This is a genomic window from Pseudoxanthomonas sp. P4_B2 (genome assembly GCF_056402315.1).
Genome location: NZ_JBFUHQ010000002.1, coordinates 478969 through 594311 on the forward strand (window position 1 = coordinate 478969; position 115343 = coordinate 594311).

A 115343-nucleotide genomic window follows, 5' to 3' on the forward strand; every position below is an offset into this window, starting at 1 on the left:
GCAGCGGTTTCCCTGCGCCGCGACGTGCTCAAACTCGACCAAGTGTCCAATGCCTGGCGCGTGGTGCATGCCGAAGGCGACGGCCTGTCCGGTCTGGTCGTGGACCGCTACGACGATCTGCTGGTGGTCGAGTTCTTCAGCGCGGGCATGTTCCGTCACCGCGAGTGGATCTACGAAGCGCTAACCGAACAGTTCCCCGGAGCGCGCTTCTACAGCTTCGCCGAAGAGCATGTGCAGAAGCAGGAATCGTTCGATTTTCGTGGCACCGAACCACCAGCCCCGGCGATCATCACCGAATACGGCGTGCGTTTCCGCGCCGATCCGGCTGGCGCGCACAAGACCGGCTTCTTCGCCGACCAGCGCGAGAACCGCGAGTGGCTTTCGCACCAGGTCGCCGGCAAGCGGGTATTGGATCTTTGCTGCAACACCGGCGGCTTCGGCGTGTACGCGAAGGTGCGCGGCGCCGAGGAAGTCGTCGGCGTGGATATCGACGAGGACGTGATCTCGATTGCCAAAGGCAACGCCAAGCTCAACGACGTGCGCCTGAAATTCGTGCAGGCCGATATCTTTCCGTGGCTGCGCGATGCCGGCAATGCCAAGGATCTGTACGACGTGGTGATCCTGGATCCGGCCAAGATGACCCGCGACCGCGAGCAGGTGATCGCCGCGCTGAAGAAATACCTGGATATGAACAAGCTGGCGCTGGGCGTGGTGAAGCCGGGCGGATTGTTCGCCACGTTCTCCTGCACCGGCTTGGTCGGCGAACAGGAATTCCTGGACATGCTGCGCCGCGCGGCTTATTTCTCCGGCCGCACCATCCAGATCCTGAAAGTCTCAGGCGCGGGCGCCGATCACCCGTTCATGGCGCATGTGCAGGAATCGCGATATCTGAAAGCGGTGTTCTGCCGGGTGTTTTGACTGTAACCAGGGCCGCGACCCTGGTTTGGATCCCCGAAAAAACGACTCGTCATCCCAGTGAAAGCTGGGATGACGACGGTAGGGTTTCCGTTGTCGTTAAGCATCGCCGCCTTTCGCCAGCAGACTCGCGCGCCGCCCGTAAGCCAGATACGCCACGATGCCGATCGCGTTCCACACCAGGAACCACAGCTGGGTCTTCTGCGGCAGGCTCCAGAACAGGTACAAGCAGCCCAGGATCGCGATCGGTCCCACTACCCACGCCAGCGGAGTGCGGAACACGCGGCGGCGCGAGGGGTCGCGCTTGCGTAGCACCAGCAAGCAGACCGACACCGCGATGAAGGCGGCCAGCGTACCGGCATTGGCCAGCGCGGCGATTTCGTCCAGACGCGCCACACCGGCCAGTGCGGCCACCAGGATCGCGGTGAACAGCGTGGTCGCAATCGGCGTGCCGGTGCGCTTGCTCACCTTCGACAGCCCGCGCGGCAGCAGGCCGTCGCGCGACATCACGAAGAAGATGCGGCTCTGGCCGTACAGGAACGCCAGCAGCACCGTCGGCAGCGCGATGACGGCAGCGGCGGCGATGATCGTGGCCGCATTGCCCTGCTGCAGTTCGCGCAGGATCAGCGCCAACGGTTCGGGGCTGTTGCCGAACACGGTGTAGCTCAACGCACCGACCGCAGCCAGCGCCACGACCATGTAGATCAGCGTGCAGCCGACCATCGAGCCGACGATGCCGATGGAAAGATCGCGTTCCGGGTTCTTGGTTTCTTCGGCGGCGGTGGAGATCGCATCGAATCCGTAGAAGGCGAAGAAGATGATCGCCGCCGCCGCCATCACCCCGCGTTCCACGCCGTCGGCGCCCATCGACTTGGCGAAACCGAACGGCATGAACGGGTCCAGACGCGAGGCGTCGAAGTGCGGCAGCGCGATGGCCACGAAGATCGCCAGCGCGATTACCTTCACCACCACCAGCGCCGCGTTCAAGGTGGCGCTTTCGCGCGTGCCCGCCATCAACATGCCGGCGACCACGAACACGATTCCCACCGCCGGCAGGTTGATGAATCCGCCGGCGTGCGGCCCGGCGGTCGCCCACAACGGCAGATCCACGCCCAGTCCTTTCAGGAAGCCCACCGCGTAGCCGGACCACCCGACCGCCACCGTGCTCACCACCAGCGAGTACTCCAGGATCAGACTCCAGCCCACGATCCAGGCCAGGGTTTCGCCCAGCACGATGTAGCTGTAGGTGTAGGCGCTGCCGGCGGCCGGCATCATCGTGGCCATTTCGGCATACGCCAGCGCCGCGCAGGCGCAGACGATGCCGGCGATGGCGAACGAGAGCAGCACAGCGGGGCCGGCCAGGTTGGCGCCGACGCCGATCAGGGTGTAGATACCGGTGCCGACGATGGCGCCGATGCCCAGCGCTATCAGGTGCGGCCAGCTCAGGGTGGGGACCAGCCGCCGCCCTTCCTCGTGCACGGTCACCTGGTCGATCGATTTGCGCCTGAGCCAAGTCTGCATGCGTGCCCCTGAGTTTCGAAAGGAAAAGGTGGCACATAGTGGCGCATCGGCTGCAACGATGCGATGTGCGCTGCGGCGATCAGCCGCCGGGCGGCGTGTACGGCCCCTTGACCTCGCCCCAGCCCCAACGCGGCATCGGCGCGTTCTCTTCCGCCTCGGCGCCGCTCTGGGAGTTGATCACCGCCAGCCGCGATCCCCATTCCAGGTAGCCGACCAGGGCGGAGCGGAACTCCGGATCGTCCGGCAAGCCGAGTTCGTCGGCGGTATCCAGCAGCAGCGCCACCCAGGCGCGCCGCTGCGGCTGGGTGAGATGGCGGTTGAGGTGCTGGCGGATCATGTGCGGATGGCCGCCATGGCTGGCCGAATACTCCGCCGGCCCGCCCAGCACTTCGGCCAGAAACGCGGCCACATGCTGCGGGTGCTCGCTATCCATGTGGGCGAAGATCGGGGCCAGGATTTCGTTGTCGTGCACGCGTTGGTAGAAGCGCGCGGTCAGGCGGTTGAGGGCGTCGATGCCGCCAGCCCATTCGTAAAGGGTGGGAACGGGGTCGCTCATCGCTGGCGCTCAGGCGGCAGTGGCGCGATTGAACAGGCTTTGCACGCTCGGCTTGCCCAATACTATAAACGTCGCCACGCCGAGCGCGGTGCCGAAGGGAATCGACAAGCAGGTAATGCCGGCGATCACCTGGCAGAAGGTCCGCGACCGGCGTTGCCGTAGATATTTGCCGGTGAGGAATTTGGCGATCGCCATGCTCGCGCCGAACAGGAAAAACAAGCCGCCGAAGATGCCAAACATCCAGCCCATCATGTGCGGGGGCATGGCATCGGCATGCTGGCCGGTCTTGGCCGCGGACGAGAGGATCGACCCCATCGTCACGCCCATGAACATGTACATCAGGCCGAACAGGGAAAAGAACGCGCTGACGCCGGCCGAGATGAAGTAGCCGATGGAAAGCAAGCGCAGATGTTCGTCGTCGAGGATCGATTGCTTCAGGGCGAGGTCGGTCACGGGTGCCGCTCCTTGGGTAGTGGCCGGGATGGTATAGGGAATCCGCGGCGTAGCGGCAGGCCGGGCTTGATCCGCCTTGCGGAACAAGCCTGGAACCAGTCACTTGATCCGAGTGGTCTGAATATTCACTACCCGCCAGCCGCCGCTCTCTTTGACGTAGATGTCGGTGTAGCGGTAATGGCTGGTGAAAGGCTGGCCGCGGTAGGTGCCGTGCATCAATGTGCTTCCGTTGATGATGGCGGTGTTTCCGTAGATGCGGATCTTGAAGTCGTCCACGGTGTAGGGCTGGATGGTCAGGTCGTCCGCCGCGATTTCCTCGATGAACTTCGCTTTGTCGGCGGTATTTCCATCGCTGTCGATCTGCAGGAAAGAGTCGGCCATGTTCGCGGCGATGGCTTGCTTGTCCTTGCGAACGATCGCGACATCCCAGGCATCGGCCTGCGCCTTGAGTGCGGCAGCCAGTGCGGTGTCTTCGGATTGCTGTGCATCGGCGGCCGGTGCGGCAAGCAACAACCCCGCCATCAGGACAACGGTGTGCCAGTGCTTCATCGCTTTCATCCTCATCGCGTGGGCGTTTCGTTGGTCACGTTGTAGGCGCTGCCTTTCTGCGGGTCTATCGGGCGGATCTCGTAGAACAGGCCGTACTGCATGCACGGATTCTGCGCGGCGAGTTGTGCGGCTTCTTCCAGGCTGTGGGCCAGGATGAACCAGTAACCGCCCACGACTTCCTTGGATTCGCCGAAAGGTCCGTCGGTCACCACGCCCTTCTTCTTGGAAACCGTCGCGCCGGGCGTATCCAGGCGCTGACCGGTCTTCATTTTTCCTTCGGCGATGAGTCCTTCCAGCCATACATAGAACTGGTCAATCGCGACCTGGATGTCCGCAGGCGCGGCATCCGTGTCCCATTGGCCGCGGGAGAGGACCAGGTATTCTGAGGGTTGAGCTTGTTCGGTCATGGTTTTTCCAGTGAGGTGACACTGATTCGTAGGTTATGAACGTATTGGGTGAATCCGAATCTGTAGGGCGGGTTTTAACCCGCCTTACGGCGGCCCAAGTTATCGCTTTCTCGGCACGGAAGGCGGGTTGAAACCCGCCCTACGAGATCTAACCATTACAGAAGGTGATAGGTTTTTGAAGAATGGAGCTTGATTAGCCAAGGCAACACAAAATACTTCTTGCGATGAATGGAGGCATGCCTGCCTGTGGGGACGGAATACGACGTCTCGACAATAAAGGGAGCTGTGGCGCGTGCGGTAACATCCTTGCCAGTAATCAGAACCTCCCGTCCTGAGAAATCTTGTCCAACCACCCTTCGCTGCGCGAAATCTTGGTTCGTAAGCGCAACGCATTTGGAGACGGAAAGCCAAGCAGTGCAGTAGCCAATTGCCAATACAATCGCTGCGCCGGTCAGCACGACGAATGCAACCTTCCTTAAGGCCATTGTGCATCTCCTGACGTCTAACCCTGAGTTGCGCCCGTTTGTGAAACAGACGCCGCCCGATTTATTTTTTTGGTACTGCAGTGCGAAGCGCATGCACTGGATTATCACGGATGAAGGTTTCAACTTCCGACAGTCGAGTTGGAAGCGGAGGTTCTGAGGTGCCGCGATAATTGAAAAAACGGAAACCCGCGTTATATAGAACCTGCACTTTTGTCCATTGTTCGATGTCCCGCATAGGAGGAGCTTTGAACGAGCGGCCCATCTCGTGCAATTTACCTCCGCAGGATGGGCAGACCGCAGCATAGTCCTGGCGCGGCGCAACCTTGAAGCTCTTACGGCAATCGAAGCATACGTGGGCAATAAGATACTGAGGAGCCAGGCGGGGTGCCTCTGGTGCTGAAGTCTTGCGATTGCCGATACTTCGCCGGATTTCCATGCGCCGATTTTTTTCTGAATCAGACATCGGGGCCTCACAAAAAAACAGATTTCAGGCTCACGGAGTGGGTGAACGAAATGGGCATCAACATCGTGACCTTGAATTGATTCTCTCGCGAAGTAGCGTAGCCCAGGTGGAGAGTAGCGAAACTCGGGACATCCGGTATAGCGATGAAACGACTGGCAACGACGCGTGGGGCAAATCAACCATGAGCGGCAAAGGGGCCGGTCAGAGTCCCCGGGTTTCGCTACGCTCTACCCGGGCTGCGTCACTTTGAACGCGCCGCATCAGCATCTGGAGTGTTGCGACTCGAAACCTCGAACGGTAGATCGCGGAGGTCCACATTGGGCAGCCTTTCCAGGGCAAGCCTCTCAAGGCCGATCCACGAACCACTGAGTTGCTCATCTGAGAGTGGGGGCAACCGCCAAACCTCGTAATGATCCAAGTAGTCATCTAGGCCCTCATCAAAACGCGAATCGAAGAAAAACAAATCGGAATCGCGACGCGCGACAACCGCTCGCGGGACATCCCAGAATTCTCGATACGCAATTCCAAACCATTCGGACATAGGCGCCTAACAAGAAATAGACCTCAGAAATGAGGCGTAGCGCAGTATGCAGCGTTATGCGAGCCAGGCAACGCCCCAAGACTCAACCCCTGAGACCGACCCCGCTACACTGTCCCTATGGATACCAACACCCTCCTGCTGATCCTCCTCGTCCTGGCCGCCGCCGCCGTCCTCCTGCTAGTCGTGCTGCTGCTACGCCGCCCCGAACAGCGCATGGAGCTGGCCCTGCGCGAGGAACAGCGCAGCGGGCGTAGCGAATTACGCGAGCAGCTGGACAGCCTGTCCAAACAACAGGAAACCCGGATCGAAGGCTTCGGCCGCAACCTCACCGAACTGAGCACCCGCACCGACCAGCGCCTGGACCTGCTGCGCGAAGCCCTGGGCGAAGACGCGCGCAAGGGCCGCCTGGAAAGCAGCGAACAGCAACAGCGTTTCAGCGATACCCTCAGCCAGCGTCTCAACGAACTGACCCAGCGCAACGAACTGCGGATCGGCGAACTGCGCGCCACCCTGGAATCGCGGCTCAAGGAACTGCAGGCCGACAACACCGCCAAACTCGAACAGATGCGCCAGACCGTGGACGAAAAACTGCACGCCACCCTGGAAACGCGCCTGACCGAAAGCTTCGGCAACGTCACCGCCATGCTGGCCCAGGTGCACCAGGGCCTGGGCGACATGAACAAACTCGCCGCCGACGTCGGCGGACTGCAGCGCGTACTCAACAACGTCAAATCGCGCGGCGTCTTCGGCGAAGTGCAGCTGGCCGGCCTACTGGAACAGGTGTTCGCCCCCGACCAGTACGCGGCCAACGTCGCCACCGTGCCCGGCAGCAGCGAACGCGTCGAATTCGCCGTGCGCTTCCCCGGTTCTTCGGTCGATTCGGTGGTGTGGCTGCCGATCGACGCCAAATTCCCGCGCGAAGATTACGAACGCCTGCTGGACGCCCAGGAAAAAGCCGACGCCGAAGGCGCGCGCGCTGCCGGCGACGCGCTGGAACGCCGCGTGCGTCTGGAAGCGGCGCGTATCCGCGACAAATACGTCTCGCCGCCCAGCACCACCGAATTCGCCATCCTGTTCCTGCCCACCGAAGGCCTATACGCCGAAGTGCTACGCCGCCCCGGCCTGGTCGACGCCCTGCAGCGCGACCAGCGCATCGCCGTGGCCGGACCGACCACGCTGCTCGCTTTAATGACCAGCTTCCACATGGGCTTCCGCACCCTGGCCATCGAAAAGCGGTCCAGCGAAGTGTGGAAGACCCTGGGCGCGGTAAAGACCGAATTCTCCAAGTTCGGCGATGTGCTGGATTCGGTGAAGAGCAAACTGGACCAAGCCAGCACCCAGATCGAAAAGACCGGCGTACGTACGCGCGCGATCGAACGCAGGCTGCGCGAGGTGGAGTCGCTGCCTAGCGAAGGGGAGCCGGGGTTGTTGGGTAGCGAAGCCGAGGGTCCGCAGGAATAGCTTAGCAACCCGACGACGTCATCCCAGCGAAAGCTGGGATCCATCTTGATCTTGGTGGGCGACGCGGAAAAGCAAAGGCAACAGCAACGTCAAAATGGATCCCAGCTTTCGCTGGGATGACGTTGTTCCCTTCTCCCCTGCAGGCACCGCAAGGAAGAAGGGAATAAGCGGATCAACCCCCCGGCGTCGGCACGATCACCGGCATCGCGTCCATCGGCACGGTGGGATTGTCTTCTTCTTCCATCAGATAGTCGGGTAGATTCTCGTCGTCCGACTTCTTTCGATCGTCGCTGATCTGGTAATTGCGGCGCTGCAGCCAGGAATCGCGGAACAGCGCGTATTCGTCGACTGCGCCTTCGCGCAGCGCGTCGATCGACAGCAGTTGCGCGCGCACGTCGACCAGCTGCAAGCCCTGCAGGAAGAAACGCGTCTTGTCGTCTTCCACCTGGCGGATAGGCGACAGCGGCGCATCGCCGATCAGACCGAACACGTCGCGGATGGTGCGCGGTCCGAACAGCGGCAATTCCACGTAGCGCGAGCGCTTCCATCCCCACACGCCCAGGGTCTGGCCGAAATCCTCGTTCTTGCGCGGCAGCTTGGCGTCGCTGGCCGGATCGAAGATGCCGCCGATGCCCAGTGTCGAATTGAGCAGGAAACGTCCCAGCGATTGCCCGGCCTGTTTGGGTTTGCCCTGCAGCAGGCTGTTGAGCGCGGTGATCGGCTCGCCCAGGTTGCTGAAGAAATTGCCGACGCCCAAACGCACCGGTCGCGGCACCACTTTCACGTAACCCTTGGCCAGCGGCCGCGCGATGGTGCGGTCCACCGCGTTGTTGAAGGTGTGCACCTTGCGGTTGAGCTTTTCCCACGGGTCGTACGACTTCGGCATTTCCACGCCGGGCGGCAGGGTGGGGTCGGCGACTGCGTTGTATTCGTCCTGGCCGTAGATGGCGGTGAAGTCGTCTTCGGCGGCGGTTTCCCCGCCGGTGGAAGTCGCTGCCGGCGACGTCGCCGCGACTGCGTTGGCGTCGGTGCTGGTGTCGCTGCCGGTGTCGCTAGGCGCGGGCGCTTCGATAGGAGCCGCCGGCGGAGCTTGTCCGACGACGATGGTTTCGGCCGGCGGCGCGGTGGCGGCGGCGGGCTTGGTCGACGCGCAAGCCGATGCCAACGCAGCGAAGACGACCACAATAGCGATGCGTAACAGGTTCATCCCGTTTCCCTGGGTACTACGGCGTGGGGGTGGTGCCGGGGAAATCCAGCCCGGACGTCAAGCGATAAGCGGTGCGCAACTCGGACAAGCCGGCGGGCTCGCCCTCTATTTGGGGGACTGCACCTGCCGCGCGCAAGCGTGCGGCGAGTTCAGCCAACAATGCCAGCCCGGCACTGTCCACGGAAGTGACTTTGGTCAGGACAATGCGTTGCGCGCCAGCCAGCATTTGGCTGACCGATGGCCACAAACCGGCGGCAGCGGCCCGGTCGAGCGCGCCGGCGAACACCAACGCATCGCCGTCGCGATCGACGCTGGCCGTATTAATGGCGTTACTGGCCGCCATTGGCCTGCATCTTGCCGGCGCGCAGATCGGCGGCGACCTGGGCGATGGACTTCTGCCGCAGCGGCGCGTCGAACTGGTTCTTGAAGGTCTGCACGTAGGAAATGCCTTCGATCATCACATCGAACGCTTTCCATTGGCCGCCGACGTTGCGGATCAGATAGTCCACCGGGATCGGGTCGCCACCGTCGCGCAGCATCTCGCTGGAGACCTTGACCCCGCGGTTGCCGGGCAGCGGCGACTCGGATTTGATGCGTACGCGCAGCTTGGTGTTGAAGTCCAGCAGCGAGGTGCCGTAGCGGGACATCAGGTTGTCGGCCAGCGCATCGGCGAACAGCTTTACGTCGGCATCGGAGGCGCCGCGGCCATGCACACCCAGCACCAGGCGGGCGGCGTAATCGCGGTCGAACGTGCGGTTGAATTCGCTGGTGATAAATTGCTTGAGCGTGGCCGGATTTTTGCGGAACTCGGCGCGGCGCTGTTCCAGCGTGGTCAGGATGCGGGTGCTGCTGTCGAGCACCACTTTGCTGGCGCTGCCCTGGGCGGCGGGCGCGGCGGCGGCGGGCTTGGTCGCCTGTGCGGTGGCCAGCAGCGGAGCGCCGGCGAGCAGGGCGGAGGCGATGACGAGCGAAAGCAGTGACTTCTTCATTTGGCGGGTTCCTCGGAGGGCGGAGTAGCGGCAGACGGGGCGCTGGCGTCGGCTTCGGCGCCGCTTGCCGGCGGCTTGCCGCCGCCGCTGAACATGTATTTGCCGACCAGTTGCAGCAGGTCGACCGCGGGTTGGGTGTAGGCGATCTCTTCGCCGGGCTTGAGCACTTCCGGGTCGCCGCCGGGGGAAAGGCCGATGTAGTTCTCGCCCAGCAGGCCGCTGGTGAAAATGCCGGCGGAGGTGTCGGCGGGCAGATCCTTGTATTGCTTGTCGATATCCAGGGTCACGATGGAATCGAATTTGACCGGGTCCAGCTGAATACGGGCCACCTGCCCGACCACCACCCCGCCGATCTTCACCGGTGCCTGCGGCCGCAGCTGGCCCAGGTTGGTGAAGCGCGCGGTCAGCTCGTAACTGCTGCTGCCGAAACCGAACTTCTTGTTGGTGGAGGCGATGGCCAGCACCAGCAGCGAAGCCAGCGCCAGGAAAAGGAAGGCGCCGACGGCGAATTCGAGACGGGGTCCACGGACGGCCATGGCATCAACTCCTGAACAACAAGGCGGAAAGAACGAAATTGAACATCAGCACCAATAGCGAGGCGTTCACCACCGCGCGGGTGGTGGCGACCGAGGTGCCTTCGATAGTGGGCTCGGCATGGAAGCCTTCGTAAGCGGCGACCAAGGCACAGGTGCCGCCGAACACCGCAGACTTCAACAGGGCCACGCCGAAGTCGTCGTAGAAATCGACGCTATTGCTCAGCGCCGACCAGAACACGCCGTTGTCCAGGCCCAGCACGTGCACCGCTTCCAGATAACTGGCGCTGATGGCCAGGCTGCAGAAGAAGCCGGTCAACAGCGGCACGGTCAGCACCGCGGCCCAGAAACGCGGGGCTACGGCCTTGGCCACCGGGTCGATGGCCATCAGCTCCAGCGCCTTGATCTGGTCGGTAGCGCGCATCAGGCCCAGCTCGGCGGCGATCGAGGACCCGGCGCGGCCGATGAACAGCAGGGCGGTCAGCACCGGTCCCAGTTCGCGGTAAAGCGACAGGCCCAGCAGGGTGGAGAGCGCATCGGAAGCGCCGAAGGTGGTCAGCGTGCGCCAGCCCTGCAGGGTCAGCACCAAGCCCACGAAGGCGCCGCCTACGGCGATGATCGGCAGCGAACGTGCACCAACTTTGTAGATTTCGCGGGTAAGTTCGGCGAAAAAGTCCTTGGTCGGCTTCGAGGACCGGAATACCGACAGGGTGAACAGGCCGGCTCGGCCCACCGAACGGATGGAGGAGGCAAGGGGCATCAGGCGGCCTCCGTCCGTGGGGTGGCATCGAAGGCGATGGGCCCATCCGGCTGCCCGCGCAGGAACTGCAGCACCAGCGGGTCGCTAGTGGCTTCCAGTTCCGCCGGAGTGCCGGAGAAGACGATGCCGCCATTGGCGATGACCACCGCCTGATCGGCAATGGGCAGGGTCTCGTGCACGTGGTGGGTGACGATGACGCTGGTCAGTCCCAGCGTGTCGTTAAGGCGTTGGATTAGGCTCATGATCACGCCGCTGGCGATCGGGTCCAGGCCGGTCAGGGGTTCGTCGTAGATCATCAACGGCGGGTCCAGCGCCAGCGCGCGCGCCAGCGCCACCCGTCGGGCCATGCCGCCGGAGAGTTCGCGCGGATAGGCATCGGCCGCGGCCAGCAAGCCGACCGCATTGAGCTTGAAGTTAACGATACGCTCCACCAGCATCGCCGGCAGTTTCGTGTGCGTGCGCAGCGGCAGGGCGACGTTTTCGCCCACGCTGAGATCGGTCAGCAGGCCGTTACCCTGCAGCAGCACGCCGATGCCCTTGCGCATCTCCAGCAGATGGCGGGTGCCCCGGGGCACCGGCTTGCCGAACACCTCGACCGTGCCTGCGGTCGGGGGCAGTTCACCGGTCAACGCCGCCAACAACGTGGACTTGCCGCTGCCCGACGGGCCCAGCACCGCGGTGATGCTGCCGCGCGGCACCGACAGGTCGATATCGCGCAGGATCGTGCGTCCGCCCCGGTCGAGCCGGGTGTTGGACAGGCGCACTGCAGGCGAATCGGGGGAGGTCATCGGCACGGGCAACTCCAGAACAACCGTGGAGCATCAGGGTAGACGGCTGAACAATAGTGCACTACCCAGTTTCATTTTATGTCCTACGGCGCAAACAGGCGACCGGCTGGACCTATTAGTGAGGAGGATATGTAGCGTGGTCGCGATGGCTGCGACCAGTCTGCGGCAAGATGGGCCGATGCCCGGGCCTTCCTCCGATTTCCGTCTGTACCACTCCAACGCGCTGGACGTGCTCGCCGGTTTGCTGGCGGCCGAGTTGCGCCAGCCTGTTCCCGGTCAGCCGCTATTGGCGCCGGATATCGTGCTGATTCCGCAGGTGGCGATGCGGCGCTGGTTGCAGGCCACGCTCGCGGCCGAACACGGCATCGCCGCCAATCTGGAATTCCTGACGCCCGGCGAGTTCGTGCAGCGCGCGCTCGACGCCAATGTTGACGGTGCCGCAGACGACCTGGGCGCGGACGCCTTGCGCTGGCAGTTGTACGCGGCGCTCACCGATGCGGCGGTCCTGCGCGAACCGGCCCTGCAGCCGCTCAGGCGATACCTGGGTAGCGACGATGCGCTGAAACCGTGGTCGCTGGCGGGAGAGCTGGCATCGGTGTTCGAGAAATACCAGGCCTGGCGCCGCGACTGGCTGCTGGGCTGGGAGGCAGGGCAGGCGCCGCGCGATCCGCAGGCGGCGCTGTGGCGTCGTATCGCCGGCGGGCGCGCGCACCGGGCGCGCCGCATCGACGACTATCTCGCGCGCTTCGGACAAGCGGGCGGCGGCAACGTCACGCTTCCGGCCGGGTTGCCGCCACGGCTGTTCGCCTTCGCCACGCTCAATGTTTCGCCTGACGTCCTGCGGGTGATCGCCACTCAGGCCCGGGTCGGTGTGCTGCATTTCTATATGCCGACCCCGACCCGCTCGTACTGGGGCGATCTGCAGACGGTGGCTCAGCGCCTGCGCGCGGAGGAAAGCGATCCGTTCGGCGCGGTCGAATCCGACAACCCGCTGCTGCAGGCCTGGGGCGCGGCCGGCCGCGATTTCATCGGCGTGCTCGGCAGCTACGAAGTGGTGCACCCCTCCGGCGAGATCGCGGCCTACGCCGATCCCGAACAACGCCACGACGACCGCCCGGACCGCGACAGTCTGCTGCAGCGCCTGCAACGCGACCTGCTGCATCGACGTCCGCCACCTTCGATGCCCTGGCGCGAGGCAGTGGACATCCATGACCCCAGCTTGCAGATACATGCCTCGCCTACGCGCCTGCGCGAAGTACAGGTGCTGCACGACCAGTTGCGCGGCCTGCTCGAAGACACCCGCTACGATCCACCATTGCAGCCGCGCGAGATCGCCGTGCTGGCGCCCGATATCGATCCGTACGCGCCGCATATCGAGGCCGTGTTCGGCGGTCTGGCCGGCAGCACGGATTTCATTCCCTATGCTCTGGCCGATACCAGTCCGTTGGCGAGCGAACCGCTAGCGGAAGTTTTCCTGCATCTGCTCACACTGCCAATCTCGCGCTTCGGCCTCAACGAAATCCTCGACCTGCTGGCTTGCGCGCCCATTGCCAGCGCCGCCGGCCTGGATGCACCCGCGCTGGAGCGACTGCACGGCTGGCTGTCCGCGGCCGGCGCGCGCTGGGGCATCGATGCCGATCATCGCCAACGCCATCGGGCGCCGCGCGACGATGCCTACACCTGGACGTTCGCGCTCGACCGTCTGTTGCTAGGCCACGCCAGTGGTGCCGAAGACGAAATCGCCGGCGTAGCGCCGTGGCCAGAACTGGAAGGCAGCGCACTGGCCGCGCTCGATGCCTTGATCCGCCTGCTGCGTGTGCTTGCACGCAATGAACGCATGCTGGGCGAAGCGATGACGCCAGCGCAGTGGCGCGAAAGATTGCTGGGCCTGCTCGAAGCGATCCTGCCGCAGGCGCCGCAAGCGCTCGCCGACCAGCGCGCGCTGGAACGTTTGCGCAACGGCATCGATGACTTCGCCCGGGCCGCGCATCGCGCCGGCTTCGACAAGCCGGTTCCGCCGGAAGTGGTGCGCGCGCATTTCGCCACGCAGCTGGCTGAGGCGGACACCCGCGCGCCGCTGCTGACCGGTGGCGTCAGCTTCGGCCGTATGGTGCCGATGCGCTTGTTGCCGTTCCGCGCGATCTGCGTGCTGGGAATGAACGATGGCGATTACCCGCGCCGCGATCCGGCGGCCGGACTCAATCAGCTCACCGCCGAACTGGGAACCGACAAGCGCCGTTACGGCGACCGCTCCCTGCGCGAGGACGACCGCTATCTACTCCTGCAGCTGTTCACCGCTGCGTCCGAAGTGTTCTACCTGAGCTATCTGGGCGCGGATCCGCGCGACGGCAGCGCACGCGAACCGTCGGTATTGGTTTCCGAGTTGGCCGACATCGCCAGCCGCTATCACTCGCAACCGCAGATCGCTGCCGAAGTCCTTGTCGTGCGCCATCCCTTGCAGCCATTCGCGGCCGCCGCCTTCGGTGCGGGCGACGAAGGCAGCGACGAACACACCGAACCGCGCCGCTACAGTTATCGCAGCGAATGGCGGCCGGCCGCGGCCGCTGCGCCGGCGTCGCGCAGCGCACTCGCGCGCTGGTTAGTCGATCCGTTGCCGTCGGGCGAAGTGGTGGAATCGCTGTCGCTCTCCGACTTGAGCAGTTTTCTGCGCGATCCCGCCGATGCTTTCCTGCGACACCGCCTTGCGCTGCGCTTGCCAGAGATGGGCGAGGCGATGGAGGACTGCGAGCCATTGGCCGCGCCTGGCCGCGGTCTGCGGCGCTGGCAGTTGCAGCAGGCATTGTTCGAAGCTTGCGTGCGCGGATCGGTCGACGATGCGCAGCTCCACCGCGAACTGCGCGCACGCGCGCTGCTTCCGTCCGGACCGCTAGGCGAGCGCCAGTTGAAAGCGTTGCGTGCACAGGTGCAGCCTTACGCCGATGCGTTCGCCAGCTGGCGCAACGGGCAGGAAGCGCAGCCGGAAGTGTTCGAACTCGATTTGGATGGCGTGCGCCTGTACGGCCGCATCGAACAGTCGTACGCCAACGGATTGGCGCGATTCCGTTTCGACAAACTGCATGGGCCTTCGCAGATCGCGCACGGGCTGGACTGGCTGGTGATGTCCGCGCTTGGACGCGCAAGCACGTTGTTCCAGTTCTACGAAACCGGAAGCGGTCCCGGTCCCCTCTTGCGCGCTCCGGTACAGGTGGATGCCGCGCGCGACGCGCTGCGTGCGTTGCTGCGCCTGCGCACGCAGGGCTTGCGCGAACCCCTGCCGTTCGCTCCGCGCGCGGGCTGGATGTTGTACGACGGAGAGAGCCGGCTCGCCGCAGGCGAGAAGCCGCGCGCCAACAGCAAGACGCCGTGGGAGCGCGCCCACGATCAATGGCAGGCCGAGCGCGGCTTCAGCGAAGGCGACACCGGTAGCGCGCGGCTGGCGCTGCGCGGACGCGATCCGTTCCAGGACTCTGAGTTGGAAGAGGAATTCCGCGCCATCGCCCGAATCGTTTTCGACGCGGTGATCCTGGGACGCGATGGAGAGGCCGTATGAGCGCGCCACTCGATACCTTCGCCCTGCAAGGCGCTACCGACGCCTATCTCGATGTCCCTCTGCACGGCGTGCGACTGATCGAAGCCAGCGCCGGCACCGGCAAAACCTTCACCCTGGCCACGTTGGTCATGCGCCTGCTGATCGAGCGCGGCCTGCGCTTGGAGCAGGTGTTGGCGGTGACTTTCACCGACGCAGCGACGCAGGAGTTGCGCGCACGCCTGCGCAAGCGTCTGGCGCTGGCGGCCGATATCGCGCGCGAACTGCTGGCCGGTACCGATCCGACTCGCCCGGAAACTCCCGAAGTCGCGTTGACCCGGCAGATCCTCGAACGCCAGCTGGCTTTCGAGGACGCTGCGACACTGCATGCGCGTTTGCGGCGTGCCGAACACGAAATCGACCTGGCCTCGGTGTTCACCATTCACGGTTTCTGCGCGCGCCTGCTGGCCGAACACGCGCTGCAGACCGGCCAGGCTTTCGATCCGCCGGAAATGATCGGCAGCGAACGCGAACTGCACGACGAACTCGCCACCGACCTGTGGCGCGCGCACGGCGCCGATCCGCGCGATGCCGAACTGCTGCAGACGCTGTGGTCGTCCCCGGATCAGCTGGCCGGCGATCTCGGCGCGCTGCTGCGAATTCCCGTGCTGTCGCCGCATCGGCCCGACGATAGCCCCGATCCGCTTCCCGCATTGCAGGCCGCCTTCGATGGATTGGGCGTGGCGCTGGCAAGCCACGGCGCGGACGCGCGCGCCAAGATCGGCACCGCGTTCGCGGCCAAGCATTTCGATGGACGCAAGGCGCGTGCGGCCAGTTTCGAACAAGCCTGGGATTCGCTGGAACGCGGCGTGGCCGGCATCTGCCTGACCTGCGACGATCCGCACCTGGACAAGCTCACGCCCGAGCGTTTGCGGAGCTTCGCCAAGGCGGGCAGCGAAGATCGCGTGCCGACCTCGCCGTTGTTCGACGCGCTGGGCGAATGGTTCGCCGCCGACCGGCTGCGCGCGCAATGGCTGGCGGAGCAAGCGCTGATCCTGCTGTACCGTATCCGCGACGACGCGCATCAGCGCCTGGACCTGCTCAAGCGCACGCGCCGCCTGCAGACCTACGACGATCTGATCGACGACGTCGCCGAGGCGCTGGACGGACCTTATGGCGAAACGCTGGCCCGTAACCTGCGCAGCCAATACGCCATCGCGCTGGTGGACGAATTCCAGGACACCGACGCGCGGCAATGGTCGATCTTCCGGCGCGTGTTCGGGAGTGCCGATGAGCAAACCGCGGAATCCGCTGCACCGGCGCCGGTTCAGAGCGGGCTCGTCCAAACCGGACCGGTTCAAACCGGGCTGTTCCTGATCGGCGATCCCAAGCAGGCCATCTACGGTTTCCGCGGTGGCGACGTGCACACCTATCTCGCCGCAAAGCGAGAGGCGATTGCCGCGCCGCCGTTGACGCACAACTTCCGTTCGCGTCCCGGGGTGTTGCGTGCGATCGAGGCGCTGTACGCCCAGGCCGGCGAGCATGCGTTCGTCGACGAAGGCATCCGCTTCCATTCCGTATCGCCAGGCGCGAGCACCGCCGATGCCGATTACCAGCGCAACGGAAGCACCGCACCGGCATTGACGCTCCGCGTTCTGGAAGCCCCCGCAACCGATGCCGAAAGCAGATCGGCTCCCTTGAGCGCGCCGGAATCGCGCCGGATCGCCTGCGAAGCCTGCGTCGAGGCGATCCATTCGATCCTCAGCGATGCGCGTGCAGGACTTGCGAGTATCGACGGCAAGCGCGTGCAAGCCGGCGACATCGCCGTGCTGGTGCGCAGCCATGCCGAAGCCACGCGCATGCGGATGGCGCTTTCGACGGCCGGCATTCCGGCGGTAGCCGCTGGCAAGCAAAGCCTGTTCGAAACCGAACAGGCCGACGAGCTGCTCGCTGTGTTCGAAGCCCTGCTACAGCCCGCCGACGAAGGCCGCTTGCGCGCCGCACTGTCGACGGTGCTGCTCGGGGCCGACGCGTCTGCCATCGATCGCCTCGACCACGACGACGACTGGCGCAGCGGCAAACAACTGCAGGCATTGGCGTGGCGCGAACGCTGGCAGCGCCACGGCCCGCTGGCGCTGGTCTCCGATCTGTGCGCGGCCAACGCCGAACGCCTGCTGCGGCTGGGCGATGGCGAACGCCGGCTGACCAACCTGATGCAACTCGGCGAACTGCTGCAGGAAGCCGATGCGCGCTCGCTCGGCATGCATGGCCTGGTCGACTGGCTGCGCGCGCATATCGCCGATGCCGATGCCAACGACGAGCAGCAACTGCTACGGCTGGAATCGGATGCGCGGCGGGTGCAGATCCTGACTCTGCACAAAGCCAAGGGGCTTGAGTTCCCCTTGGTGTTTCTGCCTTTCGTTGGCGTGGGCAAGAAGGAAGACAAGCCCTCGCGCCATTGCCAGGTGCCCACCGCGAGCGGGCGCGTGCTGCACTGGAAGCTGGGCAAGAGCGACGATTCACAGCGCTGGCTCGAAGCCGTCGCCGCTTGGGAGCACGAACAGCGTGCCGAGGATGCGCGTCTGCTCTATGTTGGATTGACCCGCGCCGAACATGCACTGTGGCTGGCAGCTGGCGATTTCTACAAGAGCGACACCACCGCTCTGGCGCCGATGCTGGCGCGATGGGACGAGCTGCGCGGATACGCCGACATCGCCGTCGATGCGCGCGCGCCGCAAGGACTGCCGTCGCCGCTGCCGCACGAATCGGTGCCGGAAGTCCCGCCTGCGCGCCAGTCGCGCCGCATCGTCTCGCGCGACTGGTGGGTCTACAGCTTCACCCAGCTCAGCAAGGCCGACGCCGGCGAATATGGAGTCGCAGCGACCACAGGTGAGCGAGGCGCGGAGGACGAACCGGAATCGGTGGTAGGCGAAGAGTTGGACGCACCCGTCGCCATCGACTATCGCTTCAGCGGCAGCCGCTTCGGCAACGTGCTGCATGCAGCACTGGAACATGTCGACTTCGCCGCCTGGCGCGATTGGCGTGAGCAAGCCGCGCCAGCCGGACAGGACGAGCCGCTTCGCACTGCGCTGCGCGGCGGCGGTTATGTCGAGGCAGAACTGGAGGACGGCCTTGCCGAGCTCACCCGCCTGGTCGGGCGCACGCTCACCGTGCCCCTGCCCGAAGGCGGGCGCCTGTGCCAATTGCCAGCAGAGGCGCGTCGCGCCGAACTCGATTTCCATTTCGCGCTGAAGCCGACTTCGGTCGAGGCCTTGCTGGCGACGCTGCATGCGCATGGCGTGCTGCCAGGGCGACGCGCATTCGGCTTGCGCCGCCAGCTAGAAGGCCTGATGACCGGCAAGATCGATCTGACCTACCATCGCGACGGACGCTGGTATTTGCTCGACTACAAATCCAACCGTCTGCCTGCCTACGACGCGGCCAACCTCGATCTGGCCATGACGCATAGCGAGTACGATCTGCAGGCGCTGATCTATACCATCGCCCTGCATCGCTGGCTGCGCTTCCGCTTGAGCGATGCTTACGACTACACGCGAGATTTCGGCGGCGCACGCTATCTGTTCTGCCGCGGCCTGGACACGCAGGGCGATACGGTCGACGGCATCCATGCGTGGAAGCCGCCGCTGGAACTGGTCGCCGCGCTGGATGCGCTGTTCGCCGGAGACGGCGCATGAGCTTGCTCGACGACCTGTTCCGCAGCGGAACTCTGCGCGTGATCGACCATGCACTGGCACAGAGCCTGCGGCGTCTCGATCCCGCCACGCCCGACACCGTGCTCGCCGCCGCTGCGTTGGCCTCTTACGCGGTCGGGCAGGGCAATGCGGCATTCGATACGACGCGGCCGCAGCTACTTTTCGATGCCGACATCGACTGGCCGAACCCCGAGACCTGGAATCAGGCGCTGTCCGATTCGCGCTGGGTCAGCACGCCGAATACGGAAGACTCTGCCTCCAGTGCCGCACCCCTGGTATTGGAGAACGGACTGCTCTACCTGCGCCGTTACCGGCAGTACGAATACCGGCTGGCCCTGCGCCTGCGGCAGATCGCGGCGCAGACCCTACAAGCCGACGACCTCGCAGCGTTGGCGCCGTTGTTCGCAGTATTGTTCCCCGAGGCCCGCGACAGCGACGACCGCCAGGCGCGCGCGGCCGCGTCGGCCTTGCTGCGTCCGCTGTTGTTGGTCACGGGTGGTCCCGGGACCGGCAAGACCACCACCATCGCCCGCTTGCTGCTGTTGCGGCTGGCGCAAGCGCGGCACGCCGGCGAAACCCAGCCGCGCATCGCACTCGCAGCGCCGACCGGACGCGCCGCCGAACGCATGGCCGAAAGTCTGCGTACCGCAATTTCCGCTTTGCGCGGAACGCCGGGCGTCGATGCCGCGCTATGCGATGCGCTGCCGACGCAGGCCAGCACCCTGCATCGCTTGCTGGGGACGATCCCCGACAGTCCGCGCTTCCGTTTCGACGCGCAACATCCGTTGCCGTTCGACATCGTGGTGGTCGATGAGGCGTCGATGGTCGATCTGCCGCTGATGTGCAAACTGGTCGAAGCCGTACCCGACCGTGGACAGCTGGTCCTGCTCGGCGATCCCGACCAGCTGCCTTCGGTGGAAGCAGGCGATGTGCTTGCCGCCATCCTCGATGCGGCTGGCGATAGCGTCGATGCCGAGCGCTCGCTCGCGCCCCTGTTTGGGGAAGGCGATACCGATTCAGCTCGCGCCCCATCAACGCAACGTCCCGCTTCGCCCCTGGCTGGACACCACGTGCGACTGCAACGCGGCTATCGGCAGGATGAAGCGTTCGGGCTCGCGCCGCTCGCGCTCGCCGTACGTGAAGGCGATGCGGATGCAGCGATCGCATTGCTGCGTGACGGCCGGTTGGCTGGCGTGCATTTTCACGAGAACCTGCTCGATCCGCTGCTGGCGCATCGCGACGCATTGCTCGTGCACTGGCGTCGCCTGGCTGAGATCGACGATCCCGAATCCGCGCTAGCGCTGGCGGCGCGTTTGCGTCTGCTGACCGCCGTGCGCGAAGGCCCGCAAGGCGCGCGCGGCCTCAACGCGCGCATCGAGGAAGCGTTGGGAGCAAACCGCGGCCAGGGCACTGCATATTTCCATGGCCGCCTGCTGCTCGTCACCGAAAACAGTTACCGGCAGCGCCTGTTCAACGGCGACATCGGCATCTGCCTGCGCGGCGACAAGGGTGCGCCGGTGGTGTGGTTCGCAGGCGATGCGGAAGGCGGGCCGCGACCCTTCCATCCGGCTGCCTTGCCCGCGCACGAAAGCGCCTTCGCCATGACCGTGCACAAGGCGCAAGGTTCGGAATTCGACGAGGTCTGGTTGCAACTGCCACGTCAGCGAACCCGCGTGCTTTCGCGAGAGCTGATCTACACCGCACTGACTCGCGCGCGCCGTGAAGTGCATGTCTGCGCCAGCGCAGACTCCTTAAGGCAAGCACTGGCCCACCGCGTCGAACGCGTATCGGGCCTCGCTGCGCGCCTGGCATGAGCGCTTCGGACACTCAGGGCGGAAGCTCGGCCGCTGGGTTACGATGCGCGTCCCCACAGGGAAACCGATCCCATGAGCAAGTCCGCGAAAAAACCTAGTCCGCACAAGGTCACCCAGGACCAGGCCGAAGACGCCGTGCGCACGCTGCTGGCCTGGGCCGGCGAAGACCCGACCCGCGAGGGCCTGCTGGATACGCCCAGGCGAGTGGCCGAAGCCTACGGCGACTGGTTCAGCGGCTACCGCGAGGATCCGCAAGAGTACATGGCGCGCACCTTCAAGGAGGTGGCCGGCTACGACGAACTCATCGTGCTGCGCGATATCGAATACGAAAGCCATTGCGAGCACCACATGGCGCCGATCATCGGCAAGGTCCATGTCGGTTACCTGCCCAATGGCAAGGTGGTGGGCATCAGCAAACTGGCGCGTGTGGTCGAAGCTTATGCGCGCCGCTTCCAGGTGCAGGAAAAAATGACCGCGCAGATCGCCCAGTGCATCCAGGACGTGCTGCAGCCGCTGGGCGTTGGCGTGGTGGTGGAGGGCGCGCACGAATGCATGACTACGCGCGGCATCCACAAGCGCGGGGTCAGCATGGTCACTTCGAAGATGCTCGGCAGTTTCCGCGAGGATGCGCGCACTCGCGCCGAATTTCTGCGCTTCATCGAAGTCGGTAACGGCAAGCGTTGATCGATGGCTGCCGCGTCGCCGTGTCCTTGCGGCTCTGGCCGCGGCTATGCGCACTGTTGCCGTCCGTTGCATGAGGGTGCGCCAGCCGCCGATGCCGAAGCGCTCATGCGTTCGCGCTACAGCGCCTATGCGCTCGGGCTGGGCCAATATCTTCGCGTTAGCTGGCACACGAGCACGCGACCGGCGGATTTCGATCTCGACGCTTCGGGACAGCGGCCGACCTGGCTGGGTTTGAGCGTCAAGCGGCATCTGGATACCGGTGCCGACAACGCTGAAGTCGAATTCATCGCGCGGTACCGGGTGGGTGGCGGCAGCGCGGTGCGACTCCATGAGCGCAGCCGCTTTCTGCGCGAACATGGGCGCTGGTTCTATCTGGATGGCCAGCACCTATAGTTCGGCGAGGGTGGGCTGCGAATATTCCCGCTAAACTGCGGCCTTTCTGTCGACCGGCCTTCCTGTGAACGCAGCTCCCCAGACTCCAGGCAAGCGCAACGCCGCCTTGATCTTCATCTTCGTGACTGTGCTGATCGATGTGTTGTCCTTCGGCGTCATCATTCCGGTGCTGCCGGGGTTGGTCCGCCAGTTCACCGGCGGGGACTACGTGCAAGCGGCCGGATGGATCGGCATCTTCGGTTTTCTGTTCGCGGCGATCCAGTTCGTCAGCTCGCCGATCCAGGGCACGCTGTCCGATCGTTATGGCCGCCGCCCGGTGATCCTGCTGTCGTGCCTGGGCTTGGGCATCGACTTCATGCTGATGGCGCTGGCCCAGTCGCTGCCTTGGCTGCTGGTGGCGCGCATCTTCTCGGGTATCTTCTCCGCCAGCTTCACCACCGCCAACGCGTACATCGCCGATGTCACTCCGCCGGACAAGCGCGCCAAAGCATTCGGCATGATCGGCGCGGCGTTCGGCCTGGGGTTCATCCTGGGACCGGCATTGGGCGGTTACCTCAGTACCTTCAACCTGCGTGCGCCGTTCTGGTTCGCCGCGGGCTTGGCCACGTTGAACTTCCTTTATGGCTGGTTCGTGCTGCCGGAATCCCTGCCCAAGGAAAAACGCACCGCCCGCTTCGACTGGGCCCATGCCAACCCAATCGGCTCGCTGGTGCTGTTGAAGAAGTATCCGCAGGTGTTCGGTTTGGCCGCGGTGGTGTTCATGGCCAACTTCGCCCACTACGTGTATCCCAGCGTGTTCGTGCTGTTCGCGGAATACCAGTACCAATGGACCAACCAGCAGGTGGGCTGGGTGTTGGCCATCGTCGGCGTCTGCAGCGTGATCGTGCAGGCCGGCTTGATGGGGCCATTGGTGAAGAAGTTGGGCGAGCGCCGCACCTTGCTATTGGGGCTAGCCTGCGGAGTCGTCGGTTTCATGATCTATGGCGCAGCCGAAGCAGGCTGGATGTTCCTGATCGGCCTGCCGATCTCGGCGCTGTGGGGCGTTGCCGGTCCGGCAAGTCAATCTTTGATCACGCGCCAGGTCGATGCCAGCGCGCAGGGTCGCGTGCAGGGCGCCTTGATGAGTCTGATCAGCCTGGCCGGCGTGTTCGCACCGCTGGCCTTCGCCGGCACCTTCGCCTTGTTCATCAGCGACCGCGCCCCGACGCACCTGCCCGGCGCGCCGTGGCTGCTGGCGGCAGGCTTGCTGTTCGGCGCTCTGTTAGTGGGATGGCGCTATGCGCGCGAACGCCCCGCGCCTGCCGGTGCCTGGTCGCGCGCGGAGCAGGAGCCGTGACGATAGGAGCAGGCGAGTTTCAGGGCTTTCCCGTATTACGGATCGAGACGCCACTGGCCAGCGCTGCGATTTCGCTGCATGGCGGCCAGCTGCTGTCGTACTCACCGCGCGGATTCGACGATCTGTTGTGGCTCTCGCCGGTCAGCAAGCGCGCGCCCGATGCGATCCGCGGCGGCGTACCGGTGTGCTGGCCGTATTTCGGTCGCGAGGGACAATCGCCGGAAGTGCCGCAGCATGGATTCGCACGCAACACGCAGTGGACCCTGGTCGATTCGCGAATCGATGCCGAAGGCGAAGCCACGATCGAGTTGGCGCTGCCGCAGAAAGCGGGCGTTCCGCTGCGCCTGATCCAGACCCTACGCATTGGCAACGAGCTGCATCAGTCGCTGACCACGCACAACATCGGCGTCGCGGCCGTCTCGCTCACGCAGGCCTTGCACAGCTATTTCCGCGTCGGCGATGCGGAGCGCACGCACGTGACCGGACTGGAAGGTCTGACGTACGCCGACCGCTACGACGGCCAGCAACATGCGCAATCGGGTCAGTGGAACCTGCAGAATCCGCGCGATCCCGGGCGCAGCGACCGCACTTATCAGCGCGCCGGCAATCGTTTCGCACTCGTCGATCCGGCTCTGAATCGCCGCATCGAGTTGACCACCTCAGGCAGCCGTTCCCTGGTGGTGTGGAATCCAGGGCGGACCGGCATCGCCGCAATCGGCGATGCTCCAAGCGATGGCTGGCGTCATTTCGTGTGCCTGGAAGCGACCAATGCAGGCGAAGACGTGATCGAACTGGAGCCCAATGGGAGCCACACGCTGCAACAGATCGTCAGCGTGTCTTCTCTATGAAGGTTTACAGGCCTTGCTTCACGAATTCCGCGTTCAATGCGTAGACCAGCTTGCCGACTTGCGGCGTGAGACAGGTGTTGAACGTTGCTGGATTGGCACAACTCGCATCCACGTCCGCGGAAATTTTCTTCAGTCCGTAGTTGGCCAGGATCTGGCGCGCCTTGACGAAGCAGGCTTGCCCCGGCGACCCGGTCTGCAAGTTGGCGTACTTGGTACTGCAATAGGTCATAGCGCTGGCCAAGGCCGCCGAGTTGATTGCATAGAGCGACGGGCTAGGCTTGGCGGGCGCGGCGACTTGGGCGGCAGCGGGTCCGCACATTGCGAGCAACAGCACTGCGGCGTAGGCGTTTTTCAACATAGGCATTCCTCCGGGTGCGCGCATTGTCGACTGCAAACGCAGGCCGCGCCAGTACCATGACCGAATGCCTCAGGATATCGACAAAGAAGAGGGCCGCATCGCTGCGGCCCTCTTTCTTTGGTCGAACGGAGAACGACTCAATCGTTCTCGACATGCAAGATGTGACCGTCCTTCGGATCGAGGTGGATTTCCACATCGTTGCCGTCGGCGCGTTCGGCTTCGGCCTTCCATACGCCGTCGTCGAAATCGACATCGTGCACCTTGGAGTAGCCGGCTGCCGACAGCTTGGCCTTGACGTCGTCCTCGCTCAACGTGGACACCAGCGCTTCGGCATAGATGCGCTTGCTGGCCGGATCCACACGCACGTCGACGCGATTGCCGTCGGCGCTGGTGGCGTCGGTTTCCCAAGCGCCATCCTCGAAGTCGAGATCGTCGATGCGGGTGTAGCCTTTCTCCGTCAGCAACGCACGTACCTGCGGCTCGGTCAGCGCATCGGCCTGGGGCGCTTGCGCCAGGGCGGCGCCGGACGCGATCAGCGCCGCAGGTAACAACAACATTCGTAGTTGGAATTTGCGCATGGATATTCTCCCGCGTTGGATTGAGCAGGGAGTGTGCAAGCCCGCACCTCACTGTCGCGTGAACTCACGGCGCCTGGACAATGCTGACTCGCAGGCAACGCGTGCGCGCATTACGCTCCCATGCGGCGGCAAAGCCGTCAGTGCGCCTGCGGTGCGCCTCCTCCTCTGGGGCCCGCGGTCGTCGGTGGTTCTCCATGCATGCGGTTGGCGAGGCCTAGGCCCCATACCAGCAACGCGACGACGACGAGTTGATACACGATGTCCGCACCGGTACTCGGACCCTTCCCGGCGAAAATGGCGAATATGCCGATCAGAGTTCCCAGCAACGCAATTCCCTGCGTGGCCAGCGCATCGCTCCGCGTCCATGCAGGCTTTATCCAGCTCATCACCGCCGCCGCATACAGGACCAACGCAAGCACGGCTTCGACGATGCTGGCCTGACGGTGTTCATAGCCGGCCATCAGCAGCCCGGAATGCACTACGCAGCCGATCAGGAACGTGGTCGCCTGGGCCAGCAGCAGTGTGCGCATGGCCGCTCTTTCGTTCATATGGATCATGGTTTTGATATTCATTTGTGCAGCTCCCGGAGTCGCGTTGTCCACGCGCGCGCCTACAACGCGCTTGCGCGGTGCGCGCCGGGCACTTCGGGTTTCTGCGCTGGATTCGTGCCGGATTGCGGCAGTGGGCGGATGCCCGTTCGCCCCGGGAAGTGCCCGAAATACTCAGCAAAAAGCGCTGGAAGCGGGGCGGGGTGGCGGTCCAGCCGATAGGCGAATCCACGCATCGTCTGGAGTGAATTGGACTCCAGTAAAGATTAAGTTCGTGAGAAGAATCGGCCGGCGCGAAGCTCGGTTCAGTTCCGGCGACGCCACACAAGCAAGGTAACCGCGCCGGCGACCAGCCCCCAGAATGCCGAACCGATCCCACCCAGCGAAATGCCGGACGCCGTCACCAGAAAAGCGATCAATGCCGGCTCGCGGTCGCTTTCCTCGCGCATCGCCGCCGCCAGGCTATTACCGATGGTGCCGAACAGGGCGAGCCCCGCGATGGCCATCACCAGTTCTTTCGGGAACGCCGCGAACACCGCGGCGACCGTCGCGCCGAACAGGCCGACCAGCACATAGAACAAGCCGGCGAATACCGCGGCCATATAACGGCGCTCCGGATCGTGGTGCGCTTCGCGGCCCATGCAGATCGCCGCGGTGATCGCGGCCAGGTTCAAGGCGAATGCGCCGAATGGCGCCAGCAGCACGTTCGCCACGCCAGTCCAGCCGATGACGGGAGAGATAGGCACCGCATAACCCGAAGCGCGGATAACGGCCACGCCGGGCACGTTCTGCGAGGTCATGGTGACGATGAACAACGGCAGTGCGATGCCGAACACGGAAGCCAGCGACAGGGACGGCGTGGTGAAGACCGGGCGTGCGAATTCCAGCCGTACGCCGTCGGTATGCAACAGGCCCGTGGCACCGGCGATGGCGATGCCCAGCAACAGCGTCGCGATCACCGCATAGCGTGGGAACAAACGGCGCCCGCACAGATAGGCCACGAACATCGTCAACGCCATGCCCAGCTGCGTCTGCATGGAGACGAATACATCCAAGCCGAAGCGCAGCAGTACCCCGGCCAGCATGCCCGAAGCCAGCGAAACAGGAATACGATTCAACGACCGCTCGAACACGCCGCTGAAGCCTGCGATGGCCATCAGCAACGCCGACAGCACGAACGCGCCGATCGCTTCGGGGTAGGGCAGGCCGGCGGTGCTCGCAATCAGCATCGCCGCCCCGGGCGTGGACCATGCCGTCACCACCGGCATGCGGTAGCGCAGCGACAGCACGATGCAGGTGAGGCCCATGCCCAGCCCCAGCGCCCACATCCATGAAGCGATCTCCTGTTCCGAAGCGCCCAACGCCCGCGCGGCCTGGAACACGATCACGGCGGAACTGGCGAAACCGACCAACACCGTGACGAAACCGGCGGCCACTGCGGAAAGAGAAAAGTCGCGGGCGAAACGGTGTAAGAAATTCTGGCTCATCGCCTCATTGTCACCCAACTCATGACCGTAGGGAGGGTCTTGACCCGCCATTACCTTTCATCAATCTCGCGACGAGACCGCGTCCGCGCCTTTTCCTCAGCTGCCATCGCAACCGGAGAGATGGCAATGGCGGGTCAAGACCCGCCCTACGGGGATGGTAGGTGATTCGCCAATCCCGAGACCACGCCCAGCGACGGATCTCCATGAACCATGCGCGCATGCGGAAATGCCTCGCGCACCACGGCCTGCACATACGGCGCACGCGACATGCCGCCGGTCAAGAAGATACTGTCGGGCGGGCTTTCCAGTGTCTCGCTTACATCGGCCAACAAGCGGGCGAGCCGGCCCAGGAAATCCACGCTGGCCAGCTGCAGGTCATCGCGACTTGCCGCGACCGACAGTGCCGCATCGATGTAGTCCAGCTCGTGCCGGCTGGCGTCGTGTTCGCTGAGCCGCATCTTCATCGCTTCCACGGCGCGGTACAGGCGGGTGGTGCCGCCATCGAGCTGCAGCGCCTGCAGGCGCTCGTTGTAGGGCGTCGCTACTTCGCTGAAATCGCGCTTGTGGAAGGCGCGCTGACGCGGCATGTCCTGGACCATGGCCGCATCCACGAAATGGTGCGCGGGCACGCGGGTGTCGCCGCGTCCGAACAGCGGCATGAAGTGGGCCATGCTCAAGGCCAGATCCACATCGGTGCCGCCATTGGGTAGGCCCCAGGCGCGATGGATCACCGGCGCCTCGCTGCCGCCGACCCATGCGTGGGCGATATCGGTGGTGCCGCCGCCGATATCCACCACCAGCGTGGAATGCCGAGTGTCGCTACCCACGTGGTAATGCAGCGCGGCGGCGGCGGGTTCCTCCAGGAAATCGACCGCATCGAAGCCGGCGATCTGCGCCGCTTCCGCCAGAATATCCAGCGCCTGTTCGCCGCCGGCCGGGCCCAGCGAGCTGCGGAATTGCACCGGTCGCCCGATCGTGGCGATGCGCACCGACGCGCCCAGCTGCTGGCTGGCGGTCAGGCGGATGTGTTCCAGGATGTGCGCAGCGATGCCGGTGATGGTCTGTCGCGCGCGCGGCAGCAGGTCGTAGCCCAGCATCGATTTGGGCGACTGCACCAGGTGGCCGCTGCCCTCCAACAGATAGCGGTCGATCGCGTCTTCGCCGAACACGGCATCGTCCAGATCCGCTGCCGCGTCCTCGGCCTCTTTAACCTGCGCTTCCAGCCATTGCCGACGCACGACCTGCACGGCATCGCGGTGCAACTGCGCATCGCTGCGCGGCATCACGCCGCTGCGGGTCTGCTCGGCCTTGGCTGCGCGCACTAGCACCGCCACTTCGCCTTCCAACGCGGTGGTCAAGCGGAAGTCGGCAGGGTCGGGCAGGCTGGTGGGGAAGAACACCGCGGTACGGAACTGCGGCAGTCCGCCGAAACGGATGTGTTCCAGCCGGTCGCCGATGCGCGCGGCCGCAGCGGAGTAGCTGGTGCCGAAGTCGATGCCGATTCTCATGCGGGGAGCGATGCTTGCGCGCGGGGGCCGGCGATTCTACGTGTTATCGGCGCGTCCGGAAGCCATGGCCGCCCCGCATGGATGAATGGGAGACCGTAGGGCGGGTCTTGACCCGCCATCGCAATGCCCCGCCCTCACGACGCTCCGGGCCTGCGTGTCGTCGTCGAGTGCCGCCGCAATCTGAACGTTGGCAATGGCGGGTCGAGACCCGCCCTACAGAAAACGGAACATCACGTAGGCGTCTACCAGACCGAGCTCTTTATGCCGGAATGCCTTCGGCAGTGTCCCCGCGATGGCGAACCCAAGTTTCCTGTACAGCTCCACGGCTGGCGCGTTGGTGCTCACCACATAGTTGAACTGCATCGCCATGAAGCCTTCGGCCCGGGCCTGGGCGATGCTGTGCAGCACAAGCGTGCGTCCGATGCCCTTGCCTTGGGCGGCGTGGCTGACCAGATAGGTGGCGCTGGCGACATGCGATCCAAGGCCGGGATAGTTCGCGCCGAGCTTGTACATACCCAGCACCGCCGAGTCGTCGACAGCGACATAAGAGGTCTGCGGACCGAACCAATGAGAATGGAACGTCTCGCGATTGAAGTCCGAGGAAAACGGCAGCGCATCGCCCGTGGCAATAACGGACTGGAGAATGTCCCACATCGCGTCGAGATCGGCGGCCGTTGCTTGTCGAATTTGCATTGTAGTTGGAAGATCCTTAGCGCTCGAACAGGGATGGTGAGGCGAAGCGAGCTTTTAAGCTCTGTAGCCGTCGAGCAGAACGGGGGCGAGACCCGAAGCCTCTTGCATCCATTCTTTTACGGAATCCCTGCACAGGAGCAGCTCGTACCAGGCCTGCGTCAAAGGCCACGCGTCCGAATCCGGCCCATGCGACATGATGCGGATCAGAGTTGGGACGAACGCGAGATCGGCGAGCGATAGCGCACCCGCAAGAAAAGGCCCGTCGCTGCGTTGGAGTGTTTCCTCCAGAACATCGAACAACCGCTTCGTATCCGCCGCTTCCTCGGCGCTCAGGGGACGTTTGTCCGGATAGAACGAGCTTTCGAAAGAGAGCCGCGGGCACAGATTGGAAAGGCCGGAATGCTGCCAAGCGACCAAGGAGCGGATTTTGGCCCGAAGCTTGATATTCGCCGGTAGAAGGGAGCCATCGCCCAGATCGTTGGCGTACTCCATGATGGCGAGCGAGTCGTAGATGACTGCGTCGCCATCCACCAGCACGGGCACGGCGCCCGGCGGCGAGAACTCGGCGATACGCGCAAGATTGGCGAAGCGTTGCGGTTTGCGAATATCGACAACGCGTTCCTCGAACTCGATGCCCTGCTCTCTAAGCGCCAGCCAGGCCCGAAAGGCCCAACTGGACGCATTCTTGGTGCCGGAGTAGAGGATTCTGTTCATGCGACTGAGCCAATGGTTTGTTTCCTACCCGACCAACGTTCGAATTGAGCCGCGCTAGGCAGGTTCGGTTTTATTGGATTATTAAGCGCCACGGCCAGCCTAAATGCCCTTGGCGTCTGCGTAGGCAATCCAGAGGCCGCAGACCAAAACAAAATAAATCAAGCCGGCCAAGGAAATAATTTGCGACCGACGCAATTGCGGATGACGCTCGCCAACGCTGGCTAAGTACATCAGCAAGCCGATCTTTCCAATGCTATGGCCGTCGGCAGCGGCTTGCTCAGCAATCAACATGAAATGATGGATGGCGAAGATGAAAGGGAACAGAAGAATGGCTTGAGCTACCGCGACGACCCAGACGACCGGGAATCCGAACGGTGCGGCGCCAAAGGCTTTGGCAAGAACAGGCTGGACGTCCGGCGAAAATGCGGTGCCGATGAGCACGGCGTAGATCACCGCCGGAAGTGCATAGCTCATTTTGCTTTTATTGAACATCGCCGATGATCCCAAGGCCATCTATGCCTCAAAGTCGGCACTATGGATTGAGCGCCGTTCCACATGCCGCTTCAGGATTTCCAATGTTCCGCTCCAGTAGAACTGCAGATGCTTGAAGATGGTATCCGAAGGAAAACCGGTCGCCGCAAAGGCGATAGAGGCTGTATCGCCGATGGACTCAAGAGTAAATTCGAGAGTCGTGTAGTTCTCAGGCACGTCGGGAAGCCGGGATAACGAACTCAGATGCGTATAAGCGAGCCTCGCCATCGGTTCGAATTCCAAGACCGCGCCGGTATTTTCGAAAGGAACGTGGTGAAATCCCCGCACGACAATCGGGCCGCCAACTGTCCAGCCGGTTTCGACTTCAATCGCCATTTCAGGCTCGCCCATCCACTCCTTCATCAGGTGGCTGTGGGTCAAGCTTTCCCAAACGACGTTAACCGGTGCGTCGATGAATATGCTCTGTTCGAATGACTGCATGATATTCCTGTGGCCCGTTGGCCCGACAGTCTAGGCCGAGCCACGAAGCGTGTTCGGACCGAACCAACTAATTGCCGGTGCCGCTCACACTCCATTCCTGAATGGGCACGTCGGTGCGCTGTACGATAAGTTCTTCGATGATCTGCTGTTCCGTGGTCAGTTGCGTCTTTGCCTGGGTAATTGGCTCCAAGGCGCTGTCCGCGTCGCGCCAGGCGACAGTCACCCGCAGATCCCATTGATCATTGGTGGCGTTGAAGGGCGGTCTGGACAAGCGCACCCACAGCACGCGGCCTTCTTTGATCTTGGCGCGCAGGAGAGGAACTCGATTCTTCTCGAACAAACCTATGAATTGCAGCTCTTTGCCGGCTTTAATCCAATAAGTTTGCTCGACGACAAACGGAGGATGTGCCGCGGGAGGCTGCGCCACGACAGTCTGCTGTGCGACAGCATTCAAAGACATCGATGCGAGAATAAGCATCAGTGAGGTAATAAAGCGCACGCGATTTGTCTCCTTGGCGTCTAACGCTTGAATAAACCGATCCGAGAAGCGGATTCGGCTTGAATGGAGTATTGGCTCGGGTCTCAATATTCGTCGGGTTCACCCGGAAAAGAAGCGGACCCATCCGGCAGGATGATGCCTGGAAGCATGCGAGACGTCCAAATATGGACGGCCTGACCGAGATCAATAGGTTCATCCAGCGAGCCGCCCTTGATGCTCAATATGTCGGCAGAGCCGCGACGCCGGTGCCAAAGTCTCGAGCCGCACTCAGGGCAGAATGCACAGTCAAGCGTGTGTCCGGTCTCAGTGGGGCGAGACCAGAGTTTTGGCTCTCCTTGTGTAACGCGCAGTGCGGTCAGCGGCACGATAAAGGAAATGCCGAAAGCCGATGCGGACTGTTTGCGGCACTCCCTGCAATGGCACACATAAAGCTGCAACGGACCGCCGGATAGCGCATAGCGGATTGCGCCGCATTGACACCCGCCAAGAAGAATTTCGTTTTCGTTTGGCATGGGTCGCAAGCCTTGTTGATGGGTCAGCGCCCTAACGGCTGAAGTTGGTTCGGATTGAATTATTTGTCAGATGGCGAACTAATGCTTCGTATCGACAGGCCCTACGTCCATCCCATCATACGACTCAAGACCATGATCATCCGCAAACTTGTACAGCTCCATGTTCCTTTGGTTGAGTGAATCAGGTGTATGAATCTCGACTTTCTCGATATGCAGCCACCACAAATCAGGGTCCTTAGGGCTTTCCTTGTCGGCAAGATACATGTCCACAAACCTATATCCCTGAGACTCTAGGAGCGGCTTGACGGCTTGTAGCCGCTCCTTAGAACCGTCAGTAAAAAAGTACCCCCAAAGCATAGGCTTGGAGAAGTTCCAAGAACTGTCATGAGACATGCTGTCGAACATCTCAATAAGCTGACCCTTTGTGATCCTGTCTTCATTCTCTGTCGGGCCACAAGCTGATAGCAGCAACGCTAGCAGGGTGACCTTTAGCAATTTCCGCATGAGATGTATCCAACTAGCTCGAATGGACTTTCAGGCCGCGCACCGACGACTTGGGACGATCACCGAATTGCATCTTCGGTTATTCGAACGTGCGCATCGGTGATATGAACACCGTACGCCTCCAAATCGCGCAGGCAGTCATTAACGTCCACGCCAGGAGTGGGAATGTCATTCTGCAACTCGACCGTCTTGAAAGCGGTCCAAGGGGCGTACATGGGTGGGAGGTTGGCTCCCAACGGATCAGCTGTAAAAGCGAATACCCGATCCGGACCTTTAAAAATGTGTACTTGCATACCGCTCATCCTTTGAAAATGCCGGCCGCGAAACGGCTTCGGCTTGAATGATTGTCAGGTCGCAGTGAGCGCACTGATCATGACGTAATACCCGTCAGGGTCACGCAATGCGAACTCCATGGTACCTGTGTTCGGACTCACGTTAGGCTCCTCCTCCAGCGCTGGAACCAGAGCACGCGCCCGAGGCAACACTTCATCGAAATCATCGACGCGGAAGAACAAAAGCAGCCCGTTTCCAGGCTGTGAGTGGTCCGGACTGTTCAACGATGGATGCTCGTGAGCGCCCCACTGGTGCAGGCAAAGCAGGACCGTCCCATCCGTATCGACGATTTGCCCGAAGTAGTCGTGGGCGGGACGCGTGGCCGGCTGGCCAAACAGCGACTGATACCACGCGAAGCTGCGAGCGACGTCAGCTACACCTATGATTGCCCACGTCCGTTTCATCGCTTATTCCTGCAGCTTGACGCCTGAACTACAAACCGATCCACAGCGGGAACGGCGAATGAGAGCGACTGTAGCCGAAGGCGCGCGCTCAGGTGCCGCTCCGATGCGGATTCGGCTCGAATGGATTGTCAGGCTTGCCTTTCGAAGCGCTGCTCATTGACTTGCTTCCCCCACTGGTTGCCGGCTTGTTGGTGAACCAACCGAAAGCCATGCTTTTCATAAAGACACCTGGCGGCCTCCAGGCCCTCGAAGGTATGCAGGTAAACGCGACGAAATCCCTGCGCAACGCAATGCCCCATGGCGTGATCCATCAGTCTGCTTCCGATTCTTGTCCCACGCGTTTCTTCGGACGCGATAAACCAACGAAGGTGCGCGCCTTCTTCCTCGGCATGCGAGCCGTCTATAGCGATGGATCCCAGTATTCTGCTTCCCTCGAGAGCCAGCCAAATTCCGTCGCGCCCAACTTGGTATTGCTCAAAGAAAGCAACCAGCCCACGGGCAACCCTAACTTCGAATGGCAGACCGAAACCGACCAGGCGACTATAGAAGTCGGCGTGGAGCTCGGTAATGCGTCCAATGCAGCCAGGCGCGTATCCCTGTTGTATGGTGAGCTCCATCGATGCGTCCTTTGCAAACCCAAGGTAACGCAGCCCTCTTTCGGATCAATCCGTAACCTGGTGCGCCCTCTTCGAGAGCACCGGCATCTGCGGTTTCTCGTTGCCTTCCTTATCCGGCTGCACATTGAACGGATAGGTCAGGTTCCACCAGCCGCCGCCGGCCCAGTAGGTCCAGCCCAGCCATACATCGGCGTTGGCGTGGATGTGCTCCAGCATGGCGTCCAGCGCGGCCAGACAGACCGGGTCGCTACCGGCGGCGAATTCGCCCAGGAAACCCTGCTTGTGATGCCGGCGCAGCCAGTCGGTGAAAACCTGCAGCTTCTGCGCGCCGATCTGCTCGCCCTGGCAGTCGCCGGACGTGCCGGAATAATCCGCGTCCAGATACTGATGCGCCTCGAACGCGATATGGTCGGCCGGATCGGTGATCGCAAGCAACGCCTCGCCATTGGAGGTTCCCCCGTAACCGGTACTGCTCCAACTGTGCGCGCCGCTGTACGCCGTGCCCGGCACCAGTACCAGATTGCGCGCGCCAGTGGCGCGGATGGCGTTCAAACCGGCTTGCGCAGCAGCAGCCCATTCGTTGGCGTCGATGCCGTTGGGCTCGTTCATCAGACCGAAGATGACCGCGCCGTCGTCCTTGAATTCGGTAGCGAGCTTGCTCCAGAAATCGACGAAGACCGCGACCGGCGTTTCCGCTGTGCCGATCCGCTTGCCGTTGTACTTAGCGTAGTTGTGCACGTCCAACACCAGGCGCAGATTCTGCGCCTTGGCCCGGGTCACCGCCGTGTGCAGCAGGGACAACTGCTGAGGGTCGAGTGCCCCGTTAGCCTGCGGCTGCAGACGTTCCCACAGGAACGGCAAGCGGACCACGTTCATGCCCTTGGACGCGTAGTAGGTGTAGTCCGACTCGCTGGGGTAGGTGTAGTCCTTGTAGAGCGTGCCGGGCTTCTTCGAAGAATTGAATTCGGCGCCGGCCAGATTTACGCCGGCGTACTCTAGTACATGCGTGGTTTGCGCCGAGGCCGGACTCAGGCTGACCGACAACAGAACCAGACAGGCCACGAGGGCGGTCCGGCAAAAGGGAAGAGCATGCAAGCGCAAGCGCATGATCGATTTCTCCGTTCACGACGCAACGACCTTAGCATCGTGGACTACGACGGGCAGTGGAGCCCGTCGCAGAGTTTAGGAAAGCAGCATCTGCGCGATGCTTCCGGCCGCATCGCGGCCTTCGGCCACCGCAGTCACCACCAGGTCCGCACCGCGTACCGCATCGCCACCGGCGAACAACTTCGGATTCGTAGTCTGGAACGGAAGACGATCGTCGCCGCCGGCGACGATGCGACCGTTCGGACTGCCTTGCACGCCTTGGGCAGCCAGCCATTCCGGCACCGTGGCCGAAAAACCGAAAGCGATGATGACGATGTCCGCTTCCAGCAACGACTCGCTGCCTTCGATCGGTACCGCGCTGCGACGCCCGCGCGCGTCGGGCTCGCCCAGTTTCGTCTCCACCACCTGCACGCCGATCACGTGGTCGTCACCATCGCTTTCGATCAGCAAAGGCTGGCGGTTGAACAGGAAACGCACGCCTTCCTCGCGCGCATTTGCGACCTCGCGCGCGGAACCGGGCATGTTGGCCTCGTCGCGCCGGTAAGCGCAGGTGACCTTGCCCGCGCCCAGACGGATGGCGCTGCGCACGCAGTCCATGCCGGTATCGCCGCCGCCCAGCACCACCACGCGCTTGCCGCTCATGTCGGGCAGCTGCAGGGTGTCTTCCCAGCCGGCGATCGGCCGGCCCCAGGGATCGTTGCCGCCGACGATGCGTCCGTTCTGCACCAGGAAAGGCAGAGCGGGCAGCACGCCTTTCAGGTCCTGTCCGGGCAGGCCGCCATCGGTATAGCGGTAGGCGCCGGTGCCGAGGAATACGGCGTCGTAGTCGCCCAGCAATTCCTCGATCTGGATATCGCGGCCGATCTCCACGCCCAGGTGGAATTGCACGCCCATGCCTTCCAGCACCTCGCGGCGGCGCGCGATGATGCTCTTCTCCAGCTTGAAGCTGGGAATGCCGAACTGCATCAGCCCGCCGATCTGTTCGTAACGGTCGAACACCACCGCCTGGATGCCGTTGCGCGCCAGCACGTCGGCGCACGCGAGCCCCGCCGGGCCGGCGCCGATCACCGCGACGCGCTTACCGGTGGCGACCACTTCGCTCAGATCGGGACGCCAGCCTTTTTCCAGCGCCGCATCGACGATGTATTTCTCCACCGCGCCGATGGTAACCGCGCCGAAGCCGTCCTCCAGCGTGCAGCTGCCTTCGCATAAGCGGTCCTGCGGGCACACGCGGCCGCACATCTCGGGCAGCGGATTGGTGGTGTGGCAGAGCGCCGCCGCTTCTTCCAGACGGTTTTCCTGCACCAGCTGCAGCCACTGCGGAATGGCGTTGTGCACCGGGCACTTCCAGCTGCAATACGGATTGCCGCAGTCCAGGCAGCGCCCGGCCTGATGCTGCGCCTCGGGCAGGGCGAATTTACCGTACATCTCGCCCCAGTCGCCATTGGTACGCAGTTCCAGGGGAATGCGCTGCGGCATCTGGCGGGGGAGTTCTACGAATTGGAAGACTTGTTTGCGGCTCATGAAAATATTTCCGACGTCATCCCAGCGAAAGCTGGGATCCATTTTGCTTTTGCTTCTTTCGTTTGGGACGGCGCGAAGATCAAGTTGGATCCCAGCTTTCGCTGGGATGACGTCGTTAGAAATCTGCACTGGGACGGACAAATACTCATCACGCCGCCCGCCTCAACGACTCCGTCAACGACTCCAAACTCGCCGCCTTCGGCTTCACCAGCCAGAATTTACCCACGTAGTCGCGGAATTCGTCGAGGATCTGCTGCGCCCAGATGCTGCCGGTCAGTTCGCGGTGGCGAGTGACCAGGGTGTGCAGGTGCTGGCGGTGGCTTTCGAAGCCTTCCGGCGAAATACGATGGATGTCGATCAGTTCGTGGTTGTAGCGGTCGACGAAATCGCGATCCAGGTCCAGCACGTAGGCCAGGCCACCGGTAAAGCCGGCGCCGAAGTTCAGGCCTACCCGGCCCAGCACCATGACGATGCCGTCGGTCATGTACTCGCAGCAGTGGTCGCCGGCGCCTTCGATCACCGCCAACGCGCCGGAATTTCGCACCGCGAAGCGTTCGCCGGCGCGGCCGGCCGCGAACAGCTCGCCGCCGGTCGCGCCGTACAGGCAGGTATTGCCGAGGATCGCCGTGTTGCGCGCTTCGAAACGCGCGCCGCGCGGCGGACGCACGACCAAACGGCCGCCGGCCATACCCTTGCCCACGTAGTCGTTGGCCTCGCCTTCCAGCTCCATCAACAGGCCGCCGGCATTGAATGCGCCGAAGCTCTGTCCGGCGGTGCCGCGAAAACGCAACTGCAAGGGCGCGTCGTCCATGCCGTGGTTGCCGTGCGCGCGAGCGATGGCTCCCGACAGACGAGTGCCGATGGAACGGTCGGTGTTGTGGATGAGGAAGCGCTGCTCACCACCGCTCTTCTTCGCGATGGGGCCGGCCATCAGTCCATCGAGCTGCGTGGCCAGGCTGTCCGGCGATTCGTACAGGCGTTGCGCGGCGCAATGGCCGGTGTCCTGGTGTACGTGCTTGAGCAGACGCGACAGATCGACATGCACGCCAGGCCTCGGCGACACCTTGAGTTGCTGCAGCAGGTCGGTGCGGCCGACGATCTCGTCCAGCGAACGCGCGCCTAGGTACGACAGCCACTGGCGCACTTCCTCGCTGAGCAGGCGGAAGAAATTCTCCACGCGTTCCGGCAGGCCGGTGAAATGCTTGGCGCGCAGGTGTTCGTCCTGGGTGGCCACGCCGGTGGCGCAATTGTTCAGATGGCAGATGCGCAGATATTTGCAACCCAGCACGATCATCGGCGCGGTGCCGAAACCGAAACTGTCCGCGCCCAGCAGCGCCGCCTTGACCACGTCCAGACCGGTCTTGAAGCCACCGTCGGTCTGCAGCACGGTGCGGTCGCGCAACTGATTGGCGACCAGCGCCTGGTGCGATTCGGCCACGCCCAGTTCCCACGGCACGCCGGCGTAACGGATCGAACTCAACGGACTGGCACCGGTGCCGCCGTCATGACCGGAGATGGTGATCAGGTCCGCGCCCGCCTTCACCACGCCGGCGGCGATGGTGCCGACACCGGCGTGCGAGACCAGCTTCACCGAGATCAGTGCCGACGGATTGACCTGACGCAGGTCGAAGATCAGCTGCGCCAGATCCTCGATGGAATAGATGTCGTGGTGCGGCGGCGGCGAGATCAGGCCGATGCCCGGCTTGGCGTAACGCAGCCGCGCGATCATTTCGTTGACCTTGTGGCCGGGCAGTTGTCCGCCTTCGCCGGGTTTGGCGCCCTGAGCCACCTTGATCTGCAGCACTTCGGCGTTGACCAGGTATTCCGGGGTCACGCCGAAACGGCCCGATGCCACCTGCTTGATCTTGCTGCGCTTCTCGGTGCCATAGCGGGCGGGATCTTCGCCGCCTTCGCCGGAGTTGCTGCGCCCGCCCAGACGGTTCATGGCGATAGCCAGCGCTTCATGCGCTTCGGGCGACAACGCACCCAGGCTGATCGCGGCGGTGTCGAAGCGGCGCAGCAGGTCACCGGCTTCGGCGACTTCCTCGAGCGGCATGGGGGTGTCCGCTTTCTTCAATTGCAGCAGATCGCGCAACGCAGAAGGCGGACGCGCATGCACGAAGTCGGTGTACTTCTGCCAGTCCGCAGGTTCGCCGGTGCGGGTGGCGTGCTGCAGCGACATCACCACGTCCGGGTTGTACATGTGGTACTCGCCGCCGTGCACGTACTTGAGCAGGCCACCGATCTCCTGCTTGTGCAGCTCGTTCCACGCATTGCGGGTCAACTGGCGCGCTTCCACGTCCAGTCGGGCCAGGTCCACGCCGCCGACGCGCGAAGCGGTGTCCGGGAAACACAGGTCGATCACGTCCGGTTGCAGGCCCACGATCTCGAACAGCTGCGCGGCGCGGTAGCTGCTGATGCTGCAGATGCCCATCTTGGAAATGATCTTCGACAAACCCTTGTAGATGCCCTTGCGGTAGCTGCGCCCGATCTGCGCCTGCTCGCCGCCTTTCTTCAGATGCAGGATGCCGCGGCGGCCCAGATCGAACAGGGTCTGATAAGCCAGATACGGATACACCGCGGTGGCGCCGAAGCCGAGCAGGCAGGCGATGTGGTGCGGGTCGCGCGCGGTGCCGGTTTCGATGATCAGATTGACGTCGCAACGCAGGCCTACGCGCGCCAAGTGGTGATGCACCGCCCCGGTGGCGAGCAGGGCATGCGCCATCGGCCGCTCGGCGACCGGATAGCGGTCGGTCAGCAGCAGCATGACCATGCCGTCGCGCGCCGCCTGTTCGGCTTCTGCGCAGATGCGCTCGATGCCGGCCTTCAGGCCTTCCTCGTGCGAATACGACAGATCGATCAGCCGGTTCTTCTCGTCGTACGGCTGCATCTTCAATAGCTGGCGCAATTTGCGCTGCGAGAGCACCGGCGAGTTGAGGATCACGTGGTTCACCGTTTCCGGGCCCGCGTGGAAGATGTTGGTCTCCTTGCCCAGCTGGGTCGACAGCGACATCACGCAGTCTTCGCGCAAGGGATCGATCGGCGGGTTGGTGACTTGGGCGAAGGCCTGGCGGAAATAGTCGTACAGCGGACGCGTCTGCCGGCTCAGCACCGCCATCGGCGTATCGTCGCCCATCGAGCCGGTGGCTTCCTGCTCGGTCTCGGCCAACGGCCGCAACACGAACTCCACTTCCTCGTTGGTCAGCTGGAACAGCTTGTGATAACTGCGCAGGGTCTTCTCGTCGAACGGTTCCTCGACCAGCGACGGATCGATGAGTTCGGTCTGCAGGTAGGTCACGCCGTGCTGCAGCCACTGCTTGTAAGGCGCGCGACCGCGGTTGATGCGATCGATCGCCTCGCTGTCCAGCAGGTCGCCGCGCTTGAGGTCGATGGCCATCATCTCGCCCGGGCCCAGCTTGCCCTTGCGGGTGATGCGTTCGGCCGGCAGTTCCCACACGCCGGCTTCGGAGGCGACCAGGAAATGGCGGTCGGAAGTCAGCAGCCAGCGGGCCGGGCGCAAACCGTTGCGGTCCAGCATGCACGCCGCGTAGCGCGCATCGCACGCGACGATGCCGGCGGGGCCGTCCCAGGGTTCGCTGTTCAAACCGTAGAACTCGTAGAACGCGGCGAGGTCGGGGTCCTTGAATTCCAAAGACTGCGTGGCCGGCGGAACCAGAATGCGCAGCGCCTGCAGCAGATCCATGCCGCCGGCGATCATCAGTTCCAGCATGTTGTCCAGACTCTGCGAATCGGAGCCGTGCATGGAGATGACCGGATCGAACTCGGCGATATCGAAACGCGGTGTCTTCCACACCTTGCTGCGCGCCTGCGCCCAGCGGCGGTTGCCTTCGATGGTGTTGATTTCGCCGTTGTGCGCCAGCAGGCGGAACGGATGCGCCAACGGCCAGCGCGGCAGGGTGTTGGTGGAAAAGCGCTGGTGGAACACGACTGCACTGGCGGCCAGATCGTTGCGCTGCAGATCCGGGAAGAAGGTGGACAGCTTGTCTGGCAGCACCATGCCCTTGTAGCCGATGGCGTGCGGGCTCAGCGTGACTACGTAGAAATCGGCGGCGCTCTCGCCCTGTAGTGGCTCGCGCAGGCGTTGTTCGGCGCGGCGGCGCGCCAGGAACAGAGCCAAGGCGAAGGCATCGTCGTTCTGGCTTTCGCCAGCATCGACGAAGACTTGTTCGATACGCGGCAGCGTGTCTTTGGCCAGTTGTCCGCATACCGAATCGTCGGTAGGCAGTACGCGCCAGCCTTGCAACTTGACGCCGACGCGTTGGAATTCCTCCGCAAGAATGTTCCGGCAGAGCGTCGCCTGTTCGGTGTCGTGCGGCAGGAACACCAAGCCGGCGGCATAGCGTTCGCCCACGGAGATACCGGCTTCTTTCGCCAGTGCGCGCAGGAACGCATCGGGTTTGCGGATCAACAGGCCGCAGCCGTCGCCGGTGAGGCCGTCGGCGGCGACGCCGCCGCGATGGGTCATACGCGACAGCGCAGAAATAGCGGTATCCACCAGCGAACGCGATGGCTGGTCATCGAGCTGCGCGACCATGCCGAAACCGCAGGCATCGCGTTCGTCGTTCGGATCGTAGAGCCCTTGCTGAGTGCGGGCCTGGCGACTGCGGGGGACCATCTTTGCCTCAACCAATGCGGTGCTGGCCGGCTCACGCCGATCAGCTGAAGTGACGGCGACACCGCGCCCTGCGCAAAGCGGCGCTACTGAATGTCTCCGGAAACCCGACTAGAACATAGATGCTGCGGTGCCGCAACACGAACGTCATGCAGCCTGGTTAGTTACAACAGCAACCGTTTTTCTCGATGTTGCCGGACCCGAATCAACTGCAGTTGATGCTGGCGATCCTGCCTTCCGCGTCCAGCACCAAATTCAGCCGGCCCACTCTGAATTCCTTGGTAATGGGCTGGTTGTGCCGGAGCACGCGCACCACCTCGGCCCCCGCATTGGTTCGTGCCCGTTCCTGCGTTTCCGGCGTCGGCAGTTGGCCGACCGCCTCCGAAGCTTTGCCGGCATCGCAATGCGCCGGAACGGGGGCGTCGACGACCGGCGTTGGCGGTGGAGCTGCGTCGGCCGGCGCGGGAATCTGCGCGCAGGCGGAAAAGGACAGGATCAAACTCAGAGCGATGATGATCGACCTTGCCATGGGAATGCCTCCTCCGTGAAGAAGCGGGCTGCGGATATCAGCCGCAGCGGATCGCGGTCACCTTGCCGGTTTCGTCCAGGTCCAGGTTAAGGCGGTTGGCGTTGAATTCCATCGTCACCGGCTGGTTGGGTTTGAGCGTACGCGCGGTCTGGGCGCCACTGTCCTTGCGCGCCTGCTCCACATCCGCGTCGGTTACTTTCTTGCCGACCGCCCATTGCGCCTGTGAGTCATCGCAAGCCGTGGCAACTGCCGGCGGTGTTGGCGGCGCTGGTTGCGCGGCGGCTTCCGCACGTTCCTCGGACTGGGCCACGGCTTGTTCCTGTTCGTCCGGTTTGGAGGTGCAAGCGGCGACGCTCAGGGTCAGCAAGGCGATGGCGGGTAAGAGGAATCGGGACATGCGTGGCTCCGGCGACGGTGGTGGGCTGATTCAAGCATCCCGCATCTCACATTCGCAAGGCGTTAACCGGGCCGCGACATGATCCCATGATGGCCTCTCAGCGCAACGCCTCCTCCGCGGCCGGGTCCAGCGAAGCCGCCGCGCAGGCGATCGATGCGGGCCTGGTCTACGTCAGCGACAGCGAACCGGGCATCAGCCGCCGCCGCTCCGGCAAGGGCTTCAGCTATCGCGCGCCCGACGGCTCAGTGGTGCGCGACCAAACGACCTTGCAGCGCATCCGCGCGCTGGCAATTCCGCCGGCCTACACGGACGTATGGATCTGCCGCAATGCGCGCGGCCACTTGCAGGCGACTGGACGCGATGCGCGCAAACGCAAGCAGTACCGCTATCACGCGCAATGGAGCGCGGTACGCGGCGACGGAAAATTCGATCGCATCGTGGCCTTCGGTAGGGCCTTGCCGAAGTTGCGTCGCGCCCTTCGCCGGGATCTCGCGCTGGCCGGCTATCCGCGCGAAAAAGTGTTGGCGATCGTCGTCGCGGTGATGGCCGAAACCCTGATGCGGGTGGGCAACACCGGCTATGCGCGCGACAACAAATCCTTCGGTCTGACCACGCTGCGCAACCGACATGCCGAATTCGTGCGCGACGGCCGCGTACGCCTGCGCTTCAAGGGCAAAGGAGGGCAGGACAATGACGTGGTGCTCGACGACAGGCGCCTGGTCAAGCTGGTGCGTGGCGTGCAGCAGCTGCCGGGACAGGCGCTGTTCCAGTATCGCGACGACGAGGGCAGGGTGCAGCCGGTGGACTCGGGCGAGGTCAACGACTACCTACGTTTGGCGATGGGCGAAAGCTTCACCGCCAAGGATTTCCGGACCTGGGGCGGCACGCTGGCTGCGGTTCAGCGGCTGGCGGCGACGGTGCCGCCCGCCGAATCCGCCGAGCGCGAGCTTCAGCAACTGCAGAACGAGGTGATTGAGTCGGTCGCCGAGGCGCTGGGCAATACGCCGGCGGTATGTCGGAAGGCCTATATCGATCCGTGCGTTTTCGCGGGATGGCGCGACGGTGGCCTACAGCGTGCGACTGCTGAATCGCGGGGCGAACGGCAGTGGGAGCGGGCCGCTTTGAAGTTTCTGGCGCGAGCGCATCGCGCGCAGCAGCCACCGTCGACACGGAAGAAAGCTAAGAAAAGGTCCACATGACAGCGCCGCGATTTCACCCTGCGTGAAGCGCCGGCACCGGAAACTGCCGTTCCAAACGTTATCTGGAGAACGCCATGGCGGTCTGCGATGTTTGCGGCAACGATTACGACAAGGCTTTCACTCTCACCCAGGGCATCCGCAAAGGAACCTTCGATTCCTTCGAATGCGCCATCCATGCATTCGCACCCAAGTGCGAACACTGCGGTTGCATGATCATCGGCCATGGTGCGGAGAGCGACGGCAAGTTCTTCTGCTGTGCCCACTGCGCGAAGAAGTCCGGCGTGTCCGGAATCGACGACCGCAATTGATCGAGGAGAGGGAGATGGCAACCGCAAAGAAAACGGCGCCCGCGCAGGTGGCGAAGAAGCAACAGTCGATCCAGCGCAAGGTCGACGCCAAGGACGCCAGCGACGACAAGCCCAAGAAGTCGAAGGACGACAAGGCGCCGGTGCAGGCCGGCACCCGCAGGCAATCGCCTAACCCGATGCCCACCCAGCACCTGCGCAAGCCCGGCAACGAGCATGAGCTGGAACTGCCGCCGCGTTTCCTGGCGCCTGACTACAAGGGCAGCGGCAAGCTCAAGGGCATGGCCGCCATCGTGACCGGCGGCGATTCCGGCATCGGCCGTGCCGTCGCGGTGTTGTTCGCGCGCGAAGGCGCGGATGTGGCCGTGCTGCATCTGGACGAGGACAAGGACGCGCGCGAGACCAAGAAGTACGTGGAGGCAGAAGGCGGCAAGTGCATCGTCATCGCCGGGGACGTCAAGGACCCGAAGTTCTGCGAGGCCGCGGTTAACAAAGTGGTCAAGGCGTTCGGCCGCCTCGACATCTTGGTCAATAACGCGGCTTTCCAGCTGCACACCGAAAAGCTGGAGGAACTCACCGACGAACACCTGCAGCAGACCTTGCAGACCAACATCGGCGGCTACTTCCACATGGCGCGCGCCGCGCTGCCGCACCTGCCCAGCGGCGGCAGCATCATCAATTCCGGTTCGGAAACCGGCCTGTTCGGCAGCAAGCACCTGTTGGACTATTCGGCCACTAAGGGCGCGATACACGCTTTCACCTTGTCGCTGGCAAGCAATCTGCTGGAACGCGGCATTCGCGTGAACGCGGTCGCGCCCGGCCCGGTGTGGACGCCGTTGAATCCCGCGGACAAGCCTGCCGAAGACGTCGCCGATTTCGGCAAGGACAGCGACATGGGCAGACCCGCGCAACCGGAGGAAATCTCGCCGGCTTACGTGTTCCTCGCTTCGCCGGTGACCGCGTCCTACATCAGCGGCGTGGTGTTGCCGGTGATGGGTGGGCCGCGCGGGTGACATAACCACCTCTCCCCTTGTGGGAGAGGTCGACGCGCTTGCGCGGCGGGAGAGGGCAGAGCGGAGTCGGATACTTTCAGCTACAAGAGATATTGCAACGAACGCAGCTGCTTGTTGAAAATCCACTCAAACTTGGTTGCTTCAACTCCGCTCACCCCCTCTTCCGCCCCCGTATCAAGTACGGGGCAGGCTCTTCGGGCACCTTCTCCCACAAAGGGAGAAGGGAAGCTAAGGCGCTTCGACGAAGGGAGTCGTTTCCTCCCCAGCCGCCTCCACTTCCACCAGCCGCAGCATCAACAGCGCCAGCGTCACCACGTCCTGGTGGTTGTGCGCGGCCACGCGACGCAGATTGCGCGCCGACCCTCCGCGCAGATAGCCGAGCCAGGCCGCAGGCGCCTCTGATCCGGGCAGATCGTCCTCGCGCACGATACGCAGCAGCTCGCGCTCGATCGTCGCCAGCCGGCAGTTTTCCCAGGTGCCGCGGTATCGGCGCCGGGCGGGGAACAGCAGGTCCACATGATCCAGCGGCGTGATCGGATCGCCCTTGCGCGCCAGCCGGTAGCGCGTCTTCAACAGCGGCGAGTCGTAGCAGCGGCCGTTGTAGCTGGACAGCACGGTGTTCTTTTCCTGCAGCCAGCCGGTAAACACGTCGAGCATCGCGGATTCGGCTGCCATCGTGGTCATCAGCAGCTGGCGCACGCGCAATCCGTCGCCGTGCCGGCTGTCGATATGCCAATCCGCGGCGCCGATCATGAAGGCGCGCGTGCCGGTGCCGCCGGCCAGACCGGTGGTTTCGGTGTCGAAGAACAGCAGGTCGCGTGGATTCACCGACTCGCCTTCGCGTTTGGCGAAGGCCAGCGACAGCGCGTAGTCCGGCGCGGGCATCGGTAAGGTGGTTTCGATTAGGCGCAGGCCGGGGGAGATCTCCTCGCCGGGGACTTCGCGGTCGATGGATTTGCGCGGGCGTGGCGGCGCGAGGGTTTTTTCGCGCAGGCCAAGCAGCTTACGCAGCGCGCCAATGGATTGGGAGGTCGAGCGTGTCGCCGCGATACGCGAAGTGTCCGCAAGCGGCACACCAGCCTCCTCCCTTGCGCGCAGCGCAGGGGAGGATCGAGGAGGGGTGCTTTTGATCTTGCTTTTGTTCTTCCCATCATCCGCCGTAAAGTCTCCGGACGATTCTGCGCCAACAGCACCCCTCCCCAACCCTCCCCTTGCTTCGCAAAGGGAGGGGGCAAAAGCGACCGCACCCGACTCGCGCTTCAAAGTTCTGAGCTTTTCCAGCGAAACGCTCATGCAAAAGCCCGCCATGTCGTCCGTAGGAGCGACGTAAGTCGCGAAACGCCAATCCCTTTGTAGTTCGATCCGCACGCCCGCGAGTTTCTTTCGCGACTTATGTCGCTCCTCCCGGCATCACGCATGCTCGCGGTTTCCCAATAGTCCTAGCACCTCCAGCGCCAGCGATTTCGGCGTCGCCAAGTGCTTGCCTTCGCTAGTCGCCAATACCGGTCCCACGCAGGCCGGGCAACCGGCGACGCAATCGCAGCGCTGCACCAGCTCCCGCGCGCGCTGCACCAGTTCGGCCTGCCGCTGCCATAGCGGCTCGCTCAGGCCCACGCCGCCGGGGAAGTTGTCGTACAGGTACACGGTAGGTACGAACTGCTGCACCTCGATCGATGAACCTTCCAACATCGGCACTGTTTTCCCGTCATCGTCCTGCGCGCGCCCATTGCCCTTGCCGTCCTGGGTGGCGAACCACGCTCCGTCGCCATTGCCCACCGACTGCTGTAGGTCGCGCGCGTCGGCCATCACCGCCACCGTCGCCACCACGTGCAGGGCATAGGCGGCGCCGAGGAAACCATCCAACGCATCCTGCTTGGACGAAAATGCCTTGAACAAGACCGCCTGCGGCAGTTGCCACCACACCGCGGTGGTGTGCAGCTCCTGGTCCGGGAGATTCACCGGCCCGTAGCCGATGTTCTCGTGCGTGTAGTAACGGATCTTCTTGTAGCCGGCCACGCGCCGCACCACGTGTACCTCGCCGTGGATACTGTCGCCGTCACCGGCTTCGCATCCGTCGAACCGCTCCAGTGCCTTGAGCTTGGTGAAATCGATGCTGTCGGTGTAGTAATCCACATGCGTGCGGGTGACGTAGGCCTTGCGTCCTTCCCAGTCCAGCCGTTCCACCTGGTAGGGCGTGCTCTGCACCATGTGGATCGCGCCTTCGTACAGAGTCAGCGCAGCGGCGGAGTAGTCCACCTCGCACAAGATCGTCTGTCGTCCCTCGGTCTTGTCCACCACCACGAAGTTGCCGTCGGCCACCGAACGCAAACTCACCGCTTGCGCCGGATAGCTGTCGGCGATCCATTCCCAGCGCTCGCCTTCGCGATGCACCACTTCGGTTTCGGCCAGCGCTTCCAGGTACACAGAAGGATCGATCGGGCCGAACGCCTCACCGACCAGAAATGGCAGTTCGAAAGAGCCGCAACGGATATGGTCGAACAGGATCAGCGGCTGGTCCGGTGCGATGCGCGCGTGTTCCGGCGGCGCGTCGGCGAAGAAATCCGGATGCCGCACCACGTACTGGTCCAGCGGCTGCGAGCTGGCGACCAGCACGCCCAGCGAAGGCTGCTGGCGACGTCCGGCGCGGCCGAAGCGCTGCCAGGTGGCCGCCACCGTGCCGGGATAGCCGTTCAACACCACCACGTCCAGGCTGCCGATATCCACCCCCAGTTCCAGCGCGGAGGTGGCGATGATGCCGTCGATGCGGCCGTCGCGCATGGCGCGTTCGGCTTCGCGGCGTTCGGTGGGCAGGTAGCCTCCTCGATACGCACGGATGCGCGGGGGCTTGCGCGGGTCGTGGTCGAACACATCCTTCAGATACTTGGTCAGCACTTCCACCATCAGCCGCGTCTGCGCGAACACCAGCGTCTTCAGTCCAGATTTGATGGCGATGCGGGCGATGCGGTTGCTCTGCGAACGCGCCGACGCGCGCAGGCCCAGGTCGGCATTGACCACCGGCGGATTCCACAGCAGCACGTGCTTGTCGCCGGTGGGCGCGCCCGATTCGGTGATCGCATGCACGCGATCCTCGATCAACGCCTCGCAATGCGCCTGCGGGTTGCCGATCGTCGCCGAGCACAGGATGAATTGCGGTCGCACGCCATAGAACGCGCAGATGCGTTTGAGCCGGCGCAGCACGTTGGTGACGTGGCTGCCGAACACGCCGCGATAGGTATGCACTTCGTCGATCACCACGTAGCGCAGGTTCTCGAAGAACTGCGCCCACTTGGTGTGGTGCGGCAGGATGGCCTGGTGCAGCATGTCCGGGTTGCTGACCACGATGTCGCCGTGCAGGCGGATCGCCTGGCGCGCATCGCCGGGGGTGTCGCCGTCGAAGGTGAAGGCCTTCACTCCCAGCTCGCCGGCGCGATTCAATTCCAGCAGTTCCGCCACCTGGTCCTGGGCCAGCGCCTTGGTCGGGAACAGGTACAAGGCCTTGGCGTTGCCGGTCATCGCTGCAGCCACTACCGGCAGCGTGTAGCACAGCGACTTGCCGGAGGCGGTCGGGGTGACGATGGCCACATGTTCGCCCGCCTGCGCCGCAGTCCACGCTTCGGCTTGATGGCTGTACAGCTGCTCGATACCGCGGGCTCGCAACGCAGCCTTCAGCGCTTCCGGCACGTCATCGGGAAGGGGCGCATACCGTCCTTCGCGCCCCGGAATCATGAAGTTGCCAGTGATGCGGTCGGCGTAACGCTTTGAAAGTCGCTCCGTCAATAAGCTGCCGTCGCGGCTCAGTTGCCCATCGGAGAGAGTGGAAAGGCGGCGTTCGTCGTCTTCGGTACGTTTGGCGAGGGCCTGGGCCGGCGGCATGGCGATGACTGCTAGGAAAGGATCATCAGTTCACCGCGTCGCTTTCTCACTTAGTGAGACTGCGGCTTCTGTCGTGGGAGCGGCGTCCCGCCGCGAGCTCTTAGCCTTTCAAATCAAAGGGCTCGCGGCGGGACGCCGCTCCCACCCTGTGTTGTGGTTGGGTCCCGTTACCGAGGTGTTCTTGCTCAGACTGCGGCGCTGGTCCGACCCGCACGCGCCCGTTCCAGCCACCACAGCGCGCCAGCGCTGGCCAACCAAGCGAGAAACCAGGGCCAGGAGGGTCCGTGCCGTCCGGGTGCGGCGTGGCCGTCGGGCTTTCCGGCGGCGCTGATCGGTGCGGCTTGCAGGCGCAATGTCGCATCGCGCAGTTTGGCGGCGCGCAATCCGGGCGCGGCGTCGGTTGCGTAGACGTAGAACGGCCAACTGCGTTCGCCTACTTCGGCATCAGTCTGCACCAGCAGGTGCCAGCCGGAGTGTCGCGGCCAGTAGGCGGCGCAAGCAGCATCGCCGGGGGCCGGATCGGGCAACAGCGTGCTGGCTTGTCCATCGGGCGCCACCACGCGAGGTTTTCCACCGAGCCCGCACAGCGCGAGACGCTGCTGCTCGCGTGGTTGCGGATCGATGCGTGGGGCGGAATCGGTTTGTGCGCGGGCCAGGGTGGCAAAGGCGCTGCTCCACAGCTCGGCATGACGCGCACTTTGTCCGGATAGGACCAGCGCGAAGCTGTCGGTCACGCTCCAGACCGCGATGCGTCCGCGCTGTTCCGCGCGCCAGACCGCGAGCACATTGCCGTCGGCATCGCGCAGCAGAGGAGCGGCGTCGACACCGCCCAACTTCAGTGCGCGACGGGCCAGCGCGGGATTTTCATCCTGCGCGCCGTTCGGCGCTGCAGCCGTATCCGCCGTGCCCGGTCCGCGGCGTGCGCGCAACGCTTCCTCGTCGATCGATTCGGCGGGAAGGCGAACCGCCGCGGTGTCGGCGCCTGCGGAAAGCGCGAAACCCAACGCCTGCCACTGACGGCGTGTGGCATCGGGCAGAGGTCCGGTGACGCGTAGCAGGACACCCAGGCCTTTGCGCAAGGCTTCAATCAGCGCCGCGCGTTCGCCCGCGCCCAGCCCCGTCCAACTGCGTTCGTCCAGCACCACCAGATCGAAACGCTGCAAGGTGGTCGCATTCAACGGCAGCGGCGCATCGCCGAGTTGCAGGCCGCCACCCACGCTGAGTTGGACATGCAACGAAAGTCCAGCATCCGTGGCCCAGCGGCGCAGGTATTTCAACTCGGGCGAAGGTGCGCCAGCCAGCAGCAACACGCGCGGCGGCGGATAGGCCGCGATCCACACCGGCACCGGCACGTCTTCCAATGGTTTGCGTTGGGCATCGCGCACGCGTACGGTGAAAGTCGCCAACCCTGGCACCCGCGCGGTGCCGGTGAGAACGAAATCCCCGGTCTTGGGCAATGGTGATGCGTCCACGCGCCGACCCGCCGGATCGATCAGTTCCACCGAACCTTTGTCCACGCCGTTCACCTGCCCACCGACCTGGAATGCAGCGCCGGCCGCAACCCGTTGCGGTCCGTCGAGGCGCACCATGCCGCGCGGCAAAGCCGGTGCATCGAAGAGCAACGACAAGCCGTGCATGGCTTCGCGATCGCGCGGTTCCAGACCGGCTCCGACGAGGCGCAGCCGCTGCGTACCAGGATGCCGGCGTAACGCGGTAGCCAGGTCGGGCACGCGCTCGGCATCGGGCAAGGCCGGCGCTTCGGGCAGTGCGACCACATGATCGCCCGTCGCCTGCGTGCCGGTGCGCGCAGCGCTCGCGGTGGCGACCACCAGCGTTCCTGATTCCGTGGGCAGCGTGGGTGGCGACAGCGTGAAGTACAGCAGCGCCGCGCACACCGGTTGCAGCAACCACAACACCGCTAGTCGCCAGCCGCGCGATCGCGAGCCGGCCGGCGCATGGCGTTGCCACAGCCCCAGGCGACCCCAGGCGAGCACGACCGCCAATCCCAGCAATGCGGCCAGCCATAGCGACAGATTCATGGTGTGGCCTCCTGGCGCAACGCCTCCAGGTAGCGACGCCCGTCTGCGCCCGGTTCGCCGCGCCGCGACACATTGACCGGCGGTCGTGGCAGCACGGTCCACAACAACCCGCGCAAGCTGCGTCGGCATTCGACGCAGGACGGATCACGTCGCACCGCGTCGATCGCGCTGACGAAAGCGAGCGGGTCGGGAACGCGCGCTTCGTTCGCATGCAGCCAGCGTTCGAGCGCATCGAGCGGCAGTTCGGTGGCCTTCGCCGCGTCCGGCGATTCGGCAAGCAGGCGCCATGCATCGTCGGGTGCGGCATCGGCGTCGGTGTCCTTTTTCGTCAGCGCCAGCTCGCGACGTGCGAGCCCTGCACGGTCTCCGCTCAGCCGTCGGTTTTCATCGATGGGCGGAAGCTCGGGGCCGACTCGGGCCAGGAAAATACGCGTGGCCTGCTGCACTTCCTTGATGAAACCCAGCGCCTTGTACGCGTACGGCAGCGCTTGCTGCGGGTTGCCCTGGCGCAAGTGCAGCTCCGATTGCCACATCTGGTCCAGCGCTTTCTTCAGCGTGGCACGGGTTTCCGGATCGAGCAGGGTGGCGGCTTCGGCGTGGTCGTGCGTGTGGCCGAATTCTTCCAGCACATTGGCATCGGCGCCAAAGGCGGGTTGCGCCACCTCGCTGGTGGCTGCATGGTCATGCTCGTCGTGGCTGGCTGCCTCCGCCTGCGTCTCGGCATGCTCGTCGTCATGCGTCTCGGCGTCGTTGGTCGGTGGCGGTTTCGCTCCGCCTTCGGCTTCCTCGCCCAGGAACTGGCCGTAGCGCAGACGCAGAATGCGCTGATCCACACCGATGCTGTCGGAACGGGCGACGAAGCGCTCCGCATCGAGTTTGCGTTTCTCTTTCAGCAGCGCCTCGGCATCGATGATGATCTGGCGCTGGCTGCGGAAATACGCGGGCATCACCTTCTTCACCATGCCTTCCAGGCCGGTGCTTTCGGTGCCCAGGTCCGAAGGCCAGCGCAGGATCAGGCTGGGACTACGGACCTTCTGGGACTGCGGGGCGCGGTTGTCGCTGATGGTGAGCTGCGCGATCAGATCGTCGCCGGTCGCGAATCCCAATGAGGCCAGGTCCAATTGCGGCGAGAAGCGTTTGAGCTTGCCGCCGCCGATGCCGCGCACGTCGAGCGTACGTTCGCGGAAAGTGATGTTCTCGCCTTCGCCCTGGGCCAGGGTGATGCGCAGCTGCCCGTTCGCGGCCACACCGTAGTCGTCGCTCGCTTCGAAGACCAGCGGCCAGCTGCGTTGGGCCGGCGTGACCAGGCTCAGGCTGCGCTCGGGAGCCAGCACCTTGATTTGCGGCGGCGCGTCGGCGAGGGCATCGAGCCGGTGCAAGGGCGGCGCGGGCTGCGTCTCGGCCCCGCGCGGCACTACGCGATATAGGACCGATTTATCCAGGCTGCGGTCGACGCTCCAATCGTTGCCGTCGCGGACCAATGCGAGACGCGCGCCGTCATGGAAGACCAGGTCGGCAGCCGTGGCTTGCGGTTCGAAACGCAAGGTCCAGCGAAGCTGCGAACCTTGCGGCGCCTTCGTATCCAGACTGGCTTCGTCGCGCGCCGCCAGTCCGGTATACGCAGGCGGAACGATGCGCAGGCGTTGCGCTACCAGTCGCGGCACGCCGGCCACCACCGGCAGGTTTTCCGTGCTGGGCGCGAGCGCCGTGGTCGCTTGCCGGCTCGGCCAGAAGACGAGCAAGGCGACACCCAGTGCACCCACTATCCAGGTCGCGGCGATGCGCGACGACGACCAGGCCGGCCGCAAATCGGGCGCGGCAGTCGTGGCCAGGCGCTGTTGCAAGCGCGCACGCTGCAGTTGTTGCAAGGGACTCAATCGTGCGTCTTCGGCGAACAGCAGATCGGCGCTGTCTTCCATGTCAGGACGCTGTGCATCGAGTTGCCGGATAAGCCACTGTCGGTCGAAGCGACGTGCGCGTCGCCACGCGAATATCGTCAGTGAGAGAAAGCCGGCGATCGCGACCAGTGATGCGGCCAGCGTGCTGTGCCAACGCCAGACTGCGGCGGCAACCAGCAACGGCAATGGCGACCAGAGCAGCAGATCATCGACAAGACTGCGCACGCGTGCCGGTTGCGACAGCTGCAAGAACCCGTTCGCGATCATGGCCCGACCTGCGCGAACACTTCAGCGGCCAGCGGCAGCGCTTTTGCCTCCCCCTTTGAAAAAGGGGGATTGAGGGGGATTTGCTCTTGCCTTGAAGCAAGATCAAAAGCAAATCCCCCGTCGCCCCCTTTGCCAAAGGGGGCAAAGCAAAGGCGACTCGTGGCCGCACTCTGCTCGTGAACGTGCAGCAAGAACAACGAGTGCGCGTTCAAGGCGAAACTCCCCGGCTACGCTGCGTCGCCAGCCAGCGTTCGATCAATAGTAGAGCTGCGATCAGCAGCGCTAACCACGGTTGCAGATCGCGCGGAGGCTGTGCGTACGACGCTCCTCCGGTAATCGGCGCGTAGTCGCGCGCGGCTACGCGCGCCGGAGCGGGCGCGGGCGTTGCGAACAGGTTCCGCAGATTGCGCGGGAACTCGGGTTGCAGCAGCTGCGGCATCGCCGCCGGAGAAAATGCGCGCGTGAAGCGAAGCACTCGACCGCGCCCCAACGCCGCGCCTTCGACCAACGGCGCGCCGACTTCGTCGCGCCAGTAGACGCTGCTCGTGGCAGGAAATTCGTATTCGGTCTCCGTCGCCAGCAGCGCGGTTCCGCCTTGGCGGATCCAGTCGTCGACTGCTGCGGGCAAAGGACCGGACGCAAGCCAGACCAGGTTCCGCGTCTCGGCCGGAAGCGCTTGCGCGAGCGGCGCCGCTGCGAATGCCGTCGTTGCCGTATCGGGCCGCCAGGCGATAGTCGCCGCGCGCAGGTAACGCACTCCTTCCTGGTGATCGACGGAATAGCGCACGGTAAGCCCGGGCGCAGAAGTCGCCAGAGGCTTTGGCGCAGGCATCGCTCCGGGAAGTACCTTCCATTCGACCGCACGCGACAGCTGAGGTCGTTGCGCATCCGCACCCTGCAATTGTTCCGGAACAACGACGCTCAACTTCACCGCCGCAGGAAGTTCCGAATCGAGCTGGCGCAACAGACTGGCGAACGGCAGCGATCCGGCTGCGGGTGACGGTTGGTCCAGCGCAGGGAAGCCGGGTGCCAGCCAATGCAAGCGCGCCTTCTTGTCGTCGACGGCCGCGCGCGCCTGCGTGGCATCGATGCCGGGCATCACCGCCACCCACGGCTTTTCGCTGGCGCTGCCGAATAACACCGGCCTTGCCAGCCACACCGCCAGCAAGGCGAGCAGCATCAGCCGCAGAATCAGCAGCGGCCATTCGTCGAAGCGAATGCGATGGCGCGGTTTGGGTTTCTGTCGTAACCAGCGCAACGCGGCGAAATCGGTAGGGCGCTGTTCGCTGCGCCGGGCCAGATGGATCAGCAACGGCAACAGCAGCGCGGCGAGTGCCGCCAAGGCGGCCGGCAGCAACAAGGCCGCGTTCATGCGTACTCCGCGGCGTCGCGCGAACCGAACAGGCGACGCAACGGCACGTCCAACTCCTGGTCCAGCACGTAGCTCGCGTGGCGGATGCCGCTGGCATCGAGTTGCGCGTGCAATAGATCGCGCGCTTCGCCGAAACGACGCAGGAAATCGGCGCGTAGCGCAGCGCCATCGCCCAACAGTTCCTCGCCGGTTTCCGGATCGCGGAAGCGATGACCGCCGCGGAACGGAAAGTCGCGTTCCTCTACGGTCAGCAACTGGATCGCCAGCACTTCGCGCCGCGCCGCCGCCAACTTCTGCATCAACTCCAGGCAGGCCGGATCGAAGCAGTCGCTGAGCACGATCACCAGATCGTGCGCGCCAACCCGGTCCCACAACGGCGTCAACTGCTGCACGCCGGGAAAACCGCCGCGCGCCGACAACCCTTGCATTTCCAGCAACAGGCGGTCGCGCTGCCGTGCGCCGGCCGCGGGAGAAACCAGCTGCAAGCCCTCATCGCGCAACGCCACCCAGCCGAAGCGATCGCCCTGGCGCATGGCTAACTCGCCGACGCACGCGGCCAGCGCCTTGGCCGCGCCCAACCGCGACCAGCCGGGGCGCGCCGCATCTTCCTGCGCCATCGAAGCGCTGGCGTCGATCAGTATCCACACCGCCAGCGGACTTTCGCGCTCGGCTTCACGCACGAAGAAGCGGTCCGAGCGCGCATAAAGTTTCCAGTCGATCTGGCGCAGTTCGTCGCCGGGTTCGTAGGCGCGGTACTGGGCGAACTCCAGTCCGGCGCCACGACTGCGGCTGTGGTGCAGGCCGATGCCGTGCAAACCGATCGCGCGCCGCGACGTCAGCCGCAGGTCTTTCAACCGGCTGCGAACCTGGGGCGGGATCAGCTCGTACGACACCGCGCGCGGCCGTTCAGGCGGCAGGCAACGGCACGCTGCGCAGCAGCGCGGCGATCACGTCGTCAGCGCTCTTCTGTTCGGCTTCGGCGGCGAACGACAGCAGCAGACGGTGACGCATGACTGGCGCGGCCAAGGCGACGATGTCTTCGCGCGTCGCGGCCAGTCGGCCATGCAGCAATGCGCGCGCCTTTGCTGCCAGCACCAGCGATTGCCCCGCGCGCGGGCCTGCGCCCCATTTGACGTACTTGCGTACCTCTTCAGGCGACCCGCTTTCACTAGGCGCGCCGCCGGGCCTGCTCGCGCGCACCAGTCGGGTGATCCACACCAGCAGATCTTCTCCGAGATGCACTTCGCGCACCCGCGCCTGCAGCGCCAGCACTTCGTCGCCATGCATCACCTGCGGCACTTCGTTGCTACGGCTGCCGGTGGTCTGGGCCAGGATATCGTGCTCTTCGCGTTCGCTGGGGTAATCCACGCGGATATGCAGCAGGAAGCGATCCAGCTGCGCCTCGGGCAGGGGATAGGTGCCGGCCTGTTCCAGCGGATTCTGCGTGGCCAGTACGAAGAACGGCGCCGGCAGCGCGTGGGTTACACCGGCATAGCTGACCGTGCGTTCCTGCATTGCTTCCAACAAAGCGGCCTGGGTCTTGGGCGGTGTGCGGTTGAGTTCGTCGGCCAGCAGCAGATTGGTGAATACCGGGCCGGGCTGAAAACGGAAATGGCGATGGCCGGTGCCGTGGTCTTCCTCCAGCAACTCGGTTCCCAGAATGTCGCTGGGCATCAGATCGGGGGTGAATTGCACACGCCGGAACTGCAGTTCCAGCGCCTGCCCCAGCGATCGCACCAGCAGGGTCTTGCCAAGACCGGGCACGCCTTCGAGCAGACAGTGACCACCGGCCAGCAGGCCGATCAGCAACTGTTCGACGACTTCATCCTGGCCGACGATGGCCTGGGCGATGGCTTGGCGCAATTGGCCTAGCTTGGCGAGTTGGGATTGGATGTCGGATTCAGTGAGGGGGTTGCTCATTGGGGATTTCCACAGTGCTGATGCGAATGATTTCTCTTTGTCGTCATTCCCGCGAAGGCGGGAACCTAGCGACTTGACGCTTTCGTACTTGTGCCGCGCATTCTGAAGTCACTGGGTTCCCGCCTTCGCGGGAATGACGGCCGAAACAAATACGTCGTCCCATTGTTCGTATTCGCCATGGAACTACGCCGTCAACGCATACATGACAATATTCACCGCGAATTTGGTGTTGTCCTCGGCCAGAAAGCGCTTGTTGCGCCAGTCGTAATCCCATTCGCAGCCGTAGTCCTTGTTGCTGTAGAGCAGGCCCAGGCGGCCGTCTATCTCGATGCCCTGCAGATACTCGTGCACCAGGTCGTCGCCCCAGCCGTTGAGTTCGAAACCGGTGGCCGGCGGGCCGTCGAACTTGAAGAAGCTGCGGTAGATCGGGTGGTTGTTCGGCAATTTCTTAAGCGTCTTGGCGCCGAAGATCGCCGCCATCTGCGCTTGGAAAGACTTGGCGAATAGGCCGTCGATGTCGTGATTGCAGTCGTCCACCAGCACGAAGCCGCCATTGCGCACGTAGCGCTCGAAATTGCGGCGCTCGGCCGGATTGAACTCCACCAGCTTGTGCCCCGCCAGATAACAGAACGGCGCGGTCAGCATCTTCGGATCGGCCAGGGCCAGCACGTGTTCCTTCGGGTCCACGCGCAGGTTGGTGTAGTCGATCAGCGAGGTGATCAAGTTCGCCGGCATGCGCTGGTCCACGTCCCAATCGCCGGAGTCGTACTTCAGGCGGGTGAACCAGAAGTCGTAGCTCGAGACCGCTGCGCTTGCATTGCGCAGCGGCCCGGCGACTAAAGCACCAGCCAGGCCGCCGGCCATCAACCGCAGGAACTGCGCGCGATTCATGGTCTGCCGATAGCGTTTATTGCATCGGTAGGAGCGCCCCATGGGCGCGAGCTCTTCGCGAAGGGTCCGCCAAAAAAAGCTCGCGCCCATGGGGCGCTCCTACCGTGAATCATCGGCTATACCGCATCCGACAGCGAGGTGAAGGTGAAGTCGCGCAGCTTCATCGGCGGGATCATCATCACGAACGAGGACTCGTCGCCGGCCACGCGCACCGGCTTGCCCAATTCCTCGATGTTGTTGAGCATGATCACCGGCGATTCGTTGAAGCGGAAATTCTTCACCGGATACTTGATCTCGCCGTTCTCGATGTAGAAAGTGCCGTCGCGGGTCAGCCCGGTCAGCAGCACGGTCTGCGGATCGACCATGCGGATGTACCAGGTACGCGTGACCAGAATGCCCTTCTGCGTGCTCTTGACCAGCTCTGCGGTGGACTTGGTGCCGCCGGACATCAGCAGATTGCCGGCCGCACCGGTCGCGCGCTTGCCCTGTTTCTGCGCCCAATAGCGCGAATACTCCAGATTGACGACCTTGCCGTTCTCCACCACCGAGGTCTTCTCGCGCGGCAGGCCCTCCTCGTCCCACGGCATCACCGGCGCTTCCGGGTGCCAGGGATCGGCGGAAATATTCACGCGCGAGTCGTAGACCTGTTCGCCGATCTTATTGCCGCCGCCTTTCTTGGACAGGAAACTGCGGCCCTCGTCGGCCTGGCGCGCGTCGAAGAAATTCATCATGAACGAGATCAGGCCCGCGGCGGCGGCCGGTTCCAGGATCACCGTGTACTTGCCGGGTTCCAGCGCCTTGGCCTCGGCCGACTCGCTGGCCTTGCGCATGGCGGTGCGGACATCCTGGCCGGCCTTGAACGGGGTGGCGTCCTGCAGATTGCGGCCGACCCAGCCAGAGCCGCGCGCGTCCTCGGTGCGCACCGTGCAGGTGTAGTCCAGGTTGGTGGCCTTCTGGTAGCCGAAGTTGCCCTTGCTGTTGGCGAAGGCGACGAAGCTCTGGCCGTCTTCCAGGAAACCGGCCGCGATCAGTTTCTCCGCGCGGCACGGGCCGATGGAATCGGCCGCTACCTGGGCGCGGTATTCCGGAGTGATCGCCGCGGTGGCTTCGCTGAAGGTCTCGCTGGCTTTGTAGGTTTGCTTTTCCACCGCCGGCACGAACTCCGGGTTTTCCGGCGCCAGTCTGGCCAGGTCTTCGGCACGGCGGACCACGCGCTCCAGCGCGTCGTCGTCGTACTCATTGATGGTCGCCACGCCCACGCGCTTGCCGAAGGCCACCTGCACGGCTAGATCGGTGTTGTCGACGATGCCGGCGGTGGAGACGTTGTTCAGGGCGAAGCGGATGTTGCCGGAAATGGAACCGGACAGTTGCGCGGTGCATTCGTCGGCCTTGGACAGGGCGATGACCTTGTCGAGGATGGCCTTGGCTTGCTCTTCGGTGAAGATGCTCATGTTCTTGTGGTCTCCTGGATGCGATCAGCCGAGCGAGCGGGCGGTGTTGATGACGTTGATGCCGTTGAAGCGCGCGGTGCTGGACCCGTGCGAGACCGCCGACACCTGGCCGGGCTGGCCCTTGCCGTCGAAGAACGAGCCGCCCATGCGGTAGTCGCTCTGGTCGCAGATTCCCGCGCAGGCGTTCCAGAATTCGGGCGTACGGATTTGGTAGGCCACGTCCTCGATCATCGCGCCGATCTTGCCGTTCTTGATTTCGTAGAACAGCTGGCCGCCGAACTGGGCGTTGTAGCGCTGCTGGTCGATCGAGAACGAGCCGTCGCCGATGATGTAGATGCCGTTCTCCACATCCTTGACCATGTCGGCCACGCTCAACTTTTCCTTGCCTGCCTTGAGCGAGATGTTGGCCATGCGCTGGAACTGCACGCTGGACCAAGAATCGGCATAACAGCAGCCATCCGATTCCTTCTTGCCCAGGATGTGGGCCTGATCGCGGATAGCCTGGTAATCGACCAGTTTGCCGTTGCTGATCAGGTCCCATTGCTTGGTCTTGACGCCTTCGTCGTCGTAACCCACCGCGCCCAGGCTGCCGACCTGGGTCTTGTCGGCGACGATGTTCACAATGTCGCTGCCGTACTGGAACTTGGCTTCGCGCTTGTCCAAGGTGGCGAAGCTGGTGCCCGCGTAATTGGCCTCGTAGCCCAGCACGCGATCCAGTTCCAGCGGATGGCCGACCGATTCGTGGATGGTCAGCCAGGTATGCGAAGGATCCAGCACCAGGTCGTACTTGCCGGGCTTGACCGAAGGCGCCTTCAATTTCTCGCGCGCCTGCTTGGCTCCGGCGATGGCGTCTTCCTTCATGTCGTAGGACAGGCCGTAATTGACCACGCCATTGGGCGAGACGAACTTGCCTGAGGCGGCGCCGTCCAAGTATTCGAAGCCCATTCCCATCGGCGAGGACAGGCCGTCGCGGGTGCGGAACTTGCCGCTGGCCTTGTCGATGGCGGTGACCGTGGTCGGCGCCCAGATGCGATGCACGTCCTGGTCGATGTAGGAGCCGTCGGTGCTGGCGAAATATTTCTGTTCGTTGACCAGGAACAACATGGAATTGACGAAATCCGCGCCGGCATTGATGGCTGCGGCATTGACGCCCAGCAACAGATCCACCTTGTCCTTGATCGGCACTTCCATCGCGTTCTTCACGATCGGCGTCTTCCACGCCACCTCGCCCGCGCCCTTGACCGGCGCCAGTTGCACCTTGGCGGTCTGGATCTTCGCATTGGCTTTGGCGATGGCCGCGGCCTGGCGCGCGGCCCGGGCCACGCCGTTGGTGGACAGGTCGTTGGTGGCCGCGAAACCCCAGGCGCCATCGGCGATGACGCGGACGCCGGCGCCGGTGGATTCGGTGTTGACCACGTTCTGCACCTTGTCTTCGCGGGTGATCACGAACTGGCGCAGATAGCGGCCGACGCGTACATCGCAGTAGCTGGCGCCGGCATCGGTGGCCGCGGCCAACGCGGCATCGGCCAGACCTTTCTTGAAACCGACGTCCAGCGTGGTCTGCAATTGCTCGGCGGCGATCGCCTTGCCGAGGAAGGACGGCACCATCAGGCCGCCAAGGCTGAGGCCGCTGATGGCCAGGAAGTCACGTCTGTGCAAGGCTGCTCTCCATCGGTAGAGCCCGCGCGGATCGCACGGGACGGGGAAACTGGGTCGGACTACATGGATCGGACGACCGGGACGCGCATGCGGCGCAACGCCATGGCCGCCAGCGATCATTGCCGCCGACGGAAACGACGTCAAATGACTTTTGGCATAGATGAAGCGAAGTGTTTCAACATTTTTTCTGTGCGAGTGAGCTGCAGCCGTTCTGCTAAGCGAACAAACCAATCAGTTGGAAGTGCATGACCTGCCCCCTCCCTTGCGAAGCAGGGGAGGGTTGGGGAGGGGTGCTTTTGGCGCGTAGCCACGACGTCCAAGCGCTACGTCGAAGAGCACCCCTCCCTAGCCCTCCCCTGCTTCGCAAGGGAGGGGACTAAAAGCCTGCCTCGGCAGCGCTCATTCCACCGGCCTGACCACACTCAACCCGGAAACTCCCACCTCGTTGAACGCTTCGACCGCCATCGCGTAGGACTGGTCGACGTTCAACGCGCGCAGTTCCAGGGTCGTGCCCCTGTCGGCGAACACCTGATAGCTCAGGTTCAACCGATCCGCACGCAAACCCCAGCGCACGTTGTATCCCACTGCGCCAGGAGCGGGTTTCCAGGTCACCACCGCATTGCGGCGATCCTGGTCGCGCTTCACGGTCACGTCGCGCGGCGCAATCGGCGGCTTTCCCTCCGCATTGCCGAACACGCGCAGGTCGCTGATGGCCAGATTGGCCGCGCCCACATGTCCGTGCACATAGCGGAGATAACGTAGGCGGACCGGTTCCGGCAGCTGCAGGTAAGCGTTGGGGCGGTCGCGGCGGTCGGGTCCTTCGCCGACTTCAGCCAACGGCTTCCACTTCTTTCCATCCGTCGATTGCTGCAACTGGAACGTGGTGTAGATATCCGGCGCATCGGCGAAACGTCCGGACTGGTAGTCGGCGTAATTGACCTGCACGGCGCGCACGGTTTTTTCCGCGCCGAGATCGATGGTCAGGGTCTCGCCTGTTTTGTTGCTGCCAGCGACCCAGAACGTACGCGGATTTTCATCGGTGACCCGGCCCGCACCGAACTCGCCCTGCGTGGACGAGGCCACCGCGGGTTTGCGATAGGACAGCAACATCCAACCAGTGAAAAGCGATTCGGGATCGTCGATCCTGCCCTCCGGCATCCAGTGCGGGAAATCGCCGAAACGCGCGGACACGCTCATCTGTCCGTCTTCGGCGAACGCCGCCGGGAACATCGCGATGCGGCGTTCGAAGGTCCAGTTGTAGCCGATCCAGGGCGTACCGGTGTTCCACCAGTTGCCGTATTCGTCCTGGAAAGTGGAGCCGTGACCGGCGCCCTGCACGAAACCGCCGGGCTTGTACGCCACCGGATTGTAGGGCGCGTATTCGAACGGGCCCAACGGATTGTCGCCAACATAGGTGCCGTTGGCGTAGGCATTGTATTCCGTGCCGGGAGCGCCGTATTGCAGGTAGTAGCGGCCGCGTACCTTGGTCATCCACGCGCCTTCCAGATAATTGCCGATCGGTTTGCCGTCGGGGAACTTCGCCCCGCGGTGGTCCTGACCGAAGCGCTCCCAGCCATGATGCTCGGGATCCAGGGCGATAAACGCCTTGGGTTCGCCGCGGAAAGCGAAGCCGTTCGGGACGCGGTCCATGGCGATGCCATAGAGCGGATAGGTATCCGATGAATTCCAGTACAGGTACCACTGGCCATCGTCATCGATGAACAGATCCGGATCCCACGGTCCCGGCGGAGTCTTGCCCGCCGGCAAGGGCAATAAGTCCTGACCCGGCGGCACCGCAGTGGGAATGCGCGGCAGCAGGCGGGTAAGGAAGTCGATCTTGCCGTTGGCCGGATCGGTGGATTGCAGCAGCGGACGCGGGCCGAAGGCCGACTGCATGATGATCAGGCGATCGCCATCGGAGGTCACGGCCGGCGCAACGATGCTCTCCACCGGCCAGCGACTGGGCGTGACGAAGCGCCAGTCAAGCAGGTTGGTGGAACGCCAGTAGCCATCGGCCAGGGTCTGGAACAGATAGTAGGCGTCCTTGTGCCGCACGATCACCGGGTCGGCGCCGGTACGGTAGGAAATGCCTTCGTTGAGCTGCTCGAAGTTGTAGCGATAGTCCAGATCCATGGGATTGGCGTAAGTGCGGCGCCCCGGCGGTTCCGCTGCCGTCGCCAGGCCTGCTGCGCTGAGCGCCACGAGCAGCAGCACGCTGCGCGGTATCGATGGGAAATATTGCATGCGCCTTCTCCTGCCGGTCTGGCGATGCCGGCTACCTTACCGCGCCTGACCACGTCTGTTTTTCTCGCCGCAGTTAAACTGGCGCCTCTCCGCGGATCCGGCCATGCTCCGACTCACCGACCTGAAACTTCCTCTGGACCACGACGAAGCGGCGTTGCCTGCCGCGATCGTCGCCCGCCTCGGCATCGCCGCCGACGAGCTGGTCGGCTTCACCGTGGCCAAGCGCAGCTACGACGCGCGCAAACGCGGCGCGATCGTGCTGATCTATGCGGTGGACGTGGAGACCCCCCGCGAAACGGACATCCTGCAGCGGTTGCAGGTGGACGAAGAGGCGGTGGACGGAAAGGAGGACTTGAATAAGGTCGGGCCGACGCCGGATACCACCTACAAACCCGTGGCCCGTGCAAAAGAAACGACGGCTTCGTCGGAGGTGCCGCTATCGGTGTGCTCGGAAGACGCGCGCGTGGTGGCCACCACGGTCGAGGAATCCGTGCAGGCCGCCCCGCATCCGGCGGCGCTACGGCCGCTGGTCATCGGCATGGGCCCCTGCGGTCTGTTCGCTGGACTTATCCTGGCGCAGATGGGCCTGCGGCCGATCATCCTGGAGCGCGGCAAGAACGTGCGCGAGCGCACCGTGGACACGTTCGGCTTGTGGCGGAAGAAGATCCTCAATCCCGAATCCAACGTGCAGTTCGGCGAAGGCGGCGCGGGCACGTTCTCCGACGGCAAGCTGTACAGCCAGATCAGCGACAAGCGCCACTACGGGCGCAAGGTGTTGACCGAGTTCGTCAAGGCCGGCGCGCCGGAGGAAATCCTCTACGTCAGCAAGCCGCACATCGGCACTTTCCGTCTGGTATCCATGGTGGAAAACATGCGCGCAGACATCGAAGCGCTGGGCGGGGAGATCCGTTTCTCGCACCGTGTCGACGACGTGCTGATCGAAACCGATGCGTCTGGCGCACGCGCGGTGCGTGGCGTGGTGCTGGCGGATGGAGAGGAAATCCGCGCCGACCACGTGGTGATGGCGCTTGGGCACAGCGCGCGCGACACCTTCTTCATGCTGCACGAGCGCGGCGTGTTCCTGGAAGCCAAACCCTTCTCCATCGGTTTCCGCATCGAACACCCGCAATCCCTTATAGACCGCGCCCGCTTCGGCCCGCAGGCCGGGCACCCGATTCTCGGCGCCGCCGATTACAAGCTCGTCCACCACTGCCGCAACGGGCGTTCGGTCTACAGCTTTTGCATGTGCCCAGGCGGCACCGTGGTCGCCGCCGCCAGCGAACCGGGACGGGTGGTCACCAACGGCATGAGCCAGTACTCGCGCAACGAACGCAACGCCAACGCGGCCATCGTGGTCGGCATCACGCCGGAGGACTACGCCGAGTTCGACCCCAGCGGCAGTCCGCTGGCCGGCATCGGCTTGCAGCGGCACTGGGAGGAGCAGGCCTTCCGCCTCGGCGGCGAAAGCTACGACGCGCCGGGACAGTTGGTCGGCGATTTCCTGCGCAAGCGCGCGTCCACCGAATTCGGATCGGTCCAGCCCTCGTATACGCCGGGGGTGAAGCTCGGCGATCTCTCCGCCGCATTGCCGCGCTACGCCATCGAAGCGATCCGCGAAGCGCTGCCGGCCTTCGACCGGCAGATCAAGGGCTTCGCGATGGACGATGCGGTCCTCACCGGCGTGGAGACGCGCACGTCTTCGCCGGTGCGGATGACCCGTGGCGTGGATGGGCAGAGTTTGAACACGCGTGGGCTGTTTCCTGCCGGCGAAGGGGCTGGCTATGCGGGTGGGATCTTGTCCGCGGGCGTGGATGGCATTCGTGCGGCAGAGGCGGTGGCGATGCAGATGATCGCAGTCGGCACCGCGACCGTGGCTTAGCTTTTAGTCCCCTCCCTTGCGAAGCAGGGGAGGGCTAGGGAGGGGTGCTCTTGGCGCAGTGCTTGGACGCGGCAGTTGCGCGCGAAAAGCACCCCTCCCCAACCCTCCCCTGCTTCGCAAGGGAGGGGGCAGGTCATGCGCTCTGCAAGATCGAAGGAGTATGTTGGGATCAGTTCTTTGGCACGCCAGGAGCCAAACCCCCATGAAATCCAGAAACAACGGCAAGTCCGACAACGATGACGACCAGCCGCGGCTGGCGGTGCTGATCGATGCGGATAATGCCCAGCCGTCGGTGATCGAGGGCCTGCTTGGCGAAGTGGCCAAGTACGGCGTGGCCAGCGTAAAGCGCATCTATGGCGATTTCACCAGCCCGCGCATGACTCAATGGAAGGCGGCGCTGCTCAGGCATTCGATCAGCCCCGCCCAGCAGTTCGCCTACACCAGCGGCAAGAACGCCACCGACAGCTCGATGATCATCGATGCCATGGATCTGCTGTACACGCAGCGCTTCGACGGCTTCTGCCTGGTCTCCAGCGATAGCGACTTCACCCGTCTGGCCCAGCGCCTGCGCGAAGAGGGTCTGACCGTCTATGGCTTTGGCGAAAAGAAGACGCCGGATGCGTTCGTGCGAGCCTGCGACAAATTCATCTATACCGAAGTGCTGCGCATGGAAGCGGTCAGCGCGCCCGCGAAGCCGGCGACGAGCAAGCCCGCAAAGAAAGCCGCCACCAAGTCCGCGCCGGCGAAACCGGCTTCGGTCGCGATGCCGGTGCCGGCAGCGGATGCCAAGGATAAATCCACCGAGCCCTTGTCGCTGGCGCTGATCCGCCAGGCCATCGAGGAGGCCTCGGACGAAAACGGCTGGGCGTTCCTGGGCGCGGTCGGCAGTTACCTCAACAAGATCCAACCGGACTTCGACCCGCGTCTGTACGGGCACCGCAAGCTGAGCGATCTGCTGAAGCACCATCCTCGCTATTTCGCCATCGAGGAGCGCGGCGCGAGTGGTTCCAACAAAATGATCTACGTCCGCTCGCTGAGCTGAAAACCACCGTGGCTTCGGAAAAAAAGCCGTTCTCTCCCGCCAGCGAACGCAACCGCGATCCGATCCTGGACGTGTTGCGCGTGCATTTGGCGCAAGCGCACGAGGTGCTGGAGATCGGTAGCGGCACCGGCCAGCACGCAGTGCATTTCGCCGCGGCGATGCCCTGGCTGAGCTGGCAGTGCTCGGATCGCGCGGATTATCTGCCCGGTATCCGCACCTGGCTGGGCGAGGCGGCGCTACCGAACACGCCGGCGCCGATGGAGCTGGATGTCGCAGAGGGGCCTTGGCCGCTGCAATCTTTCGATGCCGCGTTCAGCGCAAATACGCTCCATATCATGGGATGGCCGGAAGTCGAAGCTTGCTTCGCGGGCCTGGACGGAACCCTCGCCGCCGACGCGACGCTGGTCGTGTACGGGCCCTTCAATTACGACGGCGAATTCACCAGCGACAGCAATCGCGCCTTCGATGCCTCGCTGAAGGCACGCGACCCGCAGATGGGAATCCGTGATGCCGAAGCGGTGGACGCCCTGGCGCAGGCGATCGGATTGCGTTTGCTGGATGACGTGGCGATGCCGGCCAATAACCGCTGCCGGGTGTGGCGGCGCGGCCTTGGCGCAGCGTTGACATCGCCGCGCTAAATTGCATCTACGGGCAAGAGCCCGCGCAACCGGGAGCATCGCAATGGCGCACAAGGTCACTTTCAGCGTTCCCGAGCGCACGCTCGGGCGCGAGGATGTCGAATTCGTGGTGGAGAAGGACGGCGTGCGTTTCGGCACGCTGCTGGTATCGAAAGGCGCCGTGGAGTGGCGGCCGACCAATAAGGTGTATCGGCGGCGCATGCGCTGGGACCGCTTCGATGCCCAGATGCGCGAAAGCGGGCGGCGGGTCTAGCGCGATGGTTCAGCGCGCGGCCGCTTGCTGCTGCCCGGCTTCTTCGCCCGCGAACTCGCTTTCGACAAGCGGCGCCAGCGCGGTGGTAAAGCGCTTGGCGTCGGCGGCGGTCAGGTGCGACCATTCCGGTAGTTCGTAGCCTTGCAGTTGCGGGTGGTCTTCGAAGTGAATGCCAGGCGTGCCGGTGCGCTGCAATAGCACGTCCCAGGTCCGCGCACGCGGCGTCGTTTTCTGCTCGAACGCGTAGTACTCGCCATCGCTGGGCGGGCGCACGAACACCACGCGCACGCCGCGCGCGCGCAAGGTGGCGATGGCCTTGGCCGCGCGCTCGATCTGCGTCTCCATCAGCTTCCGCGCCTTCTCCGGCGTATCCATCATCGGCGGCGGCGGACCGATAAACTTCTCGGCCCAGATGCTGCGCGCCAGCGCGCGATATTGCGGATCGACCTCGACCTTGCGCCAGATATGCGTGTTGCGGTCGCCCTCCTGCACCATCAGCTTGCGCACGCTCGTGTCCTTGAGCAGGCCTGGGCGCGGCGGCCAATCCTGGCGCCGGACCACCGTGGCCAGCGCGAAATCCGGGTCGTAGAAGGCGAAATACGGTTCAAGCAGGCGCTTGGACAGCCAGTGGCCGCTGCGCTGCGATGGCCCCTGCTTGTGATAGCGCGAAATCGCCTCGCCCCGGTAGGCGAAGCCGCTGAAGAACAGGCCCGGGGTGACGTCCACCACCAGACGGCCGGTGAAGTCCGGATCCGCGGCCAGGTCCTCCAGCGCCGGCACCGCCGAAGTGCCTTCCAGCGCGAGCTGAATCGGGCGCTCGCCGGTCGCGCGTTCCCACTCCGGCAGCTGCAGGTCGAACAGCATGCGCGAGCTGCCGATCAGGACGGTCTTGCCGCCTTCACCTTCATTGATGCGGCGGCGTTGCTCGGCCCATGCGCCATCGCTGTTGCGGTAACCCGGCGTGGCGCCGAACGCACGCCAATACCATTCCCATCCGGTCATCAGCAGCAGGAACAGCACCAGCGCGCCGAGCAGGATTCTTCCCCACGGCTGCGGTGGAATGTCGCGTTCCGGTACCGGCTGGGCGACACCGGGCCGGTCTGAGGCGGTCAGGCGAACGAAACCGGGACGCTCGAAGCGTTCGGTCGTCCCAATGGCGCCATCGCTAGTCATGGTCATTTCCCCGGCATCAGAACTGGAAGTAGATGAAGGCATTGCCCGCGCCCTGTGCCGCAACCACCGCGAACGCCATCGCCCCCAACGCCGCCGACAACGGCACCGGGTGCTGCCGCGTGAGCATCGCTTCCAGCGTCCGGCTGCGCATCAACCAGTGGGCGATCACTATCCCGCCCACGATCAGCGCCACCATCGCCAGATGCGCGGTGGTCAGGATTGGATTCGCCTCCGGATTGCCGCCGAACATGCCGCGAAGAACTATCCACGCCTGCTCGAAACCCTTGGCGCGGAAGAACACCCAAGTGATGTTGATCAATCCATAGGTCAGCAAACCCAGGCCGACCAGCGCCAGCGGCCCAGGCCGATAGCCCTGGAAGCGCGCGCGCAACACGCGTTCGGTCGCCAGATACAATCCGTGCAAGCCACCCCAGACCACGAAGGTCCAGCTGGCGCCGTGCCACAGGCCGCCGAGCAGCATCGTGGCCATCAATGCGAAGTAAGTGCGCGCCTCGCCATGACGGTTGCCGCCGAGCGGGATATAGAGATAGTCGCGCAACCACGCCGACAAGGTGATGTGCCATCGTCGCCAGAAATCGGAAAAACCTATCGCAGCGTACGGAAAGCGGAAATTGTCCGGCATCGCGAAGCCCAGGCACATGGCTGCGCCGATGGCGGTGGTGGAATAGCCCGCGAAGTCGCAGAAGATCTGCCCGCTGAAGGCCAGCGTGCCCATCCATGCATCCAGCGCCCCGGGTATCCGGCCCGGCGCGTCGTAGACCGCTTCGGCCGCAGGCCCCAGAAAACCATCGGCCAGCACGATCTTCTGGAACAACCCCAAAACCATCAGCGCCAGGCCGAAACGCAATTGGTCGGCGCTGGCGCGGCGTTCGCGCGCGAACTGCGGCACCAGTTCGGTCGGGCGCATGATCGGACCGGCGACCAGATGCGGGAAGAAGGTGACGAACAACGCGTAGTCGAGGAAGTTGTCGGCCGGCTTGGCGCGGCGCAGATACACATCGAGCGTGTAGGACAGGGTGGCGAAGGTATAGAACGAGATGCCGACCGGCAGCACGATGTCGAGCGCGGGCGGTTGGTAGGCCACATCCAGCGCGGCCATCAGCGTCTGGAAGTTCTCCATCAGGAAGCCGCCGTATTTGAAGTAACCGAGCAGGCCGAGGTTCACCACCACCGACAGCAACATCCATGCGCGCCGCGCCGCCGGCTTCTCCGCATCGACCAGTTTCTTCGCCGCCCACCAGTCGACCACCGTCGACACCCACAGCAGGATCACGAACGGCGGGTTCCAGGCCGCATAGAACAGGTAGCTGGCGACCAGCAGGTTGGTCTTCTTCGTGGTCCAGCGGAACGGCATTGCGTGCAGCGCAAGCACCAGCGCGAAGAACACAATGAAAGTAAGGGAGTTGAAGACCACGCGGGCGGACCTCGCCGGCGGGGGCCGGATATGACCTGCAACGCGGTTAGCGGACAGCGACGGCCAGTACGGCGACGAATGGCGGTGAGTTCGTCGCCCTGTCGCGGGCTGGGTGGGAGCCCATGGCCCTATCCGACTCCGCTCCGCTAGTCGTTCTCGCGCACCCTACCCGGAGCTGTACCCATGAAGATGGGTTGCATGCCTCCGTATAAGGAGAACCCGCACCGCAAGCCCGCGAGCGTCTACGCAATCAGCTGCCACTTATCCCGCTCCGAGCATTCGTGGCGAGATTCAAGATCTTAAGATCGTTCAAGGGTTCGGCAACGCGGGCTCCATCGGCGCGCCGCTGGCGATCGTCGCGTGCTTTTGCCGGAGCCACATGCCGAATGCGGACAGACTGATGATGGCGGTCGTCACCAGCTCGCCGCCATCTTCGATCAAGGTCAGCAAGGTTTGCGACACATTCTTTCCCAGCATCCCATGCACGGCATCCACGCCGACACCGAAGAAAATCAAGGTCGCGAAGTATGCGGTGAAGATGAGATAGGGAAGCCAGTCGTCCTCTTCTTGAATCAGGCGCGTGCCGGCGAGCCAGAACACGATCGACAACAATCCCGTCGTGGAAAATCCGATCAGATCGCCGACGACCGGCGATAGGCCCAATCCGACATTGAACATGTGCCCAATCGCTTCATGCAGTTCGAACGCATCGTCCAGAAACGTTACGAACAGGATCGCCGCGAACGCATACCACTGTTTCTTGCCATACACACGGGCGGACATCGCAAACAACGCGCAGGCAGCCAGTTCCAGGCCGTAGCCGAAAATTTCGGGATAGCCTCTGTCGACAAAGGAAAACTGAAGGCGATCATAGAAGAAGCTGTCCGTTAGACGATACCTCTCCACATACGCATACCTTACGAAGCAGGCAATCAGAACCGCAATCGTGCCGGTAACGGCCGCGACAGACCATCGATGCGCGCGATCCGGAAGGATCAAAAAATCCCGCGCGAGCCGCAGGCCGCGAGGGACAAGATAGGGGAGGGAATGGGTTTGATGGCCGACAGCGACGTGCATATGACCTCCGAACGGATGACTTGCTGCCGTCCGCGAAGCCGGGCGGTGGGCCTGTCATAAAGGCGTCATATATTGCTTGTGTAATTGAGGGCTTTGCAATTTTTTTGCGGCGTATTCAGCAAGAAAAAAACAATGGATTCATTTCCCCTCTAACCGGCGTTAACGTAGGTGATAGCGGCGTGACGCTGATGCCACGAGAGATCGGGACGGTAATTTTTCTTGAAGGGATAGAGGCAGAAGCAAAGATCGAGGAAAGCCAATCTCTCTCGCGTCGGAAAAGCCAAGATCGCCAGCGCATCCGATCGGTGTTTGATGTTCATACCCACCGTTCCTACTACCGTAGGCAGCAGCGACGCTCGCGCTCGTTTCGCGTGCCTAAGAGACCAGTCGGCGATTCCTCGGTAGGGCCGAGACCGGCCGCAAGCTTGTCGTTTCCCGCGGGGCATGCCCAGAATGCCGGCTTCCCACGTAACTGGAACTCGCATGGCGCGGCTCGTGATCCTGTTGTGCTGTTTGCTGGGGCTGCCGTTTTCCGTGCGGGCACAGGCACTTACCGTCGCGCCCGTGGATGCCGACCATGATTACCCGGGAGTGATATCGCTGGCGGTCGATGCCACCGACCTGTCGCGCCGCATCTACCAGGTGCGCGAGCACATCCCGGTCCAGCCGGGTCCCTTGAAGCTCTGGTATCCGCAATGGATACCCGGCAACCACGCGGCCACCGGTCCGATCAACCAGTTCGCGGGTCTGGTGATCGTCGGCAACGGCCAGCGTATCGAATGGCGGCGCGATCCCTTGGACGTCTACGCCTTCCATCTGGAAGTGCCCGCGGGCGTGTCGGCGCTCGAGATCGAATTCCAATCGCTTTCGCCCACCGCCGACGATCAGGGCCGGGTGGCGATGACCACCGAGCTGATGTCGGTGCAATGGTCGCGATTGTTACTGTATCCGGCCGATTACGATGCGCGTCGTATTCGCTTCGAACCCAGTCTGCGGTTACCTGCGGGTTGGCAGTTCGGTAGCGCATTGGAAACGGCCGGCACGGATGGCGACGTGATTCGCTTTCAGGCGCTGGCCCTTGTCGATCTGGTCGATTCTCCCGTTTACGCCGGCCGCTATTTCAAGCGATTCGATCTGGATCCAGGCGCGAAAATACCGGTGCGCCTCAACGTGATCGCCGATGCGCCGGAACTGCTCGATGCCAAGCCGGAAATCCTCGCCGCGCACCGTGCGTTGGTGAAGCAGGCCGATCGCGTGTTCGGCACGCGCCCGTTCGCCCACTACGATTTCCTGCTGGCGCTGTCGGACCAGTTCAGCGGCATTGGCCTGGAACACCACCAGTCGAGCGAGAACGGCACCTTTCCCGGCTATCTGACCGGCGATGCGCCCTTCACCGACAACTACCTGCTGCCGCACGAGTACGCCCACAGTTGGAACGGCAAGTTCATGCGTCCGGCGATGCTGTGGACGCCGCACTACAACACCCCGATGCAGAGCGACCTGCTGTGGGTGTACGAAGGGCAGACCGAGTTCTGGGCCTGGGTGCTGGCCGCGCGCGCCGGGCTTTATAAGCCGGAACAAGCGCGGGAAGTGCTGGCCGCCAACGCTGCGATGTTCGAGCATCGCCCCGGCCGCGGGTGGCGCAGTCTGCAGGACACCGTCTACCAGGGCATCGTCGACTTCAACGATGCGCCGCAGGCGTGGGAGAGCTGGCAGCGTGGCTACGATTTCTACGACGAAGGCACGCTGGTATGGCTGGATGTCGACAGCAAACTACGCGAGCTGTCGAAGGGAAAGCGTTCGCTCGATGATTTCGCGCGGAGCTTCTTCGGAGGCTATGCGGGCGAAGTGACGGCAAGACGATACGGTTTCGACGAGGTTGTCCGGGCGCTGGACCGCGTGCAAGCGCACGACTGGGCGAAGTACCTGCGTGAGCGTGTGGACAGCCATGGCCCGGCAGCGCCTCTGCAAGGACTGGCGCGCGCTGGCTGGCAACTGGTCTACGACGAAACGCCCAACCTAGCCATCGCCGATGCGGAAGGCGACGGCGAGTACGACGATTTCCGCTACTCGCTGGGCCTGCAGGTCGCCCACGACGAAGGCACGGTCAACGACGTGCTTTGGGACAGCCCGGCTTATCGCGCGGGCATGGCCAAGGATATGCGGCTGATCGCGGTGTCGGGCATGGCCTACAACGCCGATCGCCTGAAGCGCGCGATCACCGCGGCGCACACGGATCCGCAACCGCTCGAACTGTTGGTGAAGCAGGGCGATACCTATCGCACGCTGCAGCTCGACTATCGCGATGGCCTGCGCCATCCGCATCTGCAGCGTATTGCGGGAACACCCGATCGTCTGACGCAATTGCTTGCGCCGAGGAAGTAATCGTCACGACTTCGACCGGGGTATGCGGGAGGGCATAAAACCTCGCGACGACGGTGCTTCACCGCAATGTCACGCGCCGTTGCGGAAGGATGCGCAATACTCCGATGGAGAGGGATCGGGTCCGTCGGAAGGAGAAGAGGATGTCCATGAAAACACTCCTGTGCGCATCGCTGGCGCTCGCGTTCTGGTCGAACGCGGCCCGCGCCGACGACATGGTCTTCAACGATTGCCTCGCGGGCTTACGTGGAAAGGCCGAAGCGGCGGGCATACAAGGAGCGAACTTCGACGCCGACACGCGCGATCTTGTTCCGGACATGGGCGTGCTAGACCTGCTGGACGCGCAGCCCGAGTTCACTACTCCGATCTGGGACTATCTGGCCGCGTTGGTCGACGACCAGCGCATCAGCGATGGCCAGGCCATGTTGCAAACCAACGCCGCGACCCTCGCCCAGGTCTCGCAGGAGTACGGCGTGGACCCGCAGACCGTGGTGGCGGTGTGGGGCGTGGAAAGCGACTACGGCAAGACCTTCGGCAAGCGGCCCCTGCTGGTTTCGCTGGCGACGCTCTCGTGCTTCGGGCGTCGCCAGGAATTCTTCCGCGGCGAATTCTTCGCCACACTCGATCTGCTGCAAAGCGGTGACTTGAAACCCGAAGGGTTGACCGGTTCCTGGGCCGGCGCATTCGGCCATACCCAGTTCATGCCCACCACTTACCAGCGCATCGCGGTCGATGGCGACGACGATGGACGCCGCGATCTGGTCGCCAGCATTCCCGATGCGCTGGCCTCGACCGCCAACTACCTCAAGCAAGCCGGCTGGCGCACGGGCGAACCCTGGGGATACGAAGTGAAATTGCCCGCAGGTTTCGATGCCGCCTTAGCCGGCAGGAAGAACAAGCGTCCGGTGTCCGACTGGATAGCACGCGGCGTGACCCGCATCGACGGCACGCCGCTGCTGGCATCCGATGCGCAGGCAGGCGTGTTGCTGCCCGCGGGCGCGGCGGGCCCCGCGTTCCTCGTGTTCCGCAACTTCGACGCGATCTATGCGTACAACGCCGCCGAGAGTTATGCGCTGGCCATCGCCACCTTATCCGACCGCCTTCGCGGCGGCGGTCCGTTGATCACGCCGTGGCCGACCGACGATCCGGGACTGGGTCGTGGCCAGCGAAAACAATTGCAACAATTGCTGCTGGCGCGCGGGCATGCGATCGGCGAAGCGGACGGCATGATCGGCACGCTTACCCGTCGGGCGATCGTGACCGAGCAGCAACGGCTGGGGTTGCAGCCGCAGGATGGGCGTGCGGGGAAGAAGATTCTCGATGCGTTGCGGCAGGAGGCGTCGCTACAACCGCCATTGCAGTAGCCGTCATCGCAGCAGGCAACTTCGCCGCCGATGCAGCCGCCACCAGATCCTAAAACGCCTTAGACACGTAGGGCGGGTTTTAACCCGCCATTGCCATGCACGATCTTGCGATAACGTTGGAAGTTGCGGCTTTCGTCAATTGCCATCGCAACGGAATGATGGCAATGGCGGGTTAAAACCCGCCCTACGCGGCCTGCACCAGCGGGATCTCGCGCGGATTGTTCCACTTGTCCAACAACGCCGCTTCGCGCGTCTTGGCCTTGTGCAGGTGGGCTTCCTTGACGTGTCCGTAGCCGCGGATGTGCTCGGGGATGCTGGCGATTTCGGCGGCCAGGGGCAGGTTCGACGAGTTGAGCGAACTCAGCAGCCCGCCGATCGTGCTCTCGTAGTCGCCGATCAGGCGGCGTTCGCCCTTGCGCTCTTCGGTGTAGCCGAAGATGTCCAGCAGGCCGCCGCGCAAGAACCGGAACTTCGCCATCAGCTTGAACGCGCCGAACACCCACGGACCGAATTCCTGCTTGATCAGCCGACCCTGCGCGTCCTTCTTCGCCAACAGCGGCGGCGCCAGGTGGAAGTGCAGTTTGTAGTCGCCTTCGAACTGCTGCTCCAACTTGCGCTTGAAATCGCCGCTGGTGTACAGGCGCGCGACTTCGTATTCGTCCTTGTACGCCATTAGTTTGAAGAAATATCGGGCCACCGCTTCGCTCAACGCGGTCGAACCCGGGGCGCGCACATGCTCGGCATCGCGCACCTTGTCGACCAGGGCGCTGTAGCGCTGCGCATAGGCCGCATTCTGGTACTCGGTGAGGAAGGCGACGCGGCGCTGTATAAGTTCGTCCAGCGAGCGCGACAGACGCAGATCGTCCAGCGGCAGGAAGGCGAGGTTGCTGTCGCCGCTGTTGGCGTCCTGCAGGCCGCGCACTTCATGCTCGTTGTCGGGAGTGCGCGGGGCGCTGGGGCTGGCCCACTCGCTGGTTTCCCATTCGCCCGGCGGCAGGATCTGCAGGTTGTGCGGGGTGCGCTCGGATTCGGTCTGCGCGTTGTGGATCACGCCGGCCGCTTCGGCGACGGCCACTGGATTGACCACGGCCAGGCGGCCCCAGGCGAAAGCCTGGCGATTCATTTCTATCGCCGCGCCGTTCAATTCGACCGCGCGCATGATCGCCTCGAATGAGATCGGCACTAATCCCTGTTGCCAGGCATAGCCCAGCATGAACAGGTTCGCCGCGATCGCATCGCCCATCAGTGCCGTCGCCAGCACCGTGGCGTCGACCTGCAGCGGCGCCCGCCCGCCGAGCGCCTGCGTCACCGCCGATACGATGCCGGCGGCGGGGAATTCCATATCCGGGCGCGTGGTGAAGGTGCCGGGCATCGCTTGATAGGTATTCAACACGACTTGCGAACGCTCGCCGCGTACTTTCGACAACACCCAGTAATCGTTCACCACCACCATGTCGCAGCCCAGCACTACGTCGGCTTCGCCGGCGGCGATGCGCACGGCGTGGATGTCCTCGGGCGTGCGCGCGATGCGGATGTGGGTAGTGACCGCGCCGCCTTTCTGCGCCAGGCCGGTCTGGTCCAGCACGCTGGCGCCCTTGCCTTCCAGGTGGCCGGCCATGCCCAGCAGCGCGCCGATGGTGACTACACCGGTGCCGCCGACGCCGGTGATCAGGATGTTCCAGGGTTGCTGGAAATCCGCCTTGAAAACGGGTGCGGGCAGAGTGGCCAGCAGCTCGGCCGGATCTTTCTTCTTGCCCTTGCGTGGACCGCCGCCGTGCACGGTGACGAAGCTGGGGCAGAAACCGTTGACGCAGGAATAGTCCTTGTTGCAATTGGACTGGTCGATCTCGCGCTTGCGCCCGAATTCGGTTTCCTTCGGCAGCACCGACACGCAGAAGCTCTTCACCCCGCAGTCGCCGCAGCCTTCGCAGACCAGCGTGTTGACCATGACCCGCTTCTGCGGATCGGCCAGCTTGCCGCGCTTGCGACGGCGGCGCTTCTCGGTGGCGCAGGTCTGGTCGTAGATCAGGATGCTGGCGCCCTTCACTTCGCGCAATTGCTTCTGCACTTCGTCCAGGCGTTTGCGGTCGTAGAATTCGACGCCAGACGGGAAGATCTCCGGCTTGGACCACTTCTCGATTTCGTCGCTGACTACCACTATCGTCTGCACGCCCTCGGCGCGCATCATGTGCGCGATCTGCGGCACGCTGAGCGTGCCGTCCACCGGCTGTCCGCCGGTCATGGCGACCGCGTCGTTGTAGAGGATCTTGTAGGTGATGTTGACGCCGGTGGCGACCGACTGGCGGATGGCCAGCGAGCCGGAATGGAAGAAGGTGCCGTCGCCCAGGTTCTGGAACACGTGCTCGGTTTCGGTGAAGGGTGCCTGCCCCGACCAGGTCACGCCTTCGCCGCCCATGTGGGTGAAGGTGTCGGTGTCGCGGTCCATCCACGTCACCATGTAGTGGCAACCGATGCCGCCCAACGCGCGCGAACCTTCCGGCACCACGGTCGAGGTATTGTGCGGGCAGCCGCTGCAGTAATGCGGCACGCGCGGGAAGTTGGCCCGCGGCAGCGCCATTTCCGCTTCCTTATCTTCCATCCAGCGCAAACGTTGCTCGATGGATTCGGTGGTGAAGAAACGCTGTATGCGCTTTCCGATCACTCCGGCAATCGTTGCCGGAGTGAGTTCGCCAGTCGAAGGCAAAATCCATTCGCCGGCCTCGTCGTACTTGCCGACGATGGATGGACGCGGGCCCGCGCTGACGGGCCAGTTGTAGAACTGTTCCTTCATCTGCCGCTCGATGAAGGCGCGCTTCTCTTCGACCACCACGATGTCTTCCAGGCCGTGGGCGAAGTTGGCGATGCCCACCGGCTCCAGCGGCCAGGTCATACCGACCTTGTACACGCGGATGCCGATATCGGCGCAGGCGGCCTCGTCCAGGCCCAGGTATTCGAGCGCCTGCAACACGTCGAGATAGCTCTTGCCGGTGGTGACGATCCCCAGCCGCGCGCGCGGCGAGTCCAGCACGATGCGGTCCACGCCGTTGGCGCGGGCGAAGGCCTGCGCGGCCTTCACCGCATAACGGTGCAAACGCATTTCCTGATCCAGCGGCGGATCGGGCCAGCGGATGTTCAAGCCGCCGACCGGCATCTCGAAATCCTCCGGCAGCACGATGCGGCGCGCGAACGGATTCACTTCCACCGAGGCGGAGGATTCCACCGTTTCGGCGATGGTTTTGAAACCGACCCAGCGCCCGGTGTAGCGGCTCATCGCCCACCCCACCAGACCCAGATCCAAGATGTCCTGCACGCCGGCCGGGTTCAGCACCGGCATCATCGCGCTGACGAATTCGTCTTCCGAGCCGTGCGGCAGGGTGGAGCTGCGGCAGTTGTGATCGTCGGCAGCCATCGCCAGCACGCCGCCGTGCTTGGAAGTGCCGGCGGCGTTGCCGTGCTTGAACACGTCGCCGCAGCGATCCACACCGGGGCCTTTGCCGTACCACATCGAATACACGCCCTCGACCTTGGCGCCGGGGAACAAGTTGGTCTGCTGGGTGCCCCAGACCATGGTCGCGCCCAGATCCTCATTCAGGCCGGGAATGAATTTCACCTGCGCCTCGGCCAGGTGCTTCTTCGCCCGCCACAGCTCCAGATCGAACCCGCCCAGAGGCGAGCCGCGATAGCCGCTGATGAACCCGGCCGTATTCAGTCCCGCGGCCTGGTCGCGCAGGCGCTGCATCAGCGGCAGCCGGACCAGCGCCTGCACGCCGCTCAGGTAGATGCGGCCGTCGGTGCGGGTGTACTTGTGTTCCAGGGTGTAGTCGTTGTCCAGCACGTCGATCTGCGGGGTATTGGCGGACGACGGCGAGGTGAGTTCGGCGGTGCTGGTCATGGCTGGCCCGGGGGTGTCAGAGGCGGCTGGCGACGTCCGGCGAACGCCGGACGCGTGGTGGCGAATTGTATCAGCGCGGTATTCTGTGACCTTACTCACTCCCCGGATGTGCGCTGCAGCGGTTAGGATGGCGGCGGGGAGGTTGCTATTCGTGGTTGGGGACGTCACATGACTACTGTTCGAGTTTTTCTGGCCATCCTGTTGGCCATCCATAGCTTTGCCGCGCAGGCGCAAGTCCTGCCTAAACCAAAAGAGTTCTATTTCGACGCCGATGCCAGCACCACGCGCAAGATCGTAGCGGCGCAAGGCGAGGGCGATGCATTGGCTGCCGAGCTGGTCAAAATGCGCGAGCGCGGCCGCAAGTCGATGGAAGCGACGGCGCAGTTGGCGCACGTGGCGATGTCCGACAACCGCACCGATCTGGGCAAGACGCTGTACACCGAGGCGGTGGGAGCGACCCAGACAACCGGTACTCTCGGCCGCGCGATCCGCTGGAACTATGCCTGGGACTTGTACAAGCACGGCGAAGTGGCGCCCGCGCTGGCGTTCTGGGCCGAACTCGCCGGTGGCTTCGGTCAGCCGGCCTGGGTGCCGCCCACGCTCGCGTTGGCGCTGTGGAGCGCGGATCGCAAGACAGACGCGGTGAAATGGTATGCCGCCGCAGTGCGGACGGAGCCTAATCTCTGGAGCGACCCGGCCAACTACCCAACTTTGCTGCCGGACTGGCGCGAAGAGGATCGCAAGCGTCTGGCCGAGGTGTATGCGGCCTGGGCAGCCAATCCCCCCGCCTGGCCGTAACATGCAGCGGGTGGGTCGGCGCCGTCGCCGACTTTTGCGAGCCCTTCCAATGCGCTATCTATTGACGCTGCTGTTGCTGTGCGCGGTGCCGGCTTACGCCGCCGACCGCATTACCGGGCGCGATTTCGCCACTCGTTCGGAAGTCATCGCGCCGCATGCGATGGCAGCCACTTCGCATCCGCTGGCCACCCAGATCGCGCTGGACGTGATGAAGCAGGGCGGCAGCGCGGTCGACGCCGCGATCGCCGCCAATGCCGCACTGGGATTGATGGAACCCACCGGCAACGGGATGGGCGGCGATCTGTTCGCGATCGTGTGGGATCCGAAAACGAAGAAACTCTACGGTTACAACGGTTCCGGCCGCTCGCCGAAGTCGCTGACGCTCGATTACTTCCAGAAGCAGGGCCTTACCGACATTCCGCCATTGGGTCCGTTGCCGGTCAGCGTGCCGGGCGCGGTGGACGGCTGGTTCGCCCTGCACGACCGCTTCGGCAAGGCGCCGATGAAGAGCGTGCTGGCGCCGGCGATCCGTTATGCGCGCGAAGGCCATCCGGTCGCCGAAACCATCGCCTACTACTGGGGTCGTTCGGTGCCGCGCTTGTCCAAATACCCGGGCTTCAGCGAACAGTTCACTGTCGGCGGGCGTGCCCCGCGCACCGGCGAGTTGTGGAAGAACCCCAACCTGGCCGACACCCTGCAGAAAATCTCCGATGGCGGTCGCGATGCCTTCTACAAGGGCGATATCGCCCACACCATCGACGCCTATTTCAAGGCCAACGGCGGGTTCCTCAGCTATGAAGACCTAGCCGCGCATCACGGCGAATGGGTGGAGCCGGTCAGCACCAACTATCGCGGTTACGACGTATGGGAGCTGCCGCCCAACGGCCAGGGCATCGCCGCGCTGCAGATGCTCAATGTGCTGGAGGGTTACGATTTCTCGAAGATTCCGTTCGGCAGCGCCGAACACGTGCACTTGTTCGTGGAAGCCAAGAAGCTCGCCTTCGCCGACCGCGCGCGTTGGTACGCCGATCCGGCGTTCCAGCCCGCGCCGGTGGCCAAGCTGATCTCCAAGGCGTACGCGAAGCAGCGACGCAAGCTGATCTCGGAAAACAAGCCGCTGCAGGAAGTGCAACCCGGCACGCCGGCCGAACTCGATCAGGGCGACACCATCTACCTGACCACCGCCGACGCCGACGGCATGATGGTGTCGCTGATCCAGTCCAATTACCGCGGCATGGGCAGCGGCATGGCACCGCCGGGGCTGGGTTTCATCCTGCAGGATCGCGGCGAAATGTTCGTGCTCAAGCCCGGTCATCCGAACACCTTCGAACCCGGCAAACGTCCGTTCCAGACCATCATCCCAGCGTTCATCACCAAGGACGGCAAACCCTTCGTCAGCTTCGGCCTGATGGGTGGCGCGATGCAGCCGCAGGGGCACGTGCAGATGGTGATGAATCTGGTCGATTTCGGCATGAATCTGCAGGAAGCCGGCGACGCGCCGCGCATCCAGCACGAAAACGACACCGAGCCCACCGGCCAGAACACCGCGATGAGCGATGGCGGCGTGGTGCAGTTGGAGTCCGGTTTTCCCTACGAAACCGTGCGCGGCCTGATGGACAAAGGCCATCACATGGAATGGGCGCTGGGCCCGTACGGCGGTTATCAGGCGATTCGCCGCGACCCGCAGACCGGCGTGTACTTCGGCGCCTCGGAAAGCCGTAAGGACGGACAGGCCGCCGGTTATTGATCGGCGGAGAGCGCCTATGGGCGCTGCTTACCAAAGCGCATACGTATTCCCAGAATTTGCAACGCTGGGTTTGGCGAAACCGGATTGCCGATACCGTTGCTGCACTGCACAATATCCTTGTCCGATGCATCCGTGCCGATAGCGCATGGACCTCACAAGGAATCCCATGCGTCTGCCCCTTATCGCGCTGGCCGTCAGCGCCTTCGCTATCGGCACCACCGAATTTGTGGTGATGGGCCTGCTGCCGCAGATGGCGGCGGACCTGGCCGTCTCGATACCGTCGGCGGGCCTGCTGGTATCCGGTTATGCGCTGGGCGTGGTGATCGGTGGGCCGTTGCTGGCCATGGCCACGGCCCGATTGCCGCGTAAAACGGTGCTGCTGGTGCTGATGAGCGTATTCGTACTGGGCAACCTGCTGTGCGCGCTGGCCCCCAATTACGAAACGCTGATGGTGGCGCGGGTGATCGCGTCGTTGGCGCATGGTTCGTTCTTCGGCGCGGGCGCGGTGGTCGCACGCCATATCGCGCCGGAAGGAAAGGGCGCGCAGGCGATCGCGCTGATGTTCACCGGGTTGACCGTCGCCAATATCCTGGGCGTGCCGCTGGGCACCCTGCTGGGACAGGCGTTGGGTTGGCGCGCCACGTTCTGGGCGGTGGTGATCCTGGGCGTTGCCTCGTTGCTGATCATCGCCCGCAATATCCCCTCGCTGCATGAACTGACCCCGCCGCGCCTGCGCCAGGAACTGCGCGTGTTGCGCCAGCCGCAGGTGCTGTTGGCGATGGCGATGACGGTGTTCGGCTTCGGCGGCATCTTCACCGTGTTCACCTACATCGTGCCGATCCTCACCAGCGAAGCGCATCTGGGCGAATCGACGATCAGCTGGGTGCTGATCCTATTCGGCCTGGGCGCCACCGGCGGCACGCTGCTGGGCGGGCGCCTGGCCGACTGGAAGCTGATGCCCGCACTGGGAGTTGCCCTGGCGACCTTGTGCGCGTTCTTCCTGCTGTTCGCCGGCCTCATGCACCTTCCGGCATTCGCGGTGGCCAGCGTGTTCCTGATCGGATTCATCGGCTTCCTGGGCGGTCCGGCCCTTCAAGCGCGTTCTGTGCAGCAGGCCAGCGAAGCGCCGTTGCTGGCCTCCACCTTGAACCAGAGCGCATTCAACCTTGGCAACGCCGGCGGCGCATGGCTGGGTGCAACCCTGCTGACCGACGGCCACGGTTATCCCCATCTGGCGATTGCCGCCGCGGCAGTCACTGTGGTGGGTTTGGGTTTAACCGGTTTCAGTGCATGGCTGGAATCGCGTAACCGGCAAATATTCGTCTGCGACGAAGGTGCGGGTGCGTAACCGGCGCAACCCGGGATAATCGTTGGCGATGGCCTTCGACGCGTTCGCCCTGATCCTGACCATGCTCGCCCTGGGCATGGGGTTCGCACGTCTCAAGTTGCTGCCTGCCAATGCGGCGGAAACGCTCAACCTGGTGGTGCTGTACGTATGCCTGCCGGCGGCGGTGCTGATCTACGCGCCGCGCTTGCATGTGGACATCTCACTGGCGGGGCTGATCGCAACGCCTTGGCTGCTCGCGGCCGCGACCTTGCTGCTGGTCGCGCTGGCCACGCGCCTGTTCAAGTTCCGCCGCGACGAACACGCCGTGCTGCTGTTGTGCGTGGCGCTGGGCAACACCAGCTTCATCGGCTATCCGATGGTGCGCGCGCTGCTCGGCGAGCATGCGCTGCCCTATGCGGTGGTCTACGACCAGTTCGGCACGTTCGTGCTGTTGTCCACGTTCGGTTTGTACGTGCTGGCGAAGTACGCGGGCGACGAGGCGCCAACGGCGAAGCTGATACTGCTGCGAATCCTGAAATTCCCGCCGGTCTGGGCGTTGATACTTGGCCTGACGGTCATGCCCGAACAGCCGCCGCAATGGATCGCGTCCGCGTTGCAGAAGCTCGCCGACGCGTTGCTGCCGCTGGTGATGCTGGCGGTGGGTCTGTCCATCCAGTTGAAGCTGCCGCGCGATGAAGTGAAGCCACTTGCCACTGGCCTGCTGCTGAAGCTGCTGGTGATGCCTGCACTCGCGCTGGCGCTGGCCTTGCTGTTCGGCATGCGCGGCGGAATGCTGCAGGTCAATGCGTTGCAGTCGGCTATGCCGACCATGATTTCCGCCGGTGCGTTGGCCATCGCCCACAACTTGGCGCCGCGGCTGGCGGCGGCGTTGGTGGGCTATGGAATACTGTTGTCGCTGGTTACGTTGCCGGCGTGGGTGTGGGCGCTACGGACACTGATCGAATGACTACGCTACGCTGCATCGGTCTTCTTATTTCAGGAGCGTGGATGAAGTCCATATACCGACGTCACTCTGCGGTGTTATGCGCGCTGCTACTCATGTTGCTGACGCCAAGTGCATTGGCTTCGGACAAGGCTGACCGTGCCGAGGAACGCGCCATGCGCGCCTACTTGGAACGGGTCGCGACAGAACTGGTTTCACGCGGCGATGCCAGAAGCCTGGCCCTGGCAGCAGTGATCAAAGAGAACCAAGCGACAAGAAGCTGGTTCGATGGGAAGTCGTTCGTCTTCGAGGAGAGAACTGATGGCGCATCGACCGCATCAGCGCTGAGAAAGTCTGCGATGGCGTTGGCAAAGGATGATGTGTTGGTCTACATCCTCTTGATATCGGGCAACTCGGAAAGCGGGAAGGAATCGAGGTTGGAGGCTGCCGACCGCTGGGCAGCACTGGAACCGGACAACCTTGCGCCTTTCCTCAATTCGCGAGGCGACACGGCAGTGCTGCAAGCCCCGCATGCCGAGTTCGCTCGGATGGATGTGCACTATGTACAGCAGTTGCGCTGGATTGCCGGTGCGCTACTCGCGGACCCGCCGACGGCTGCAGAAGCGAAGGCCTTGTACCGAGGCGAAGTGGACACCGCCGAAAAGTTCGCCAGCGCGTTGGCGACGTCACTGTGGGCCGTGACCTTAACGCCCTTCGTCGATATCGTCCATGCGTGCAAGGGCACTGCCTTGGACGTCGAGCCAGGCAGGCGCACACGCTGTAGAGCGATTGCCGATGTCATGAGTGCAAAGTCCGACACCTTGATTGGGAGGTCGATTGGTCTGGCGATGCTGGCTAACGTAATGACGGAGGGCGAGAAGCCTTTTGTCGCTGAACGTCGCCGTGAACACGATTGGCAGCTGAAGCAGTGGTCTCTGGTGTCCGCGGAGAACGACAATAAGAACAGAAACGAATTTTTGCGACTGATCAACGACACGCGGAACTCAAGCGAGATCGAAGTCATGCACGCGATGTTGGCGGAGGCCGGCATACCTTCCGATCCACCAGCGGGCTGGAAATCGGAGCGCACGCTTCCGTAAAGATCAGTCGGCTGGCACGGTCCGCTCTCCGGCCCACGCCCGCAGTGCCGAGACCTGTTCGGCCATGATCACCGACAGCGGACGCGAGTTGCGGATTTCCTGCATCAACAGGTCGGTGTCCAGCGGCTTGCGCTCCGCGTGGGCGGTGTACAGCGCGGCGACGATGACCTGTTCGATCTCCGCACCGGAGAAGCCGTTGCTGGCCGCGGCCAAGGCGGGCAACGCAAAATCCTCCGGCTCCAGTTTGCGCCGCGCCAAATGCAGACGCAGCAGTTCCACTCGGGTGTCCGGATCGGGCAGGTCGACGAAGAAAATTTCGTCGAAGCGCCCCTTGCGCAGCAGTTCGGGTGGAAGCTCGTTTACCTGATTGGCGGTAGCGACCAGGAACACCTGGCTTTTCCGCTCCGCCATCCAAGTCAGCAGATAACCCAGCACACGACGCGATACGCCGCCGTCGCCTTCACCGCTGCCGCCGGCCAGACCTTTCTCGATCTCGTCTATCCACAGCACGCACGGCGCCAGTTGCTCGGCCGAGGCCAGCGCGCTGCGCAGGTTCTTCTCGGTCTCGCCGTGGTACTTGTCGTACAGGGTGCCGAAATCCAGGCGCAGCAGCGGTACGCCGAAACCTGCCGCGGTGGCCTTTGCCAGCATCGACTTGCCACAACCCTGCACGCCCAGCAGCAGCATGCCCTTGGGCGGGTCCAGCCCCGGCGGCGCGTTGCCTGCGACGAATACCTCGCGGCGTTGCTCGACCCAGCGCTTCAGGCGTCTGGCCCCGGCCACATCGGCGAAGCGCGCGGTGTCGTATTCGTAGTGCAGATGACCGCTGCGATTGAGGAGCTCGAACTTGAGCTTGGACAACTGCGGCAGATCGGCGGCGCTGAGCGCGCCGTCGTCGTAGATCAGCTGGCGAGCGATGCGGCGCGCATCGGGCAGGCTCAGGCCCTGCAGATTGCGCACGATCTGCTGCACCGCCTCGCCGTCGGCTTCGACCCGTCGGCCGCCGTTTTCGCGGGCGTATTCGCTGGCTTCCTCGCGCACCATCTTCAGCAGGGCGTTGGCGTCGGGCAGGCGCGGGTTGAAGCGCACTGCGATGGCTTCCAGTTCCGACGGCAGCTCCACCTTGGCGCCGACCAGCACCACCACGTGCGGCTGGCAATGGCGACGCTGCACGATATCGCGCAGCTGGCGCTGGCTGCTGGCGTAGCCCAGGTAGGGGTGGAAATCGAGCAACAGATAGATGCCGCGTTGCTCGGCCTGCTTCATCGCCTGCAAAGCGGCGCTGGCGTCGGGCGGGCCTTCGGCCTCGTCCTCGCGGTCCATGTCGATGCGGCGCAGGCCTTCGGTGATGGACCACCGATAGAGCGCGCGCCAGACCTGGGATAGGGCCTGGCGGAACAGTTCGACCGCGCGGCCCTCATCCTGGGTTTCGATGACGATCAACGGGGTATTGGCGCGGATCAGCGCGGTCAGGTCCTGCAGTTCGCTCACGATCGGTCCGGGTCCTTGGCAGCGCGCACGATAGCAAAGCGGGAAACAGGTAATGGATGGTTTGCGTTTTGCCCTTCGAAACTAGGTCTACCGAGGATTCGCTTTTGATCTGGAGCAAAGGAGCAAGAGCAAATCCCCCTCAACCCCCCTTTTCCAAAGGGGGAGGTTTGGAGGCCGTTCCCCGTTAACCGTCGCCGGTGTACCCTGCGGCTTCCCGGTAACGAGGCGTGCGCATGAAGACGATTCTGGTCGCCAGCTCCAAGGGTGGCGCGGGCAAGACCACACTGGCCACTAACCTGGCCGCGCATTTCGCGCTGGACGGTAAGCGCACCGTACTGGTGGACGCCGACCCCCAGCACTCCTCCACCCGTTGGGCCGAGCGCCGGGCCGAGCTGGAAACCGCCGTACTTCCCATCGATGCCAGCGGCAAGCGCGCCTGGCGCGCCTGGTTGCCGGATGACGCCGAACGGGTGGTCATCGATGCGCCGGCCGGAGCGATGGCCGACGACCTGCCGCATTTCATCGAGCATGCGGACGCCATCGTGGTCCCGGTGCTGCCCTCGGCGCTGGATATCGAGGCCACCGTGGGGTTTCTGAATTCCCTGTCCAAGGTGGCGCGCGTGCACAAGCGCAAGCTGCCGGTAGGCCTGGTAGTCAACCGCAGCAAGCCGTGGACCAACACCTCGCAGCAGGCTGTGGAAATGCTCAAGACCTGGCCTTATGACGTGGTCGCGCAGCTGCGCGACACCCAGGCCTACGTGGTTCTGGCTGGGCTGGGCCGCAGCCTGTTCGATTACCGGTCCGCGCAAGTGCGCGACCACCAGGCCGACTGGGATCCCTTGCTGAAGTGGATCAAGAAAGCTTGAGCCTGCTTCTGAGCTCGCTCCAACCCGAAGGGATGCCATGCGTGAACTGATACTCCTGCGCCATGCGCATGCCGAACCCGCCGCTGCCGGGCAGCCCGACCTCGATCGGCCTCTGTCCCCGGACGGACTGGCCGAGGCCGCCGCCGCCGGCCGCTGGCTCGCCGAACAAGGCTTGGTGCCGGACCGGGTGTTGTGCTCGCCGGCCCGCCGCGCGCGCGAAACCCTGGAAGCCGTCCTGGAAACCATCGGTTACGTCGAGCAGCGTCTGGAAGATCGCATTTACGAAGCCACCGCCGGCACCCTGGCGGAATTGGCCGACGCGCATCGCGAGACCGAGCGCTTGCTGCTGGTCGGCCACAATCCGGGTTTGGAACGGTTGGCGGCGCTGATGCACAGCGGCCAGTCCGGCGACTACCGCGGCATGCCGCCGGCATCCGTAGTGGTGCTGAAGCTGCCTGCGGACGCCAGCATCGAACCGGGAGTCGCGACCCTTTCCGCCTTCTGGTGGCCGTGACGGCTCCAATGTTCGGCTGGAAGCGTTGGGGATGGTGTGGCCTGGCCGTGCTGTGCCTCTGGCCTGCGTTCGCGGCGAGGGCCGAGACCTTCGATCCGACTGCGTCGCGTTTCGGCTTCGAGCTGCGCACGCGCTGGGGCATGAAACTGGAAGGCGAGTTCACACGCTACGAAGGCGAAGTGAAACATCTGCACGACGGTCGCCATCAGGTGGTTCTGCGCATGTTCACCGACTCGGTGGAGATCATCGGTCATCCGCGCTATTCGGAGTGGACCCGTGGTCCGCAGTTCTTCGAAGCCAAACGTTATCCGGTGGTGGTGTTCGTCTCCAGACCCTACGACGAGCAGCTGCTGAAATACGGCGGCGACCTCGCAGGAGACCTGAGCATTCGCGGCATCACCCGGCCCAAGACGCTGACCGTGGAGCCTTCCACCTGTGCGCGTCCGGCTCGGGATTGCGATGTGGTCGCCACTGGCGCGGTGCGGCGTAGCGATTACGACATGGACGACTGGATGATGGCGGTCAGCGATCGAGTGGTGTTCGTGCTGCGCGCACGCCTGAAGGCGGAGGTCGCACCATGAGCATGCTTTTTCGCGGCCCGCTGTTTCGCAGTTTGTTCTTCCGCGGTCTGGTGGTGTGGCTGGCGCTGTCGTGCGCGGCCTGCGTCAGTCTGTCCGAGACCCAGCGCAACCGCGCCGCTTCCATCGCCGTGGCGGCGCGTTCGCGGATCGTGGACTGCAGCGCCGCCAATGCTTGCGCGCAGCCGTCGCCATTGCATGCGCTGAGCGATCGCGCCTATACGGAATCGAGCCCGCAGACCCCGCGCCACTACGCGCTGATCCTGGACCACGGCCGCGACGCGTTGCTGGCGCGCATCAATCTGATCCGCAGCGCGCGCAGCCGTATCGACGTGCAGACCTACATCTTCGATAAGGACGACAGCGCACGGCTGGTGCTGGACGAGCTGTTAGCCGCCTCGCGCCGCGGGGTGAAAGTGCGGCTGCTGATCGACCAGCTTTCCGCGATCCCGGACTTGGGCATCTTGGCGGCTTTGTCGGGCTCGCACGTGAATTTCGAGATCCGCATCTACAACCCCAGCTTCCGCAAGGCCAAGCTCAACTACTTCGACTACGCCGGCAGCGTGCTGTGCTGCTTCCGCCGCTTCAACCAGCGCATGCACACCAAACTGATCCTGATCGACGGGGCCGTCGGCATCACCGGAGGGCGCAATTATCAGGACGACTATTACGATTGGGACGCCGAGTACAACTTCCGCGATCGCGACGTGCTGGTGGCAGGACCGGCCTCGCGCGAGATGGCGACCAATTTCGAAGCGTTCTGGAACGCGCGCCGCAGCATCCCGGTGGAGCGCCTGAACGATGTCGGCCGCAAGCTGTTGAAGGAAGGCGTGCCGGCGATGCCGCCGGACGCTTTCCTGCGTCCGGATCGGGTGGCGGCGCTGTCGGCCGAAGCCGACGACGAGGCGCTGGTGCACGACCGCCTGGCGCAGGCGGCGATGCCGGTGGGGGCGGTGAAATACGTGGCCGATCTTCCGCAGAAGCACCGCCGCGAACGCCCTGTGGATGCAGCGCCGGCGGTGCCGGAATTGAAAGCGCTCATCTCCGGCGCGCAATCGGAAGTGCTGATACAGACACCTTATTTGGTGATGTCCGACGCGGCTCAGAACCTGTTCCGCGAACTGCGCGAGCGCAAGTCGCCGCCGCAGGTGATCGTGTCCACCAACAGTCTGGCCGCTACCGACAACGCAGTCGTCTATTCGATGTCGTTCAAGTACAAGCGTCGCTATCTGCGCGAGTTCGGTTTCCGCATCTACGAGTACAAGCCTTTTCCCGAAGACGCCCCGGTGGACTACGCAGCGCTCATGCCAGAGGGACCACCATTGGACATGGAGAACGAGGAGAGTTTTCGAGGTCCGTCCGGTTCGGTCGGCCCGTCCTCCGGAACGGCCGGCGCAGGCGAAACCACACGCAGACTGCAGCGCACCGAATCGCGCCCCTCCTTCCTCAGCAGCGGCGCCGCTAGTTCGCCATTGCCGCTCAAGCGCGCCGGCGTACGCATCGGCTTGCATGCGAAATCGATGGTGATCGACAACCGCATCGGCGTGATCGGCACGCACAACTTCGATCCGCGTTCAGAGAACTACAACACCGAGAGCGCAGTAGTCATCGACGATGCCGCCTTCGCGCAAGCATTGGCCGCCAGCATCCGTCGCGATACGTCGCCGGAGAACGCATGGGTGATCGCGCCGCGCGCCAAGCCGCCGGTGCTGTCGGGGCTGGATTACAGCATGGCTAAGGTCTCCGAAGCCTTGCCCCTGTTCGACCTCTGGCCGTGGCGTTACGCCACCAGCTACGAGTTCAAGCCCGGCCCCGACTGCCCTGTGCCGGTGCCTGCGAACGACCCCGCATTCCATCGCTGCTATGAAGCCGTCGGCGATTTCCCCGAGGTCAACGTCGGTCCCAAGTGGTTGTATACGCGTCTGCTGACCGCCTTCGGCGCCGGTCTGGTCCCCATTCTCTGAGAGGAGCCGTTATGGCCTTCCGCAATTCCGTCGATATCGACGCCCTCAACGCGCGTGCGCGCGGATCCATGGTCGAAGCCCTGGGAATCCTCATCATCGAAGCCGGCGACGACTGGCTGCGCGGCACCATGCCGGTGGACGCGCGCACCAAGCAACCCTATGGACTGCTGCATGGCGGCGCCTCGGTGGCGCTGGCCGAAACTTTGGGCAGCATGGCCGGCGGCCTGTGCGTGGACAGCGCCACCGAAGCCGTGGTCGGATTGGAAATAAACGCCAACCACCTGCGCGCCGTACGCGAGGGCACGGTCACCGGTACCGCCCGCGCCCTCCACGTCGGACGCAGCACGCACGTCTGGGAAATCCGCATCGAGAACGAAGCCGGCAAGCCGGTTTGCATTTCGCGGATCACGCTGGCGGTGGTGGCGGCAAAGTAGGTCGGGGCTACGTCGGCGACGCGCCTGCGACATCGGACTCCCCGCGTCGGCCAAGTGAACCGAGCTACGGAAGGCTGCAGCCGTTAGTAGCCGTACTCCAGCGCCATCCGGTATTGTGAGGGGATGATTTCCCCCCTTCCTCACGCCACTTCAGGCGGCGGACTGGGGCGCGCGTTCCGTTACCTATACCGCGTTCCCCTGCTGCTGATCCACATCCTGGTGCTGTTGCCGCTGGTGCTGCTGAGCATGGTCCCGCTGTGGTCGGGAATCCGCGTAGCCGGTTTGCGTATCGAGCATCTGGCGATCCGCCTGTGGTCGGCCGGGTTGATGCGCATCTTCGGTTTCCGCCTGCGCCGGTTCGGCACGCCGTTGCCGGATCCGGCGATGTTCGTGGCCAACCATGTCAGCTGGGTAGATATCGAGATGCTGCACAGCCAGCGCATGATGGGCTTCGTGGCCAAGCAGGAAATCCGCGGCTGGCCGCTGGTGGGTTGGCTGACCGCCCGCGGCGAAACCATCTTCCACCAGCGCGGCAGCCAGGAATCGATGGGCGGGGTGATGCACGCCATGCTGGCGCGCCTGCAGGCCGGCCGGCCGGTCGGAGTGTTTCCCGAAGGACGTACTCGCGACGGTGCCGAGGTGGGTCCGTTTCATGCGCGCATTTTCCAGCCGGCCGTGGAAGCCGGCGTGCCGGTGCAGCCGGTCGCCCTGCGCTACGGCCCGCGCGGCAGCGCGCAGACGTTGGTGGCGTTCGGCGCCGGGGAAAGCTTCTTCGCCAATTTCATGCGCCTGCTGGGCGAACCGGCCCGCAGCGCCGATATCTGTTTCCTGGCCCCGATCGCGGCGGGCGAACTGGAAGGTCGCAGCAAGATCGCCGAATTGGCGCGCGAGCGCATCGTCGCGGCAATGGAATCGGATCGGTGAACGTATTTGGAAGCAAAGCTCCAAACAACGCGAGCATGCTCGCCCCCATGCTGACCGCAGACGACTACCATCCGCCCAAATGGCTGCATAACCCGCACTTGCAATCGGTGCTGAGTTCCAGTGGCCTGCGTCGCCGACGCGGCCTGCGCGCGCTGAACGCCACCGGCGCGGTGACCACCGAACACATCTTCGACGGTGGCGATGGCGTACGCTTGCAGGGCTGGCATAGCGCGGTGCCGGGCAAGACTTCCAGCGGCTTGGCGCTGTTGTTGCACGGCTGGGAAGGCAGCACCGAATCCAGCTACATGCGTATGACCGCCGCGCGCTTGCTCGAAGCCGGCTTCGAGGTGGTACGGCTCAATTTCCGCGACCACGGCGGTACCCATCATCTCAACGAAGAAATCTTCCACTCCAACCGGCTGGATGAAGTGGTCAACGCGGCCGGCGACGTGGCCAGGCGCTTCCCGCACCGCAGGTTCGTGGCGGCCGGTTATTCGCTGGGTGGCAATTTCGTCTTGCGCTTGGCCTTGCGCGCGCCCCAGGCGGGGTTGCCGCTGGCGCGAGTGGCCTCGGTCTGCCCGGTACTGGATCCTTCCGCATCGCTGATGGGGATGGAAGAAGGGCTGCCGCTGTACCACTGGTATTTCCAGCGTAAGTGGCGGCACTCGCTGGAGCGCAAGCGCGAGCTGTTTCCCGAACGCCACAACTACGACGACGAAACCCTGGCCAAGAGCGTGCGCGAACTGACCCGGTGGATGGTCGAGCGACATACCGATTTCGGCACCATCGACGACTATTTCGAAGGTTATTCGATTGCCGGCGATCGCCTCAGCGGCCTGACCATACCGGCCGATATCCTCATGGCCGAGGACGATCCGGTCATCCCCTTCGCCCATTTCCAGGCCTGGCAACTGCCCGCGCTGGCTCACTTGGAAACCGCGCGCTGGGGCGGACATTGCGGATTCATCGAGAACGCGGCCTGCGACGGATTCGGCGAACGCTGGGTGACCGAGCACCTGCTGGCGGCGGATTCGCTCTAAGCCCCGAAAGCGCGAGGCTACAATAAGGGTTTGATCCGGCAAACCTCACTCATGTACGACGATATCATCGATGCACTGCGCCGCAAGGCGACTTCCGAAGCGCTGGCCGCCGCACACGAACTGGTGGCCGCCCAGCCTGAGGACGCGCAGGCCCACCGCTGGTTAGCGGCGGCGCTGCAAGAGAGCGGCGAAGCGGAAGCGGCGCTGATCAGCATCGACCATGCGATCTCGCTGTCGCCCGAAGACGCCAGGCTGCATCTGGCCCGTGCCGGCGTGCTGCTGAGTTCGCGGCAAATGGAAGCGGCGCAATCGGCACTGGAGCAAGCGACCGGACTCGACCCTAATCAGCTGGTGTCGTACCTCATGCAGGCCCAGCTGGCTTTGGGCCGTGGGGATCTGGCAGAGGTCGAGCGCCTGCATCGCCTGGCCGTGCGCGTAGCCCCCGAGCATCCGCAGCTGGCTGCCATCGAAGGCATGTTGGAGCTGCAGCGTGGTAACGCGGATGCCGCGCTGCGCATCGTCACCCGTGGCCTGCAGCAGGCCCCTGCCGATGAGCAACTGCGCTATGCGCTCGGATTCATCCACATGCAGAAAGGACATCTGGCTTTCGCCGAACAGGCGTTCCGCAGTCTCTTGGAGAGCAACCCTGCCGCCGCCGGCCTGCGCAGCCTGATTGCCGAGTTGGTGAACCGCCAGGGCCGCCCGGACGAAGCGGCCGAACTCGTCGCCCCCTTGCTGACCGATCCGGCGACCACAACGCCCGGCTTGCAGCGTTTCGCCGGTCAGATGCATCTCGCTTCGGGACAGCCCGAACAGGCGATGCCCTTGCTGTACGCCGCCCTGGCGGCCTTGCCGAACGATCGCGCCACGCTGGAGACGCTGGTCGGCGTCTGGCATCAGCGAGGGGAGCTGGAAATCGGGCGCAATGCGCTGGATGCGGCATTGGCTACCACTACCGACGCGCCCAATCTTTGGATCGCGCGACTTGCGCTAGAAGTTTCCGGTAGTCCGCTCGAACTTCCCCTGGCGAACCGCTGGGCGTCGTCGATGCCCGGTTCGCTGCAAGCGCTAGAGGCTCAGATGGAAGCCTATGCCGCACTGGGTCAAGCCGAAAAGGCCGAGGAGATCGCCCAACAGATCGTCGCTCTTTCGCCTGGCCACAGTGCTGCCGAAGCGTACCTGTTCAATTTATTGCTGGCGCGAGACCCGGCTGCGGCCGTAGCGCACGCCCAGTCGCTGCTGGCGCAGGCTCGCAGCGAACAGTCGCGTCAGTTGCTGTTGGGTTGGTTGGGTCTGGCCCAGGACAAGGCCGGCCGACACGCCGAAGCGGTCGCCAGCTGGAGTGAGCGGTCGGCTTCGCTGGCGCCGAACCTGCTGCCCCCGCATCGCATAACCTCCCCGTACCAGGAATGGCCGCAGGTCGGCACGATCCCGCCGGAAACCACGGCCAGGCCACTGTTCCTATGGGGTGCGCCCGGTTCGGGCGTGGAGCGCGCGGCCCTAGTGCTCGGCGCAGCCGGCGCTCCTTTGCTTGCGGACCGCTTCCGCGCGGATTGGCCGGGCGACCTCCTCCAGCATTACGACAGCATCGAGGCGTTGGGATCGGGCGCGATGGATGCCGCCGCTATGGTCGCCAGTTGGCGCGCCAACCTTCCCGCACGCGGCATAACCGACGGCAAGGTGGTCGACTGGCTGGTCTGGTGGGACAACTCTTTCCTGAAGGCGTTCCGTCCGCATCTGGCCGATGGCGTGCTGCTGGTCGTCTTGCGCGATCCCCGTGACATGCTGTTGCGGTGGTTGGCGTTCGGCGCTCCTTCGCAGATGGCGTTGCCCTCGCCCAATGAAGGCGCGCAGTGGCTCTCGGAAATGTTGGGGCAAGTCGTCGTACTGAGCGAAGACGAACTTTATCCGCATTTCCTGCTTCGTCTTGACGGTTTGGAAAACGATGCGGCAGGACTTGCCGATGCGCTGGGCAAGGCCTTGCGCGCGCCTGCCCTGCCTGCCCCCGCAAGCCTCGGACCGGCCTACCTGCCTTCCGGTCGCTGGCGCGACTATGCCGAGGCGTTGGCGGAGCCTTTCGCAAGATTGGCCCCGGTCGCCGTACGCCTGGGTTATCCGCAAGACTGATTGCCCCAACCGAAGAAGGATTCCGCATATGCGCATCCGCAGCGACAGTTTCGAAAACGGCAAGCCGATCTCGAGTGAATTCGCGATGGGGCGGCTCGACGGTTTTGGCGGGAATCGCAACCCGCATTTGGCTTGGGAGGACGTTCCTGAAGGCGTTCGTTCGTTCGCTTTGCTGTGCGTCGATCCAGATGCGCCCACGGTGCCGGAAACGGTGGGTCGCGACGACCTGCAGATTCCGGTGGAACAGCCGCGGGGCGATTTCGTGCACTGGGCGATGATCGATATCGCCGCCGATGTGCGCCTGATCGAAGCGGGCAGTTGCAGCGATGGCGTCACACCAAAGGGCAAACGGAATCCGCCGGGTCCGTCAGGCGCGCGACAGGGATTGAACGATTACACCGGCTGGTTCGCCGGCGATGCGGACATGGGCGGCGACTACATCAGCTACGACGGTCCGTACCCGCCGTTCAACGACCTGCGTACGCATCGGTACTTCTTCAGATTGTTCGCGCTGGATGTGGAAAAGCTCGATGTGCCGGAGCGTTTCACCGCGGCGCAGATGCTACACGCGGCACAGAGACACGTGCTGGGCGAGGCGCTGGTGCACGGCACCTATTCGCTGAACGCAAAAGCCGGCGGCTGATATTCCGTGTAGGAGCTGCGTTAGCTGCGACCGTAGCGAATACAGCTCAAAGAGTCCCTGCAGCGGATGCTTTCCGGTCGCCGCTGACGCAGCTCCTACAACAGCGTATGCGTTACGGCTTTACGGTTTCCGACTCCACCACCATGTCCAGTACATAAGCCAGCGAACTGCCGTCGGCCGGCGGGTTCTTGATCGCGTAACGCTTGGCCCGCACTACGTTGCGTATGCCCGGTTCGTGGCTATATCCCTCGATGTTGCCGTAGAAGTTCTGGAACTCGCCGTCGGTGCCGGTCTTGATGCCCTTGTCGTCGTACTTGAGCTCGCGCACCTGCAGGCATTGCATGTTCGGGATCAACGGATGATTGCAGGGCTTGGTTTGGGCGGCGACTTCGAGGAAGGCGGTTTCGCCCGGACCGCCGTAGCGGGTTTCGGCGGTGGGATCGCCTTTGAACGTCAATACGTCGCCGTTTCCGCCGGTCAGCGTCAGGCTCGGTGCATCGCCTGATTGCAGCGCAAACGTCGACATGGTTTCCAAGCGCTTTCCGATCTCTTGGTCCAGCGCCATCAGTTTGGGATCGGTGCAAGCCATCAGGGTCGACGCCAGGCGGTCGAACTTCAACTTATCGCCTGCGACCGAATAGGCACCGCCCATATGGTTGCAGGTGTTGCTGACACTGACGCGCCCGTCCGCGAAATCAAGTTGCAACGGTTTGTCCGCGCTGACGAAAAGCGCCTCGATGCGTTTGCCGCTGGCGTCCTTGGCGTCGTTCAATCGCCAGTGATAGGCGGTCAGAGCAGTCGTATCGGCCGGAGCGGCTTGCGTTGCAGCGGGTGCGGCTGCTGCGGGTGCGGCTGCTGCGGGTGGCGTGGCCGGCTCACCCTGAGGGGCCTTGGCGCAGGCAGCCAGTGCGAACGGCAGCATCAGGATCAGGCAGCGTTTCATTTCATTCTCCAGTGATGAGCTCAGGCAAACGCATCAATGCAACGAACGGGGTGAAGCTGCCGGATTGGCTCCTACGCGCAGGATCAACTACCGGCAGGCACCATCAGCAGCAATGCCACGCCCAGCACGAAACGGTAGATCGCGAATGCGGTGAAGCGGTGGCTCTGGATATAGCTCAGCAACCATTTCACTGCGATGAAGGCGGTGATGGCCGAGGCGATGAAGGCGACCGTGAACGCTGCCCAATCCTCGTTGGCCGCCTGACCCGACTGCAGCAGAGCGACCAGTTCGTAGGCGGTGGCCGCGAACATTGTGGGAATGCCGACCAGGAAGGCGAACTCGGTTGCCGCTGCGCGGTTGGTCGTGCCCGCCAGCAGGGCCACGAAGATCGTTGCCGCCGAGCGCGAGGTGCCAGGGAACACGCCGGCAACTACCTGCGCTATCCCGACCAGGATCGCCACTGTCCAGCTGATCTCGCTGCGCTCGCCCAAGGCTTGTGCGCGCTTGGTGGCGAAATATTCGGCGGCGACCATCCAGATGCCGCCCAGGATTAGCGCCCAAGCAATGGGGATGACTTCCTCGGGTAGCTTGAAGCCCAGTTTCTTCACCAGCAGGCCGAGGACGGCGGTGACGCCGAAGGCGACCGCTAGTTTCAGCGCATAGGTGCGCGCTTGCGCCGGGCTCAGCTTCATGCCGGCTGGGTCGTGTTCGGCGGGCGCACCGCGGCCAAGGAATCCCATCGCCAGATCCCACAGCCGCTGCCGGTAGATCAGCACCACGGCCAGGATCGCGCCGGCCTGGATGCCGATGTTGAACAGATCGCTGCGGTGGCCCAGCCCCAACAGGCGTTCGGCGAGCAACAGGTGCCCGGTGCTGGAGATGGGCAGGAATTCGGTGATGCCTTCGATGATGCCGAGGAGCAGGGCTTTGAGCAGATCGATCATGGGTTGGGGTCTGAATGGGGTAGGGACAAGCAGCGAAAGGGCGCGGCCGTCTTAAAAAGCTATGGCCTAAAAGGATCGTCATCCCAGCGAAAGCTGGGATCCATTTTGACTTTGCCTTTCGACTGAGTCGCGCCGGGCAATGCAAGATCAAGATGGATCCCAGCTTTCGCTGGGATGACGATGTTTTTCGCGCGCCCGGTTGAGCAACACAGTCCAAAGAATAGTGGATTTACAAAGCACCAGTAAGGTGCGCTGACTGCGCGATATTCCCCAAAAACGTGCAATCTGTCCGTATCCGTGACGCGTCGCACCATATAAATCAGCCACTTACGGTGCATTAAACCTTGGCACGCGGCTTGCAATAAGGACCTCACTCAATTCCAAACCGAGGTTCCAAGATGTCTGCGGACAAAGTCGAAAAGCTGATCAAGGACAACAAGGTCGAGTTCGTCGACCTGCGCTTCGCCGATGTGCGTGGCATCCAGCACCACGTGACCTTCCCGGCCAACATCGTCGATGAATCGCTGTTCGAAGACGGCCGTATGTTCGACGGCAGCTCCATCAGCGGCTGGAAGGGCATCAACGAATCCGACATGGTCCTGCTGCCCGACGCCAGCACCGCCTACCTCGATCCGTTCACCGCCGATCCGACCGTGGTCCTGACTTGCGACGTGCTCGACCCGGCCACCATGCAGGGTTACTCGCGTTGCCCGCGCGGCATCGCCAAGCGTGCAGAAGCCTTCCTCAAGTCCAGCGGCATCGCCGAGCAGGCGTTCTTCGGCCCAGAACCGGAATTCTTCATCTTCGATTCGGTGCGCTACGCCAACGACATGGGCAACACCTTCTTCAAGATCGAATCGGAAGAAGCGGCCTGGAACAGCGGCACCAAATACGAAGGCGGCAACAGCGGCTATCGCCCCGGCGTGAAGGGCGGTTACTTCCCCGTCGCCCCGGCCGACACCCTGCACGACATCCGCGCCGAGATGTGCAAGACGCTGGAACAGGTCGGCATCGAAGTCGAAGTGCACCATCACGAAGTGGCCACCGCCGGCCAGTGTGAGATCGGCACCAAGTTCAATTCGCTGGTGAAGAAGGCCGACGAATTGCTGACGATGAAGTACATCGTCAAGAACGTGGCCTTCCGTAACGGCAAGACCGCCACCTTCATGCCAAAACCCATCGTCGGCGACAACGGCAGCGGCATGCACGTGCACCAGTCGCTGGCCAAGGGCGGCACCAACCTGTTCACCGGCGACGGCTACGGCGGCCTGTCGCAGCTGGCGCTGTGGTACATCGGCGGCATCTTCAAGCACGCCAAGGCGATCAACGCTTTCGCCAACTCCGGCACCAACAGCTACAAGCGCCTGGTGCCCGGCTTCGAGGCGCCGGTGATGCTCGCGTACTCCGCGCGCAACCGTTCCGCTTCGTGCCGCATTCCGTGGGTGTCCAACCCGAAGGCGCGCCGCATCGAGATGCGTTTCCCCGATCCGCTGCAGACCGGCTACCTGACCTTCACCGCGCTGATGATGGCCGGCCTGGACGGCATCAAGAACCAGATCGATCCGGGCGAGCCGTCCGACAAGGATCTGTACGACCTGCCGCCGGAAGAAGAGAAGAACATCCCGCAGGTCTGCTCCAGCCTGGACCAGGCGCTGGAAGCGCTGGATGCCGACCGCGAGTTCCTCAAGGCCGGCGGCGTGATGAGCGACGACTTCATCGACGGCTACATCGCGCTGAAGATGCAGGAAGTGACCAAGTTCCGCGCCGCCACCCACCCGCTGGAATACCAGCTGTACTACGGGAACTGAGCAAGCTTTCGTCGAGTTTTTAGCGGCGATAGCGACGGAGTTACCCCTCCCACACGTCGCTATCGCCGCGTTTTCCCTTCGTAATTTTCACCGGCAACAGAAAGAAGAACAGAAACAGAGAACCGCAGCTCCCTCTCCCACGTCGAATGCGGTTTCTGTTTTGTGTACGAAACCCACCGGTCGCCTCGCGAGACCGGTTCCATCCACCCACGGGGAATGCGCATGAAACTGATCACCGCCATCATCCGGCCGTTCAAGCTAGACGAGGTTCGAGAATCCTTGTCGCAAGCGGGCGTGTCGGGCATCACCGTCACCGAAGTCAAAGGCTTCGGCCGGCAGAAGGGCCACACCGAGTTGTACCGGGGCGCCGAGTACGTCGTCGATTTCCTGCCCAAGATCAAAGTCGAAACCGTGGTCACCGACGAACGCCTGGATGCCGTGATCGAGGCCATCCAGCAGGCGGCGGGCACCGGCAAGATCGGCGACGGCAAGATTTTCGTCACCGCCATCGACCAGGTCATCCGCATCCGCACCGGCGAAGTCGGCGCGGACGCGCTCTAACCCCTACTCGGAGTTCCCCACATGAAGACGCGTTTTTTCTCCGGGTGGAAAACCCGACTGCAAGTCATGAGCTTGGCGGCATTGTGCTGCGTAGCGTTGGGTACCGGATTCGGCGCGATGGCGCAGGACACCGCGGCGCCGGCTGCAGAAACCGCTGCCGCACCGGCCGACCCGGCGGCCGCTCCCACCGCTGACGCAGCCCCCGCTCCGGCGCCTGCCGAAGCTGCCGCGACGGCCACTACCGAGCCCGCCGCTGCTGAAGCCGCCCCTGCCGAAGAAGCCGCTGCGCCCACACCGAGCATCAGCAAACCGGACACCGTCTGGGTGCTGATGTCGGCGGCGCTGGTGATCTTCATGACCTTGCCCGGCTTGGCTCTGTTCTACGGTGGTCTGGTGCGTTCGAAGAACGTGCTGTCGATCTTGGTGCAGAATCTGGCGGTGTTTTCGCTGGTGGCCGTGCTGTGGGCGCTGTACGGCTACAGCATCGCCTTCACCGAAGGCACGCCTTTCATCGGCGGCTGGGATCGCGTGCTGTCGCACGGACTCGATGCCGCTTCCATCGGCGCGACCTTCACCAAGGGCGTGTACATTCCGGAACTGGCGTTCTTCGTGTTCCAGGGCGCATTCGCTTGCATCACCTGCGCGCTAATCGTCGGCGCCTTCGCCGAACGCGTTAAGTTCGCCGGCGTGATGCTGTTCACCGTGCTGTGGTTCACCTTCGCCTACCTGCCGATGGCGCACATGGTCTGGTTCTTCCCCGGCCCGGATGCGTTCACCGATGCAGCGGCGGCCACCACCGCGCTGTCCAAGTCGGGTTTCCTGTTCGCCAAGGGCGCGCTGGATTTCGCCGGCGGCACCGTCGTGCACATCAACGCCGCGGTCGCGGGCCTGGTCGGTGCGTATGTGATCGGCAAGCGCACCGGTTATGGGCGTGAGGCGATCAAGCCGCACAACCTGACCCTGACCATGGTCGGCGCTTCGATCCTGTGGTTCGGCTGGTTCGGCTTCAACGCCGGTTCCGCACTGGAAGCCGGCGGCGTGGCCGCGATCGCCTTCGTCAACACCTTCCTGGCCACGGCCGCGGCGGTGGTGACGTGGACGCTGATGGAGTGGATCTTCAAGGGCAAGCCTTCGTTGCTGGGCGCGGCTTCGGGTGCGGTGGCCGGTCTGGTCGCGATCACCCCGGCGGCCGGTTTCGTCGGTCTTAACGGCGCACTGGCCATCGGCGCCATTGCCGGCGTGCTGTGCCTGTGGGGCGTGACCGGGCTGAAGAAGCTGCTCGGCGCGGACGATAGCCTGGACGTGTTCGGTGTGCACGGCGTGGGTGGTATCACCGGCGCGCTGCTGACCGGCGTGTTCGCGGCTCCCTCACTGGGCGGCGCGGGCATCTGGGACTATGTGACCGAAACCGCGCTGCCGGAATACGACATCGCCGGCCAGGTCTGGATCCAGGCCCAGGGCGTGCTGACCACGATCGTCCTGTCCGGCGTGGTGGCCTTGGTCGCCTTCCTGATCGTGAAGTACACGGTCGGCCTGCGCGTTAGCGAAGAAGCCGAACGCGAAGGTCTGGACATCTCCTCGCATGGCGAAGCGGCGTACGAGGCCTGATGGCACACCGGGGGCGGCCTTGCACTAAACTGGTGCAATGTCGCCCCTGACCCTCAAAAGCTTGGCTACAGACGGACCTTCCGCCGACGTGCTCAGCACGGCGGTGGCCTGGGCGGACGCCGGGGGCAACCTGCTCGGCGTCAACCCGGCCTTTGCGCGCTGGATGGGCGTCAGCCCACGACGCCTGCTCGGCCAACCCCTTGCGGCATTGGAAATGGATGGCGATGCCATGGCGCGTTTCCTAGAAAACACCGATCGCGATGTGCTGCGGCTGCACCGCATGGCCCTAGGTCTGCCGGGCGAACCGCAACGCTTCGCCGAAGGCTGGCTGTCGCGGCTCGATGACGGCGGCTGGTTGCTGGAGGCGCACCCGCTGGACGAATTCCCGGCGTTGGATCCGGCCCAGGTACTGCCCAGCGCCTTGGGCGCGGCATTGAAAGGCCTGGCTCACGAACTTCGCAATCCGCTCGCCGGCCTCAAGGGCGCAGCGCAGTTGCTGGCGCGACGTGCGCTGCATCGCGACGACAACGACGACGAACGCGAGCTGATCGGCCTGATCGAATCGGAGATCGAACGCCTCAACGGCCTGCTCGACCAACTGCTTTCCCCTTCCCCGCAACGCCCGCATACGGCTCTAAATATCCACGTGGTGCTGGAACGCGTGCTGCGCCTGGCCGAGACCGAAGGCGGCTGGTCGGTGCGCTTGCAACGCGATTACGACCCCAGCATTCCCGAATTCCCCGGCGACGCCGACCGCATGACCCAGGCGGTCTGGAACCTGGTGCGCAACGCGATCCAGGCCGGCGCCGCCAGCGTGACCCTGCGCACCCGCGTCGAGCATGGCGTCCGCATCCATGACCACCTGCACGCGATGGCGCTGCGCGTGGAGATCATCGACGACGGCAAGGGCGTGCCCGAAGAATTGGCCGAACATTTGTTCCTGCCCTTAGTCAGCGGCCGCGCAGAAGGCAGCGGCCTGGGTCTGGCGCTGGCCCAGCAGGTGGCGCGCGAACACGGCGGCTCGCTGACCTACCGTTCGCGCCCGGGGCATACCGTGTTCACCCTGCTGCTGCCGCAGCCGGACGAGCATCGCTCAGAGGGGCAGCGCCCCGAGGAGCAGCGCCATGTCCATTGACCCGGCCTCCTTCGCGCCCGCCGCGCCCAACGCGCAACGCATCTGGGTGGTGGACGACGATCGTTCGGTGCGTTTCGTGCTGGCTACCGCATTGCGTGATGCCGGTTATGCGGTCGATGGTTTCGACAGTGCGGCTTCCGCTTTGCGGGCTTTGGATGCTCGAGGCGCGTCCGGCTTGCCGGCTCCCGATCTGATTTTTACCGACGTGCGCATGCCCGGCGACGATGGCTTGGCGCTGCTGGACAAGTTGAAACTCGCGCATCCGCAACTGCCGGTGATCGTGATGTCGGCTTATACCGATATCGCCAGCACCGCCGGCGCGTTTCGCGGCGGCGCGCACGAATTCCTTTCCAAGCCCTTCGATCTGGACGACGCCGTCGCGCTGGCCGCGCGCGCCTTGCCCGATGTCGCCGCGAGTTCCGCATCGGAACCGGTTGCCGAAGCGTCAGGCTCCGAGGTCGGCGGCACCGAGCTGATCGGCGATACGCCGGCCATGCGCGCGCTGTTCCGCGCCATCGGCCGCCTGGCGCAGGCGCCGCTGTCGGTGCTGGTCACCGGCGAAACCGGCACCGGCAAGGAACTGGTCGCCCACGCGCTGCACAGCGAGTCGCCGCGCGCACGCAAGCCGTTCATCGCGCTCAACACCGCGGCGATTCCCGCCGAGTTGCTGGAAAGCGAACTGTTCGGCCACGAGGCCGGCGCCTTCACCGGCGCCCAGCGCCGGCACATCGGGCGTTTCGAACAGGCCGACGGCGGCACGCTGTTCCTGGATGAAATCGGCGACATGCCGCTGCCTTTGCAGACCCGCCTGCTGCGGGTGTTGGCCGAAGGCGAATTCTTCCGCGTCGGCGGCCGCGAACTGATCCGGGTCGACGTGCGCGTGATCGCCGCCACCCACCAGAATCTGGAAGCGCTGGTCGCCGAAGGCCGTTTCCGCGCCGACCTGCTGCACCGGCTGGACGTGGTGCGTCTGCAGCTTCCGCCGTTGCGCGAACGCCGCGACGATGTCGCTCAGCTGGCGGAGAATTTCCTCGCCATCGCTTCGCGCAAACTCGGCGCGCCAGCCAAGCGTTTCGCCACGCCCGCACTTGAGGCCTTGCGCGCCTACGACTGGCCGGGCAACGTACGCGAGCTGGAAAACGTGTGCTGGCGCCTGGCAGCGATGGCGCCGGGCGAAACCATTACTCCCTTCGACCTGCAGGGCGCGCTCTCCACCAACGTCACCACGTCGGTGCCGCAGGCAATGGAATGGCACCAGGCGCTCGCCGTGTGGGCGCATGCGCGGCTGGATGAAGGCGCCGAAGGTTTGCACGCCGAAGCCCGCGAGCGCTTCGATCGCACCCTGCTGGAAGTGGCGTTGCAGTTCACCCATGGCCGCCGCGCCGAAGCGGCCAGCAAGCTGGGCGTCGGCCGCAATACGGTGACGCGCAAGTTGGGGCCAGGCCGCAAGCGGCGTTGATCGCCAAATAATCTTGCATGGGAGCGGCGTCCCGCCGCGAGCTTCTGCAGTTGACGTTTCAAGCGCTGGATCCGGAACGCCTCGGGATCCCCGCCTCAAGAGCTCGCGGCGGGACGCCGCTCCCACGCGCAGCTCCGACAGGCTCTCTGCGTCCACTTTCATCGCCCGTAAACCGCCGCGCGGTTAGCTTGGCTGCGAACCTCTACGGAGTATCCCCATGCGTACCGCCCTGATGGCCGCCGCTACTGCCGTTTTCCTCACCTCCTGCGGTACCGCCCCGCCGCCGAAGCCCGCCAAGGTCGAAATCCCCACGCAAAGCACCGCTAAGCAGGCGGTAGTGAACCTGGCGTCGGCCTCCGGCAGTCTGGTCAGCGGCAAGGCCACGTTGGTACCGATGAGCGGCGGCGTACACATCACCGGCACCGTCGGCGGATTACCGCCCAACAGCACGCATGGATTCCACATTCACGAAAAAGGCGACTGCAGCGCGGTCGATGCCAGCAGCGCCGGCCCGCACTTCAATCCTTTTGCTGCCGCGCACGGCAAAGCCGAATCGGGCCCGCACCATGCCGGCGACATGGACAACGTGGTCGCCGACCGCGAAGGCGTGGTCAAGCTGGATATTCACATCAGTGGTGTCACCTTGGGCGGCGGCGCGGTCAACGACATCGCCGGGCGTGCCCTGGTGGTGCATGCCGCACCCGACGACTACAGCAGCCAGCCCGCAGGCAATGCTGGCGCGCGCGTGGCTTGTGGCGTGATCAAGGTGACGCAGTAGCTTCAGTTCCCTTCTCCCTTCGGGCGCCCGAAGGGTGTGCAGGGCTGAGAAGGTGGCGCGAAGCGACGGATGAGGGCGGGAGAATTCCAACCCACGGAAACTTATCCGTCAATTTGAAGGTACATGCCCTCATCCGCCCCCGTATCAAGTACGGGGCAGGCTCTGCGGGCACCTTCTCCCAATGGGAGAAGGAAAATCAAACGCTAAGCGTCTCGCGCGCATCCTCTGCGCCTGAGCAATACGCAAACGTCACCGGAATCCCGTGCGCTTCCAGCACCGCCGCAATTTGTCGCTGGCGCGCCTGGAAGTACTCGTAGGCCCGTTCCAGCCGCACCGCATCGCCGGAGACGTGATCGGCATGACGCTGCCGCCATGCGACAGGGTCCAGCAGCGCTATCTGTACCTCGCCGCCGGCGTAGCGCAGCAACGGTTCCGGCGGTTCGTCCAGCCATTCTTCGCCGTTCGGGTCCAGCAGTGCGGTCTCGATGATCGGCCATAGGCGCTGCAGGCCTTGGTTCTGATACTGCATGGCCATGATCGCGGCCAGGTCGTGCGCGGTCAGGTAACGCGCATGTTCGATCTGCGCGCCGAAGGCTTGCTGGGCCAGCAACGCGGTATCGGCCCCGGCCATGCCGCGGTCCAACAGCACTTCCTCGAAATCTTCCTGCAATGCGCGAACGGTTTCCGACGCCCCGCTGAGCAGGAAGGGCAGCACGCGCATCTGTCCGCCTTGCAACCCGGTCTCGGCGGCGAACGGCAGCGGCACCTTGCCTTCGCCGTCGGCACCGAACGCGATCACTCGTGGCCCTTGCTCGCGTCCCGGCGCGCGCTGGCGCAATTCGTCCAGCCGCCGATGCAGCGGCCAGCCCGGGCGCAGCACTTCGGCCGGATCGAAATGGGCGGCAGCGAAGCTCAAGTCCAGCGCGCTCGCGCCCGGCACCAGCTTGCTCAGGTCGCGCGCCAGCAGCTCCACCAGTCCGCCGGCCTGGGCTTGCGGCAATGCCGCAGCGGCGGGAGAACTGCCGCCGACGAGCTCCAGCGCGAACACTCCCATTACATGCTGGTCCATTACATGCTCGCCCATCACATGTTCGCCCATCACATGAACACCGAAGTCGGATTGAGTCATCGTTAGGTTGGCCCGGTGCCGTCACCGCATTACACTTTCGCATTATGCCCGCTGCGCGTTAACGGGCCGCTTATCCCGCCCTCACTCCGCGAGGTTACCCATGCCAGCAGCCCGTCCCGTCGCCATCCTCGGCGGCGTCCGTATTCCGTTCTGTCGGCAGAACACGGCTTATTCGGACGTGGGCAATTTGGGCATGTCGGTGCGTACGCTGGGCGCGCTGGTGGAGCGCTTCGGCCTGCACGGCCAGCAGTTGGGCGAAGTGGCGATGGGCGCGGTGATCAAGCATTCCAGCGACTGGAACCTGGGCCGCGAAGCCGCGCTTTCCTCCGGCCTGTCGCCGCTGACGCCGGGCATCACCTTGCAACGCGCCTGCGGCACCAGCCTGGATTCCATCATCACCGTCGGCAACAAGATCGCGCTGGGCCAGATCGAATCGGGCATCGGCGGCGGTTCGGACACCACTTCCGAAGTGCCGATCGTCTACGGCAAGAAGCTGCGCGCGCGCCTGTTGGCCGCCAATCGCGCCAAAACCACCGGCGATAAGGTCAAGACGCTGGTCAAAGGCTTCAAGTTCGCCGAACTCAAACCCGAATTCCCCGGCGTGGCCGAACCGCGTACCGGCAAGAGCATGGGCGATCATTGCGAAGACATGGCTAAGCAGTGGAGCATCTCGCGCGATTCGCAGGACGAGCTCGCGGTCGCTTCGCACCACAAGCTGGCCGCGGCGTACGAGCGCGGTTTCTTCGAAGACCTGATCGCGCCGTTCCGCGGCCTGCAACGCGACAACATCCTGCGCGCCGATACCTCGCTGGAAAAACTGGCGACGCTGAAGCCGGCCTTCGACAAGACCTCCGGACGCGGCACGCTGACTGCCGCCAACTCCACTCCGTTGACTGACGGTGCCGCCGCGGTGTTGCTGGCTTCGGATGAATGGGCTAATGCCCATGGCCATGAGCCGATGGCGTACTTGCGCGATGCGCAGGTGGCGGCGGTGGATTTCGTGCACGGCGAAGGCCTGCTGATGGCGCCGACTATCGCGGTGCCGGAAATGCTCAAGCGCCACGGCCTGACCCTGCAGGATTTCGACATCTACGAAATCCACGAAGCCTTCGCCGCGCAGGTGCTGTGCACGCTGCGTGCGTGGGAGAGCGAGGAATACTGCAAGAACCGCCTGGGCCTGGACGCCCCGATGGGCCGGATAGATCCGGCCAAGATGAATCCGAACGGTTCTTCTCTCGCCACGGGACACCCCTTCGCCGCCACCGGCGCGCGCATCATCGCCACCGTGGCCAAGGAACTGAAGCAGCGCGGCGGCGGCCGCGCGCTGGTGTCGATCTGCACCGCAGGCGGCATGGGCGTGGTCGCCATCGTCGAACGCTGAGCGCGGCGCCACTGGGTTGCGCATGAATGTCGCAACGCGGATCTCCCGGTGGATGCTGTTAAGCGCGATGCTGGCCGCATGGCCCTCGGCGGCCAGCGAGCCGCAACGGCCGCTGCGCGTGCTCTTCGTTGGCAATAGTTACCTGTATACCAACAACCTGCCGGGCGCTGTCCAGGCGCTCGCAGCCGCGCGCGGCGTGACGATCGAAGCGACCATGCGCGCCGAACCGGACTATTCCCTGTCCGATCATCTGCGCAATCGCCGCCTTGCGCCTTTGCTGGAGGAGTCGTGGGACTGGGTGGTGTTGCAGCAGGGACCTTCGGCATTGCCGGAGAGCAGGCGCGATCTGGTCGATAGTGCGCGCCGGATCGCGGCGCAATTACAGGACAAGCCCATACGCATCGCCCTGATGTCCGCCTGGCCAGCGCAACGCAATGTCTCGATGTCGTTGCAGGCCGAAGCCAGCTACCGCGAAGCCGCGACTGCCATCGAAGCCTGCGTGCTGCCTGTCGCCGGTGCCTGGCGCATCGCCCGCGCACAAGCGAACCCGCCTCCGCTGTACGAGAACGATCGCTTGCATCCCACGCCCCTAGGCACATTGTTGTCGGCGATGACGGTCGCGCGCGGCCTGCTTGGCATGGAACCGGAGCAGTCGTTCGACGTGCCGGACGGCGCGAACGAAGTGGATCTGGCCGGATTCCGCCTTTTGGACGAGGCCGCCCGCGCGGCGCAGGCGCGGGAAACCGCGCGCTGCCTCACCACAGACGAAGTTTCGGGCGCATAACCCCGAATCATTCGCTGCGCCGTTATGAGACATCACTCCGCGTCTCCCGCGCGATCTCTGGCGATTCCTTCGAGGACAACCAAATGCAATCCCGTCACCTGGTTCGCATCACGCTGTGCGCGGCACTGATTACCCTGCTGATCGCCTGTTCCAAACAGGAACGAGCGGCTGAAGCATCGATGGGCTCGGCGGCGCCGGCACCTGCCGCCGCTCCTGCAATGGAAATGGAAGCCGCCGCCACCGATGCCGCGAAGGCATCGGTGGGAGGTCGCTTGCAAAAGGACGCTACCGCCGACGCGCCTTCCGCAGCGCCGCCGACCCAGGCGCAACTAAGCTCCAGCGCCGCCACCTACACCGATGCGCAGCGCAAGTTCATCCGCACCGCGCAAGCCAACTTCCGGGTCAAGGACGTGTATCAGTCCGCGCTTGCCATCGAGGACGCGGTGGCGGCGCAGGGCGGATTCGTGGTCAGGAACGAGATCGCCGCCGATGTGCAGGAAGTGCAGCGCCGTCCCAAGGGCGACGGCAAGCTGATCGAGCTTGCCGAATACACGGTGCGCGGCAACCTATCGGTGCGTGTGCCCAGCGACAAGGCGCAGGCGTTCCTGCGTAGCATCGTCAACCAGATGGAATTCCTGGATCGTCGCAACTTCGACGCAGCCGACGCGCAGTTTGCGATGCTGCGGCAGCAGTTGGCCTATCAGCGTAATCAGGAAACGCAGCAGGAGCTCGGCCAAGCCACTCAGCAAGGCGGCAAGCTGGGCCAGAAGGTGGAATCGATAGCCGCACGCGATGACGCGAAATCCGGCCGGGATGAAGCGTTAGTGGCGCAGAAGGAATTCGAGGACCGGGTCGCCTTCGCCACCATCGACCTGTCGCTATACCAGCTGTCGAAGATCCGACAGACCGAACTGACCGACGTGGAAGCGGTATTCGAAGCCAACAGTCCCGGCTTCTTCCCTCGCTTGGGCAGCTCGTTGCGGATCGGCTGGTATGGCGTGCTGGAGGTGTTCATCCAACTAATCGCGCTGTGGCCGCTGTGGCTGTTGATCGTGTTGGCCGTTTGGGGTTACCGGCGGCTACGTAGAAAATAAGTAGATCGGCAGCGACAGAAACCTAAAGTGAAAGGGCCGTCATCCCGGCGAAAGCCGGGACCCAACTCAACGAGCTCGGAAAGATGGGTCCCGGCTTTCGCCGGGATGACGGCACTATTATTGAACTGATGACTCGCCACGGCCATGCGCTCATTCACGCGCGCATCACTCCCGCAATCGCGGCACGCCATGCTCGTCGCGTTCTTCCACCACGGCTTCATCGAAAATCTTCTGCTTGAGGTCGCGACCGGGCAGTTCGGTCGCCGCCACGCCGCGTTTTGCGGCCAGCGCATTGGCATAGCTGCGGCGGGCCAGCATTTCCTCGCCCGCAGCGGCGAAGCCATGGCCCAGTTCTTCCCAGGCGTCGGCGCTAGCGCCCTGAGCCAAGGCGCGATGCAGGAATTCCTGCGCCTGCGGCCACTGACCCTGCAAGCGGGCCAGCTGCGCCAGCGTAACCAGTAGCGGCGGGCTGGCGGGATGCGCCTGCAACCAGCGTTGCGCGCTGGCGCGACGCGAATCGAGTTTGCCGATCGGCAGTCGGCCGTACAGCGCGACCAGCGATTCGTCCCAGCGGGCGTCGATGGCCTGCTCCAGACTGCGTGCGGCCGCGTCTTCCCAGCGTAGCGCCGCCGCGCGTTCGGCATAGGCGGCGACGATCGCGGCATCGGCACGCAGCGGCTTGGGCAGGGTCTCCCAGCGTTCGGCCAGGACATTGGCGTCGCTGGCCTCGCGCATGGCCTGCGCGGCAAGTTCCGATTCGAGCGTCGTGTATCGAGCCGACGATAGCGCCTGTTGCTGTTTCAACGGTCCCAGCATGCCGTAGGCATCGCCGGCGCGGCCGCTGTCGGCCAGTGCTTGCACGCGCAAGGCCAGACCGCGCGGCGGCAACGGCTGCGCGGCCGACGCGTCGAGCGCGGCCAGCGCTTCGGCCGGTTGCTGTCGCGCCATGGCTCGATCGGCCACGGCCAATGCATGCGCGCTGGCGCTGCGCTGGGCCAGCGCGCTCAGGTGCGATTGCACCGCGGCTTCATCGCCGCGGGCATCGGCCGCGCGCACGGCGGCGGTGCGGGCGATGGTGCCGACCTCGTCGTCCTCGGCGGCGAGCTGCAGTAATTTTTCCGCGCGTTGCCAGTAGCCGCCATGCAACGCCTCCAGGCCTTCGGTCAGCCGTGCGCGCGCCTGCTTGCGGCGGTAGCGGCCCCAGGCGCGGAACGGCAAGGTCAAAAATTTCCAGCCGATCCACAGCAGTAATGCGCCCGCGGCCAGCGCCAACAGCGCGCCAGGCAAGGTCGCTTCGAAATTGTAACCACCCGCATGCACGACGACTTCGCCCAGGTCGCGGGCGCCATCGCGGGCCAGCCATTGTGCGCCCAGCACTCCCAGTAGGATCATCAGCAGCAGCAGGATCGCAGTGCGCAATATTTTCATCGTTCGATCTCCGCAGCGGCGGGCAGTCGGGTTGCGGTGGCTTGCGGAAGTGGGGGCGTGTAGCCCGAGTTCCGCAACTGCCGCAGTTGCTGCAAGGTACTCCCCAACACCGGCAACGAAGGTTGCAATGCGGCGGTCCGCAGCACCTTCAATTCATTGCGGCGTTGCTGCAAGGCCGGCGACTCCGGCCATAGACGTGTCAACCACGCCTCCATGCGGACGATTCCGGCGCGAAAACCGGCGGCATCGTCGCGTTCCAACGCCGCACGCGCCAGACTCAGCTCGATCTGCAGGGCGGCTTCGCCTGCGGCGCGCTCGCTGGGCGCGATAATGGTCCTGCTTTCGGTTCGCCGTACCTCTACCAGAGGGGAAAGAAGGCGCTGCCAGAGAGCTTGGTTACGGCCTTCCGCGGCGGGTACACGATCCGGAAGTTTGTCCAATGCGGCAGCGAAGACGTCCAGTTGCCGTGCGATGGCGGCATGCGGGCCGTTGCCTAATGTATCCAGAGCGGCACGCTCCTGTGCCAGCGCCTGGCGTAAGTTGAGCAGCCGCGGGTCGTCGATGCCCTGCAAGGCGCCATCGGCCAGGGTATAAGCGCGGCGGGCGCCATCCAGGTCATCGGCGATGGCCAGACGCTGCTGGGCTTGGCTCAATAGCAATTCCACTTCATCCAGGCGCAAGGCTTGGGCGCCGTGACGGGTGGGGTCGGCAAGTTTGGAAACGCTGTCTTCCAGCAACGCGCCGCGTTGGCTCAGGCCCAGTACCTCGTCGCGTAGCACGCGGTTGGTGGCTGCGGCATCGAGAATGCGTTGGGTCTGCGCACGCTGGTCGCGGCGCAGGGCGTCGATGCGTTGCTCCAGCGCGCTGATGCGCTGTTCAGTCTCGGCCGCACTCGCCCGCGCGTGGGTTTCGCGTGCCTGCCACATCGCCCAGCCGCGCCAGCCCAACAGGCCCAGCAACAGCACCGCCAGCAGCATCACGATCAATCCGGTGCGGCCGCGCTTGGGGGTGGAAGGAATTGTTTCTTCTGTCACACCAGCGTCCCGGTTCACAAGCAGTCTGTTCACAAGCAGTCATTGCAATGCGAATGCTAACGGAAGCAGCGCGCCATGGCGGCAATCAATTGCCTCGGCAAAGGCCCCTCCGCCAGCTTTACTTCAGCAAAGCCGGCATCGCGAGCGAGCTGTTGCAATCGGGCGCTGGCCGCCACCACGGGCTGATTGCGAAGTTGTTGGAGCAAATCGGCCGGTGCCTTGTCCAGCAATTGTTTCAATGCGCCGCCGCTGCTTAGCGCCAGCGCGGCGGGCGCGTCGAGCGTACGCAGCTTGCGCAGCGCCTGCGCCGACAGCGCGACCGGTTCGCGCGCATAGACATCCGCGCGCAAGACTTCGGCGCCGCGTTCGCGCAATGCCGACGAGAGGATCTCGCGGCCTTCGGGCGCGGTCACCAACCCGATCCGGATGCCCTGCAGATCCTTCAATACGGGCAATGCCAGCAAGCCCTCGCTGTCCATGCGCGAAGGAGAGTCGACCCCATCGATTCCCGATTTCTGCAGCGCCGCCGCGGTTCCGCCGCCGACGGCGATCCAGATCTGGCCCGGCTTGCGCGCCAACGGCAGTAGCGCTGCGGCTGCGCGTACGGCATTGGGACTGGTGAACAGCAGCCGCGGCGCCGACAAAGCACGCGCCAATGCCTGACGCGCCTGATCGTCGCGGCGCAGCACTACGCGCCACGGAGACAATGCGATCAATCGCCCGCCTTGCACGGCAGCGGCACGGCGCAACGAAGCATGCCCGCCCTGCGGGCGCAGCGAGATGACGTACCATCCGGGCGGTTCGGCGAAAGCCATGGGTGGATCATCTCAGATGGATGCGATTTTGAAGAATGCTGCTTTAAAGAATGCGATTCTGGAGAATTCGGTTTGAAGCAGGCGACTACGCGCGAATCGGCTCTGGAGGCGCTGCGCGTTTATACCCGCGAACTGGTGCCGCTTGCCGCGATGCGGGTACGCGTTGGCGAATACGACGGTTTGCGTCTGCACATGGACGCGCCGCTGGCGGCCAACATGAACGACAAGGGCAGCGCATTCGGCGGCAGCATGACCTCGTTGATGACCTATGCGGGCTGGGGACTAGTGACGCTGCAGCTGCACCAGGCCGGGTTGCAGGCCGACGTGTTCGTCGCCGACAGCGCCGTGCGCTATCGAAAACCGCTGTATGCGGACTTGCGCGCCGAGGCGGAGCTTGTGCCGGAAGAGTCGTGGGCGCCGTTCCTGAATACGTTGGCCCAACGGGGTCGGGCACGCATCCAGCTGCAGGCGCGGATCGCCGGGCCTGAAGGCGAACTCATGGCCGACCTGAGCGGTCGCTACGTGGCCATTGCGAGAGGGTAGGATGCAGCGCTTGGGAACGGTGGGGTCCGATATGCGTAAATGGCTGAATCTGTTGGCAGTGCTGCTGTTGGCGCTTGTGGTCGCGGCGCCAGCCGACGCTCTGGGTAAGCGCAAGAAGGGCGGCCAGCTCGAAGCGATGCAGCTGGCGTACGCCACGGCGATCCGCTGGGGCGAATTCGAGGAAGCCTGGCAGCTGGTGGATCCGGCCTATCGTGAAGCGCATCCGATGACCGAACTGGCGTTCGAGCGCTACAAGCACGTCGAGATCTCGGGCTATACCGACAAGAACAGCTCCGTAAGCGAAGACGGCAACGTGTTGCGCAACGTCGAGCTGCGCGTGATCAACAAGCACAATATGGCCGAACGCAGCCTGCGCTACCGCGAAGAATGGCGTTGGGACCCCGAAGCCAAGCGCTGGTGGCTGGTGGTGGGACTGCCCGATTTGTGGAACGGCGAATAAGGCCCTACCTGCCGGCAAGGGTTCCTTTGCCCAACAGGCACGAACTTGTCCTGGGCCTATGCGACAATCGCGGCCCGTTTTGCAGCTATCCATACCGTGAACTTCGAACAACTGCAGGCCTTCGCCAGCTCCTCGCCCATGCTGTCGCTGGCCTTGGTCGGATTGACCCTGGCCATCATCGTCACCGAGATCGCCCGTCTGTTCCGCGGCTACAAGGCCCTGCGCCCGGCCGAGCTGACCGGCCTGATCAACCGCGACAATGCCCTGGTGGTGGACCTGTCGGCCAGCGCCGATTTCGAAAAAGGCCACATCGCCGGCAGCCGCAACCTCGCTCCCAGCCAGTTCGACCCGGAGAACAAGGTGCTCTCTGCGGCCAAGCAACTGCCCGTGGTGGTGGTCTGCCGCAACGGCCAGGCTTCGGCTGCAGCCGCCAAACGCCTGAAGAAGGCCGGTTTCGAGCAGGTGTACTGGCTGGACGGCGGTGTCGCCGCCTGGCAGCAAGCCGACCTGCCGCTGGTCAAAGGCCGCTGAGCCGCGTCCTTCAGCGGCCGGCCCTTGAAGCCGGGCCGGCCCGCCGCCATCCCATGCAATAATTCCTCTCTTTCGCGCCCTCTTTTCCATACAGATCCACGGAGTACGTTCATGTCCGACGAAATCACCAACGGCGCCGCCGCGCCCGCCGAAGCCAACGCTCCCGCCTTCACCGTGGAGAAGATCTACGTCAAGGACGTATCCTTTGAAGTGCCCGGCGCGCCCGCGATCTACAGCGAGAATGTGCAGCCCGAGCTGCAGCTCAACCTCAACCAGCGCGTGCAGCGCCTGGGCGAGAACGCGTTCGAGGTTGTGCTTGGCGTGACCCTGACCTGCAAGGCCGGCGACAAGACCGCCTATGTCGCCGAAGTGCAGCAGGCCGGCGTATTCGGCCTGGTCGGCCTGGACCCGCAGTCGGTGGACGGTCTGCTCGGCACGCAGTGCCCCAACATCCTGTTCCCGTACATCCGCCAGTTGCTTAGCGATCTGATCCAGGCCGGCGGCTTCCCGCCGTTCTTCCTGCAGCCGATCAACTTCGACGGCCTGTACGCCGAAACCTTGCGCCAGCGTGCGGCCCAAGGCGAAAGCGAGCTGGCCAATAGCGAGCCGGCCGGCAACGTCTAATCTTCGCGACCCGATCCTGTGGTTGAATCGCCGCGGTAAGCGGCGATCTGGCGGGCCGTAACAACCGGCCCGTCGTTGTTTCCAGGAGGGACGAAGCTTGGCCGAATCCTTGAAAATCGCGGTATTGGGCGCGGGCTCCTGGGGCACCGCGCTGGCCGCGTTGATGGCGCGGCATGGACACGCCGTGATCTTGTGGGGCCGTGATGCGCAGGCCGCCCAGTTCATCGACCAGAACCACGAAAACGTCCGCTACCTCCCCGGCATTCCGCTGCCGGACACCTTGCGCGCTACCACCGATCTGGCTACCGCCCTGCAGCAGGCGGATCTGGTGCTGGTGGTGGTGCCTTCGCACGCATTCACCGAAACCCTGCGCCTGCTGGCACCGTTACGGCCGTCCGCTGCCGGCGTGGCCTGGGCGACCAAGGGCTTCGAGCCGGGTTCCGGCCGATTCCTGCACGAAGTGGCCGAAGACATTCTGGGCCCGACAGTACCGCTGGCCGTGGTCACCGGTCCGTCTTTCGCCAAGGAAGTGGCGCTGGGCCTGCCCACTGCGGTGACCGTGCACGGCAGCGATGCCGAATTCGCCCAACGCGTGGCGGAGGTCCTGCATGGCCCGGCGTTTCGCGCCTACACCGGCGACGACATGGTCGGTGCCGAACTCGGCGGCGCCATGAAGAATGTACTGGCGGTGGCCACCGGCGTGGCCGATGGCATGCAGCTGGGCCTCAACGCACGGGCTGGCTTGATCACCCGCGGGCTCAACGAAATGTTGCGCCTGTCCGCAGCCATCGGCGCCAAGCCCGAGACCCTAATGGGCCTGGCCGGGCTGGGCGACCTGGTGTTGACCTGCACCGGTGATCTTTCCCGCAACCGCCGCCTCGGCCTGGCCCTGGGCCGCGGTCAGTCGCTGCAGGATGCGGTACGCGAAATCGGCCAGGTGGTCGAATCGGTGCAGACCGCCGACGAAGTGATGCGCCAGGCCGATCGCCATGGCATCGATCTGCCCATTTCCAGTGCGGTCCGCGCCGTGCTGCATGGCGATCTGGCGCCCGCCGCCGGTCTGCAGCAATTGTTGGCGCGCGAACAGAAACCCGAATATCCGCAAACCCTGTTCAAGGATTGATCGCTGCAATCGCTCCGCGCCGCAATCGATGCGGCCTGTCGCATAGCTGAGCTTGCGCGGTAGCGCTTTGCCCTTTGGCAAAAGGGGGCTACGGGGGATCCGCCCTTCGCGCCAAAAGCAAATCCCCCTCAATCCCACTTTTTCAAAGGGAGAGGCCAAGCCATAAAAAAAGCCCGGCACTAGGCCGGGCTCAGGGTGCGACGCGGAGAGAGAGGGACGCGTCGCGTTACTCGATGGCAGTGGACACCCGTTGACCTTATTACCAGGTGAAGCGCGGGCCCACGAACCACTGTGTATCGTTATCGGCGAATTTCACGTCGCCGCTGATGCCCCAGTTCGGGTTGAACTTCACCTGTGCGCCCAGGCGGCCGTAGAAATCGCCGTCGTAGTCTTTGCCGTCTTCGTAGCCGGCCATGGCATAGCCTTCCAGGTTCGGGATCAGTGCGGCACGCACGCCGACCTCGGCGCTATAGCCGTCCAGGTCGTCGCCGGGGAAGCGCACATCGCCGACGGTGAAATCGTCGCCTTTGAACTTTTCATAGGCCACGCGGGTGACCAGGTCGACCTTCTGCGAAATTTCGTGGTTGTAGCCGACGCCCACACGCCACTGGTCGTAGCCGTAGTTCGTGTCCTTCAGGTCCTGGTTGTTGTAACCGGCGAAGACATGGAAGTTGGGTGCGATGGCGACCGAGCCGTTCAGGCCCCAGCCGTCGGAATCGGGTGCATCTTTCAGGTTGGTGGCGGTATAGCCGCCTTCCACATAGTTGTACGACACGCCCTCTGCAGCCGAAGCGGCAGCGCTCAAAGTGAGCGCGGACAGGAGCGAAAGAGCAAGCAAGGACTTCTTCATTGCAATGAGCCTCTAAGGTTTATGGTTATTAGCCAGCGCTGAGGCGTAAGCCGTTCGCAGCCGGTGTGTGAAGTATCCGTAAAGCGCTGCAATGCCCACTGAATACCAAACTGAGCGGTACATAAATTCAGCGCAACTTTGAGGAACTAATTGAAGCGCGCGAAAGCTGCGCTCAGTTGCCGCCGGCGAAGCCGATCTGTCGCCAGGCTTCGAACACCACCACGGCGATGCTGTTGGAGAGATTCAGGCTGCGGTTGTCGGGCCGCATCGGCAGGCGCAGGCGCTGCTCCGGCGGCAGGCTTTCCAGCACCTCGGCGGGCAGGCCGCGGGTTTCGGGGCCGAACAGGACCGCATCGCCGGCGGCGTAGCGCGGTTGGTCGTAGCGTTGGCGGCCGCGCGTGCTGAGAGCGAACAGGCGTCTAGGCGCGATCGCAGTCAAGGCCGCTTCGAGCGAAGCGTGGACCTGCAGCGTGGCGTATTCGTGGTAATCCAAGCCGGCGCGTCGGAGCTGCTTGTCCTGCAAATCGAAGCCCAAGGGCTCGATGAGGTGCAGCCGCGCGCCGGTATTGGCGCAGAGGCGGATCGCGTTGCCGGTGTTCGGTGGAATCTCCGGCTGGTACAGCAGCACGTCCAGATCTAGTGCGCTTGCGGTGTCGTTGCTCATCGCACGGATTCTACGGGGCGCTGGCT

104 protein-coding genes and 1 pseudogene (1 of these 105 running past the window's edge) are annotated in these 115343 nt (G+C 64.1%); 46 read left to right on the plus strand and 59 right to left on the minus strand.

The features are described 5' to 3' along the window. On the plus strand, positions 1-918 hold the 3' portion of the coding sequence (locus AC1DTQ_RS06650; RefSeq protein WP_477848729.1) for a class I SAM-dependent rRNA methyltransferase. The gene continues 249 nt to the left of window position 1, outside the view; only the last 918 of its 1167 coding nucleotides appear in the window; its start codon lies off the left edge, out of view; it ends in the stop codon at positions 916-918. A gap of 96 nt (positions 919-1014) precedes the next feature. Here the strand turns inward: AC1DTQ_RS06650 and AC1DTQ_RS06655 are convergent, their stop codons facing one another. From AC1DTQ_RS06655 to AC1DTQ_RS06685, 7 genes are all read right to left on the minus strand, one after another. Continuing rightward, the gene (locus AC1DTQ_RS06655) at positions 1015-2436 is read right to left on the minus strand and encodes an amino acid permease (RefSeq protein ID WP_477848730.1); all 1422 of its coding nucleotides are present in this window, start codon (positions 2434-2436) and stop codon (positions 1015-1017) included. 79 nt (positions 2437-2515) lie between these two features. Then, positions 2516-2992 carry a group II truncated hemoglobin gene (locus AC1DTQ_RS06660; RefSeq protein WP_477848731.1) on the minus strand — a complete coding sequence of 159 codons (477 nt, stop codon included), beginning with the start codon at positions 2990-2992 and terminating at the stop codon, positions 2516-2518. A 9-nt stretch (positions 2993-3001) separates the two neighbouring features. Beyond that, positions 3002-3445 (minus strand): hypothetical protein, encoded by a 444-nt coding sequence (locus AC1DTQ_RS06665; RefSeq protein WP_477848732.1) that lies wholly within the window; start codon positions 3443-3445, stop codon positions 3002-3004. 99 nt (positions 3446-3544) lie between these two features. Continuing rightward, positions 3545-3994 carry a nuclear transport factor 2 family protein gene (locus tag AC1DTQ_RS06670; RefSeq protein WP_477848733.1) on the minus strand — a complete coding sequence of 150 codons (450 nt, stop codon included), beginning with the start codon at positions 3992-3994 and terminating at the stop codon, positions 3545-3547. A gap of 11 nt (positions 3995-4005) precedes the next feature. Continuing rightward, positions 4006-4401 carry a YciI family protein gene (locus AC1DTQ_RS06675; protein WP_477848734.1) on the minus strand — a complete coding sequence of 132 codons (396 nt, stop codon included), beginning with the start codon at positions 4399-4401 and terminating at the stop codon, positions 4006-4008. Positions 4402-4556: 155 nt separating this feature from the next. After that, a complete protein-coding gene (locus AC1DTQ_RS06680; protein WP_477848735.1) occupies positions 4557-4886 on the minus strand; it encodes a hypothetical protein in 330 nt (109 codons plus the stop codon). A 61-nt stretch (positions 4887-4947) separates the two neighbouring features. Beyond that, positions 4948-5349, minus strand: coding sequence for a hypothetical protein (locus AC1DTQ_RS06685; protein ID WP_477848736.1), 402 nt, complete (start codon positions 5347-5349; stop codon positions 4948-4950). Positions 5350-6007: 658 nt separating this feature from the next. On the opposite strand from AC1DTQ_RS06685, the gene AC1DTQ_RS06690 reads away from it, so the two are divergent. After that, complete coding sequence (locus AC1DTQ_RS06690; protein WP_477848737.1) at positions 6008-7351, plus strand: DNA recombination protein RmuC; 1344 nt, start codon at positions 6008-6010, stop codon at positions 7349-7351. Positions 7352-7523: 172 nt separating this feature from the next. Here AC1DTQ_RS06690 and AC1DTQ_RS06695 read toward each other — a convergent pair whose 3' ends face one another. Genes AC1DTQ_RS06695 through AC1DTQ_RS06720 form a run of 6 tightly spaced genes read right to left on the minus strand, consistent with a single transcriptional unit; the run spans position 7524 to position 11628 of the window. Further along, positions 7524-8558 carry an MlaA family lipoprotein gene (locus tag AC1DTQ_RS06695; RefSeq protein ID WP_477848738.1) on the minus strand — a complete coding sequence of 345 codons (1035 nt, stop codon included), beginning with the start codon at positions 8556-8558 and terminating at the stop codon, positions 7524-7526. A gap of 16 nt (positions 8559-8574) precedes the next feature. After that, positions 8575-8883 (minus strand): STAS domain-containing protein, encoded by a 309-nt coding sequence (locus AC1DTQ_RS06700; RefSeq protein WP_477849150.1) that lies wholly within the window; start codon positions 8881-8883, stop codon positions 8575-8577. A 4-nt stretch (positions 8884-8887) separates the two neighbouring features. Further along, positions 8888-9547 carry an MlaC/ttg2D family ABC transporter substrate-binding protein gene (locus tag AC1DTQ_RS06705; protein ID WP_477848739.1) on the minus strand — a complete coding sequence of 220 codons (660 nt, stop codon included), beginning with the start codon at positions 9545-9547 and terminating at the stop codon, positions 8888-8890. Then, positions 9544-10083 (minus strand): outer membrane lipid asymmetry maintenance protein MlaD, encoded by a 540-nt coding sequence (gene mlaD / locus AC1DTQ_RS06710; RefSeq protein WP_477848740.1) that lies wholly within the window; start codon positions 10081-10083, stop codon positions 9544-9546. The genes AC1DTQ_RS06705 and mlaD overlap by 4 nt, the downstream gene beginning before the upstream one ends. A gap of 4 nt (positions 10084-10087) precedes the next feature. Continuing rightward, complete coding sequence (locus AC1DTQ_RS06715; RefSeq protein ID WP_477848741.1) at positions 10088-10840, minus strand: MlaE family lipid ABC transporter permease subunit; 753 nt, start codon at positions 10838-10840, stop codon at positions 10088-10090. Continuing rightward, positions 10840-11628, minus strand: coding sequence for an ABC transporter ATP-binding protein (locus tag AC1DTQ_RS06720; protein WP_477848742.1), 789 nt, complete (start codon positions 11626-11628; stop codon positions 10840-10842). Before AC1DTQ_RS06720 ends, AC1DTQ_RS06715 begins: the two co-directional genes overlap by 1 nt. A 178-nt stretch (positions 11629-11806) precedes the next feature. Between AC1DTQ_RS06720 and recC the strand changes: the two genes are divergently transcribed. The 7 genes from recC (at position 11807) to AC1DTQ_RS06755 (ending at position 23942) form a co-directional block, all read left to right on the plus strand. Then, entirely contained in the window at positions 11807-15178 is a 3372-nt protein-coding gene (recC, locus tag AC1DTQ_RS06725; protein WP_477848743.1) for an exodeoxyribonuclease V subunit gamma, read from the plus strand. Further along, positions 15175-18849, plus strand: a complete 3675-nt coding sequence (locus AC1DTQ_RS06730) for a UvrD-helicase domain-containing protein (protein ID WP_477848744.1) — start codon at positions 15175-15177, stop codon at positions 18847-18849. Before recC ends, AC1DTQ_RS06730 begins: the two co-directional genes overlap by 4 nt. After that, on the plus strand, positions 18846-20681 hold the full coding sequence (gene recD, locus AC1DTQ_RS06735; protein ID WP_477848745.1) for an exodeoxyribonuclease V subunit alpha: 1836 nt from the start codon (positions 18846-18848) through the stop codon (positions 20679-20681). Before AC1DTQ_RS06730 ends, recD begins: the two co-directional genes overlap by 4 nt. A 72-nt stretch (positions 20682-20753) precedes the next feature. Next, the gene (gene folE, locus AC1DTQ_RS06740) at positions 20754-21365 is read left to right on the plus strand and encodes a GTP cyclohydrolase I FolE (RefSeq protein WP_477848746.1); all 612 of its coding nucleotides are present in this window, start codon (positions 20754-20756) and stop codon (positions 21363-21365) included. Positions 21366-21368: 3 nt separating this feature from the next. Then, a complete protein-coding gene (locus tag AC1DTQ_RS06745) occupies positions 21369-21758 on the plus strand; it encodes a YchJ family protein (protein ID WP_477848747.1) in 390 nt (129 codons plus the stop codon). 46 nt (positions 21759-21804) lie between these two features. Then, positions 21805-23094 carry a TCR/Tet family MFS transporter gene (locus AC1DTQ_RS06750; protein WP_477849151.1) on the plus strand — a complete coding sequence of 430 codons (1290 nt, stop codon included), beginning with the start codon at positions 21805-21807 and terminating at the stop codon, positions 23092-23094. Then, complete coding sequence (locus AC1DTQ_RS06755) at positions 23091-23942, plus strand: D-hexose-6-phosphate mutarotase (RefSeq protein WP_477848748.1); 852 nt, start codon at positions 23091-23093, stop codon at positions 23940-23942. The genes AC1DTQ_RS06750 and AC1DTQ_RS06755 overlap by 4 nt, the downstream gene beginning before the upstream one ends. A 4-nt stretch (positions 23943-23946) precedes the next feature. Here AC1DTQ_RS06755 and AC1DTQ_RS06760 read toward each other — a convergent pair whose 3' ends face one another. From AC1DTQ_RS06760 to AC1DTQ_RS06855, 20 genes are all read right to left on the minus strand, one after another. Next, positions 23947-24300: a hypothetical protein gene (locus AC1DTQ_RS06760; RefSeq protein WP_477848749.1), complete on the minus strand. Its 354-nt coding sequence runs from the start codon at positions 24298-24300 to the stop codon at positions 23947-23949. 137 nt (positions 24301-24437) lie between these two features. Then, a complete protein-coding gene (locus tag AC1DTQ_RS06765; RefSeq protein ID WP_477848750.1) occupies positions 24438-24878 on the minus strand; it encodes a PepSY domain-containing protein in 441 nt (146 codons plus the stop codon). A 137-nt stretch (positions 24879-25015) separates the two neighbouring features. Further along, positions 25016-25450, minus strand: coding sequence for a hypothetical protein (locus AC1DTQ_RS06770; protein WP_477848751.1), 435 nt, complete (start codon positions 25448-25450; stop codon positions 25016-25018). A gap of 281 nt (positions 25451-25731) precedes the next feature. Then, positions 25732-26913, minus strand: a complete 1182-nt coding sequence (locus AC1DTQ_RS06775) for a benzoate/H(+) symporter BenE family transporter (RefSeq protein ID WP_477848752.1) — start codon at positions 26911-26913, stop codon at positions 25732-25734. A gap of 146 nt (positions 26914-27059) precedes the next feature. After that, a complete protein-coding gene (locus tag AC1DTQ_RS06780; RefSeq protein WP_477848753.1) occupies positions 27060-28421 on the minus strand; it encodes an Hsp70 family protein in 1362 nt (453 codons plus the stop codon). A 213-nt stretch (positions 28422-28634) separates the two neighbouring features. After that, positions 28635-29114, minus strand: coding sequence for an N-acetyltransferase family protein (locus AC1DTQ_RS06785; protein ID WP_477848754.1), 480 nt, complete (start codon positions 29112-29114; stop codon positions 28635-28637). Positions 29115-29168: 54 nt separating this feature from the next. Next, positions 29169-29828, minus strand: a complete 660-nt coding sequence (locus AC1DTQ_RS06790) for a glutathione S-transferase family protein (RefSeq protein WP_477848755.1) — start codon at positions 29826-29828, stop codon at positions 29169-29171. A gap of 99 nt (positions 29829-29927) precedes the next feature. Then, positions 29928-30320, minus strand: a complete 393-nt coding sequence (locus AC1DTQ_RS06795) for a hypothetical protein (protein ID WP_477848756.1) — start codon at positions 30318-30320, stop codon at positions 29928-29930. A gap of 21 nt (positions 30321-30341) precedes the next feature. Next, positions 30342-30800: an SRPBCC family protein gene (locus AC1DTQ_RS06800; protein WP_477848757.1), complete on the minus strand. Its 459-nt coding sequence runs from the start codon at positions 30798-30800 to the stop codon at positions 30342-30344. A gap of 67 nt (positions 30801-30867) precedes the next feature. Continuing rightward, the gene (locus tag AC1DTQ_RS06805) at positions 30868-31299 is read right to left on the minus strand and encodes a hypothetical protein (protein WP_477848758.1); all 432 of its coding nucleotides are present in this window, start codon (positions 31297-31299) and stop codon (positions 30868-30870) included. Positions 31300-31382: 83 nt separating this feature from the next. Continuing rightward, a complete protein-coding gene (locus AC1DTQ_RS06810; protein WP_477848759.1) occupies positions 31383-31811 on the minus strand; it encodes a GFA family protein in 429 nt (142 codons plus the stop codon). A gap of 78 nt (positions 31812-31889) precedes the next feature. Next, entirely contained in the window at positions 31890-32315 is a 426-nt protein-coding gene (locus tag AC1DTQ_RS06815; RefSeq protein WP_477848760.1) for a ribonuclease E inhibitor RraB, read from the minus strand. A 59-nt stretch (positions 32316-32374) separates the two neighbouring features. Continuing rightward, positions 32375-32608 (minus strand): hypothetical protein, encoded by a 234-nt coding sequence (locus AC1DTQ_RS06820; protein ID WP_477848761.1) that lies wholly within the window; start codon positions 32606-32608, stop codon positions 32375-32377. A gap of 54 nt (positions 32609-32662) precedes the next feature. After that, a complete protein-coding gene (locus AC1DTQ_RS06825; RefSeq protein WP_477848762.1) occupies positions 32663-33052 on the minus strand; it encodes a VOC family protein in 390 nt (129 codons plus the stop codon). Positions 33053-33180: 128 nt separating this feature from the next. Beyond that, positions 33181-33669: a GNAT family N-acetyltransferase gene (locus tag AC1DTQ_RS06830; RefSeq protein ID WP_477848763.1), complete on the minus strand. Its 489-nt coding sequence runs from the start codon at positions 33667-33669 to the stop codon at positions 33181-33183. A gap of 45 nt (positions 33670-33714) precedes the next feature. Beyond that, complete coding sequence (locus tag AC1DTQ_RS06835) at positions 33715-34776, minus strand: glycoside hydrolase family 5 protein (protein ID WP_477848764.1); 1062 nt, start codon at positions 34774-34776, stop codon at positions 33715-33717. A 75-nt stretch (positions 34777-34851) separates the two neighbouring features. Continuing rightward, positions 34852-36300: an FAD-dependent oxidoreductase gene (locus AC1DTQ_RS06840; RefSeq protein ID WP_477848765.1), complete on the minus strand. Its 1449-nt coding sequence runs from the start codon at positions 36298-36300 to the stop codon at positions 34852-34854. A gap of 148 nt (positions 36301-36448) precedes the next feature. Continuing rightward, positions 36449-40936, minus strand: coding sequence for a glutamate synthase large subunit (gene gltB, locus AC1DTQ_RS06845; RefSeq protein ID WP_477848766.1), 4488 nt, complete (start codon positions 40934-40936; stop codon positions 36449-36451). 202 nt (positions 40937-41138) lie between these two features. Beyond that, positions 41139-41462, minus strand: a complete 324-nt coding sequence (locus AC1DTQ_RS06850; RefSeq protein WP_477848767.1) for an I78 family peptidase inhibitor — start codon at positions 41460-41462, stop codon at positions 41139-41141. Positions 41463-41499: 37 nt separating this feature from the next. Further along, entirely contained in the window at positions 41500-41859 is a 360-nt protein-coding gene (locus tag AC1DTQ_RS06855) for an I78 family peptidase inhibitor (protein ID WP_477848768.1), read from the minus strand. An 86-nt stretch (positions 41860-41945) separates the two neighbouring features. Here AC1DTQ_RS06855 and AC1DTQ_RS06860 point away from each other — a divergent pair, with 86 nt between their 5' ends. From AC1DTQ_RS06860 to AC1DTQ_RS06870, 3 genes are all read left to right on the plus strand, one after another. Further along, entirely contained in the window at positions 41946-43058 is a 1113-nt protein-coding gene (locus tag AC1DTQ_RS06860; protein ID WP_477848769.1) for a DNA topoisomerase IB, read from the plus strand. A gap of 74 nt (positions 43059-43132) precedes the next feature. Continuing rightward, entirely contained in the window at positions 43133-43366 is a 234-nt protein-coding gene (locus tag AC1DTQ_RS06865; protein ID WP_477848770.1) for a hypothetical protein, read from the plus strand. A gap of 14 nt (positions 43367-43380) precedes the next feature. Then, on the plus strand, positions 43381-44376 hold the full coding sequence (locus AC1DTQ_RS06870; RefSeq protein WP_477848771.1) for an SDR family oxidoreductase: 996 nt from the start codon (positions 43381-43383) through the stop codon (positions 44374-44376). A 228-nt stretch (positions 44377-44604) separates the two neighbouring features. On the opposite strand, the pseudogene AC1DTQ_RS06875 reads toward AC1DTQ_RS06870, so the two are convergent. From AC1DTQ_RS06875 to AC1DTQ_RS06930, 12 genes and pseudogenes are all read right to left on the minus strand, one after another. Further along, a pseudogene (locus tag AC1DTQ_RS06875) lies at positions 44605-45528 on the minus strand (ribonuclease H-like domain-containing protein); the annotation flags it as partial. A 258-nt stretch (positions 45529-45786) separates the two neighbouring features. Further along, positions 45787-48249 (minus strand): DEAD/DEAH box helicase, encoded by a 2463-nt coding sequence (locus tag AC1DTQ_RS06880; RefSeq protein ID WP_477848772.1) that lies wholly within the window; start codon positions 48247-48249, stop codon positions 45787-45789. 185 nt (positions 48250-48434) lie between these two features. Then, on the minus strand, positions 48435-50288 hold the full coding sequence (locus AC1DTQ_RS06885; RefSeq protein WP_477848773.1) for a carboxypeptidase regulatory-like domain-containing protein: 1854 nt from the start codon (positions 50286-50288) through the stop codon (positions 48435-48437). Next, positions 50285-52453: a hypothetical protein gene (locus AC1DTQ_RS06890; protein ID WP_477848774.1), complete on the minus strand. Its 2169-nt coding sequence runs from the start codon at positions 52451-52453 to the stop codon at positions 50285-50287. Before AC1DTQ_RS06890 ends, AC1DTQ_RS06885 begins: the two co-directional genes overlap by 4 nt. Next, on the minus strand, positions 52450-52665 hold the full coding sequence (locus tag AC1DTQ_RS06895) for a hypothetical protein (protein WP_477848775.1): 216 nt from the start codon (positions 52663-52665) through the stop codon (positions 52450-52452). Before AC1DTQ_RS06895 ends, AC1DTQ_RS06890 begins: the two co-directional genes overlap by 4 nt. After that, positions 52662-53825: a BatA domain-containing protein gene (locus tag AC1DTQ_RS06900; protein ID WP_477848776.1), complete on the minus strand. Its 1164-nt coding sequence runs from the start codon at positions 53823-53825 to the stop codon at positions 52662-52664. Before AC1DTQ_RS06900 ends, AC1DTQ_RS06895 begins: the two co-directional genes overlap by 4 nt. Next, positions 53822-54718 (minus strand): DUF58 domain-containing protein, encoded by an 897-nt coding sequence (locus AC1DTQ_RS06905; protein WP_477848777.1) that lies wholly within the window; start codon positions 54716-54718, stop codon positions 53822-53824. The genes AC1DTQ_RS06900 and AC1DTQ_RS06905 overlap by 4 nt, the downstream gene beginning before the upstream one ends. Before the next feature lie 13 nt (positions 54719-54731). After that, on the minus strand, positions 54732-55745 hold the full coding sequence (locus tag AC1DTQ_RS06910) for an AAA family ATPase (protein ID WP_477848778.1): 1014 nt from the start codon (positions 55743-55745) through the stop codon (positions 54732-54734). A gap of 183 nt (positions 55746-55928) precedes the next feature. After that, positions 55929-56636: a DUF4159 domain-containing protein gene (locus tag AC1DTQ_RS06915; RefSeq protein ID WP_477848779.1), complete on the minus strand. Its 708-nt coding sequence runs from the start codon at positions 56634-56636 to the stop codon at positions 55929-55931. Between the two features lie 116 nt (positions 56637-56752). Then, complete coding sequence (locus AC1DTQ_RS06920) at positions 56753-58087, minus strand: TldD/PmbA family protein (RefSeq protein ID WP_477848780.1); 1335 nt, start codon at positions 58085-58087, stop codon at positions 56753-56755. Positions 58088-58111: 24 nt separating this feature from the next. Beyond that, positions 58112-59746, minus strand: coding sequence for a TldD/PmbA family protein (locus tag AC1DTQ_RS06925; RefSeq protein WP_477848781.1), 1635 nt, complete (start codon positions 59744-59746; stop codon positions 58112-58114). 399 nt (positions 59747-60145) lie between these two features. Then, positions 60146-61990: a family 43 glycosylhydrolase gene (locus AC1DTQ_RS06930; RefSeq protein WP_477848782.1), complete on the minus strand. Its 1845-nt coding sequence runs from the start codon at positions 61988-61990 to the stop codon at positions 60146-60148. A gap of 103 nt (positions 61991-62093) precedes the next feature. On the opposite strand from AC1DTQ_RS06930, the gene AC1DTQ_RS06935 reads away from it, so the two are divergent. The 4 genes from AC1DTQ_RS06935 (at position 62094) to AC1DTQ_RS06950 (ending at position 65802) form a co-directional block, all read left to right on the plus strand. Beyond that, positions 62094-63869: an NAD(P)/FAD-dependent oxidoreductase gene (locus AC1DTQ_RS06935; protein WP_477848783.1), complete on the plus strand. Its 1776-nt coding sequence runs from the start codon at positions 62094-62096 to the stop codon at positions 63867-63869. Between the two features lie 202 nt (positions 63870-64071). Next, entirely contained in the window at positions 64072-64911 is an 840-nt protein-coding gene (locus tag AC1DTQ_RS06940; protein WP_477848784.1) for an NYN domain-containing protein, read from the plus strand. 8 nt (positions 64912-64919) lie between these two features. Continuing rightward, entirely contained in the window at positions 64920-65549 is a 630-nt protein-coding gene (locus tag AC1DTQ_RS06945; protein WP_477848785.1) for a DUF938 domain-containing protein, read from the plus strand. A gap of 43 nt (positions 65550-65592) precedes the next feature. Then, complete coding sequence (locus AC1DTQ_RS06950) at positions 65593-65802, plus strand: hypothetical protein (protein WP_477848786.1); 210 nt, start codon at positions 65593-65595, stop codon at positions 65800-65802. A gap of 9 nt (positions 65803-65811) precedes the next feature. Here AC1DTQ_RS06950 and AC1DTQ_RS06955 read toward each other — a convergent pair whose 3' ends face one another. From AC1DTQ_RS06955 to AC1DTQ_RS06970, 4 genes are all read right to left on the minus strand, one after another. After that, positions 65812-66975 (minus strand): hypothetical protein, encoded by a 1164-nt coding sequence (locus AC1DTQ_RS06955; RefSeq protein ID WP_477848787.1) that lies wholly within the window; start codon positions 66973-66975, stop codon positions 65812-65814. A gap of 16 nt (positions 66976-66991) precedes the next feature. Then, on the minus strand, positions 66992-68410 hold the full coding sequence (locus tag AC1DTQ_RS06960) for an MBOAT family O-acyltransferase (protein ID WP_477848788.1): 1419 nt from the start codon (positions 68408-68410) through the stop codon (positions 66992-66994). Between the two features lie 309 nt (positions 68411-68719). After that, positions 68720-69487: a hypothetical protein gene (locus AC1DTQ_RS06965; RefSeq protein WP_477848789.1), complete on the minus strand. Its 768-nt coding sequence runs from the start codon at positions 69485-69487 to the stop codon at positions 68720-68722. A 149-nt stretch (positions 69488-69636) separates the two neighbouring features. Beyond that, the gene (locus AC1DTQ_RS06970; RefSeq protein WP_477848790.1) at positions 69637-69807 is read right to left on the minus strand and encodes a hypothetical protein; all 171 of its coding nucleotides are present in this window, start codon (positions 69805-69807) and stop codon (positions 69637-69639) included. Positions 69808-69970: 163 nt separating this feature from the next. Here AC1DTQ_RS06970 and AC1DTQ_RS06975 point away from each other — a divergent pair, with 163 nt between their 5' ends. Both AC1DTQ_RS06975 and AC1DTQ_RS06980 read left to right on the plus strand, forming a co-directional pair. Further along, on the plus strand, positions 69971-71872 hold the full coding sequence (locus AC1DTQ_RS06975; RefSeq protein ID WP_477848791.1) for a M61 family metallopeptidase: 1902 nt from the start codon (positions 69971-69973) through the stop codon (positions 71870-71872). Positions 71873-72012: 140 nt separating this feature from the next. Then, positions 72013-73233 carry a lytic murein transglycosylase gene (locus AC1DTQ_RS06980; RefSeq protein ID WP_477848792.1) on the plus strand — a complete coding sequence of 407 codons (1221 nt, stop codon included), beginning with the start codon at positions 72013-72015 and terminating at the stop codon, positions 73231-73233. Between the two features lie 184 nt (positions 73234-73417). Here the strand turns inward: AC1DTQ_RS06980 and AC1DTQ_RS06985 are convergent, their stop codons facing one another. Continuing rightward, positions 73418-77125, minus strand: coding sequence for an indolepyruvate ferredoxin oxidoreductase family protein (locus AC1DTQ_RS06985; protein WP_477848793.1), 3708 nt, complete (start codon positions 77123-77125; stop codon positions 73418-73420). Between the two features lie 168 nt (positions 77126-77293). Between AC1DTQ_RS06985 and AC1DTQ_RS06990 the strand changes: the two genes are divergently transcribed. The 5 genes from AC1DTQ_RS06990 to AC1DTQ_RS07010 all read left to right on the plus strand — a co-directional run bounded on the left by AC1DTQ_RS06990 (position 77294) and on the right by AC1DTQ_RS07010 (position 83040). After that, a complete protein-coding gene (locus AC1DTQ_RS06990; protein ID WP_477848794.1) occupies positions 77294-77923 on the plus strand; it encodes a tetratricopeptide repeat protein in 630 nt (209 codons plus the stop codon). Positions 77924-77972: 49 nt separating this feature from the next. After that, positions 77973-79670 carry a gamma-glutamyltransferase gene (ggt, locus tag AC1DTQ_RS06995; protein ID WP_477848795.1) on the plus strand — a complete coding sequence of 566 codons (1698 nt, stop codon included), beginning with the start codon at positions 77973-77975 and terminating at the stop codon, positions 79668-79670. A 166-nt stretch (positions 79671-79836) separates the two neighbouring features. Continuing rightward, the gene (locus AC1DTQ_RS07000; protein ID WP_477848796.1) at positions 79837-81018 is read left to right on the plus strand and encodes an MFS transporter; all 1182 of its coding nucleotides are present in this window, start codon (positions 79837-79839) and stop codon (positions 81016-81018) included. A 28-nt stretch (positions 81019-81046) separates the two neighbouring features. Then, entirely contained in the window at positions 81047-81964 is a 918-nt protein-coding gene (locus AC1DTQ_RS07005; RefSeq protein ID WP_477848797.1) for an AEC family transporter, read from the plus strand. 41 nt (positions 81965-82005) lie between these two features. After that, positions 82006-83040 (plus strand): hypothetical protein, encoded by a 1035-nt coding sequence (locus AC1DTQ_RS07010; protein ID WP_477848798.1) that lies wholly within the window; start codon positions 82006-82008, stop codon positions 83038-83040. 3 nt (positions 83041-83043) lie between these two features. Here AC1DTQ_RS07010 and AC1DTQ_RS07015 read toward each other — a convergent pair whose 3' ends face one another. Beyond that, positions 83044-84531, minus strand: coding sequence for an AAA family ATPase (locus AC1DTQ_RS07015; protein ID WP_477848799.1), 1488 nt, complete (start codon positions 84529-84531; stop codon positions 83044-83046). Between the two features lie 233 nt (positions 84532-84764). Between AC1DTQ_RS07015 and AC1DTQ_RS07020 the strand changes: the two genes are divergently transcribed. From AC1DTQ_RS07020 to AC1DTQ_RS07060, 9 genes are all read left to right on the plus strand, one after another. Further along, the gene (locus AC1DTQ_RS07020) at positions 84765-85397 is read left to right on the plus strand and encodes a nucleotide-binding protein (RefSeq protein ID WP_477848800.1); all 633 of its coding nucleotides are present in this window, start codon (positions 84765-84767) and stop codon (positions 85395-85397) included. Positions 85398-85434: 37 nt separating this feature from the next. Next, on the plus strand, positions 85435-85911 hold the full coding sequence (locus AC1DTQ_RS07025; protein WP_477848801.1) for a SixA phosphatase family protein: 477 nt from the start codon (positions 85435-85437) through the stop codon (positions 85909-85911). A gap of 8 nt (positions 85912-85919) precedes the next feature. Next, positions 85920-86492 carry a YceI family protein gene (locus tag AC1DTQ_RS07030; protein ID WP_477849152.1) on the plus strand — a complete coding sequence of 191 codons (573 nt, stop codon included), beginning with the start codon at positions 85920-85922 and terminating at the stop codon, positions 86490-86492. Further along, positions 86489-88453: a phospholipase D family protein gene (locus AC1DTQ_RS07035; protein ID WP_477848802.1), complete on the plus strand. Its 1965-nt coding sequence runs from the start codon at positions 86489-86491 to the stop codon at positions 88451-88453. The genes AC1DTQ_RS07030 and AC1DTQ_RS07035 overlap by 4 nt, the downstream gene beginning before the upstream one ends. 11 nt (positions 88454-88464) lie before the next feature. Beyond that, a complete protein-coding gene (locus tag AC1DTQ_RS07040; RefSeq protein ID WP_477848803.1) occupies positions 88465-88887 on the plus strand; it encodes a hotdog fold thioesterase in 423 nt (140 codons plus the stop codon). 123 nt (positions 88888-89010) lie between these two features. Next, complete coding sequence (locus AC1DTQ_RS07045; protein ID WP_477848804.1) at positions 89011-89811, plus strand: lysophospholipid acyltransferase family protein; 801 nt, start codon at positions 89011-89013, stop codon at positions 89809-89811. Between the two features lie 50 nt (positions 89812-89861). Beyond that, on the plus strand, positions 89862-90851 hold the full coding sequence (locus AC1DTQ_RS07050; RefSeq protein WP_477849153.1) for a YheT family hydrolase: 990 nt from the start codon (positions 89862-89864) through the stop codon (positions 90849-90851). 51 nt (positions 90852-90902) lie between these two features. After that, the gene (locus tag AC1DTQ_RS07055) at positions 90903-92978 is read left to right on the plus strand and encodes a tetratricopeptide repeat protein (protein ID WP_477848805.1); all 2076 of its coding nucleotides are present in this window, start codon (positions 90903-90905) and stop codon (positions 92976-92978) included. A 28-nt stretch (positions 92979-93006) separates the two neighbouring features. Further along, positions 93007-93621, plus strand: coding sequence for a YbhB/YbcL family Raf kinase inhibitor-like protein (locus AC1DTQ_RS07060; RefSeq protein ID WP_477848806.1), 615 nt, complete (start codon positions 93007-93009; stop codon positions 93619-93621). Between the two features lie 112 nt (positions 93622-93733). Here the strand turns inward: AC1DTQ_RS07060 and AC1DTQ_RS07065 are convergent, their stop codons facing one another. Next, positions 93734-94564: a DUF4377 domain-containing protein gene (locus AC1DTQ_RS07065; RefSeq protein ID WP_477848807.1), complete on the minus strand. Its 831-nt coding sequence runs from the start codon at positions 94562-94564 to the stop codon at positions 93734-93736. Positions 94565-94647: 83 nt separating this feature from the next. Further along, positions 94648-95508: an undecaprenyl-diphosphate phosphatase gene (locus tag AC1DTQ_RS07070; protein WP_477848808.1), complete on the minus strand. Its 861-nt coding sequence runs from the start codon at positions 95506-95508 to the stop codon at positions 94648-94650. Between the two features lie 398 nt (positions 95509-95906). Between AC1DTQ_RS07070 and glnA the strand changes: the two genes are divergently transcribed. From glnA to AC1DTQ_RS07100, 6 genes are all read left to right on the plus strand, one after another. Further along, entirely contained in the window at positions 95907-97316 is a 1410-nt protein-coding gene (glnA, locus tag AC1DTQ_RS07075) for a type I glutamate--ammonia ligase (RefSeq protein ID WP_310092695.1), read from the plus strand. 222 nt (positions 97317-97538) lie between these two features. Beyond that, entirely contained in the window at positions 97539-97877 is a 339-nt protein-coding gene (locus tag AC1DTQ_RS07080; RefSeq protein ID WP_310092693.1) for a P-II family nitrogen regulator, read from the plus strand. A 21-nt stretch (positions 97878-97898) separates the two neighbouring features. Beyond that, positions 97899-99485: an ammonium transporter gene (locus tag AC1DTQ_RS07085; RefSeq protein WP_477848809.1), complete on the plus strand. Its 1587-nt coding sequence runs from the start codon at positions 97899-97901 to the stop codon at positions 99483-99485. 37 nt (positions 99486-99522) lie between these two features. Continuing rightward, complete coding sequence (locus AC1DTQ_RS07090; RefSeq protein WP_477848810.1) at positions 99523-100620, plus strand: two-component system sensor histidine kinase NtrB; 1098 nt, start codon at positions 99523-99525, stop codon at positions 100618-100620. Next, positions 100610-102079 carry a nitrogen regulation protein NR(I) gene (gene ntrC, locus AC1DTQ_RS07095; RefSeq protein WP_477848811.1) on the plus strand — a complete coding sequence of 490 codons (1470 nt, stop codon included), beginning with the start codon at positions 100610-100612 and terminating at the stop codon, positions 102077-102079. The genes AC1DTQ_RS07090 and ntrC overlap by 11 nt, the downstream gene beginning before the upstream one ends. 211 nt (positions 102080-102290) lie before the next feature. Beyond that, positions 102291-102857 carry a superoxide dismutase family protein gene (locus AC1DTQ_RS07100; protein WP_477849155.1) on the plus strand — a complete coding sequence of 189 codons (567 nt, stop codon included), beginning with the start codon at positions 102291-102293 and terminating at the stop codon, positions 102855-102857. Positions 102858-103053: 196 nt separating this feature from the next. Here AC1DTQ_RS07100 and AC1DTQ_RS07105 read toward each other — a convergent pair whose 3' ends face one another. After that, positions 103054-103941, minus strand: a complete 888-nt coding sequence (locus AC1DTQ_RS07105) for a hypothetical protein (RefSeq protein WP_477849156.1) — start codon at positions 103939-103941, stop codon at positions 103054-103056. Between the two features lie 145 nt (positions 103942-104086). Between AC1DTQ_RS07105 and AC1DTQ_RS07110 the strand changes: the two genes are divergently transcribed. The 3 genes from AC1DTQ_RS07110 (at position 104087) to AC1DTQ_RS07120 (ending at position 107245) form a co-directional block, all read left to right on the plus strand. After that, on the plus strand, positions 104087-105367 hold the full coding sequence (locus tag AC1DTQ_RS07110) for an acetyl-CoA C-acetyltransferase (RefSeq protein WP_477848812.1): 1281 nt from the start codon (positions 104087-104089) through the stop codon (positions 105365-105367). A 52-nt stretch (positions 105368-105419) separates the two neighbouring features. Next, a complete protein-coding gene (locus tag AC1DTQ_RS07115; protein ID WP_477848813.1) occupies positions 105420-106151 on the plus strand; it encodes a hypothetical protein in 732 nt (243 codons plus the stop codon). A gap of 83 nt (positions 106152-106234) precedes the next feature. Beyond that, positions 106235-107245: a DUF4349 domain-containing protein gene (locus AC1DTQ_RS07120; protein ID WP_477848814.1), complete on the plus strand. Its 1011-nt coding sequence runs from the start codon at positions 106235-106237 to the stop codon at positions 107243-107245. A gap of 165 nt (positions 107246-107410) precedes the next feature. On the opposite strand, the gene AC1DTQ_RS07125 is transcribed toward AC1DTQ_RS07120, so the two are convergent. Genes AC1DTQ_RS07125 through AC1DTQ_RS07135 form a run of 3 tightly spaced genes read right to left on the minus strand, consistent with a single transcriptional unit; the run spans position 107411 to position 110522 of the window. Next, positions 107411-108673 (minus strand): heme biosynthesis HemY N-terminal domain-containing protein, encoded by a 1263-nt coding sequence (locus AC1DTQ_RS07125; RefSeq protein WP_477848815.1) that lies wholly within the window; start codon positions 108671-108673, stop codon positions 107411-107413. Further along, on the minus strand, positions 108670-109707 hold the full coding sequence (locus AC1DTQ_RS07130) for a uroporphyrinogen-III C-methyltransferase (protein WP_477848816.1): 1038 nt from the start codon (positions 109705-109707) through the stop codon (positions 108670-108672). The genes AC1DTQ_RS07125 and AC1DTQ_RS07130 overlap by 4 nt, the downstream gene beginning before the upstream one ends. 56 nt (positions 109708-109763) lie before the next feature. After that, the gene (locus AC1DTQ_RS07135; protein ID WP_477848817.1) at positions 109764-110522 is read right to left on the minus strand and encodes a uroporphyrinogen-III synthase; all 759 of its coding nucleotides are present in this window, start codon (positions 110520-110522) and stop codon (positions 109764-109766) included. 72 nt (positions 110523-110594) lie between these two features. Here AC1DTQ_RS07135 and AC1DTQ_RS07140 point away from each other — a divergent pair, with 72 nt between their 5' ends. The 5 genes from AC1DTQ_RS07140 to AC1DTQ_RS07160 all read left to right on the plus strand — a co-directional run bounded on the left by AC1DTQ_RS07140 (position 110595) and on the right by AC1DTQ_RS07160 (position 113803). Next, on the plus strand, positions 110595-111065 hold the full coding sequence (locus AC1DTQ_RS07140; protein ID WP_477848818.1) for a YiiD C-terminal domain-containing protein: 471 nt from the start codon (positions 110595-110597) through the stop codon (positions 111063-111065). Positions 111066-111096: 31 nt separating this feature from the next. Then, on the plus strand, positions 111097-111525 hold the full coding sequence (locus AC1DTQ_RS07145) for a hypothetical protein (RefSeq protein ID WP_477848819.1): 429 nt from the start codon (positions 111097-111099) through the stop codon (positions 111523-111525). 96 nt (positions 111526-111621) lie between these two features. Further along, positions 111622-112056, plus strand: coding sequence for a rhodanese-like domain-containing protein (locus AC1DTQ_RS07150; RefSeq protein ID WP_477848820.1), 435 nt, complete (start codon positions 111622-111624; stop codon positions 112054-112056). A gap of 111 nt (positions 112057-112167) precedes the next feature. Then, the gene (secB, locus tag AC1DTQ_RS07155; RefSeq protein WP_477848821.1) at positions 112168-112680 is read left to right on the plus strand and encodes a protein-export chaperone SecB; all 513 of its coding nucleotides are present in this window, start codon (positions 112168-112170) and stop codon (positions 112678-112680) included. Positions 112681-112777: 97 nt separating this feature from the next. After that, on the plus strand, positions 112778-113803 hold the full coding sequence (locus AC1DTQ_RS07160) for an NAD(P)H-dependent glycerol-3-phosphate dehydrogenase (protein ID WP_477848822.1): 1026 nt from the start codon (positions 112778-112780) through the stop codon (positions 113801-113803). 259 nt (positions 113804-114062) lie between these two features. On the opposite strand, the gene AC1DTQ_RS07165 is transcribed toward AC1DTQ_RS07160, so the two are convergent. Continuing rightward, entirely contained in the window at positions 114063-114653 is a 591-nt protein-coding gene (locus AC1DTQ_RS07165) for a porin (protein ID WP_477848823.1), read from the minus strand. Positions 114654-114825: 172 nt separating this feature from the next. After that, positions 114826-115317, minus strand: coding sequence for a tRNA (cytidine(34)-2'-O)-methyltransferase (locus AC1DTQ_RS07170; protein ID WP_477848824.1), 492 nt, complete (start codon positions 115315-115317; stop codon positions 114826-114828). Between the last annotated feature and the right edge of the window lie 26 nt (positions 115318-115343).

Excerpts from the sequence above, each read along its gene's own strand:
- AC1DTQ_RS06655 (WP_477848730.1), bottom strand. The coding sequence starts at position 2,436 with ATGCAGACTTGGCTCAGGCGCAAATCGATCGACCAGGTGACCGTGCAC.
- AC1DTQ_RS06660 (WP_477848731.1), bottom strand. The coding sequence starts at position 2,992 with ATGAGCGACCCCGTTCCCACCCTTTACGAATGGGCTGGCGGCATCGAC.
- AC1DTQ_RS06670 (WP_477848733.1), bottom strand. The coding sequence starts at position 3,994 with ATGAAGCACTGGCACACCGTTGTCCTGATGGCGGGGTTGTTGCTTGCC.
- AC1DTQ_RS06675 (WP_477848734.1), bottom strand. The coding sequence starts at position 4,401 with ATGACCGAACAAGCTCAACCCTCAGAATACCTGGTCCTCTCCCGCGGC.
- AC1DTQ_RS06680 (WP_477848735.1), bottom strand. The coding sequence starts at position 4,886 with ATGGCCTTAAGGAAGGTTGCATTCGTCGTGCTGACCGGCGCAGCGATT.
- AC1DTQ_RS06685 (WP_477848736.1), bottom strand. The coding sequence starts at position 5,349 with ATGTCTGATTCAGAAAAAAATCGGCGCATGGAAATCCGGCGAAGTATC.
- AC1DTQ_RS06690 (WP_477848737.1), top strand. The coding sequence starts at position 6,008 with ATGGATACCAACACCCTCCTGCTGATCCTCCTCGTCCTGGCCGCCGCC.
- AC1DTQ_RS06695 (WP_477848738.1), bottom strand. The coding sequence starts at position 8,558 with ATGAACCTGTTACGCATCGCTATTGTGGTCGTCTTCGCTGCGTTGGCA.
- AC1DTQ_RS06705 (WP_477848739.1), bottom strand. The coding sequence starts at position 9,547 with ATGAAGAAGTCACTGCTTTCGCTCGTCATCGCCTCCGCCCTGCTCGCC.
- mlaD (WP_477848740.1), bottom strand. The coding sequence starts at position 10,083 with ATGGCCGTCCGTGGACCCCGTCTCGAATTCGCCGTCGGCGCCTTCCTT.
- AC1DTQ_RS06715 (WP_477848741.1), bottom strand. The coding sequence starts at position 10,840 with ATGCCCCTTGCCTCCTCCATCCGTTCGGTGGGCCGAGCCGGCCTGTTC.
- AC1DTQ_RS06720 (WP_477848742.1), bottom strand. The coding sequence starts at position 11,628 with ATGACCTCCCCCGATTCGCCTGCAGTGCGCCTGTCCAACACCCGGCTC.
- recC (WP_477848743.1), top strand. The coding sequence starts at position 11,807 with ATGCCCGGGCCTTCCTCCGATTTCCGTCTGTACCACTCCAACGCGCTG.
- AC1DTQ_RS06730 (WP_477848744.1), top strand. The coding sequence starts at position 15,175 with ATGAGCGCGCCACTCGATACCTTCGCCCTGCAAGGCGCTACCGACGCC.
- recD (WP_477848745.1), top strand. The coding sequence starts at position 18,846 with ATGAGCTTGCTCGACGACCTGTTCCGCAGCGGAACTCTGCGCGTGATC.
- folE (WP_477848746.1), top strand. The coding sequence starts at position 20,754 with ATGAGCAAGTCCGCGAAAAAACCTAGTCCGCACAAGGTCACCCAGGAC.
- AC1DTQ_RS06745 (WP_477848747.1), top strand. The coding sequence starts at position 21,369 with ATGGCTGCCGCGTCGCCGTGTCCTTGCGGCTCTGGCCGCGGCTATGCG.
- AC1DTQ_RS06760 (WP_477848749.1), bottom strand. The coding sequence starts at position 24,300 with ATGTTGAAAAACGCCTACGCCGCAGTGCTGTTGCTCGCAATGTGCGGA.
- AC1DTQ_RS06765 (WP_477848750.1), bottom strand. The coding sequence starts at position 24,878 with ATGCGCAAATTCCAACTACGAATGTTGTTGTTACCTGCGGCGCTGATC.
- AC1DTQ_RS06770 (WP_477848751.1), bottom strand. The coding sequence starts at position 25,450 with ATGAATATCAAAACCATGATCCATATGAACGAAAGAGCGGCCATGCGC.
- AC1DTQ_RS06775 (WP_477848752.1), bottom strand. The coding sequence starts at position 26,913 with ATGAGCCAGAATTTCTTACACCGTTTCGCCCGCGACTTTTCTCTTTCC.
- AC1DTQ_RS06780 (WP_477848753.1), bottom strand. The coding sequence starts at position 28,421 with ATGAGAATCGGCATCGACTTCGGCACCAGCTACTCCGCTGCGGCCGCG.
- AC1DTQ_RS06785 (WP_477848754.1), bottom strand. The coding sequence starts at position 29,114 with ATGCAAATTCGACAAGCAACGGCCGCCGATCTCGACGCGATGTGGGAC.
- AC1DTQ_RS06790 (WP_477848755.1), bottom strand. The coding sequence starts at position 29,828 with ATGAACAGAATCCTCTACTCCGGCACCAAGAATGCGTCCAGTTGGGCC.
- AC1DTQ_RS06795 (WP_477848756.1), bottom strand. The coding sequence starts at position 30,320 with ATGTTCAATAAAAGCAAAATGAGCTATGCACTTCCGGCGGTGATCTAC.
- AC1DTQ_RS06800 (WP_477848757.1), bottom strand. The coding sequence starts at position 30,800 with ATGCAGTCATTCGAACAGAGCATATTCATCGACGCACCGGTTAACGTC.
- AC1DTQ_RS06810 (WP_477848759.1), bottom strand. The coding sequence starts at position 31,811 with ATGCCAAACGAAAACGAAATTCTTCTTGGCGGGTGTCAATGCGGCGCA.
- AC1DTQ_RS06815 (WP_477848760.1), bottom strand. The coding sequence starts at position 32,315 with ATGCGGAAATTGCTAAAGGTCACCCTGCTAGCGTTGCTGCTATCAGCT.
- AC1DTQ_RS06820 (WP_477848761.1), bottom strand. The coding sequence starts at position 32,608 with ATGCAAGTACACATTTTTAAAGGTCCGGATCGGGTATTCGCTTTTACA.
- AC1DTQ_RS06825 (WP_477848762.1), bottom strand. The coding sequence starts at position 33,052 with ATGAAACGGACGTGGGCAATCATAGGTGTAGCTGACGTCGCTCGCAGC.
- AC1DTQ_RS06830 (WP_477848763.1), bottom strand. The coding sequence starts at position 33,669 with ATGGAGCTCACCATACAACAGGGATACGCGCCTGGCTGCATTGGACGC.
- AC1DTQ_RS06835 (WP_477848764.1), bottom strand. The coding sequence starts at position 34,776 with ATGCGCTTGCGCTTGCATGCTCTTCCCTTTTGCCGGACCGCCCTCGTG.
- AC1DTQ_RS06840 (WP_477848765.1), bottom strand. The coding sequence starts at position 36,300 with ATGAGCCGCAAACAAGTCTTCCAATTCGTAGAACTCCCCCGCCAGATG.
- gltB (WP_477848766.1), bottom strand. The coding sequence starts at position 40,936 with ATGGTCCCCCGCAGTCGCCAGGCCCGCACTCAGCAAGGGCTCTACGAT.
- AC1DTQ_RS06850 (WP_477848767.1), bottom strand. The coding sequence starts at position 41,462 with ATGGCAAGGTCGATCATCATCGCTCTGAGTTTGATCCTGTCCTTTTCC.
- AC1DTQ_RS06855 (WP_477848768.1), bottom strand. The coding sequence starts at position 41,859 with ATGTCCCGATTCCTCTTACCCGCCATCGCCTTGCTGACCCTGAGCGTC.
- AC1DTQ_RS06860 (WP_477848769.1), top strand. The coding sequence starts at position 41,946 with ATGATGGCCTCTCAGCGCAACGCCTCCTCCGCGGCCGGGTCCAGCGAA.
- AC1DTQ_RS06865 (WP_477848770.1), top strand. The coding sequence starts at position 43,133 with ATGGCGGTCTGCGATGTTTGCGGCAACGATTACGACAAGGCTTTCACT.
- AC1DTQ_RS06870 (WP_477848771.1), top strand. The coding sequence starts at position 43,381 with ATGGCAACCGCAAAGAAAACGGCGCCCGCGCAGGTGGCGAAGAAGCAA.
- AC1DTQ_RS06880 (WP_477848772.1), bottom strand. The coding sequence starts at position 48,249 with ATGCCGCCGGCCCAGGCCCTCGCCAAACGTACCGAAGACGACGAACGC.
- AC1DTQ_RS06885 (WP_477848773.1), bottom strand. The coding sequence starts at position 50,288 with ATGAATCTGTCGCTATGGCTGGCCGCATTGCTGGGATTGGCGGTCGTG.
- AC1DTQ_RS06890 (WP_477848774.1), bottom strand. The coding sequence starts at position 52,453 with ATGATCGCGAACGGGTTCTTGCAGCTGTCGCAACCGGCACGCGTGCGC.
- AC1DTQ_RS06900 (WP_477848776.1), bottom strand. The coding sequence starts at position 53,825 with ATGAACGCGGCCTTGTTGCTGCCGGCCGCCTTGGCGGCACTCGCCGCG.
- AC1DTQ_RS06910 (WP_477848778.1), bottom strand. The coding sequence starts at position 55,745 with ATGAGCAACCCCCTCACTGAATCCGACATCCAATCCCAACTCGCCAAG.
- AC1DTQ_RS06915 (WP_477848779.1), bottom strand. The coding sequence starts at position 56,636 with ATGAATCGCGCGCAGTTCCTGCGGTTGATGGCCGGCGGCCTGGCTGGT.
- AC1DTQ_RS06920 (WP_477848780.1), bottom strand. The coding sequence starts at position 58,087 with ATGAGCATCTTCACCGAAGAGCAAGCCAAGGCCATCCTCGACAAGGTC.
- AC1DTQ_RS06930 (WP_477848782.1), bottom strand. The coding sequence starts at position 61,990 with ATGCAATATTTCCCATCGATACCGCGCAGCGTGCTGCTGCTCGTGGCG.
- AC1DTQ_RS06935 (WP_477848783.1), top strand. The coding sequence starts at position 62,094 with ATGCTCCGACTCACCGACCTGAAACTTCCTCTGGACCACGACGAAGCG.
- AC1DTQ_RS06940 (WP_477848784.1), top strand. The coding sequence starts at position 64,072 with ATGAAATCCAGAAACAACGGCAAGTCCGACAACGATGACGACCAGCCG.
- AC1DTQ_RS06950 (WP_477848786.1), top strand. The coding sequence starts at position 65,593 with ATGGCGCACAAGGTCACTTTCAGCGTTCCCGAGCGCACGCTCGGGCGC.
- AC1DTQ_RS06955 (WP_477848787.1), bottom strand. The coding sequence starts at position 66,975 with ATGACTAGCGATGGCGCCATTGGGACGACCGAACGCTTCGAGCGTCCC.
- AC1DTQ_RS06965 (WP_477848789.1), bottom strand. The coding sequence starts at position 69,487 with ATGCACGTCGCTGTCGGCCATCAAACCCATTCCCTCCCCTATCTTGTC.
- AC1DTQ_RS06970 (WP_477848790.1), bottom strand. The coding sequence starts at position 69,807 with ATGAACATCAAACACCGATCGGATGCGCTGGCGATCTTGGCTTTTCCG.
- AC1DTQ_RS06975 (WP_477848791.1), top strand. The coding sequence starts at position 69,971 with ATGGCGCGGCTCGTGATCCTGTTGTGCTGTTTGCTGGGGCTGCCGTTT.
- AC1DTQ_RS06980 (WP_477848792.1), top strand. The coding sequence starts at position 72,013 with ATGTCCATGAAAACACTCCTGTGCGCATCGCTGGCGCTCGCGTTCTGG.
- AC1DTQ_RS06985 (WP_477848793.1), bottom strand. The coding sequence starts at position 77,125 with ATGACCAGCACCGCCGAACTCACCTCGCCGTCGTCCGCCAATACCCCG.
- AC1DTQ_RS06990 (WP_477848794.1), top strand. The coding sequence starts at position 77,294 with ATGACTACTGTTCGAGTTTTTCTGGCCATCCTGTTGGCCATCCATAGC.
- ggt (WP_477848795.1), top strand. The coding sequence starts at position 77,973 with ATGCGCTATCTATTGACGCTGCTGTTGCTGTGCGCGGTGCCGGCTTAC.
- AC1DTQ_RS07000 (WP_477848796.1), top strand. The coding sequence starts at position 79,837 with ATGCGTCTGCCCCTTATCGCGCTGGCCGTCAGCGCCTTCGCTATCGGC.
- AC1DTQ_RS07005 (WP_477848797.1), top strand. The coding sequence starts at position 81,047 with ATGGCCTTCGACGCGTTCGCCCTGATCCTGACCATGCTCGCCCTGGGC.
- AC1DTQ_RS07010 (WP_477848798.1), top strand. The coding sequence starts at position 82,006 with ATGAAGTCCATATACCGACGTCACTCTGCGGTGTTATGCGCGCTGCTA.
- AC1DTQ_RS07020 (WP_477848800.1), top strand. The coding sequence starts at position 84,765 with ATGAAGACGATTCTGGTCGCCAGCTCCAAGGGTGGCGCGGGCAAGACC.
- AC1DTQ_RS07025 (WP_477848801.1), top strand. The coding sequence starts at position 85,435 with ATGCGTGAACTGATACTCCTGCGCCATGCGCATGCCGAACCCGCCGCT.
- AC1DTQ_RS07030 (WP_477849152.1), top strand. The coding sequence starts at position 85,920 with ATGTTCGGCTGGAAGCGTTGGGGATGGTGTGGCCTGGCCGTGCTGTGC.
- AC1DTQ_RS07035 (WP_477848802.1), top strand. The coding sequence starts at position 86,489 with ATGAGCATGCTTTTTCGCGGCCCGCTGTTTCGCAGTTTGTTCTTCCGC.
- AC1DTQ_RS07040 (WP_477848803.1), top strand. The coding sequence starts at position 88,465 with ATGGCCTTCCGCAATTCCGTCGATATCGACGCCCTCAACGCGCGTGCG.
- AC1DTQ_RS07045 (WP_477848804.1), top strand. The coding sequence starts at position 89,011 with ATGATTTCCCCCCTTCCTCACGCCACTTCAGGCGGCGGACTGGGGCGC.
- AC1DTQ_RS07055 (WP_477848805.1), top strand. The coding sequence starts at position 90,903 with ATGTACGACGATATCATCGATGCACTGCGCCGCAAGGCGACTTCCGAA.
- AC1DTQ_RS07060 (WP_477848806.1), top strand. The coding sequence starts at position 93,007 with ATGCGCATCCGCAGCGACAGTTTCGAAAACGGCAAGCCGATCTCGAGT.
- AC1DTQ_RS07065 (WP_477848807.1), bottom strand. The coding sequence starts at position 94,564 with ATGAAACGCTGCCTGATCCTGATGCTGCCGTTCGCACTGGCTGCCTGC.
- AC1DTQ_RS07070 (WP_477848808.1), bottom strand. The coding sequence starts at position 95,508 with ATGATCGATCTGCTCAAAGCCCTGCTCCTCGGCATCATCGAAGGCATC.
- glnA (WP_310092695.1), top strand. The coding sequence starts at position 95,907 with ATGTCTGCGGACAAAGTCGAAAAGCTGATCAAGGACAACAAGGTCGAG.
- AC1DTQ_RS07080 (WP_310092693.1), top strand. The coding sequence starts at position 97,539 with ATGAAACTGATCACCGCCATCATCCGGCCGTTCAAGCTAGACGAGGTT.
- AC1DTQ_RS07085 (WP_477848809.1), top strand. The coding sequence starts at position 97,899 with ATGAAGACGCGTTTTTTCTCCGGGTGGAAAACCCGACTGCAAGTCATG.
- AC1DTQ_RS07090 (WP_477848810.1), top strand. The coding sequence starts at position 99,523 with ATGTCGCCCCTGACCCTCAAAAGCTTGGCTACAGACGGACCTTCCGCC.
- ntrC (WP_477848811.1), top strand. The coding sequence starts at position 100,610 with ATGTCCATTGACCCGGCCTCCTTCGCGCCCGCCGCGCCCAACGCGCAA.
- AC1DTQ_RS07105 (WP_477849156.1), bottom strand. The coding sequence starts at position 103,941 with ATGGGCGAGCATGTAATGGACCAGCATGTAATGGGAGTGTTCGCGCTG.
- AC1DTQ_RS07110 (WP_477848812.1), top strand. The coding sequence starts at position 104,087 with ATGCCAGCAGCCCGTCCCGTCGCCATCCTCGGCGGCGTCCGTATTCCG.
- AC1DTQ_RS07115 (WP_477848813.1), top strand. The coding sequence starts at position 105,420 with ATGCTGTTAAGCGCGATGCTGGCCGCATGGCCCTCGGCGGCCAGCGAG.
- AC1DTQ_RS07120 (WP_477848814.1), top strand. The coding sequence starts at position 106,235 with ATGCAATCCCGTCACCTGGTTCGCATCACGCTGTGCGCGGCACTGATT.
- AC1DTQ_RS07125 (WP_477848815.1), bottom strand. The coding sequence starts at position 108,673 with ATGAAAATATTGCGCACTGCGATCCTGCTGCTGCTGATGATCCTACTG.
- AC1DTQ_RS07135 (WP_477848817.1), bottom strand. The coding sequence starts at position 110,522 with ATGGCTTTCGCCGAACCGCCCGGATGGTACGTCATCTCGCTGCGCCCG.
- AC1DTQ_RS07145 (WP_477848819.1), top strand. The coding sequence starts at position 111,097 with ATGCGTAAATGGCTGAATCTGTTGGCAGTGCTGCTGTTGGCGCTTGTG.
- secB (WP_477848821.1), top strand. The coding sequence starts at position 112,168 with ATGTCCGACGAAATCACCAACGGCGCCGCCGCGCCCGCCGAAGCCAAC.
- AC1DTQ_RS07165 (WP_477848823.1), bottom strand. The coding sequence starts at position 114,653 with ATGAAGAAGTCCTTGCTTGCTCTTTCGCTCCTGTCCGCGCTCACTTTG.
- AC1DTQ_RS07170 (WP_477848824.1), bottom strand. The coding sequence starts at position 115,317 with ATGAGCAACGACACCGCAAGCGCACTAGATCTGGACGTGCTGCTGTAC.